Origin of the sequence: Neisseria sp. 23W00296 (genome assembly GCF_044772855.1) — a bacterium.
In the GTDB taxonomy this organism is placed as follows: Bacteria; Pseudomonadota; Gammaproteobacteria; order Burkholderiales; family Neisseriaceae; genus Neisseria.
Map to the genome: position 1 here is coordinate 1848442 of NZ_CP173024.1, position 111455 is coordinate 1959896.

Sequence of the window (111455 nt, forward strand, 5' to 3'; positions counted from 1 at the left end):
GCGCCATATTCTTGCCGATGCGCGTCAGCTCGTCGGCGGGAATGTGCGTTTTGCCCAGCTCGAACAAGCCTTCTTCCAAAACCAGATGCACGGCGTAGCCGTCGACGAAGGCTTGGAAGGCGGCGGCATCGGGGCGGTAGTGTTCGTCGGCTTCCAGCTTGGCAAACTCGTCGGCCACCGCCGCCCAGTTGGCGTGCAGGACAACGTGCTGGCGCAGCAGCTCGTCCACGTCGGCCTGCGCCTGCGGCGCGTAACGCAGCAGCAGCGGGAAATAGTCGAGTTCTTCGTCTTCGTGGTGCAGCGGCGCGGCAACGTCGAAATACTGCGCAATCTGGCGGATGGTACGCAAGACGATGTCGTTGCGGCCGTTTTCGGCGATATAGCCGTCGAGCATGCCGACCTGTTCGCAGAAGCGGCGGACTTTGCCGTGGCAGGCGTAGAGCATTTCTATCGGTTCGTCGAAAGTGACGCTGCGGGTGTTGAAAAGGTTCATGTCTGTCGTCCGTTGCGGCCGTCCGGACAGTCTTTGGCTGCCAATCTTATGCTGGCGGCGGCGTTTTCAGACGGCCTGAATCTTTGGTTTGCGAAAGGCGCGGAGTATACGCCCTTCCGTGTGCCGCAAAAACAAAAACGGCCTGCTTGCGTGCAGGCCGTCTGAAAATGCGCGGGTTTATTTCAAAGTGATGTGGCCGAGCATTTGCGCGGAGTGGGCGGGGAAAGAGCAGTAGAACTCGTATTTGCCGCCGTCGGCGAATTTGCTTGTGTCGACAGTGACGCTGGTTTCTTCGCCGCCGCCGATCAGTTTGGTGTGCGCAATCACGCGCGTATCGCCTGCTTTGACGTAATCGCCGTCGGCACCTGCGCCCGCGCCGTCTTTAATCACGGCCTGGGTGTCTTCGGCTTTGGAAATCACAATGTTGTGACCCATTGCGGTTTTCGGCATTTTGCCGGTGTGTTTCAGGGTGACTTTGAACTCTTTGCAGTTGGTTTTGTCGATAACCAGCTCTTTGGTGTTGAAGTTCATCATGTCGTCTGATTCCACCACGGTTTCGCACGCGCCGGCTGCGGCGGCAGGAGCTTCGGCGGATGCTGCGGGCGCGGCTTCGGAAGCGGCAGGCGCGGCGGGTTCGGCTTCGGAGGCGGCAGACGCGGGCGCGGCTTCGGCAGAAGCGGCAGGCGGCGCGGCGGGGGTTTCGGCCGGTTTGTTGTCGCCACACGCGCTCAGCGCCAGTGCGGCTGCGGAAATCAGTGCTAAGTATGCCTTCATGTTTCATCTCCTGATGATGTTAAAAAATAAGTCGGGGAAACAAAGGTCTGACTCTTGCTCCCGTTCCGCCTGCGGCCTCTGCGGCGCGGGCGTCAGAGGCGGAATCTACCACAAAACCCCGACGAAAGATAATTATTTTTGATATTTGCCGGCCAATCGGCGAAGAGCGGCGGCCAGTTGCGGATGGTGTTGCAGCTGCTCGGCGCTGCGGCGGAAACTTTCGGCGGCGGCGGCGCTCAGGCGCAGGCTGTTTTCTTTCGGCGGCGCGGCGGGCTTGGGCACGGTTTTGACGCGCACGCTTTGTATCAGATCGCTGTACTGCTGCAAGCGCGGCAGCAGGGCGGGGGCGATCATTTTCAGGCGCGAGGCGGCCATGTTGTTGGCGGCCAGCAGCACCAGCGCGCCCTCTTCGATGCAGGCCGTCTGAACGTGCGGATGCAGGTTGGCGGGCAGCTCCTGTTTCACGATGTTATCGAGCTGCCGCCACGCTTTGGCGCTTTGCAGGAGAAATTGCAGCTGCGGGTCGGCGTCGGAGCGGCGGCCGCTGCGTTTGCCGATTTGTTCCAAATCCATTTTCAGACGGCCTCCTGCGGCCTCTCGCCGCTTTGTTTTGCTGCCGCCGCGCCTTGGTTGGCCAAGGCGTCGGCACGTTCGTTTTCAGGATGTCCGGCATGGCCTTTGACCCATGTCCAGACGACGTCGTGTTCGGCGACGAGGCGGTCGAGTTCGCGCCACAGGTCTTCGTTTTTCACCGGCTGCTTGGCCGACGTTTTCCAGCCGTTTTTCTTCCAGCCGCGTATCCAGCTTTCCATGCCGTTTTTGACATATTGCGAGTCGGTGCAGATTTCGACGCGGCTTTTGCGTTTGAGGGCTTTGAGCCCTTCGATGACGGCGGTGAGCTCCATGCGGTTGTTGGTGGTGTCGCGCGCACCGCCGCTGAGTTCTTTTTCATGGCGGCCGTAGCGCAGTAGTGCGCCCCAGCCGCCCGTGCCGGGATTGCCTTTGCAGGCGCCGTCGGTGTAGAGGTAAACGGTTTGTTCCATGTCGGTATACCCTGTTTTGCAGCGGCGGATTATAGCAGGCCGTCTGAAAAGCGGTTTTCAGACGGCCTCCGGGGTTCAATCGGGCAGCAGTTTGCCGGGGTTCATGATGTTGTGCGGGTCGAAGGCGGCTTTGACGGCGCCCATCAGCCGCAGTTCGGCCGCGCTGCGCACGCGGGGCAGCCAGTGGCGTTTGACGATGCCGACGCCGTGTTCGGCGGCTATCGTGCCGCCGCAGGCGATGACGTGTTCGTAAACGACGGTGTTGACGGCGTCTTCATAGGCATAGGCATCGTTGTTTGTCGCGGCGGGCAGGAAGGTGTTGTAGTGCAGGCTGCCGTCGCCGAGGTGGCCGAAGAGAACGATGTCGATGCCCGCGAACGTTTGGCGCAGCGCGGCACCGCAGCTGCCGACAAATTCGGAAACGCGCTCTATGGGCAGGGCGATGTCGTGTTTGATGCTGACGCCGAGGCTGCGTTGGGCGGCGGAGATGTTTTCGCGCAGCGTCCACAGGGTTTGCCTTTCGCTTGCGGATTGGGCAAGGATGCTGTTGTCAAAGCCGTGTTGCAGCAGGTATTCGGCAAGCAGGCCGCCGAGGTCGTCGCGCGGTTCGGCGTCGGCCAGTTCGAGCAGGACGTGCCAGGGGGCGGAAACGGGGGCGGCGCTGCGGCTGTAGGCTGCGGAGAGTTCGAGGGCGCGGCTGCCGACGAGTTCGAAACTGGTGAGCCGCTCGCCGAAGCGTTGTTGCACGAGGGCGAGGAGTCCGACGGCACGATCGATGCTGTCGGCGCCGACCCAGGCGGTTTCGTAAGTTTGCGGCAGGGGGAAGAGTTTGAGGGTGGCAGCGGTGATGACGGCAAGCGTGCCTTCGCTGCCGATAAGGAGCTGGCGCAGGTCGTAGCCGGTGGTGTTTTTGTGCAGAGGGACGAGTTGGGAGACGAGTCCGCCGTCGGGCAGGACGGCTTCGATGCCGAGGACGAGGTCGCGCATGGTACCGTAGCGCAAGACGTTGAGGCCGCCGGCGTTGCAGGCGATGTTGCCGCCGATCTGGCACGAGCCTTCGCTGGCGAGGCTGAGGGGAAACAGCCGCCCCGCAGCGGCGGAGGCCTGTTGGACGTTTTGTAGGATGCAGCCCGCTTCGACGGTGACGGCGTTGTCGGCGGCGCTGATGCTGCGGATGCGGTTCAGACGGCCTAAGTTGAGCAGAACGCCGCCCTGCGGCACGGCCGCGCCGCACAGGCCGGTGTTGCCGCCCTGCGGGGTGACGGGAATGCGGCTTGCAAAACAGTAGCGCATGATGTTCTGTACGGATTCTGTGTTTCGCGGCCGCAGTACCAATGCGGCTTTCCCCGTGTAGCGGCGGCGCTGGTCGGTGAGCAGGGCGTCGGCGTCGCGCAGGATTTCGTCTTCGTGCAAGAGGGCGGCCAGTTCGCTGAGGTCGGCGGGCATAATCGTTTCCAAGGCTGTCGGGCAAAGCGGCGGATTATATAGCGGGACGCAATGGCACGCCTACCGCACGCCGTTCCGATTCGTGCCGCTGTTTTCAGAACAAAGGCACAAAGGCCGTCTGAACGTTTCAGACGGCCTTTGTGCCATGCAAAAAAGAGCGCCGAAGCGCTCTGTCGCAAAGGGGAAATCCCGATTATTTGCTGGCAGCAGCTTCGGAAGCGGCAGCTTCAACAGCAGATGCGGCAGCTTCGGTTGCGGAAGCGGCAGCTTCGGTAGCAGATGCAGCGGCTTCAGTAGCGGAAGCAGCAGCAGTTTCAGCCATGGAAGCGGCAGAAGCGGCGGCTTCGGAAGCAGCAGAAGCGGCAGCGTTAACGGCAGAAGCGGCGTTGTTTGCAGCGTTATCGCCGCAGGCGGCCAAGAACAGGGACATCAGGGTAGCGGCCAAAAGAGATTTTTTCATTTTTAAAACACCTATTGCAAAAGATAAATTAACCAAAAACATCAGCAAATAATAACGCCCTGCAACAGCGCTGCCGTTGCGGGCTTTTGCGGATTTATGCTGAACGGTCGCCATTATGCCTATCAGACCGTGCAAAATCAATCATACTTTGATTTGCGTCACATTCGGCGCCATGCAGGCGGGATAGTATCTGCCGTTTTCCGTCGGCGCGGCAGAGTATCGCGGCGGCCGTACAGGCGAAACGGCATTTTCCGTTTCGTTTCCATAAAACCGTTTATAAACAGTCTGTTTGGTTTCCCATACCGCTTCCTATCCCGTCCGCCGCCCTCCTCCGCCCCGTCTTTGCGTTTTCCGGTAGCAAAAACGCAACAATATCCGCACTTCCGCCCTCGGAACACATCGGGGCATACCGCAAAAGCGCGCCGAAATAAACCGTCTGCGCCTGCGGCTTGATGATACAATGCACGCCTTTACAACCTGTTCCGAAAGACAGCCATGATTAAAAAAGACACCGTTGTCGGCCTGCATTACCAAATGTTCGACGCCAACGACCAGCTCATCGACGAAACGCAGCAGCCTATCGTTTATCTGCACGGCGGCTACGACGGCATTTTCCCGCTGGTGGAAGAAGCCCTGCACGAGAAAAACATCGGCGACGAGGTAGACGTTGTGCTCCAGCCCGACGACGCGTTCGGCGAGCAGGATCCCGAGCTGATCCGCATCGAACCGGCCGACGCCTTCCCCGCCGAAGTAAAGCCCGGCATGATGTTTGAAGCCGACATGCCCGACGGCGACGTGGTTATCTTCCGCGTGACCGACGTGGCCGAGGGCAAAGTAGTGGTGGACGGCAACCATCCGCTGGCCGGCATGAAAATCCGCTTCAAAGCGAAAGTGGACAGCATCCGCGAAGCCACAAAAGAAGAAACCGAGCACGGCCACGTCCACGGCCCGCACGGCCACCATCACTGAGTACCGACCCAACAGAGAGGCCGTCTGAAAAATTTCAGACGGCCTCTTCTTTAATATATGCCGCCCGCTACGCCGCGTCTTTTTCAGACGGCCTCAGGCGGCATCAGCCTTTGCAGCAGCTTTATGCCTGAGTGATTTCACGCATTTCGCCGCCCAACGCGTCCAATTCCCGCAACACCTCTTCCCAAGCCCGGTCAATCAGCCCGCAGGCCTCACCTTCGGCTTTGAGGCCGAACTCGATATGTGGCGCAATGCGGCTGCCGTCGGCTTCGGTGCGGCCGACGCTGGGCAGGCTGTATGTACGAATGCCCGCGTAATCGCGTTCGATGCGCTCCATCAGCGGCGTGATGCGCGATTCGGGCAGGCCGAATATCCAAATACCGCGCCCGTCGCTGCGGAGGCGGTGGAAACGGTCGGCGTAGCGGTTTTCCAGCACCCATTCGGCCATCGGGTGCGCCATCACGGGGAAACCGGGCAGGAAATAATGTTCGCGGATGGAAAATCCGGCGATATTGTTGAAACTGTTGGGGATGATGTCCGCGCCCTGCGGGAAGTCGGCCATTTTCAGACGTTGGCGGTGTTCGGGCGAATCGAGGCTTTCGCCGCGTTTGGCGGTCACGCCTGCAATCAATGCGGCGGCTTCGGGATGGCACACCAGCAGCAGGCCGAGGGCTTCGGCGGCAGCCTGGCGGGTGTGGTCGTCGGGCGTCGAACCGATGCCGCCGGTGACAAAGGCGGGCAGGCCGTCTGAAAAGCTGCGGGAGAGCTGCCTTACCAGCAGGACGCGTTCGTCGGGCAGGTATTGCACCTGATTGAGCTTAAGGCCGCGCGTTTCGAGCAGATTTTTGAAAAAGGGGAAATGTTTGTCTTGGCGGCTGCCGTGCAGAATTTCGTCGCCGATGATGATGAGGTTGAAGCGGTTCATATTGAGGCCGTCTGAAAAAGCGGTAATGATTGATATAGTGGCAGGCCGTCTGAAACAAAAAAGACTGCCGATAAGCAGTCTTTTTCAGGTTTCGGCGGTTTAGCTGCGTTTGAACAGGTTGCCGAATTTGCTGTTGAATTTGTCCACACGGCCGGTGGTGTCGACGATTTTCTGGGTGCCGGTGTAGAAGGGGTGGCAGTTGGAGCAAACCTCGATGTTGAAGTTTTCTTTTTCCATGGTCGACTTGGTCACGAATTTGTTACCGCAGGAGCAGGTAATGTTTACTTCGTGGTAATTGGGGTGAATGCCTTGTTTCATTTGAAATGTCCTTTTTGGTTGGCGGGCATAGGGGTTGTGCCTATGCTTCATGTCGTCCCTTGCGGGAAAGCGGCGGATTGTAGCCGAAGCATGTGTTTTCGGCAAGCAGGCCGTCTGAAAAAGGCGTTGAGGCAAAACAGAATGTTGCGTTTGCTGTGCGCCCTGCTGCCGCTTTCAGACGGCCTCTGCCTATCGGCGCAGCAAACCTAATAATGCGGCGGGATTTCGTCGCGCAGGCTGTAGGACTCGGCTTCGCTGCTGCCGTTTTTGTCTTGCAGGCGGCTGTAGAGCAGTTGCAGTTGCGCCTGTTGCAAATCGAGCGTTTGGCGCATTTGGGCGATGGTGTCGCTTAAGCGGGTAATCAAATCGTCCTGCAAGGCCGTCTGAATTTCCAGCTCGGTGATGCGGTGTTCCAAGTCGTTTTCGTTCATTTACAGCACCATGGCGGCAATCCAGCCGGCGACGGTCAGCGGGATGTTGTAGTGGATAAAAGTGGGGATAACCGAGTCACGGATGTGGTCGTGCTGGCCGTCGGCGTTCAAGCCCATGGTGGGGCCGAGCGTCGAGTCGGAGGCGGGCGAACCGGCATCGCCCAGCGCGCCTGCGGTGCCGACAATCGCTACGGTTGCCAGCGGTGAGAAGCCGAGGCTGATGCACAGCGGCACATAAATCGCGGTGATAATCGGCAGGGTGGAAAACGACGAACCGATGCCCATTGTAACCAGCAGGCCGACCAAGAGCATCGCCAGCGCGGCCATGCCTTTGCTGCCGCCGAACATCTGCATACTGCCGTCAACCAGCGGCTGAATGTGGCCGGTGGCCTGCATCACGGCGGCGAAGCCCTGTGCGGCAATCATGATAAACCCCACCATCGCCATCATTTTGATGCCTTCGCCAAACACATCGTTGGCATCGTGGCGTTTTACCACGCCCAGCGTCATGAATACGGCAAAGCCCACCATCGCGCCGAGCAGGAGCGCGTCTTTATAAACCAACTGGATGGCAAAGCACACGGCAATCGCCACGGCGGCAACAAGACTGCGGTAAGACGAGGGCGCGGGCGTGTCGGCGGCGCTTTGGTTGTCGGCCAAATCGATTTCGCTGCTTTGGTACACGCGCGGTTTGCGGAAACGGACAAAGGCGAGCAACAGCCCGGCCACCATGCCCAGCGCGGGGATGGCCATCGCCTGCATCACGTTGATATGTTTGACATTCAGCCCTGCTTTTTCGATGTTGCCCAGCAGGATTTCGTTTAAGAAAATCGCGCCGAAACCATAGGGCAGAAACATATAGGTTGTTACCAAGCCGAACGTAATCACACAGGCAATCAGGCGGCGGTCGACCTGCAAACGGTTAAACACCAGCAAAAGCGGCGGGATAATCATCGGAATAAAAGCGATGTGGATGGGCACGACGTTTTGGCTCATCACACCCATCGCCAAAATCAGCAGCAACAGCGTCCATTTCACCGCGCCCGTACCCGTTTGCGAGCCGCTGCGGTTGAGTTTGCGTACCACCGCGCCCGCCAGCTGCTGCGGCAGGCCGGAGTGGGTAATCGCCATCGCAAACGCGCCGAGCATGGCGTATGAAAGCGCGATTTTCGCGCCGCCGGCCAAACCGGTTTGGAACACGGTGATGATGCCTTCGTGCACCACTTTGCCGTCTGCCGCCACGTCGGAAAGCGGCATACCGGCCAGCAGGCCGCCGACAAACGCACCGATGGTGAGGCTCAACACAACGTGTACGCGCAAAAGCGACAGCGCGAGCATCACAATTACGGCAATCACAACAGCATTCATGGTTTTCTCCTTCTCAGACGGCCGTCTGAAAAAACAGCAATTCCTGCCACCGCTTCGGCAGTGCGGCAGAACTTGTTTGCAGACGGCCTGAATTGTCAACATTTTGCAAATATTAACATAACAATATTGGCGGCAACAACATGAAGCCGTCCGAATGTGGGATTCGGCAGGCAGCGGCCGCCTGAAAACCGTAAAAAACCGCATAAAGCCATCGGCTTTATGCGGTTTTGGCGAAACCGGATTATTTCAGCTTGGTTTCTTTGTACATAACGTGTTTGCGGGCAACGGGATCAAATTTTTTGATTTCCAGTTTGCCGGGCATGGTACGTTTGTTTTTGGTTGTGGTGTAGAAGTGACCGGTGCCGGCACTTGATTCCAGTTTGATTTTATCGCGCATAGCAGTAATTCCTTAATCGAAAATCTTCAAAATCAAGCTTCGCCGCGCGCGCGCAGATCGGCCAGAACGGCATCGATGCCGAGCTTGTCGATGGTGCGCAATGCTGCATTGGATACGCGCAGGCGCACCCAGCGGTTTTCACTCTCAACCCAAAAACGGCGTGTTTGCAAGTTAGGCAAAAAACGGCGTTTGGTCTTATTATTGGCGTGCGACACGTTGTTGCCACTCATCGGGCGTTTTCCGGTCACTTTACAAACTCGTGCCATGGTTTAACTCCAAACTTCTGAAAAAGTAAAACGCGGTTTATACCACAAACCCGCAATCCGCAGCAAGCACACATTTTTTCCGCGCGCCGTTTGCGTCGGGCAAACCGATGAAAATGTGGTTTTTTATCCAATCATCCCCTTCCGCTCCCTCGGTACACATTTTTCAGACGGCCTCATGCAAAACCAGCGGCAGGATTTCGCACCCCTTCTCCGATACGGACAAAAAACCGCCGCGCCCGTCGTGCCAGTCGGGCAAAACGTAGCGCGTAACGGTGCGGCCGCCGCAGGTGTGGCGGTGGACGGCGGGGCGGTGGGTGTGGCCGTGGATCAGGATTTCGGCCTGCGGATGCCGCGACAGGGCTTGGCAGACGCCTTTTTGCGTCACGTCTGAGATGCTGCCCATGCCGATTTCTCGTTTGCGCTTTTTGCTGGCGGCACGCATATCGGCAGCGATTTTCCTGCGCCATTTCTGCGGCAGGGACAGAAGAATTTTCTGCACGGCTTGATTACGCATGATGCGGCGGAAACGTTGGTAGGACGTGTCGTCGGTACACATTTCGTCGCCGTGGGAAATCAGGCAGGTTTTGCCGTAAAGCACCAATTCTTCCGTCTCGGGCAGCAGAGTCATGCCTGCGGAGGCGGCGTATTTTTTGCCGAGCAGGAAATCGCGGTTGCCGCAGATGAAATAAACGGGCGTATGGGCGGAAAAGGCTTTCAGCGCCGCCGCCGCGTCCTGCGCCGCCTTGTCCGGCATATCGTCGCCCAGCCAGGCTTCAAACAGGTCGCCCAATATATAGAGCGCGTCGGTATCGTTTTCCCAGCCGCGCAGCGCCTGCGCGAACAGGCGGTTGAGGTCGGGCGTGTCGTCGGATAGGTGGAGGTCGGCGATGAAAACGGTGCGGCGCATGAGGTGGTTTGTCGGACAAAACGGCGGCGATTATATAGCGGAACGGCTTGGCGCGCCTGCGGCGGAGGCCGTCTGAAAGCGCAGCCCCAACAAAATTCAAACAGAGGCAACGGATGCGGAAAGGCCGTCTGAATGTTTCAGACGGCCTTTTCGGTTGCTGCGGCAGCAAGATTAGTTGAACAAGTCGTTCACTTTGTCTTCCACCTTGTCCCAAAACGATTTTTTGCGCGGGGTCTGGCTGCGGTCGAGGCCGGTGGAGATTTTTTCAAATTCTTCCAGCAGCTCTTTTTGGCGGTCGGTGAGATTGACCGGGGTTTCGACGACAACGTGGCAGTAGAGGTCGCCGACAGCGCCCGAACGCAGGGATTTGATGCCTTTGCCTTTGACGCGCATACGGCGGCCGGTTTGCGTTTCTTTGGGGATGGTGAGTTTGACTTTGCCTTCAAGGGTGGGCACTTCCACTTCGCCGCCGAGTGCGGCAACGGTGAAGCTGACGGGCAGTTCGCAATGCAGGTCGACGCCGTCGCGCTCGAAGATTTTGTGCTGTTTCACATGGACGGCAACGTAGAGATCGCCTGCGGGTGCGCCGTTGCGGCCGGGTTCGCCTTCGCCGGAGAGGCGGATGCGCTGGCCGTCGTCGATACCGGCGGGGATGTTGACTTCGACGGTTTTGCTCGCTTTCACACGGCCTTCGCCGCGGCATTTGACGCAGGGGTCTTTGATTTCTTTGCCGCTGCCGTGGCAGGCGGGGCAGGTTTGCTGCATTTGGAAGATGGCCTGACGGATGTGGACGGTGCCCGTGCCGCGGCAGGTGGAGCAGGTGGTGGCCGACGTGCCGGGTTTGGCGCCGCTGCCGTGGCAGACGTCGCAGTCTTCGTAGGTCGGTATGGTGAAGCGTTTTTTCACGCCCTGCGCCGCTTCTTCGAGGCTGATTTGTACGTCGTACTGCAAATCCGCACCCTGGTAGCTCTGCTGGCGCGAGGCTCCGCCTCCGCCGCCGAACATCTGGCTGAAAATGTCGCTGAAATCGAAGCCCTGTGCGCCGCCGAAGCCGCCGAAACCTCCGCCGCCGAAGCCGCCCGCGCCCTGCTCGAAAGCGGCGTGGCCGTATTGGTCGTACATGGCGCGTTTTTCTTTGTCGGACAAGGTGTCGTAGGCTTTTTGCACTTCTTTGAATTTTTCTTCGGCCGCTTTGTCGCCGGGGTTGCGGTCGGGATGGTATTTCATCGCCAGCTTGCGGTAGGCTTTTTTGATTTCGTCGTCGGCGGCGCTGCGGGCGACGCCGAGTGTTTCGTAAAAATCGCGGTTGCTCATGGTTGTGTTTTTGCGGGTAGTTTGGAACGGCGCGGTAAGTATGGGCGGCCGTCTGAAAATTAAAGCAGGCCGTCTGAAAATTGTCGCTGCTCGCGGCGGCATTGCGTTTTCAGACGGCCTCTGCGGGTTTGACGTGTGTTTTAACGGCTGTGGTCTTCGATGCGGCGGTTTGCACCGTTTTCAGACGGCCTGCCGTCTACCGTGTGGAAATCGCCTTCGATAATGTCGTCGTCCGCACCGCCGCGCCGCGTTTGGCCGAAGCCGCCGAACGGCGCCGCGCCCTGCGTCTGCTCGACGGGCGCGCCGCCTTTGAAGGGCAGCATCAGCAGCACGGCCAGCACGGTGGACACAAAACCCGGGCTGATGAGCAGCAGCCCGGCCACGGCATAACGCACCGGCCACAAAAGCTGGTAGGCCGACACTTTGCCGCCGCCGCGCACGGCAGCCGCCGCCAGCAGCACGCCCGACAGCCCCATGCGCCGCAGCATGAACACGCCCGCCATCGCGCTGAGCGCCATCAGCAAGATGGCAGGCGCCGCGCCGATTCTGCCCGCCACTTGGGCGATCGACAGAATTTCCAGCACGATGAAAACAAGAAAACCGATACCGGCGTTCCGCATAGTTTGTCCTTTGTAATGAGTGGTTGCGAGAGCGGAACATACAGACAAAAGCGGCGATTTCAACGCAGAAGCGCGACGATGGGCAGTAAAAAAAAGTAAAGCAGGGCGGCGGCAAACGCGGCGCGGTAGGCCGTCTGAAAGCGCGGCGCAAACGGCATCAGGCAGCGCGGCGCGGCGGCGTACTCGCTCCGTGCCTGCCCGCATGCCCTGTTCACGGGCTCGGCGGCTTTTGCTATGCTTTGCGCCATGAAAACACTGCTTCACACCCCGCTCAAAACCTTCTCCGCCGCCGCGCTGCTGCTCCTGCTCGCGGCCTGCGCCTCCCAATCCTCTTCCGACGGCTACTACCGCGTCCGCCCGGGCGATACGCTGCACCGCATCGCCGCCCGCGTCGGCCAGCCGCCCGCCACGCTGGCCAAATGGAACAAACTCAGCGATCCGTCGAAAATCACCGTCGGCCAGATGCTGCGCGTCGGCAAAAACGCCCCGCGCACGTCCGACACCGCCGCAGGCAAAAGCCGCGCCGTGCCGCAGACCAACAAACTTTCCATGCGCCTGCCCAGCACCAATCCCGTCCTCGCCCGTTTCGGTGGTGCGAACAAAGGCGTCGATTTCGCAGGCAGCGCGGGCGACCCTGTGAAAGCCGCCGCCGCGGGCAAGGTGCTCTATGCGGGCAACGGCGTGCGCGGCTACGGCAACCTCGTCCTCATCAGCCACGGCGGCGGCGTGCTCACCGCCTACGCCCACAACGACAAACTCTTGGTACAAAAAGACCAAACCGTGCGCGCGGGCGACACCGTGGCGCTGATGGGCAGCAGTGATGCCGAACGCGTGAAACTGCATTTCGAAGTGCGCGCCGCAGGCAAGGCCGTCAATCCCGAAAACTATCTGCCGCCGCTGCCTGCGTCCGCCGCGCCGACGCCCGTCCCCTTCCCCGTTCCCGCCGCACCGGCGCAAACCGTTGCCGCAGAAACCGCCGTCGCCGCTGAAACGGAGGAACCGCCGCCCGCACCCGCTGCGGAAACGCCTGCGGCGGAGTGAGTTTCCGCAAGGGCGCAAGAGGCCGTCTGAAAGCGCGTTCCGCCCGCCGCACCTGCTTTCAGACGGCCTTTCTACGGCTGTCTTTCCCCCGCCAAATCCGCTAGAATGCGTTTTTTCAAAAAGGAAAAACCATGCGTTACCTGCTCCCCCTCGCCCTCCTCGCCGCCCTGTCCGCCTGCTCTTGGGAAACCTACCAAAACAGCGAAGGCCGCACCGCGCTGCGCCAGAAATACCCCGCCGGAACAGGCGTCACCTATCAGGACGGCACCTACTCGCGCAATATGCGCAACAACCAATACCGCCCCGAACAACACGCCGTTCTGCCCGCCCGCAGCGGTCAGGAACAGGAAGTACGCGGCACGCACTGGGAAAAAATCCGCCCGCAATAAGCCGCCGCGCGGCACAAAGGCCGTCTGAAACCGCTTTTTTTCAGACGGCCTTTTCCCGTTTCCCGCCGTCCGAAGCCGCAAGCCGTTTCAGACGGTCTTCCCCTTATCCGCACAATCTGCAAAGAGAGATGCCCATGAACCGTCCCAACCTTCACATCGTCATTCTCGCCGCCGGCAAAGGCACGCGCATGTATTCCAAAATGCCCAAAGTGCTGCACCAAATCGGCGGCCGCCCCATGCTCGAGCGCGTCATCGACACCGCCGCCGCGCTCAATCCCGCCCAAATCATCGCCGTCATCGGCCACGGCAAAGAGCAGGTACTCGACACCATCAAACGCGACATCGTATGGGTCGAACAAACCGAACAGCTGGGCACCGGCCACGCCGTCAAAACCGCCCTGCCCCACCTGCCCGACAACGGCCGCACCCTCGTACTCTACGGCGACGTACCCCTTACCGACACCGCCACCCTGCAAACCCTGCTCGATGCCACAGGCCAAGAAGTTGGCCTGTTGACCGACCTGCCCGACGATCCCGCAGGTTACGGCCGCATCGTGCGCAACGAAGCAGGCAAAGTCATCGCCATCGTCGAAGAAAAAGACGCCGACCCCGCACAAAAAACCATCAAAGAAACCAACACCGGTATTCTCGTCTTGCCCAACAAATATCTGGCAGGCTGGCTCAACCGCCTCTCCAACGGCAACGCCCAAGGCGAGTATTACCTCACCGACCTCATCGCCATGGCCGTAGCAGACGGCATCGCCGTACACCCCGTACAAGTGCGCGCCTCCCATCTGGCCGCAGGCGTCAACAACAAAGTCCAGCTTGCCGAACTCGAACGCATCTTCCAAACCGAACAGGCCGCCGAATTGCTCAAAGCCGGCCTCACCCTGCGCGACCCCGCCCGTTTTGATTTGAGAGGCCGTCTGAAACACGGCCAAGATGTCGTGATAGACGTAAACGTCGTACTCGAAGGCGAAGTCGAACTCGCCGACGGCGTAGAAATCGGCGCCAACTGCGTCATCAAAAACGCCAAAATCGGCGCAGGCACAAAAATCGCCGCCTTCTCCCATCTCGAAGACTGCGAAATCGGCGCCGCCGCCCACATCGGCCCCTACGCCCGCCTGCGCCCCAACGCCCGCCTTGCCGACGGCGTACACATCGGCAACTTCGTCGAAGTCAAAAACGCCACCCTCGGCGAAGGCAGCAAAGCCAACCACCTCACCTACATCGGCGACGCCACCGTCGGCCGCAAAACCAACATCGGCGCCGGCACAATCGTCGCCAACTACGACGGCGTCAACAAACACCACACCGTCATCGGCGACGAAGTGCGCATCGGCTCGAATACCGTACTCGTCGCCCCTGTAACCGTAGGCAGCCGCGCCACCACCGGCGCAGGCAGCGCGATTACCCAAAACTGCCCCGAAGGCAAACTCGCCCTCGCCCGCGCCCGCCAAACCATAATCGAAGGCTGGGTGCGCCCCGAAAAAGAACGCAAATAGGGTTTCAGACGGCCTCCGATGCGGGTGCAACGCAGCAAAAGACCGTCTGAAAGCGCAGCTTCAACGAAGTGAAAAACCCGTTCCCCCTTTCGCCCCGCGGCCGTCTGAAAGTCAGCGGCGCGGGTTTTACCAACGGAGCAGCCGCTCCAAGCTGATACTAAGGAACTTTTATGTGCGGTATCGTCGGCGCAGTTCGCGCCAACCACAATGTTGTCGATTTTTTAACAGACGGCCTCAAACGCCTCGAATACCGGGGTTACGACTCCTCCGGCATCGCCGTTTACGCCGAAGGCAAAATCAAGCGCGTGCGCCGCGTCGGCCGCGTGCAGCTGATGGAAGACGCGGCGCGTGAAAAAGGGCTGTTCGGCCACACCGGCATCGGCCACACGCGCTGGGCAACCCACGGCGGCGTAACCGAGCCTAATGCCCACCCCCACATCTCCGGCGGCAACATCGCCGTAGTGCACAACGGCATCATCGAAAACTTCGAAGCCGAGCGCGAACGCCTGCAAGGCTTGGGCTACACCTTTGAATCGCAAACCGATACCGAAGTCATCGCCCACAGCATCAACCACGAATACACGCAAAACGGCGGCGACCTTTTTGCCGCCGTACAAACCGCCGCCGCACGTTTTCACGGCGCATACGCCATTGCCGTGATGGCGCAGGATAGGCCGTCTGAAATGGTCGTCGCCCGCATGGGCTGCCCGCTTTTGGTGGCATTGGGCGACGATGAAACCTTTATCGCCTCCGACGTATCGGCCGTGATTGCGTTTACCCGACGCATCGTTTATCTCGAAGACGGCGACATCGCCCAAATCGGTTCAGACGGCATCCGCCGCCTGATTGACAAAACCGGCAACGAGGCCGATCGCAAAGTCAAAGTGTCCGAATTATCGTTGGCCTCGCTGGAGCTTGGCCCCTACAGCCATTTCATGCAAAAAGAAATCCACGAGCAGCCCCGCGCCATCGCCGACACCGCCGAAGTGTTCATCGACGGCGGCTTCGAGCCGGAAAACTTCGGCGCGGCCGCACGCGATGTGTTCGGCAAAATCCGCAGCATCAAAATCCTCGCCTGCGGCACATCCTATTACGCCGCGCTCACCGCCCGCTACTGGCTCGAATCTATCGCCAAAATCCCCACCGATGTCGAAATCGCCAGCGAATACCGCTACCGCGACGTGATTGCCGACCCCGAGCAGCTTGTCGTAACTATCTCGCAATCGGGCGAAACCCTCGACACGATGGAAGCCCTGAAATACGCCCAATCGCTCGGCCAAAGCCACAGCCTGTCGGTGTGCAACGTGATGGAATCCGCCCTGCCGCGCGAAAGCGAATTGGTGCTGTACACCCGCGCCGGCGCGGAAATCGGCGTCGCCTCCACCAAAGCCTTCACCACCCAGCTTGTCGTCCTGTTCGGCCTGGCCGTAACCCTGGGCAAACTGCGCGGCTTCGTGTCCGACGCACAGGCGCGCGGCTATCTCGACGAATTGCGCCAGCTCCCCAGCAGCATCCAGCACGCGCTCAACCTCGAGCCGCAAATCGCCGCTTGGGCGCAAAAGTTCGCCAAAAAAGACAGCGCACTTTTCTTGGGTCGCGGCATCCACTACCCGATTGCCCTCGAAGGCGCGTTGAAACTCAAAGAAATCACCTATATCCACGCCGAAGCCTATCCCGCAGGCGAGCTCAAACACGGCCCGCTTGCGCTGGTTGACGAGAATATGCCCGTGGTCGTCATCGCGCCCAACGACGCGCTTTTGGACAAAGTCAAAGCCAATATGCAGGAAGTGGGCGCGCGCGGCGGCGAACTGTTTGTCTTTGCCGACCTCGACAGCCATTTCACCGAGTCCGACGGCGTACACGTTATCCGCACCCCGCGCCACGCAGGCACACTCTCGCCCATCGTGCACACCATTCCCGTGCAGCTTCTCGCCTACCACGCCGCCCTCGCACGCGGCACCGACGTGGACAAACCGCGCAACCTGGCCAAATCGGTAACGGTGGAATAAGGCGGAAAGGCCGTCTGAAAGCTTTTGAGACATGGTTTCAGACGGCCTCCGACACAACCGCAAGGCCGTCTGAAAAAAGAAAACCGCTTTTCAGACGGCCTTTATCTTTAATATAGTGAAACAACACGGAAAGATACAAGGCAGCAAGCCGAAGACAGTACAGGTAGTACGGGGCAGGTTTTCTTGGCATTTTCAATGCCGTAGAAAACCGCCCTCTTTGAGCTAAGACGCAGCAACGCCGTAGATTTTCGTGTTGTTTCACTATAGAAGACAGCACCATGCAGCGACACCTCGACGACTTATACCGCACACTCGCCGCCTGCAACCTGCGAATAGACGAATCCGCGGGCAACGGTTTGGACGTTTCTGCCGTTTGGACGCTGCGCCATCCCGCCGAACCCGCCGCCGTCTGCCTGATATTCGAAGGCATGAGCGAGCTGTCTGTTCTGCCGATAGAACAAAGCTACGGCTGCCACGTCGAAAACGCCCCGCATCTTTCACTGTATTTTTCCAAAAACAACCCCGCGCAATGGCGGCGCGATTTGGCCGCATTCGCCGACACGCTTGAACAAACCGTTTTCAGAAACGTCATTCCCGCACAGGTGGGAACGGCTTCCGGCAGCACAAAGGCCGTCTGAAAAGCAGCAGTCAGGTCGTCACCCTGCGACACGCAGTTTCACCGTTTTAAGCAAAGGCCGTCTGAAAGCCCTTTAAACGTGGTTTGAACTTCGCCGAAGCCCCGCTTTCAAACGACCTTCCGACGACCAAAAAGATTTTTCGCAAACAGCCTCCCACCGCGCCGCCTCATTTGAGAAAACCCCCTCAAAATGCCATAATGCCGCCCGTTTGCAACAGACCGTCCGCCGACGGACAACAGCCATGAACATCACCGTTATCGGCGCAGGCGCGTGGGGCAGCGCACTGGCCTTACACTTCGCCCGGCACGGCAACCGCGTTTCCCTGTGGACGCGCAGCCGCGAACAAACCGCCGCCATGCAGGCCGAACGCGAAAACAAACGCTATTTCCCCGGTTTCCCCTTCCCCGACGCACTGACCGTGCACGCCGACCCCGCCGCCGCCCTAAACGGCAGCGGCCTTGTACTGATCGTCACCCCCGTTGCCGGACTGCGCGGCGCGGCGGAACAAATCAAAACGGCAGGATTCGGCAGCCTGCCCGTTCTCGCCGCCTGCAAAGGTTTCGAACTCGATACCGGCCTGCTCCCGCACCAAGTGCTGCGCGAAGTGCTGCCCGAAAACGACACAACCGGCCTGCTCTCCGGTCCCAGTTTCGCGCAGGAACTGGCGCAGCAGCTGCCCTGCGCCGTCGTCCTCGCCGCCGAAAACGAAGCCTGGATAAGCAGCCTAGCCCGCGAACTCAACACCACCGTCCTGCGCCTCTACGCCAACACCGACACCGTCGGCGTAGCAGTCGGCGGCGCAGTGAAAAACGTCATGGCCATCGCCACCGGCCTTTCAGACGGCCTCGAATACGGCCTCAACGCCCGCGCCGCCCTCATCACGCGCGGCTTGGCAGAAATTACCCGCCTCGCCGTCGCCATGGGTGCGCAGCAGAAAACCATGATGGGGCTGGCCGGCATGGGCGACCTCATCCTGACCTGCACCGGCGCACTCTCGCGCAACCGCAAAGTCGGACTCGGCCTTGCCGCGGGCAAACCCCTGCCCCAAGTCCTCGCCGAAATCGGCCACGTCGCCGAAGGCGTGCCCGCCATCGACGAAGTCCTGCGCGCCGCCCGCCGCCACGACATCGACATGCCCGTCACCCAAGCCCTGCACAGACTCGTGCGCGGCGAAACCACGGCACACGACGCGGCCGAATGCCTGATGCTGCGCGAAACCAAACCCGAGTAAACCGAAAAAGGCCGTCTGAAACTTTCAGACGGCCTCAGGAGCCGAACATGAACAAACCATTGGACAAACTCGAAGCCCGCGTCTACCAGCTGTCACAGAAATTCGAAACCCTGCTCAGCGAAAGCCGCAAACAGCAGCTTGAAAACGTCCGCCTCAAAGCCGAACAAAAACGCAAAGACGACCAGCATCAGGCCGCCGTCGACGAATTGAGCGAAGCCCTGTTGGTGCAGGTCGGCAAACTGAAAGAAGACCTGCAAAGCAAAATCGACGCCCTGAGCGCCGAAAACCAAACCTACCGCGCCCTCCTGGCCGACACCGCCGCCGAACTGCGCCGCCTGTCCGGCCGCCTGCCGCAGGAGAGGCCGTCTGAAACCGCCGCACACAACCCGGGAGCAGAACCATGAGCAGCATCGAACAAATCCCCGTTTCCGTCATGGGGCGCACATTCAGCATCGGCACCCCCGCCTCCGAAAAAGACACCCTCTTGCAGGCGCTCGACATGCTCAACAAAAAAATCGAAGCCGTAGAAAGCGGCGGACGCATCGTCGAAAGCGACAAAATCATCATCATCGCCGCCCTCAACGTCGTCCACGACCTGCTTAAAATGTCGATGAAAGACGGTTTGGCAATCGGCGAGTTTGAGCGTAGAATAGCCCACATGACAGAGGTGTGCGACAAAGCACTGGCGAAAGTGCCCTAACCAACCTCCACCCCCTTTTCCCTGCGGCGAGCGCCAAGGCATACATTCCTTTGAACCAATAAGTTCGCTTCAGGTTGTCGGGAGATGCAGCAGGCGCGAGCGTTCCTACGGGAAACGCACCCGAAGCTGCCCGAGACAGCCGCCTTGTTTGACAAGGTTCAAGCGGATTGAGCCGAAACGCCGCCTGCGGGGAATCCCCAAAAAAGCACCGATTCATACGGTGCTTTTCCTTTTCCCACACTTTACCCCGATCCGCCCGACTCCCCGTCACTTCAGATTGACAGGCATCCGATAAGACACTAAAATCCGCGGCTTTCTATATCTCTTTGGATCAATCCTTATGAAAACCTTTTCAGCCAAACCGCACGAGGTGAAGCGCGAATGGTTTGTGATCGACGCGGAAGACAAAGTTCTGGGTCGCTTAGCAGCCGAAGTTGCCAGCCGCCTGCGCGGCAAACACAAGCCCGAATACACTCCGCACGTCGACACAGGCGACTACATCATAGTCATCAATGCCGACAAACTGCGTGTAACCGGCGCCAAATTCGAAGGCAAAAAATACTACCGCCATTCCGGCTTCCCCGGCGGCATCTACGAGCGCACTTTCCGCGAAATGCAGGAACAGTTCCCCGGCCGCGCTTTGGAAAAAGCCGTCAAAGGCATGCTGCCCAAAGGCCCTCTGGGTTACGCCATGATTAAAAAACTGAAAGTGTATGCCGGTGCCGAACACGCACACGCCGCACAACAGCCCAAAGTTTTGGAATTAAAATAAGGACGCAACATGAACGGTAAATACTACTACGGCACAGGCCGCCGCAAAAGTTCGGTTGCCCGCGTATTCCTGCAAAAAGGCAGCGGTCAGATTATCGTAAACGGCCGTCCCGTCGACGAATTCTTCGCCCGCGAAACCAGCCGCATGGTCGTGCGCCAGCCCTTGGTTCTGACTGAAAATGCCGAATCTTTCGACATCAAAGTCAACGTCACCGGCGGCGGCGAAACCGGTCAGTCCGGCGCCATCCGCCACGGCATTACCCGCGCCCTGATCGATTACGACGCCGCATTGAAATCCGCGCTGTCTCAAGCCGGTTTTGTTACCCGCGACGCCCGCGAAGTGGAACGTAAAAAACCGGGTCTGCGCAAAGCACGCCGCGCCAAACAGTTCTCGAAACGTTAATCCGTTTTCAGCAAAAACCCTGCTTTTCCGGCAGGGTTTTTTTATTGTTCGTGAACGGAAGGAAAGCCGTCTGAACGTTCGGGTTTGATAAGTTTGAACGGTCGCAACCGGCCGCGGACAGCAGGCCGTCTGAAACGCCGTACAGATAAATGTTTTCAGACGGCCTGTCCGCATTTGCGGCAAAACAGCCGGTCAGGACAACAATGCCAACAGTTTGGCAAACGCATCATCAAACTGCGCCAAACCGTCTTGCTGCAAACGTTCGGCCAACGCTTCCACATCTATACCCAAACCGGCAACCTCTTCCAGCGCAGCCAATGCTCCGTCTGTATTCTCTGCCAATTCGGCACGGGCGGTGCCGCCTGCAATAAATGCCTGCAAAGTGGCATCGGGCACAGTGTTGACGGTGTCTTCGCCGATCAGGCTGTCGACATACAGCGTCGGCGGATAGGCGGGGTTTTTCACGCCGGTGGACGCCCACAGCAGCCGCACGCGGTTGGCGCCCTGCCTTGCCAGGTCAGCAAATTCCGTGCTGCCGAAAAAGTCCTGCCAGTCAGCATAGGCCGCTTTGGCCAGCGCAACCGCGGTTTTGCCGCGCAGGTGTGCGGGCAGATTGCCGTCCAGCGCGTTGTCGATACGCGAGATAAAGAAGCTGGCTACCACGCGGATGCCGCCAACCGCTTCGCCGCGCGCAAGCCGCGCGCGAATGCCGCGCACATAGGCTTCATAAGCTCTGACGGTTTGGCGGCGGGAAAACAGCAGGGTCAGATTGATGTTAAGGCCGTCTGAAACCAGCGTTTCCAAGGCCGCCAGCCCTGCGTCAGTGGCGGGGATTTTGATCATCGAGTTCGGGCGGCCGATTTTGCGGAACAGGCGGCGCGCTTCGACCACCGTACCCGCCGCATCGTGTGCCAGCTCGGGCGACACTTCGAGGCTGACAAATCCGCCGCGCCCGCTGTCTGCTTCGTATTCTTTCAGGCAGACATCGCAGGCAGCACGCACGTCGGCCACGGCCAGCGTTTCATAACGCTGTTTGGCGGTGAGATTCTGCGTTTTCAGCGCCGCCACGTCTTCTGCGTATAACGAATCGGCGGCAAAAGCCTTTTGGAAAATGGCGGGGTTGGAGGTGACGCCGCACACGCCCTCTTCCAGCATCCGCGCCAGATCCCCGCTTTGCACCAGCGAGCGCGACAGATTGTCGAGCCAGATTTGTTGGCCTAAGTTTTTCACGTCCGTTAAAATGCTCATTTTTTTTCGTTCTCCATTGCCATTAAATAAGGGGCGCATCGTAACACGCGCCGCCTTTGCTTTAAAACAGGACAAAATCATGCAAACCGAAAACGCTGCCCAATACATCCGCTGGGCACAGGAAGTCTTACAAACCGAAGCCGCCGCCCTGCGCGAGATTTCAGACGGCCTCGACGGCAGTTTCGCCGCCGCCGCCGACACCATCCTCAACTGCACCGGCCGCCTGGTCGTGACCGGCATCGGCAAATCAGGCCACGTCGGCCACAAAATCGCCGCCACCCTCGCCTCCACCGGTACGCCTGCCTTCTTCGTCCACCCCGCCGAAGCGGCGCACGGCGACTTGGGCATGATAGTCGACGGCGATGTGGTGCTGGCCATCTCCAACTCGGGCGAGAGCGACGAAATCGCCACCATCCTGCCCGCGCTCAAACGCAAAAACATCAGCCTTATCTGCATCACCGCCCATCCCGAATCGACCATGGCGCGCCACGCCGACATCCACCTCACCGCCGCCGTGTCGCAGGAAGCCTGCCCGCTCGGCCTTGCCCCCACATCCAGCACCACTGCCGTCATGGCCTTGGGCGACGCGCTGGCCGTTACCCTGCTGCGCGCCCGCTCCTTCACCCGCGAAGACTTCGCCCTCAGCCACCCCGCCGGCCGCCTGGGCAAACGCCTGCTGCTGCGTGTGGCCGACCTGATGCACAGCGGCGCACATTCCCCCGCCGTCACCGAAGGCACGCTGCTGAAAGACGCCGTGGTCATCATGAGCGAAAAAGGGCTGGGCATGCTCGCCGTCACCGACCGTGAAGGCCGTCTGAAAGGCGTACTCACCGACGGCGACCTGCGCCGTCTGTTCCAAAAAAGCGAATCCTTCTCCGGACTCACCGTCGACGACGTGATGCACCGCAACCCGAAAACCATCCCGCCCGACAAACTTGCCACCGAAGCCCTGAAAGAAATGCAGCAGCACAACATCAGCGGCCTGTTTGCCGTCGGCAGCGACGGCCTGCTTGCCGGCGCACTCAATATGCACGATCTCCTACAGGCACGCATCGTCTGATTATCGCTGCAAAAGGCCGTCTGAAAGCGTCAAACCCATCCCTAAAACGCTTTTCAGACGGCCTGTTTTTTTCTTTCTGAATAACAGCTTAACAAACACTTTTAAAACAAGCAAACAAGTTATCGTTTCAGATAAACAAACACTATAATCCGCCGCTTTCAACCTGAACGACATAAAGGAAACCTCATGACAGAATTGTCCAAACAGCCCGTCGCCGACCGCGCCGAGCACAACGCTTTTTTCCCCTCCGAATACTCGTTGAGCCAATACACCGCGTCCAAAACCAACTATGCCGGCACCAAATTTGCCAAGCCCTACACCGGCGGCAAATTCAAAGTGCTGATGGTCGCCACCGACGAGCGTTATCTGCAAATGCAAAACGGCAAATTCTTCTCCACCGGCAACCACCCTGTCGAAACCCTGCTGCCGATGCTGCACATCCACAAAGCCGGCTTTGAAATCGACGTCTCCACCCTGTCGGGCAACCACGCCAAATTTGAAATGTGGGCGATGCCGGGCGAAGACCAAGCCATCGCCGAAATCTACGCCGAATACCTGCCCAAACTCGACAAACCCGCGCGCTTTGCCGACATTTTGGACGAAGTAACCGCACCCGATTCACCCTACATCGCCGTGCTGATTCCCGGCGGCCACGGCGCGTTCAACAAGCTGCCTGAAAGCCGCGACATGCAGCGCCTGCTCGATTGGGCGTTGGAGAACGACAAATTCATCATCACCCTGTGCCACGGCCCCGCCGCGCTGGCTGCCGCATCCGTAGGTCGCGCCGATAGTGAGTTCCCGTTCAAAGGCTACGAACTGTGCGTGTTCCCCGACGCTTTGGACGAAGGCGCGAATCTGGACATCGGCTATATGCCCGGCAAACTGCCCTGGCTGCTTGCCAAACGCCTTGAAGAGCTGGGCATGGTGGTGAAAAACAGCAAAACTTCCATCGACGGCAGCGTGCACAAAGACCGCCGCCTGCTCACCGGCGACAGCCCCTTGGCAGGCAACGCGCTGGGCATTCTGGCGGCAGACGAGCTGCTCAAAGCCGTTGGCGTAGCAGAGTAACCCGCACACGATAAAGGCAGCCTGAAAGCTGAAATAGGCTTTCAGGCTGCCTTTTTATCGCCGTTGCCATACCGCGAACAGGCGAAAGGCCGTCTGAAAGCAGATTTGCAGGCTTTCAGACGGCCTTTCGGCGTGTAGGCCGGATCCCCGTATCCGACACTCCCCGCCGACCGTGCAAGCATCTGCCGGATTGAAGTATCCACGCGGCGAAACTTGGAACACCGCACTGCCTTTGGAGTAAAACAACAGTATGCGGGCGCAATTTTTGCTTTATCTCTTAACGCAAAATAAATTAGAATGTCTCGCTTTTTACAAACTTTGAGTTAAGTTAACAAAGGAAAATTATGAAACAAACAACCCTTCTTGCCGCCCTGATCGGCCTGTTCGCCGCCCACCCCGCCCTTGCCGAAACCATCCCCATGCCCGTGGAAAAACTGGGCGAAGTGCAGGGTGTGCCGTTTTACAAAGGCTACGGCTCGTCCATCGACGCAGACCCGCAAAACCCCAACCGTTTCTACGGCCTAACCGACCGCGGCCCCAATGCCGACGGCGGCGAAAACATCAAAATCTTCCTGCAGCCGGACTTCACGCCGAGCATTGGCCATTTTGAAATCCAAACCAACGGCACGATTAAAAAACTGCGCGACATCCCGCTCAAAGACGCCAACGGCAAACCGCTCACCGGCCTGCCCAACCCCAAAGGCTACGGCACATCCAAAGAAACCGTGGTCGATACCGACAAACATCTCTTGCAGCGCGACATCACCGGCATCGACAGCGAAGGGCTGGCAGTGATGAAAGACGGCACCTTCTGGGTGTCCGACGAATACGGCCCGCACATCGTGCACTTTGACCGCAACGGCTTCGAGCTCGAGCGCATGAGCCCGCGCGGCGTGCAAACCAACGGCCGCCGCCTGCCCGCCGTACTCGGCCATCTGCGCCCCAACCGCGGCATGGAAGGCTTGACCACCACGCCGAGCAACCGCGTATTGGTCGGCATCATGCAATCAGCCCTGCACAACCCCGGCAAAGCCGAAGTAAAAAACGAATCGGTAACGCGCATCTTGTCGTTTGATTTGGCAACAGGCAAAACCAAGCAATACCTGTACCGCCAAGGCGGCAACTATTGGAAAAACTCCGAAATCCGCGCCATCGACGAACACCGCTTTTTGGTGGACGAACACAACGGCAAAAACGTGAAACACGTTTACCTGATTGACCTGCGCGGCGCCACCGACGTTTCCGATCCCGCCGACAGCGAAAACGGCTTGAAAGTAAACGGCAAAGCCATCGAAGAAAACACTTGGGAAGAACTCGCCGCCGCCGGCATCAAGCCCGTAAGCAAAACGCTGGTAAGCGACGTAAAAAAAGACGTGGATTTTCAGTCGTCTAAATTTGAAGGTATGTGGGTGGCAGACGGCGGCAAAACGCTGTGGATTATCAACGATGACGATTTCGGCATCGATTCCACAGACAACCACACCATCGTGCCCAAACGCCTGCCCAACGGCGAAACCGACGCCACGCGCCTGTACCGCATTCCGCTGAACATCAAATAAGCACGAAACAAAAGCAGCCTGAAAAGCCGAAACACGCTTTTCAGGCTGCCTTTTATAGTGAAGCGGACTTGGGTTTCAGACGGCCTTTATCTATCTAAAAAAGCCAACTCACCACCCCGCCAGCACCACCTTGCCAATCATGTCGCCGCGCTCCACCAGCTGATGCGCACGGCGCAGGTTGGCGGCGTTGATGCCGTCGATGGTTTGCGTGGCAGTGCTGTGCAGGCGGCCTTCGTCCACCAGTTGCGCCACTTTGGCAAGGATTTCGCCTTGGCGCGCGATGTCGGCGGTCTCGCGCAGCGGGCGGGTGAACATGAATTCCCAGTGCAGCGAGATGCTTTTGCCTTTCAACGGGTTGGCGTCGAGAACGTCCGGGTCGTCAATCAGTGCGATGCGGCCTTGCGGCGCGAGCAGTTCCGCCAGTTGCGGCAAATAGCGTTCGCTGTGGTTGGTGGAAAATGCCCACGACGGCGCGCCGATGCCGAGCGCGGCGACTTGTTCGGGCAGGCTGTGGCGGTGGTTGATGACGTAATCCGCGCCGAGGCGGCGCAGCCATGCTTCGCTTTCTGGACGCGAGGCGGTGGCGATGGTTTGGATGTCGGTGAGCGTTTTCAGTAGCTGGATGGTAATCGAGCCGACGCCGCCCGCGCCGCCCACCAGCAGCAGGGCGCGACTGCCACCGGCGACGGGTTTGTTCACGTCGAGGCGGTCAAACAACGTTTCCCACGCGGTGAGCGCGGTCAGCGGCAATGCGGCGGCTTGGGCGAAATCGAGCGTGCGCGGCTTGCGGGCGACGATGCGCTCGTCCACCGCCTGCAATTCCGCATACGAGCCGGGGCGGTTAATCACGCCGGCGTAATAGACTTCGTCGCCGACCTGAAAATGCTGTACGCCGCTGCCGACGGCTTTGACCACGCCCGCCGCATCCCAGCCCAAAACGCGGTACTGCCCCTCGGCGGGCGTATGCGCGGCGCGGACTTTGACGTCGGCGGGATTGACCGACACGGCACGCACTTCGACCAATAAATCGCGTTCGCGCAATTCCGGCGCGGGCAGTTCGATGTCGAGCAGGCAATTTTCATCGCTGACGGGCAGCGGGCGGTTGAATCCGATGGCTTTCATTTTATGCTTCTCCGGTTGTGTAAAAAGAGCGGGCATCATAAGATACGGGCAGGATATTGTTAAGAACGCACTTATTTTTCATTAGGTTACTTATTGGATACTGGCAAAGAAACAATCATGCCCACCCGCCGCACCCTGCTCAAAATTACCGCCGCTGCCACTTTATCCGCATTGGCGCCCCCCATCCTTGCCGCACCGAAACGCAGCGGCACAACATCTCATTTCAATCCAAACAGGAGCAACCCCATGACCGCAACCCTGCATTACCAAAACGCCGAACTGTCCTACCAACTCGGCGGCAAAGCCGACGCGCCCGCCATTGTCCTGTTGCATGGCGGACTGGGGTCGGTGGCAGATTTCGCCCCGCTGCTGCCCCGCTTGCAAGCGCATTTCCGCATCCTTGCCATTGACACGCGCGGACATGGACGCTCCACGCGTGGCGACGTGCCGCTGACTTACGCCCAAACCGCAGACGACGCACGGCAGATTATTGAAGCCGTCGGGCTGCGCCAGTTTCACCTGTTCGGATTCAGCGACGGCGGCGTAACCGCCTACCGCATCGCCGCCGCCGATGCCCGCGTGCAATCCGTGCTGACCGTCGGCGCGCAATGGCATAGCCGCGACACCCCGCGCGAAATGATGGCAAGCCTCACCGTTGCCGACGTGCGCGGGCAGATGTCCGAACAGGTTGCCGCCTACCAAAAACACAACCCCCGCCCCGATTTGGACGCGCTGGTTGCCGACCTGCGCCGCCTGTGGACGGACGACACGGCGGCGGGATTCCCGAATGAAAACAGCGCCAACATCAAAGCCCCCGTGCTGGCGGTGCGCGGCGAAGACGATTTCCTGCTCTCCGCCGAAGCCCTGAACAGCTTGCGCCAAGTCCTACCTGAAGCGCACCTGATGAACGTGCCGTTTGCCGCGCACGAAGTCATCAAAGAGCAGCCTGAAATCCTGTGGGCGGCGATGAAAGTGTTTTACAAGCTGTAAGGCAGCCTGAAAACCGTTTCAGACGGCATCCAACCATCACACAAGGAACAATCATGGGCAAAACCGCACACCGTGCATTCGACTGCGCCGAAGGCTGCTCGGTGGAAGCCGCGCTCGCCGTTATCGGCGGCAAGTGGAAAGGCACGATTCTCTACCGCCTGCATAGCGACGGCGTGCTGCGCTTCAACGAAATCCGCCGCATCCTGCCCGCGGTATCGCAGCGCACGCTGACCGCGCAACTGCGCGCGCTGGAAGCCGACGGCATCATCGAACGCACCGTTTATCCCGAAGTGCCGCCGCGCGTCGAATACCGCTTGAGCGCCTACGGGCAAACGCTTGCGCCGGTGCTGCTCGCCTTGAAGGCGTGGGGCGATGCACACAAGGAACGCGGCAAGGCAGCCTGAAAAAATCCAATGGCGCGGCAAAGCGCAAAAGCCGTTTTGCCGTTTGTATAAGCGCAGGTCGGCATTGATACCCGACGATAACGGTTTAGAATGCTGTGTCGGACATCAATGTCCAACCCACAAGCTCAAATTAGGAGAATCCCATGGATCAAAAAGTGAAAAATCTGCTGGATGATTGGCAAAAGAGTAATCCTGCCTTGTATGAAATCGCCAATAGTGTGCGCACGAAAATATGGCAACTGGCAGACATGGCGAGCGAAGAAGTGAAATATGGCGGTATTTTGTTTGCCGCACCCGAACCGTTTTGCGGCATTTTTGTTTATAAACAGCATGTAACCGTGGAATTTGGTCATGGCGCCGAGATGGCAGACCCGCACGGTTTGTTGGAAGGCAAAGGCAAAGGACGTCGCCATTTGAAATTGCATACGCTTGAAGATGTGGAAAATAAGCATTTGGCGGAGTACTTACGGTTGGCGCAACAAGCAGCAGAATAAAATGCCGGGCTGAAAGAGCGCTGAACTACGACGGCAACCGTTTTCAGGCTGCCTTGAATGCTGTCTGAAAACCCGTTTGCAGGCTTCGCACGGAGTTTGTAGGTCGGTGCATTTATGCCCGACAAACACAGATAAATTTTAAAACGTCGGGCATAAATGCCCCGACCTACGGCTGCGCTTGCTTTCAGGCTGCCTATGCCTATCATCATGCCGTCTGAAAAACCCAACCCATCCAAACCCCCAAACCCACATCAGAAAGCCCCCCATGCCCACCGAAATCCGCATCACCAATGCCCGTCTAAAATCGCTGCTGGTGTCGCTCATCTCGTTCGCCATCGCCGCTGCCGCATCGCCGCTGCTGTTTGTCGGCAGCCTGAAAGGCATTCTGAGCGGCGCGCTTATCGTTTTGTTCTTTCTGCCGTCCGCCGCCCTTTTGCTCTACCGCGCCGCTGACAGCCGCACTAAACTGGTGTTAAACGCCGACGGTATCCGCATCGTCCAAGCATTTGCCGAAAAAGAACTCGACGGGGTTGGCGCGAAAAGCGGCAGCAAAACCAAGCGCGAAAACGTTTTTTATCCGTGGGAACTGGTTAACAGCGTGGTTTTCGTGTATCCGTTTCCCGCCACACTGTACCTGAACAGCGAGCCTGCACGCAAATTCAAAGCCGAACTGGAAGAACTGGAAGCCGAGCAGCCGCTGCCCGATAACGCCACGCTCGAGCAAATGGAAGCGCGCGTCGCCAAGCATCTGCGCCTGTCGGAAAGCCTGAACCGCCTGCGCGACTTCACCATCACCCTGCCCATCATCCCCCTGCTGCACGGCAAACACCTGCCCGATTTAATCCGCACGCTAGCGGCAGAACCCGACAAAAGCCGCCGCCAAGCCGTGATCGACGGTTTTTGCCAAACCTTTTTCCCCAAAGCCCTTGGTTCGCGCCCCGTTGCGCCGCCCGAACCGCGCGAGTTCCCCGTGCGCCTGCCCGCCCAAGTCAGCATCCGCAGCATTGGCGGCGGCTATCCGCTGGCAAACATTTTGTGCGCCCTGATGCTTATCGGCAGCCTTGTTTTTGCCGCCGTAATCGTGCGCAACGTCCCCAATCCTGCTGACCTCCGCGGATTTCTGCCGCTGCTGCCCTTTGCCGTCATCACCGCCGCCGCGTGTGGGTGGCAGCTGTCCCGCTACCGCCGCCGTCGTGCCGTGCTTGCCGCCATCAACCGCCCCGAAGCGCAGCCGTGGAAACTCGTCGCCATCCCGATTTACATGGCCGGCACCAATCGCAAACTCAGGCGGACGTATTATTTCTACCCCGCGCCCGTCGCGGGCAAAATCCGCAAAATCACATTTAGCGACCACAACTTCCAACCCGTGCGCCGCCACGGACAATATCTTGCATTCGCCCCGCAAGGCGGCGGCGCGCCCGTTCCCATTGATGCCGAATTGCGCAATATCAGCGGGCTGGACGCGGACGAACGCCGCAAGCTGTTGCGCCAGATTAAAGAACTGGAAGCAGAGTTTTAGACGGCAGCAAAGGCAGCCTGAAAGCCAATCTCCACTTTCAGGCTGCCTTAATGCCGTCTGAAAACGCCTTCCCCCTTATCATCTCTTGTTTTGATTCAACTGATTTTGCCATGCCGACGATTAACCATTTTGCCTGTCCCCAGCATGTGGAAACGGGCAGCGTGTTGCAGCATAAAAAACTTTCATTTGCGCAATCGCAGTTTGCACAGCCGATGGTTGTGCGCGTGGTGTACGGGCGTAAAACACTGCGCTACGCGGGCGGCGAATTGGCGGCGACGGCGGGGCAATGGCTGCTGATTGTGGGCGGGCAGTCGTTTGATGTACTGAATGAGCCTGATGGGGCGCAGGGTTATCGCTCGGAATGGCTGATGCTGGGCGATGAATGGGTGGCGCAGTTTTTCGCGCAATATCCCGCGCGCGAAACGCTGGATTTGGCGCGTGTGTTGCGCCCTGATGCGGCTTGGAACGAATCGCTTTCTCGCGTGATACACGGCGTGCAGGCGCGGCTGCCTGAAACGGTTTTGGCGGCGCGGACAATGGAGTTGCTGTCGTGGCTGGCGCAGGCGGGGGCGGTGTTTAATCCGCATTCGGCGCAGCGTTTGAGCAAGCAGATACGCCAACTGATTGCGCGGGATACCGCCATCAACTGGCAGATAGCGGATGCGGCGCGGCAGTTGGGCATGAGCGAAACAACGCTGCGGCGGCGGTTGGCAAACGAAGGCACGTCTTTTCGCGAACTGTCGGGCAGTGTGAAGATGATGCGGGCGCTGACCCTGCTGCAAACTTCGCCGTTGGGCGTGGCGCAGGTGGCGTATGCGGTGGGCTATGAGAGCCCTGCGCGGTTTGCGGCGAAGTTTCGCGCGCATTTTGGCTGCACGCCAAGCGATGTGCGCAAGGCAGCCTGAAAACATTTTTTAGCGGCGCGTTTTAGCTTCGCTCGTTTTCAGGCTGCCTCAAATTCCAAAGGACGCATCTTACTGCGTCCTTTTTGCTGCTTCATCAAACTGCTATCGCGCTTGGCGCACGGTAACTTTGGCTTTGCCCAGCGCGTGTGCGTTGGCGAAAAAGCCCACCAGCGCGGGCGTGGCTTCGGCGGTGATATTGGGCAGCGTGGCCACATCCACGGCGGTAACGGTGATTTCATAGCGGTGGTTTTGCCCTTTGGGCGGACACGCGCCCATAAAGCCCGCTGTGCCGCCATCGGTGCGCGTTTGCAGCGCGCCTTGCGGCAAAGGTTGGTTTTCAGGCAGCGCAGAGACGTTGGCGGGAATATTGGCGACCACCCAATGCATCCAGCCCAAGCCGGTGGGCGCGTCTTTGTCGTACATCGTCAGCACAAAACTTTTCGTGCCTTTGGGGGCGTTTTTCCATGAAATCGTCGGCGCGATGTTGCCGCCCGTGCAGCCGAAGCCGTAGGATGCGCTTAACAAATGGCGTTCGGCGAAGTGTCCGTTTTGCAAGCCGCCCACTTGCACAGCAAATTTTCCTTCTGCCCCAGCTGTGGCAGAAAGCGCGGTAAAACCCGTCAGCGCAGCGGTATAGAGCCATGTTTTCATCATGTTTTCCTTATTGGGATAGGGTTGAAAACGCAGATTATAGGGATGAGCCGCACGCCGCATGATGCCGAAACGTGCAAATATTGTGCGGATTTGGGCAGCCTGAAAACAAGTTTGCGGCTGTTGCGAAGTCCAAACCCGTCTGCCGTTTTTCAGGCTGCCTTTAAAAACAACCGCCGTAGGTCGGTGCATTTATGCCCGACAGAAATAGGAAACACAGCAAAAAACGTCGGGCATGAATGCCCACCCTACACGGCGTTTCAGGCTGCCCTGATGCCGTCTGAAAACCCAAAGGCAGCCTGAAACCCTTTTCAACCCCAACCCCGAAAGGAATCCCCAAAACCCATCCCAAGTCTGGCTCGTAACCGGCGCATCCGGCGGTCTCGGACTCTCGCTCGTCAAAGCCCTGCTTGCCGCAGGACACCGCGTCGCCGCCACCACACGCAATGTTGGTAAGCTCACCGAAGCCATCGGCGGCAGCGAAAACCTGCTCGCGCTCACCATGGTGCTCACCGACGAAGCCAACATCAAACGCGGCATCGCTGCCATCACCGAACGCTTCGGGCATAGACGTAACCGTGAACAACGCCGGCTACATCCTTGTCGGCGCGATTGAAGAGCTTTCCGACGCCGAAATCCGCGCCAATTTCGACATCAACGTCTTCGGCATGATGACCGTCATCCGCGCCGTGATGCCCGTTTACCGCGCGCAAAAGAGCGGGCGTTTTCTCAATATTTCATCCATTTCGGGTAGCGTTACCGACCCCGGGCAGGCGATTTACAGCGCCAGCAAAGCCGCCGTCATCATGCTCACCGAAGCGGTGGACGACGAAGGGCGCGATTTCAACGTGCGCGCCACCGCCGTCTGTCCGGGCGGGCTGCGGACTTCTTTTCTCGGCGGCTCGGCGCGTTTCCCCGAACAGCCGATTGCCGACTATGCCAGCGTGCGCCAATACGAAGAAAACTACCGCCGCCTGAACCAAAACCAAAGCGGCGACCCAGTCAAAACCGCCCGCCCGCTCATCGCCCTTGCCGCCGCCGACAACCCGCCCAAACGCATCTATCTGGGCGCCGACAGCTTCGCGGCGATGGAGCGCAAAATGGGCAAAGTGGCAGCGGAAATGGCGGCGTGGGACGAGTTGTCGCACAGTACGAAGTATGAGGGTTGAGGCCGTCTGAAAACGGGAAAGGCCGTCTGAAAGGCATGGGCTTTTCAGACGGCCTCTGCCGCCGATGCAGGCACAAGCGCCCTGCCCCGCATATCCGTTCAAGAAAAAGGCCGTCTGAAACCTTAATCAGACGGCCTTTTTGTTCATTAGCGGGCTTAACCGCGCCGCCAGCTTGTGCCGCCTGCGCCGTCTTCGAGGATGATGTTTTGCGCGGTCAGGAGGTCGCGGATGCGGTCGGATTCCGCCCAGTTTTTATCCGCGCGCGCCTGCTTGCGTTGGGCGATGAGGGCTTCGACTTCTTCGTTGGAGAGGCCGTCTGCAACCGCACCGCCCTGTAAAAACTCGGTCGGGTCGCGCTGCAAGAGGCCGATGATGCCGCCCAAGGCTTTCAGGCAGCCCGCCAGTTCGGCCGATTGGGTTTTGTTCACTTCGCCCGCCAGTTCAAACAACACGGCCACGGCTTCGACTGTACCGAAGTCGTCGTTCATCGCGGCGTAGAAGCGGCGCGTGTAGTCGTTGGCGTTTTCGCTTAAGGCAAATTCGGCCGGCGGCGTGTGTTTGAGCGCGGTGTAAAGGCGGGTGAGTGCGCCTTTGGCATCGTCAAGATGTGCGTCGGAATAGTTCAGCGGGCTGCGGTAGTGGGCGCGCAGGATGAAAAAGCGCACTACTTCGGGGTCGTATTGTTTCAATACGTCGCGGATGGTGAAGAAGTTGCCCAGCGATTTGGACATTTTTTCGCCGTCCACGCGGATAAAGCCGTTGTGCAGCCAGTATTTCACATGGCTGGCAACGGGTTTGCCGTGGTGCGTTACCGCATGGTCGTGGCCGCAGGCATGCCCGCTTGCGCCGACGCTTTGGGCGATTTCGTTTTCATGGTGGGGAAACTGCAAATCCGCGCCGCCGCCGTGAATGTCAAATGTATCGCCAAACAGTTTGTCGCTCATGGCCGAGCATTCGATGTGCCAGCCCGGACGGCCTTGCCCCCACGGGCTTTCCCACGCCGGTTCGCCCGCTTTGGCGGCTTTCCACAGCACAAAATCGAGCGGGTCGCGTTTGAAACCGTCCACTTCCACGCGTTCGCCCGCGCGCAGATCATCGAGCGATTTGCCCGAAAGCTGGCCGTAGGCGGCAAATTCGCGCACGGCGTAATACACGTCGCCGTTGGCCGCCGGATAGGCTTTGTCGCGTGCAATCAGGTTTTCAATCATCGCAATCATCTCGGCGATGTTTTCGGTGGCCTTCGGTTCGAGGTCGGGGCGCAACACGCCCAGCGCGTCGGCATCTTCGTGCATCGCCGCGATAAAGCGGGCGGTCAAATCGCCGATGGTTTCGCCGTTTTCCGCCGCGCGGGCGATGATTTTGTCGTCGATGTCGGTGATGTTGCGCACATAAGTGAGCGGATAGCCGCACTCGCGCAGCCAGCGCGCAATCATGTCAAACACCACCATCACGCGGGCATGGCCGAGATGGCAGTAGTCGTAAACCGTCATGCCGCAAACGTACATGCGCACGTTGGCAGGATCGATGGGGGAAAAGGCTTCTTTTTGGCGGGTAAGGGTATTATAGAGGTTTAGCATGGGTTTTATGTTGGATGATGGAAAATCTAATGTCCGTCGGCAGGCAGAAAATCTTCAAATATCAATTTTCTCGCCAATATGGCTTGTTCTATCGGCCGTATCCATTCAGACGGCCTTTCGCGTTTCAAATAGTGCGTGCCGCTAATCCACAGTTGCAACACCGGCTCAAACCATGTGTTATCAAAGATAAAACATTCGTCGGCATATCCGACAGCGGTTTGCAGATTGCGCAGGCTTTCGCTAAATCGTTTGCGGATCAAACCGGGATCGATCCGGTGGCCGCCGTTGCGGACGCGTTCTTCTACGCGGCAGACGTTCAGTTCGGGAGAAGACAGGCCGATATAGTTCAAAATGATATGGAACCCGGCCGCTTTGGCGGTCTGCATCCTTTTTAGCGACGAAACGCCGGCCAAAGTGGATTCCAGTGAAAAGAGGTGCGGCTTTCGATAGCCTGACGGAACAGACGCAGCGCCTTTTTACCTGCCTCCATATCGGCCGCACGCGGATTGGCGGGATTCAGTTCGGCAGCAATTCGGTCTGAATCGATCACGACGGACACGTCGTCCTGATTCAGACGGCGCAGCGTTGATTTTTCCGCGCCGTTGGTGCCGCAGTAAAACACTGCCTTAGGACGGGTGTTTTGCATATCCGACTATCTTTTCCGTACCGTCCGGCTGTAATTCCACAATATTGCCGTACTCATCGCCGACATACACCGATGTGTATTTGCGCTTTTCGGCCATCCATGCGCGGTAGAGGCTTTGCAGGGTGTATTGTTTGCGCTTGAGGGCTTGGATTTGTTCGGGCGTAATCATGTTTGTCCTTGCGTGGCTGTCGGGCATAAGGCCGTCTGAAAACCTTTCAGACGGCCTTTGCCGTTATTCACTCCGCCTTCAACACCGAAGTATCCGTCTGCGGCTGCGCGGCGGCGGTGTCGGCTTGGGCTTTTTCGGCGGCTTCGGCCTCGGCGGCGAGGCGTTTTTTCTCGGTGAGGTATTGGCCGATTTGGTGTACCAGGTTTTGCGTGCCTTGGTGGGTTAAGGCGCTGATTTTGAAGAGGCGCGGGGTGGTCATGTCGAAGCCGAAGCGGTCGTCGGGTTCGGGATAGTCCCAGCCGATGGCCTCGAGAAAGGCGGCGGCGCGTTCTTGGGCTTCTTCTTCGCTCAGCATATCGAGTTTGTTGAGCACCAGCCAGCGCGGTTTGTCGAACAGTTCTTCGTCGTATTTTTTCAGCTCGTGAACGATGGCGAGGGCTTCGGCGGCGGGGTCGGTTGCTTCGTCAAAGGGGGCGAGGTCGACCACGTGCAGCAAAAGGCCGGTGCGCGAGAGGTGTTTGAGGAAGCGGTGTCCCAAGCCTGCGCCTTCAGCCGCGCCTTCAATCAGGCCGGGGATGTCGGCCATCACGAAGCTGTGGTTTTCGTCGATGCGCACCACGCCGAGGTTGGGGTGCAGCGTGGTAAAGGGGTAGTCGGCGATTTTGGGGCGGGCGGCGGAAACGGCGGTAATCAGGGTGGATTTGCCGGCGTTGGGCATACCGAGCAGGCCGACATCGGCCAAGACTTTGAGTTCGAGCATCAGCGAGCGGGCTTCGCCTTCTTCGCCGGGGGTGGATTGTTTGGGGGCGCGGTTGACGGAGGATTTGAAGTGGATGTTGCCGAGGCCGCCTTTGCCGCCACGCGCGAGGCAGACGCGCTGACCGTGGTGGGTGAGGTCGGCGACGATTTCGTCGGTATCGAGGTCGCGGATAAGGGTGCCGACGGGCATTTTGAGCACGATGTCGTCTGCGCCTGCGCCGTAGCGGTCGGAGCCGTGGCCTTTTTCACCGTTTTTGGCCTGGTAGCGTTTGACGAAGCGGTATTCGACGAGGGTATTGGTGTTTTCGTCGGCTTCGGCGTACACGCTGCCGCCGCGTCCGCCGTCGCCGCCGTCTGGGCCGCCGCGCGGTACGAATTTTTCGCGGCGGAAACTGGTTGCGCCGTTGCCGCCGCGTCCTGCGGCCACTTCGATTTTGGCTTCGTCGATGAATTTCATGTGTCGGATTCCTATGGTTTTCAGACGGCCTTTATGAAGATGGGAGGCCGTCTGAAAAGCGTATGCAAACGGGCGGCATTATAAGGGATAGGCCGTCTGAAAGCCGAAACTTTTTCAGACGGCCGACTCCCTGCTCTGCCCGCTTTATTTGGCGCACATGATTTGCAGGGTGTCGGTGCTGCCCGATTCGCGCATTTTGGTGCCGCTGGTGATGATGTAGCGCTCGCCGCTTTTGAGGATGCCGAGTTTGACGAGTTCGGCTTCGACCTGTTCGAGCGCGGTGTCGCGGTGGAGGCTGGTTTGCAGATGCAGGGGGCGCACGCCGCGGTACATGGCCATGCGGCGCTGGGCGGCGGGGTGGGGCGTGAGGGCGTAGATGGGGATTTGGATGCCGTAGCGGCTGATTTGGAAGGCGGTTGTGCCGCTTTCGGTAAGGGCGACGATGGCTTTGGCATCCACTTCGCGGGCAACGTGCACCGCGCCGCCCGCTATGGCATGGTCGGTGCGGCGGCTGTCGTCGAAATCGTCTACCGTGCCGATGAGGGAGTCCTGCTCTTTTTCGGCGGCGGCGCAGATGGCGGCCATTTGGCGCACGGTTTCAAAGGGATAGGCGCCGGTGGCGGTTTCGGCGGAACACATCACCGCGTCCGTGCCGTCGAGCACGGCGTTGGCCACGTCGCTGACTTCGGCGCGGGTGGGCACGGGGTTGGTAATCATCGATTCCATCATCTGCGTGGCGGTGATGCTGAAACGGCGCAGCTCGCGGGCGCGGCGGATCATGCGTTTTTGCAGGGCGGGCACGGCGGCGTTGCCCACTTCCACGGCCAAATCGCCGCGCGCCACCATGATGCCGTCTGAAGCTTCGATGATGCTGTCGAGGTTGCGCACGGCTTCGATGCGCTCGATTTTGGCAACCAGCCCCGGGGGCAGGCCGCCCTTCCCGCCTGCGGTGGCAAGGTCGCGGGCGATTTTCATGTCTTCGGCGTTTTTGACGAAGCTGACGGCCAGATAGTCGCAGCCGATGTCGAGGGCGGTGTTGAGGTCGCGGAAGTCTTTTTCGGTGAACGAACCGGCGCTGAGGCCGCCGCCGCGTTTGTTGATGCCTTTGCCGCTTTTGAGGAAACGGGCGTTTTCGGCGACGGCGCGGATTTCGCTGCCGGACACGGAATCCACGGTCAGCGCGAGCAGGCCGTCGTCGAGCAGGAGGACGTCGCCCGGCTGCACGTCGTCGGGCAGTTCGCGGTAGTCGAGGCCGATGCGTTCGCGGCCGCCTTCGCCTTCGTAGGCGGCGTCGAACACCAGCATATCGCCCGTGCGCACGTCGAGGCCGCCGCCCGCGATTTTGCCGATGCGGATTTTCGGCCCCTGCAAATCGGCCATCAGGGCGACTTCCTGTCCGGCCTGCCGCGCGGCTTCGCGCACGGTTTCGGCGGCAGCGCGGTGGCTTTCGGGCGTGCCGTGGCTGAAATTGAGGCGGACGACGTTCAGGCCGCCTGCGGTAATCATGTCGCGCAGCAGCTCGACGCTGCTGCTGGCGGGGCCGAGGGTGGCGATGATTTTGGTGTTGTGGCGGATGCGGGAGAGATCGCGGATGTGCATGGTGTTCCTTGCGGGGAAAACGGCGCCGCACGGCTTTCAGACGGCCTGCGGCGCGGAAAATAGGGGAAGGAGGCCGTCTGAAAAAACGGCGCGGAGGTTCGGGGCGGGTTTCAGACGGCCTTTTGATACGGCGGCGTTTATGCGGCCGAACCGCGTTTGACGGCCTTATCGGCAATGTCTTTGCGGTACTGCATGCCCTCGAAGCGGATTTTTTCTACGGCGCGGTAGGCGGTTTGCTGCGCTTCTTCCACGCTGTCACCGAGGCCGACGACGCAGAGGACGCGGCCGCCGTTGGTGGCCGTGCGCCCGCCTTCGGCAAAGGCCGTGCCCGCGTGGAAGACTTTGCCGGTTTCGTTCGCTTCGTCTATACCCTCGATGATGTCGCGTTTGCGCGGATTGTCGGGATAGCCCGCAGCGGCAAGGACGACGCCGACGGCGGTTTGCGGCTTCCATTCGGCCGACACTTCGTTCAGACGGCCTTCAATGCCCGCCTGCACGAGAGCGGCAAAGTCACTGTCGAGGCGGCTCATCACCGGCTGGGTTTCGGGGTCGCCGAAGCGGCAGTTGAATTCGATAGTGTACGGCGCACCGGTTTCGTCGATCATCAGCCCTGCGTATAGAAAACCGGTAAACGGAATGCCGTCTTCCTTCATGCCGCGCACGGCGGGCAGAATGATTTCGTCCATCACGCGGCGGTGCACTTCGTCCGTGACCACGGGCGCGGGGCTGTACGCGCCCATGCCGCCGGTGTTCGGACCCATGTCGCCGTCGAGCAGGCGTTTGTGGTCTTGGCTGGTGGCCATCGGCAGCACATTGTCGCCGTCGGCCATCACGATAAAGCTGGCTTCTTCGCCGTGCAAAAAGTCTTCAATCACGACACGTGCACCCGCGTCGCCCATTTTGTTGTCCAGCAGCATATCGTCCACGGCGGCGTGCGCTTCGTCTTCGTTCATGGCGACAATCACGCCCTTGCCCGCCGCCAAACCGTCGGCCTTAATCACGATGGGCGCGCCTTTTTCGCGGATATAGGCGTGCGCCGCTTCGGCGTCGGCAAAGGTTTGGTACTGCGCGGTGGGAATGCCGTGGCGCTGCATAAAGGCTTTGGCGAAGTCTTTCGAGCTTTCGAGCTGCGCGGCGGCGCGGGTGGGGCCGAACACGGGCAGGCCGGCGGCGCGGAAATCGTCGACTATGCCCGCAGCCAGCGGTGCTTCCGGCCCGACAACAGTGAAGGCGATTTTTTCGGCGCGGCAAAAGGCGATCAGGCCGGCATGGGCGGTGAGCGGCAGGTTGCGCAGCTTGGGTTCGACGGCCGTACCCGCGTTGCCGGGAGCGACGAAAACGGTTTCTACATCGGGCGACTGCGCCAGCTTCCACGCCAGCGCGTGTTCGCGGCCGCCGCCGCCGATAACGAGCAGTTTCATGACGGAATATCCTTGGAAAACGGGGAAAAACCGAGATTATAGACCAATCCGCAGAGGCCGTCTGAAAAGCCGCCGCAGGTTTTCAGACGGCCTGAAAACACAGTACAATAAAGAAACATCATAAAAAACACCCGTCAATATATGTCAGCAGAAAACAGCCGCCTGGTTGCCCGCAACCTGCAAAAAACCTTCAAAAAACGCCAAGTCGTCAAAGATTTCTCGCTCGACATCGAAAGTGGCGAAGTCGTCGGCCTGCTCGGCCCCAACGGCGCGGGCAAAACCACCAGTTTCTACATGATCGTCGGCCTGATTGCCGCCGACGCGGGCAGCATCACGCTCGACGGGCGCGAGCTGCGCCATCTGCCGATACACGAGCGCGCGCGCATGGGCGTGGGCTATCTGCCGCAGGAAGCGTCGATTTTCCGCAAAATGACCGTGGAACAAAACATCCGCGCCATCCTCGAAATCAGCCTCAAAGACAAAAACCGCATCGACGCCGAACTGGAACGCCTCCTGTCCGACCTCAACATCGAACGCCTGCGCCACAGCCCCGCCCCCGCCCTCTCCGGCGGCGAGCGGCGGCGCGTCGAAATCGCCCGCGTGCTGGCCATGCAGCCGCGCTTCATCCTGCTGGACGAACCCTTTGCCGGCGTCGACCCGATTGCTGTAATCGACATTCAGAAAATCATCGAATTTCTCAAACAGCGCGGCATCGGCGTGCTGATTACCGACCACAACGTGCGCGAAACCCTGCGTATCTGCGACCGGGCCTTCATCATCAGCGATGGCACAGTGCTGGCCACCGGCCGGCCGGAAGAGTTGGTGGAAAACGAACAGGTGCGCGCCGTCTACCTCGGCGAAAACTTCCATTACTAAAACAACGAAAACAAAACATTATGGGCGGACAATCCTTCCATCTCAAACTCAAACAGACGCAGCAGCTCAACCAGGGGCTGCAACAGTCGCTGCGCGTTTTGCAGATGTCCGGACTCGAACTCGAACGCGAAGTGGACGACTGGCTGCAAGACAATCCCCTCTTGGAGCGGCGCGACCCGTCCGACGACGGCCGCCTCGAACCGCCGCACCTCTCCGCCGCCGTCTCCTCCCGCAACCAAATCGGCGGCGACGAAGCCGAAGACGTGTGGGCGACCATCGCCGAAGAAGAAGACTTCAACCACTACCTGCACGGCCAAGTCTGCGAACACCCGCTCACCGACGAAGAAGCCGCCCGCGTCCACATCGTTATCGACTTTCTCGACGACCAGGGCTACCTCACCGACACGCCCGAAGAAATCGTCGAACACACCCCCCTCGAATGGATGCTCGACGAAGACGACATCCAAACCGCCATCGACCACCTGCAAAACTTCGATCCCCCCGGCGTCGGCGCCGCCGATTTGCGCGAATCCCTCATGCTCCAACTGCAACGCCTGCCCGCCAGCCCCTCGCGCCAGTGCGCCGGACAAATCGTCAGCCGCTTTCTCGACGAACTCAACCGCAGCAGCCGCCGCAACGTCGAAAAATTCAAAAAAGCCCTGCCCGACTACACAAGCGACATCATCGAATCCGCCCTCGACCTCATCGGCAGCCTCAACCCCTATCCCGCCTACGGCTTCGCCGCCGCCGAACCCACCGCCTTCATCCAGCCCGACGTCTTCGTGCGCGAAGGCGAAAACGGCTGGGAAGTGGTCGGCAACGAAGCCGCCTGGCCGCGCCTCGCCCTCAACACCGAACTGGCCGACGCCCTCAAAGACGAAGGCATAGACGAAGTGTGGCGCGAAAAAATCCAGGAAGCGCGGCAGAAAATCGACAGCCTCGAATTGCGCAAAAGCACCGTCGTGCGCCTGGCCGAATACATCGTCGCACGGCAGGAAGACTTCTTCGTCTTCGGCGAAATCGGCCTCACCCCCATGCTGCTCAAAGACGCCGCCGCCGACTTGGGCGTGGCCGAAAGCACCGTCTCCCGCGCTGCCGGCAACAAATATCTCGCTTGCCCGCGCGGCCTGTTTGCGTTACGCTACTTTTTCACACAGGCGGTCAACGCCGAAGACGGACAGGAAGGCACCAGCCAGAGCGCGGTCAAAGCCGTGCTGGCGCAACTGATAGAAAAAGAAGACAAAACCCATCCCCACTCCGACGAAGCCCTGTCCAAACTGCTCAAACTGCAAGGCATAGACATCGCCCGCCGCACCGTCGCCAAATACCGCGAAAACCTGGGCATCGCACCGGCACACCAGCGCAAGATATAGTTTTTCCGTGCCGCCTGAACTTTTCAGACGGCCTCAACCCCACCGAAGGAGTAGAACTATGAACTTGAAAATCACCGGTTTGAATTTCGATGTAACGGAAGCCGTCAAACAACACGTCGCGCTCAAACTCGACCGCATCGCCCGCCACGCCGGCAACCTGATTTCCGTCGCCGTCACCCTTTCCGTGGACAAACTCGACAACAAAGCCGAAGCCGACGCCCACCTGTCGGGCAAAACCCTGCACGTCGAAACCGCCGGACAGGAAAACATGTATGCCGCCATCGACTCGATGATGGACAAACTCGACAGAGCCCTCATCAAACACAAAGAGAAAAGCCAAAACGTGCGCGGCGCACCCAAGCCCGCAGCCGAAACCGAAGCGGGCAACGACGACGAAGCCGACAGCGCGGCACAAGCCTGAGCCGCAGCATAAAGAAGGCCGTCTGAACACAGTTTCAGACGGCCTTTTGCCTGCCCGCCACCCTATCCTTTTGCAAACCGGTAAAGCTGCCGACGGATTCGGATAACGGAACAATTCAAAGCAAAAGGCCGTCTGAATGCGGCAGTTGCGGTAGGGTGTACCACCCGCAGGCGACGCACGCGTTTAGGGGATTGCGGAAAACGTGCGGACAGACAGAAGCCGTCTGAATCGTTGAGGCCGTCTGAAACGTTGAGGCCGTCTGAAACGTTGAGGCCGTCTGAAACGTTGAGGCTGTCTGAAACGTTGAGGCTGTCTGAAACGTTAAGGCTGTCTGAAACGTTGAGGCTGTCTGAAACGTTGAGGCTGTCTGAAACGTTGAGGCTGTCTGAAACGTTGAGGCTGTCTGAAACGTTGAGGCTGTCTGAAACGTTGAGGCTGTCTGAAACGTTGAGGCTGTCTGAAACGTTGAGGCTGTCTGAAACGTTGAGGCTGTCTGAAACGTTGAGGCTGTCTGAAACGTTGAGGCTGTCTGAAACGTTGAGGCTGTCTGAAAAACCTGCTTCGCAGGTTTTTCAGACAGCCTCTTTGGTTTTGTGCTCTGCGGGCAGGCTTATTCGGCCAGCAGGTCTTCGGCTTTCACTTTGTCGCCGTAGACGGGTTTGAGGGTTTTTTCGTAGGCGGCTTTGAGGCGGCCGTCTTTTTTCATGGCGACGATTTCGGCGTTCACCCAGTCGAGCAGGGCTTTGTCGCCTTTTTTCACGGCGGGGGCGATGACTTCGGCCGGGCCGATGTTGCCGATGGCCACTTCATAACCCGGGTTTTCTTTCGCCCATGCCCACAAAAGCGCGTTGTCGTGCGCGAGGGCGACGCCGCGTCCGTCTTTGAGTGCGTCGAAGGTTTCGGTGTTCTGGTCGAATTTGAGCAGTTTCACTTCGGGGTGGTTTTTGCTGAAAAACGCGTCAGCGGTGGTGCCTTTGTTGACCAGCAGGGTTTGGTCTTTGAGCTGGGCGATGTCGGTAACCGGTTTTTTGTCGGGGGAAACGACGCCGAGGGCGACTTTCATGTAGGGGGCGGCGAAATCGACGGCTTCGGCGCGTTCGGGGGTTTGGGTGAAGTTGGCCAGAACGAGGTCGACTTTGCCGGAGCGGGCGTATTCGACGCGGTTGGCCGCTTCGGTGAGGACGAATTCCACTTTGTCGGGGCTGCCGAGCAGGTCTTTGGCCATTTCTTTGGCGATTTCGACGTCGAAGCCCTGGTTTTTGCCCTGGCTGTCCACGTAGCCGAAGGGGGGTTTGTCGCCGAACACGCCGATGCGGATGACGCCTTTTTCTTTGATGGCGGCCACGGTGTCGGCGGCGGGGGCGGCATTCGCGCCGCCTGCGCTTTGGGCGGTGTCGCCGCTGCCGCCGCAGGCGGCCAGGCCGAGGGCGAGGGTTGCGCCTGCGAGCAGGGCTTTGAATTTGCTGTTGAGCTGCATGTGTTTTCCTTTCGGTTGCGGGTGGTTGAGGGGACGGTTTGAGGCCGTCTGAAAAACGGTATGGCGGCAACTGTGTTTGAGGCCGTCTGAAAGCGCGGTTCCAACAAAGTCAGACGGTTTTCCGTCTTTTCAGACGGCCTCTGCCGCAGCGGGCGCGGTCAGTAGTCCATGCCGGCAAGGAACTGTTTGGCGCGTTCGCTTTTGGGGGCGGCGAAGAAGTTTTCGGGGCTGTTTTCTTCGACGATGGTGCCTTTGTCCATGAAGACGATGCGGTCGGCGACTTTGCGGGCGAAGCCCATTTCGTGGGTGACGATGAGCATGCTCATGCCTTCGCGGGCGAGTTCGAGCACGACTTCGAGCACTTCGCGCACCATTTCGGGGTCGAGGGCGGCGGTGATTTCGTCGAGCAGGATGACTTCGGGGTTGAGGCAGAGGGCGCGGACGATGGCGATGCGCTGTTTCTGCCCGCCGGAGAGTTCGCGCGGGTAGGCGTTTTTGCGGTCGAGCAGGCCGACGCGCTCGAGGAGTTTGTCGGCCTGCGCTTCGGCTTCGGCGCGGCTGCGTTTTTGCACTTGCAGGGGGCCGAGCAGGATGTTGTCGATGACGGTCATGTGGGCGAAGAGTTCGTAGCTTTGGAAGACCATGCCGACTTTCTGCCGCGCGGTTTGCCAGGAGACGTCTTTGCCGAATGTGCCGACGCCGTCCATGACGATGTCGCCGCCCTGGTGTTCTTCGAGGCCGTTGATGCAGCGCAGGAGGGTGGATTTGCCGCAGCCCGAGGGGCCGAGCAGGACGATGACTTCGCCTTTTTGCAGGTCGAGATCCAGCGAGTGCAGGGCGGTGACGCTGCCGTATTCTTTGTGCAGCTTGCGCACGCTCAGTAGTGCCATTTCAGTGTTCCCATTGGTTTTCCAGACGCGCGGCCAGCAGCGACAGCGGCCAGCAGCAGAGGAAATACAGTATAAAAATCAGTCCGTACACCCAAAACGAGGCGTTGGGTGCGGTGAGCAGCGAGTTTTCGATAATCTGCTGGCCGACTTTCACCACTTCGATGACGCCGATCAGGGCGGCCAGCGAGCTGGTTTTCACCATGCGGGTGAAGAGGTTGATGGCGCCAGGCAGGACGCGGCGGATGCTTTGCGGCAGCTCGATGTAACGGAAGACCTGCCAGCGGTTCAGGCCGAGGGCAAGGGCGGATTCGACTTGGTGTTTTTCGATGGAGCCGAGCGCGCCGCGCACGAGGTCGCCCATTTCTGCCACACCCCACAGGGTGAATACCCATACGCAGACCCACAGGCCGTCGATGTGGATGCCCGTCCAGGTGGGGAGGCCGAAATAGAAGCCGAACAGCCACACGAGTATCGGCACGATGCGGACAGTTTCCAGATAAAAGCGGCTGAAAAAGCGGATGGCGCGGTTGTCGGCGCGCAAAAGCAGGCCGAACAGGGTGCCGAACACGCAGGAGAAGGCGACGGAAAGCAGCGAGATTTGCGCCGTCAGCAGCAGTCCCTTGCCGAGGCGAGCGAGGTTTTGTCCTTCAAAAAGCCAGTCAAACGCCATATTTCGCACTCCGCACGCGGTTTTCCGCCCAACGCGCCAGCAGCGACACCGGCAGCAGGATAATCAGGTAGCTGGCAAACAGCAGGAACAGGGCTTCGTTGGTTTTGTAGTCCATGCCGATGATGTCTTTGGTCACAAACAGCAGCTCGGCAATGCCCACCGCGCTGATTACCGAGGTTTCCTTGATTAAAAACAAAATGTTTGCACCAACGGCGGGCACGGCCACCGCCCACGCCTGCGGCAGCTCGACGTAGCGGAAAATCTGCCGACGGCTCAGGCCGATGGCTTTGCCCGCTTCGATTTGTCCGGCGGGAACGGCGAGTATGCCCGCGCGTATCGCTTCGGCCATATAGCTTGCGCCGAGAAAAGTGAGGGCAATAACGCCGCAGGTGAAGCCGTCCCATTTGATGCCGACTTTGGGCAGGCCGTAATAAAGGAAGAAAAGCTGGATCAGCAGGGGCGTGTTGCGCGACAGCTCGATATAGGCGCGGGCGGGCGCGGCAAACGGTTTGATTTTGTAGGCCGTTACCACCGCCACCGCCAGCCCGAACAGCAGCGACAGGGCGATGCCCCAAGCCGACAGCGCCAGCGTGAGCTTGGCGGCTTCGGCGAATTTCGGTACGGCGTTTATCAGGTAAGACCAGTTCATGGCGCGGCAGACGGGAAAAAGGCAGCATTGTATCGCCCGTCCCGCCCCTTGCCAAATAGCGGCACGGAATAAGGCAGACGGGAAAAAACATATGGAAAGGCCGTCTGAAAACCCTGTTACGGGTTTTCAGACGGCCTCTTTACGCGGCGCGCTTATTGTTTCTTACCGGCTATGCCGATGTCGCCATTGCGGAAACTCGCTTTGCCTACGATTTCGGCGGCTTTCGGGCTGTAAAGGCTGAGCGAGTAACTGCCGTCGCCGAAATCTTTTGATTTGGCATTGCCGTCAAAGCCACTGGTGTTGTCGGGGCGAGCGCGCAACTGCGCCTGTTTAAGCGTGATGTCCTGTTTGCCCGGCAGGCCGGTGATGCTGCCCTGCCCTGTTTTGCTGGCAAAATCGACGGTGTAATCGAGTTTGCCGTAGTCTTTCTTGCAGTAGCCCGCTTCGGCAAACGCGCTGCCTTTATAGTTGGCCGTGCCGGTTGTCGGGATGTCGAAAAACGTTACCCTGATCGTCACGATATTTGCCCTGAACGCTGGCAATCTCCAATTTATTGACCACGTCGGGGCGGTCTGTTCCGGCGGCATCTTTCGCGTGAGCCGGAACCAGTCCGACAATGGCGGAATAATCTTGTTTGTAGAGCAGAAGTTTGCCGCCGTCGGTGCTGCCGTCGCCCGTTTTGCGCTCGTAAGTCAGCTCGGTAATCAAGTCCTGTTTTTTGAAACCGATATCGAATTTGTCGCCCGCACGGTAGGTTTTTGTGCAGTCGGCACCTTGTTTTTCATCATCGGTAATCGTAATGGAGGATTGGCTGTCCGGCAGCAGTTTGTTCGACTGCGACGACTCGATAGTCAGCTCCTTATAATTGCCGTTTGCCTTCGGTTTGAGCGGATCGGTCAGGCTATCGCCCAAAGCTTCCCCCGCGCTGCTGCAACCGGCCAATGCCGCAGAGACGGCAAGAATGCCGAGAATATGGCGCTGTTTGTGTTGTTCCATGGCATTATCGTTATCATACACCGTTAAAAACAGCTATATTATAACACCGATAACAATAAAATATTGACAGCGGCTATCCGCCAAATCAACTTAAACAATAACAGGCTGATAACACATTAAAATTATCCGATATGAACCATAGAGCCTATTACCCGCCAGCCTGACTGTGCTGCCCCAAGAGGCCGTCTGAAACCGCCGCGCCGCCTTTCAGACGGCCTGAGTTTTGTTTACAATGCCCGCCAAACATTTACACCAACCCCATCCCTTCATGACATCGAAACACCAAAACGAGCGCAGCGACTGGCGCGCCCAGGAAATGCTGCTGCTGCAACAGGTTATGCGCAACCTGGGAAAAGACGACGGCGCACACGACACCGCCCTGCACATCATGCTGCAACTGATGAGCGAATTGTTCGGCCTCAACCAGGGACGCATCGTCCTGCAACACCTTAACGACGAAAACGCCTCCATACGCTACGCCTACGGCATGTCGCCCGAACAAACCGCGCGCGGCGTTTACGCGCCCGGAGAAGGCATTACCGGAACGGTTTTAAAACACGCCCACATGATTGTTGCCGACAACGTGCGCAGCGATCCGCTGTTTCTCGGCCGCACCGTCCTGCATGACGACATCCCCGCCGAGCAAACCATGTTCATCGCCCTGCCGGTTACCGCACACAACCGCACCTTCGGCGTCCTCGCCTGCCTGCGCGCCCGCTACAGCCCGCGCCCGCTGCACGACGACATTTCCCTGCTCAACATTCTCGCCACCCTCGTCGGCCAGCTGCTCTATATCCACGAACACAGCGAAGCACGGCGGCAGCTGCTGAAAACACAAAACCAAAAACTGCGGCAAACTCTGCAATCGCACAGCCGCCGCTACGGCATCGTCGGCTCGTCCGCCCCGCTGCTCAACGCCGTCAGCGAACTCGAACGCGTCGCCCACAGCAACGCCAACGTCCTGCTTCTGGGCGAAAACGGCACCGGCAAAGAAATGTTCGCCCGCACCCTGCACACCGCCAGCCGCCGCGTCGGCCAACCTTTTATCAAAGTACACTGCACAAACACAGAACAGGAAGAACTCGGCCAGGAAATCTTCGGCGAAGGCGAAACCCCGGGGCTGATCGAACAGGCCGACGGCGGCACCCTCTTCCTCGACGAAATCGCCGCCCTCTCATCCGACCAGCAAATCCGCCTGCTGCACGTTTTGCAGGAAAACGCCGTGCGGCGCATCAACGGCGGCAAAGCACGCAACATCAACGTGCGCATCATCACCGCCACCGAACACGATTTGGCCGCGGAAGTGGAAAAAGGCCGCTTCGACGCCGACCTTTACTACCGTCTCTACGTCGTCCCCATCCGTCTGCCCGCCCTGCGCGAACGTCCCGGCGACATTCCCGAACTCACCGCCTACTTCATGCACCGCATCAACCGCGATACGGGAAAAAACGTCAACCTCACAGCCGAAGCGGTCGAACAGCTGCAGCATTATTCCTGGCCGGGCAACGTATACGAACTCGAACGCTTTCTTACCGAGCTGGTAAAAGCAAACGAAGGCAACGTGGCAGACGAACATCAGGTTTGGCAGCTCTTAAACCGGCTGTCGGCCAGACCTGCCCACAATCCTGCCCCCAAACCCGCTGCCAAAGCCAAAACAGCCGGTTTCGCCATTCAGGGCAACCAGGCGCGCCCATATCTGCAAGCCGACTCCCATTCGCCGGAAAAAATCGAGCAAACGCTGGCCTACTGCCGCGGCAACAAAACACAAGCCGCGCAAATGCTGGGTTTGTCTACCCGCCAGCTTTACTACCGGCTGGAAAAACTGAAACAAGAACGGGAAAAGAAGAAGGCCGTCTGAAAAAAAACGGCGGACGGTCTGCACGCAACCCGATACGGAAAACATACGCAGACATCCGCCGGACTTTTTGACACAACCAACCAGCAACGGTTGGATACATAAAAGAGAAAAGTACGAAATCCCGCAAAATACAGAAACAAAAAACAGCCGCTTGAAACGGCTGTTTTTTAATTTTTTGGTCGGAGTGAAAGGATTCGAACCTTCGACCCCTTGCACCCCATGCAAGTGCGCTACCAGACTGCGCCACACTCCGACTTGGAAAGCTGCGCATTATATAGAGCTTAACCGTTTCCGGCAAGCGCTTTTTCGATTTTATCCGACAAAGCAGTCAAGCCCGTTTTGATTTCCTCCGCCGTAGCGGCAGGCCGACCGTCCGCATCCAACCCGTTATGGTTGAACACGTCGACAAACGGCGCGAAAGTGTCCCGCAGCTTTCTGGCTTTCACCACATCCGCACGGGTATAGTGATCCGCACCGTAGCCCACCACAATGCCGTGTTCCTGCTGCCATTGTGCGAACTGCTTCGGACTGATCTGTGCCAGCTCGCACAATTCGGTCAAACTGAAATAGCGTTTCGCCGGAATCGGGGGCAAATCAACGTTGGCGCTGCTTGTCATAATAATGCTCCACCATGCCTTTCAATTTTTGGCTGGCATGAAAAGTCACAACGCGGCGGGCGCTGATGGGTACTTCCTCGCCGGTTTTCGGATTGCGGCCGGGACGCTGGGGTTTGTCGCGCAGCTGGAAGTTGCCAAAACCCGAAATCTTGATTTCCTCGCCGCGTTCCAAAGTGCTGCGGATCTCTTCAAAAAAAAGTTCGACGATTTCTTTTGCGTCGTTTTTGCTTACGTTGCTTACTTTATCGACCAAAATATCGGCCAATTCGGCTTTAGTCAGTGTCATTTGCTTACCTTTTTATTGTAACGGACGCGGATTTTACCAATTTCCGCTCAGATTTCAAAACATATTCAATAGATTAAGCACGCAATTGTGCCCCCACAGCCGCCGCCGCATCCACCAGCTTGGCCATCACGGGTTCGACGGCTTCGTCGGTGAGCGTGTTTTCCATATCCTGCAGTAGCACTTTTACCGCCATGCTTTTGCTGCCTTCGGGCAGGCCGGCGCCGCGGTAGAGGTCGAACAGGGCGATTTCTTTGACCAGCGGACTGGAAACGGTTTTCAGGCTACTTTCGAGTTCGGTGTAGGACACGTTTTCCGGCAGCACAAAGGCCAAATCGCGGCGCACGGCTTGGAATTTGGATACCGGCTGATAACGGGTTTTGTCGCGCTGCAAGACCGCGTCCATATCGATTTCAAACACCAGCGGCGCTTGCGGCAGGTCGTATTTTTGCAGCCATTTGGGGTGCAGTTCGCCGACAAAACCAATCACGCGGCCGTCTGAAACGATTTCGGCGGCGCGGCCGGGGTGCAGCGCGGGATGGGCGGTTTTGGCAAACTCGATTTTGCTGTTTTTCAACAGGTTTTCGACATCGGCTTTGATGTCGTAAAAATCGGCGTTGCGCGTTTTTTCGCCCCATTGCTCGGGCATGGCGGCGCCGTACCACAGGCCGCCGATGCGTTCGTTTTGCGCGAAACTGCCGTCGGCGTTTTTGGCAAACACGCGGGCGATTTCAAACACACGCACGCGGTTTTGCTTGCGGTTTAAGTTGTTTTGCAGGATTTCGACCAGGCCGCCCACCAGCGTCGAGCGCATCACGGCGTATTGCGCCGCCAGCGGGTTTTGCAGGCGGATTGGGTTGGCGTTGGCGGCAAAATCGGTTTCCCACGCTTCATCGACAAAGGCGTAGCTGACCACTTCGCGGTAGCCGCGTGCGGCCATTTCGTTGTACACGGCAAAGCGCGGGCGGCGGGTTTCGGGCAGCGGCAGCATTTTCAGACGACCCTGTGTGTAGTCGTCGGGGATGTTTTCGTAGCCGTACACGCGGCCGATTTCTTCGATTAAATCGGCTTCGATTTCGATGTCGAAGCGGAAGCTCGGAGAGGCCGTCTGAAAGCCGTCAGCGGTTTTTTCAGGCTGCAATCCGAGCGTACGCAAGATGGTTTCGACCTGCTCGGCGGCGATGTCCACGCCCAATACTTTGGCCACGCGGCTCAAGCGCACGGATACGCGTTTTTCAGACGGCAATTCGCCCAGCGCTTCGACCATTTCGCCTGCCCGACCGCCGCAGATTTGCAATACCAATTCGGTGGCGCGCTCGATGGCATCGGCCTGCAAACGGTAGTCCACGCCGCGCTCGAAGCGGAACGAAGAATCCGAACCAAAGCCGTATTGGCGCGATTTGCCCGCAATCACAGCGGGCGCAAACCACGCCGCTTCCAGCACGATATTGCGCGTGCCGTCTGAAACCGCGCTGGCTGCGCCGCCCATCATGCCCGCGATGCTCAACGCGCCTTTTTCATCGGCAATCACCAGCGTGTTGTCGGCCAGCGTTACGGTTTTTTCGTTCAAACATGCCAACACTTCGCCATTTTCGGCGCGGCGCACGATGATGCTGCCTGAAATTTTGTCGGCATCAAACACGTGCATCGGCTGGCCGATTTCCAGCATCACATAGTTGCCGATGTCCACCAGCGCCGAAATGCTGCGGATGCCGCTGCGCTCGAGCCGCTGGCGCATCCACGCGGGCGTGGCGGCCTGCGCGTTGACATTTTCAATCACACGGCTGATAAAGCGGCCGCAGTCGGCCGGTGCATCAATGCGCACGGGCTGGGTTTTGCCGCTGCTGACAGAGGCCGTCTGAATCACAGTCGGCGCAAATTCACAGCCGGTAAGCGCCGCCACTTCGCGGGCGATGCCCTTGATGCTTAAGCAATCAGCGCGGTTGGGCGTGATTTTCAGCGTAAACAGCGTGTCGTCCAAATCCAGATAATCACGGATGTTTGCACCGACGGGCGCATCATCGGGCAAAATATGCAGGCCGTCCACGCCGTCATCGGGAAAACCCAACTCTTTGGCAGAACACAACATTCCGTTCGATTCCACCCCGCGCATCTTCGTCGGCTTGATTTTGAAATTGCCCGGCAACACCGCACCCGGCAGCGAACAGGGCACCTTAATGCCCGGCCGCACATTCGGCGCACCGCAGACAATCTGAATCAGCTCGCCCGTACCCGCATCGACTTGGGTTACGTTCAAACGGTCGGCATCCGGATGTTTTTCAACGGATTTCACTTCCGCCACCACCACACCGCCAAACGCAGGCGCGGCAGCTTCGCTTTCTTCCACTTCCAGACCGGACATGGTCAGCAAATGCGAAAGCTCATCGGCAGCAAGATTGGGATTGGCTTGGGTTTTCAGCCAGGAGTAGGATAATTGCATGGTTTTACTCTTTCGGATTTAAAATTTGATGGTTGTCCTGTTTTGGATATTTTCTTCTTCAAGCAATGCTGCCAAATCGTTATAGAGACCTGACAAAGGTCTCAGAAAATCTGTACCGTTGATATTCTTTGGCATTTCATGATTCTGCCGCTGATAAAATTCTCTGACTTCTTCATAAGTACTTATTTCTGCTTCCTGCTGATCTCGGGAAATCGGAACATCCGGCAGATACATAGCCAAAAATCCGACCCTTTGAAAATTGCGGATTTTTGCCTTGCTGGTAAATTCTCTGTAATCAGTAAAGAAACCGACACCGAGAATATCTGTCGTATAGCCGGATGCAAGCAGTCTCTCCCGCGCATAGTTCGACTTTACCGACAACCACAAATTGTTGGGCAGACACATCAGGACAAAATCTCCGTAAGACTGGATTTCCTGATTACTGGTTTTGAAAAAACGGCTGCCGTCAATCAAATCTGCCAATGCCCTTTCCAATAAGGTTTCAGAAATTGTACCCAGATTGGAAACGCCGCTTTGAGATTCGGAATCCGTCTGAGTTCTTGTCCAAGCCAGTCGGTTTAATGCGTCAATTTTGGTTTTAAAGCGGATAAAGTTTTCTGCACCAACATCTTCTTCCATTAGAAGAGCTACTGTTTTCAGCAGAATATCCGCATTCAAATGGACGTGTTTCAGCACCGCACCAAAAGCAGGAAATCGGTTTGCAAACATCCAAGCCAATTTTTGATGGGGATTCTTTCTGTAGTCTGCAGGAGCAGTGCCAACAGATTTTCTCAGCCTCCTTTGTACTTCGGGGGATAATGCGTTGTATAAACCTTCTGCCCTTTCTTTGAAATCATCCCAATCCAGAGACATCAATCTTCCGTGATTTGGCAATCCGGTATAAAGCAACGCATAAAGCGGACGGTAAAAACCTTCGGTTTCTTCCAAATCATCCCATTCACATTCGGCTTCAGGCTGCAATACGATATTTTCTATGCATTTCATTAAGAGACCCAATTTCAAAAATTACTTGGCAAAATCTCGGGTAAAAAATAAAATGTGCGCAATTTGGTACATTTTTACACCCTGATATGAAGCAGATACACATCAAACTGGACGACACCCTTCACAACAAATTGGTTGCACACTGCAAATCAAACCAGCTCAATATCCAAGAATTCATCGAATTCCAACTGTATTCCAGCTTTAGGAACACGAAGCCGGTACAAAACCCGCCATTTCGTTTTATCGACCTGTTTGCGGGCATCGGCGGCATCAGGCTGCCGTTTGAAGAAGCAGGCGGACAATGCGTATTCAGCTCGGAAATCGACAAATTCGCCAAAACCACCTATCACGCGTTCTACGGCGACGTTCCACACGGCGACATCACCCAAATCACGCCGTCTGAAATCCCTGATTTCGACCTACTGCTGGCAGGTTTCCCCTGCCAGCCGTTCAGTCAGGCAGGGCTGAAAAAAGGTTTTACCGACACACGCGGGACAATGTTCTTCCATATCGAGGAGATCATCCGCCAAAAACGTCCGAAAGCCTTTCTTTTGGAAAACGTAAAGGGATTAAAAGGGCATGACAAGGGGCGGACTTTCAAAACTATTTACGATTCCCTAAGCGCTCTCGGCTACACCGTCAGTGCCAAAGTGATGGCTGCAAAGGACTTCAACCTGCCGCAAAACCGCGAACGCATCTATATCGTCGGATTCCTGTCCGAACAGGATGCAGAACAGTTCAAATTTCCCGAGCCGATACCCAAAACCGTCAGCGTGGGGGACATTTTGGAAAAAAACCCAGACCCCAAATACACTATTTCAGACAAACTCTGGCAGGGACACCTGCGGCGGAAGGCCGAACATCGGCAAAAAGGAAACGGTTTCGGGTATGGTTTGTTTAATGCCCAATCTGACTATACCAACACCATTTCCGCACGCTACTACAAAGACGGATCGGAAATCCTGATCGAACAGAAAAATGCCAACCCCCGCAAACTTACCCCGCTGGAAGCCGCACGGTTGCAGGGATTCCCTGATGAAATAGTAGAAAAAGCCAGAAAGCGCGGTGTGTCGGACGTTCAGCTTTACAAACAGTTCGGCAATTCAGTCGCAGTAAACGTCATCCGCAGTATTGCCCAAAACATCATTCCCCTGCTTTAAACACTGCTTTGCCGAAATGCAGCCTGAAATTTTTCGGGCGGGTATTTCGGCATTTTTCACAACATCTCCTCCCCAAAACCGAAACACCGTCCAACCCTCTTCTTTCAGACGGCCTGTTACTTCGGCATCGCGCCGTATGTTGCGTTCGATTTTTTCAAGCCAAAATTCCCGGTTGCTCTTGATGTCGTTTTTGCGCTTTTCCCAGTCTTTGCCATGCCAAAACTCTCCATCCACAAATACGGCGACTTTGTATTTTTTAAAACTGAAATCCGGCTTGCCGAAAACGGTTTTGCTGTTTTTCCGGTAACGAAGCCCGAGTTTCCACATGGCCTTAGCCAGCAGAAGCTCGGGTTTCGTGCCCTTGCTTTTGTTGGCCTGCATACATTTTCGGCGTTGTTCGGCGGTCAGTCTGTCCATCAGAATAGGTCGTCTGAAACGTTTGCTCAAAACCTGTGTGAATTCAGGACGTAATGCGTCGCGAATTTGGGAGCCGGCGTCTCTATCGAATCGCTCTTGCACTTGAACAGGCAGCCTGAAAAGTTTTCAGACGGCCTTTTCAGGATTGGTCAGCTCGGAACAGCATGCATTCCGAATTGAAAAAGAGCCGGCAGGGAATGGTTTTCAGGCTGCCTGAAATTCAAGAAAACTGCTTCAAAAACGCCAAATCATTATCAAAAAACAGGCGCAAGTCGTTTACGCCGTAGCGCAGCATTGCGAAGCGGTCGAGGCCGATACCGAAGGCGAAGCCGGTGTATTTTTCAGGGTCGATATTGACGTTTTTCAATACGTTGGGATGCACCATGCCGCAACCGCCGACTTCCAGCCATTTGCCGTTTTCGCCCATGATGTCGATTTCGGCGGAGGGTTCGGTGAAGGGGAAGAACGAGGGGCGAAAGCGCACCTGCAAATCATCGCGCTCGAAAAAGCGGCGGATAAAGTCGGTGAACACGGCTTTAAGATCGGCAAAGGTTACGCCCTCTTCCACCCACAGGCCTTCGGCTTGGTGAAACATCGGCGAATGGGTGGCATCGCTGTCCACGCGGTACACGCGGCCGGGGGCGATGATGCGGATGGGCGGCTCTTTTTTGTCGAGCATGTAGCGGATTTGGATGGGCGAGGTGTGGGTGCGCAAAACGTCGCCGTTTTCGACATAAAAAGTGTCCTGCATGGCGCGGGCGGGGTGGTCTTGCGGGATGTTGAGCGCTTGGAAGTTGTGGAAATCATCTTCGATTTCGGGGCCGTCGGCAACGTCAAAACCAAGGCCGTGGAAGAGTTCGACCACGCGTTGCAGGGTCAGGGTAACGGGATGCAGGCCGCCTTGCTCTTGGCTGCGGCCGGGCAGGGTGATGTCGAGTGCTTCGGCGGCGAGGCGCTGTTGCAGCTTGGCTTCGTTCAGCGCGTCGCGTTTGGCGTTGTAGGCCGTCTGAAAGCGGTTTTTGCATTCGTTGATGTGCGCACCGACGGTTTTGCGCTCTTCGGGCGACATTTGGCCGAGCTGTTTGAGCAGGGCGTTGAGTTCGCCGGTTTTGCCGAGGTATTGGGCTTTGACAAGTTCAAGCGTCTGCTGGTCGGCAGCCGCTTCGATGGCGGCGATGCCTTCAGCAACGATACGGTTTACATTTTCCATAATTGTTTGCCTGTGTTTTGACGACCGCCCCACTGGAATCAACAAAGGCCGTCTGAATATTCAGACGGCCTTATCATTCGCTGCGGCCGCTCCGCTAGATATCGAAATGAGCCCTATTTTAGCTCAAACCGACATTTTTTGCACAATAAAAATCAGATGTTTCAGAAAAGAATCAAATACATAAACAAAAAAAGGAAACCGAAGTTTCCTTTTTTTGTTTTATATGATTAAAAGCAAATTAGGCAGCCAAAGCGGCTTTCGCTTTTTCTACCAGCTGGGCAAAGGCAGCTTTGTCAAATACGGCCAAATCGGCCAATACTTTGCGGTCGATTTCAATGGCGGCGCGTTTGAGGCCGTTCATGAATTTGCTGTAAGACAAACCGCTTTCACGCGCACCGGCGTTGATACGGACGATCCACAATTGGCGGAATTGACGTTTGCGCTGACGGCGGTCGCGGTAGGCATATTGGCCTGCTTTCATGACTGCCTGTTTGGCAATGCGGTAGACGTTTTTACGACGGCCGCGATAGCCTTTGGCCAATGCTAATACTTTTTTATGACGGGCACGTGCGGTTACACCGCGTTTTACGCGTGGCATAGTTCAAACTCCTTTAAGCGTAGGGCAACATTTTGGCAACAGAAGCCAAATCGCGGTCGTTTACCATAGAGGTGCCGCGCAGCTGGCGTTTGTTTTTGGTGGTTTTTTTGGTCAGGATATGGCGTTTGAACGCATGAGCGCGTTTTACGCCGCCGTTACCCAGTACTTTAAAGCGTTTTTTCGCGCTGGACTTGGTTTTCATTTTAGGCATGGGAAAACTCCATTCGTTTTTAGATAAGGCATAAGGGGGTTTGAATCTCTTTTCAAACGCTTGACACCCGAATGCCACGGTTTTTGCCGCTGAAAATCAAACTTGCCTTGCGCGGCGGACAAGGCAAGCGGCGGATTATAGTTTTATTTTTTCTTGGGCGCAATCATCATAACCATTTGGCGGCCTTCCATTTTCGGGAAGGATTCGATTTGCGCCACTTCGGCCAATTCTTCTTTCACGCGCTCCAAAAGCTGCGCGCCAAGCTGTTGGTGCGCCATTTCGCGTCCACGGAAACGCAGGGTTACTTTCACCTTGTCGCCGTCGGCCAAAAAGCGGTTGATATTGCGCATTTTGATTTGGTAATCGCCCTCATCCGTACCCGGACGGAATTTGATTTCCTTAATCTGCACCTGTTTTTGGTTTTTCTTGGCTTCGTCGCGTTTTTTGGCCTGCTGGTATTTGTACTTGCCAAAATCCATAAGCTTGCACACAGGCGGCTTGGCAGTCGGGGAAATCTCCACCAAATCGACATCCTGCTCTTCGGCCATAGCCAAAGCCTCACGGACGGACACAACACCAAGCTGCTCGCCTGTACCACTGATCAATCGCACTTCTTTGGCGGTAATTTCGCCGTTGATTCGTGCTTCGCGTTCTTGAGCGATGGTAATACTCCTTTTAATAATTGATAATTTACTGAATCTCAGTCATTTCCGCTTTCAAGCGGGAGATAAAGTCGTCAAGATTCAAGGAACCCAAATCTTCTGCCTTACGGCGCACGGCCACTTGGCTGTTTTCCTTTTCTTTATCGCCAACCACAATCTGATACGGGAAGCGGTATTGGCTGTTGTCGCGGATTTTGTAGCCGATTTTTTCGTTACGCAAATCCAATTCGACACGGAAACCCTCGGCGCGCAGTTTTTCAACCACTTCGCGGCAGTAATCCGCCTGGTTTTCCGTAATATTCATCACAACCATCTGCACCGGAGCCAGCCACAGCGGAAAAGAGCCGGCATGGTTTTCAATCAGAATGCCAATGAAACGCTCCAGCGAACCTAAAATCGCCCGGTGCAGCATCACCGGACGGGCACGGTCGTTGTTTTCGGTTACATACTCGGCATTCAAACGCTCGGGCAATACAAAATCAAGCTGCAACGTACCGCACTGCCAAGAGCGGCCGATGGCGTCTTTAACATGGTACTCGATTTTCGGACCGTAAAACGCACCTTCTCCCAGCAATTCTTCCCATTCCACACCACAGGCGGTCAGCGCATCGCGCAAGCCCTGCTCGGCCTTATCCCAAATTTCATCGGAACCGGCGCGCTGCTCGGGACGCAGAGAGAGTTTTACGGCCACATCGTTAAAGCCGAACTGGCGGTAAATCCGCACCAAAAGCTCGTTAAAACGGCGGGCTTCATCAACAATCTGCTCTTCAGTACAGAAAATATGTGCATCATCCTGTACAAATCCGCGTACACGCATCAGACCGTGCAAAGCACCGGAAGGCTCGTTGCGGTGGCACGAACCGAACTCGGCCAAACGCATCGGCAGGTCGCGATAGGAGCGCAGGCTGTTGTTGAAAATCTGAACATGACCCGGGCAGTTCATCGGCTTGACCGCATATTCGCGTTTTTCCGACTGGGTAACAAACATATTGTCTTTGTAGTTTTCCCAGTGGCCGGATTTTTCCCAGAAGGTTTTATCCATAATCTGCGGCGTTTTGACTTCGCGGTAGCCTGCCGCATCAAGCTCTTTACGCATATGCTGCTCGATGGCCTGCCACAATGCCCAGCCGCGCGGATGCCAAAACACCATGCCCGGGGCTTCGTCTTGCAGATGGAACAAATCGAGCTGTTTGCCCAAGCGGCGGTGGTCGCGTTTTTCCGCCTCTTCGATACGCTGGATGTAGGCTTTTAATTCGTCTTTGCTTGCCCATGCCGTACCGTAAATACGTTGCAGCATCTCGTTGTTGCTATCGCCGCGCCAGTACGCGCCAGCCAGCTTGGTCAGCTTGAAGTTTTTCAGGAAACGGGTATTGGGAACGTGCGGCCCGCGGCACATATCGACGTATTCTTGGTGATGGTACAAACCCATTTCCTGTACATCAGGCATATCGTCAATCAGGCGCAATTTGTAATCTTCGCCGCGCTCCTGGAAGATTTTGACGGTTTCGGCACGCGGGGTCATGATTTTGACCACATCGTAATCCTGATTAATCAACTCTTTCATCCGCGCTTCGATGGCGGCCATATCTTCGGGCGTAAACGGTTTTTCCGTGGCGATGTCGTAATAAAAGCCGTCTTCGATTACCGGCCCGATAACCATTTTGGCATCGGGATAAAGCTGCTTGACGGCGTGTCCGACCAAGTGGGCACAGGAATGGCGGATGATTTCGACGCCTTCTTTGTCTTTGGGCGTAATGATTTGGACGGAAGCGTCTTCATAAATCGGATCAGACGCATCGACCAAGCGGCCGTTTACCTTGCCTGCCACCGTCGCTTTCGCCAGACCCGAGCCGATAGACGCGGCAATCTGTGCCACGGTAACGGGGGCTTCGTACTGGCGGACGGAACCGTCAGGCAGGGTGATATTCAACATCAAAAACTCCGGATTTATTTATAAAAATAACGGCATAAATGCCGTTTGGAAAATTTGGTAGGCACGATTGGACTCGAACCAACGACCCCCACCATGTCAAGGTGGTGCTCTAACCAACTGAGCTACGTGCCTGTATTTAGGAAAGCGCGGATTATATTGCCGCGCCGTGCGTTTGGCAAGCGGGCGGATGTTTTCAGACGGCCTCTTGTCGAGAAACGTCTGTTTTGCGCCGCATTTCTGTTTTCAGACGGCCTCTTTGTTTCCATACAGAGGCCGTCTGAAACCTTTAAGCCGCCTGTTTTCCCCGTTTGCCGAACCAAACGAAACCGGCCGCGCCCAACACCAGCATCGGCAGGCTGAGCCACTGCCCCATCGACAGCCCCAGCGTCAGCAGGCCGAGATAATCGTCGGGCTGGCGGGCGTATTCGGCGATAAAGCGGAACAGGCCGTAGCCTGCGAGAAACAGCATCGCCGTCTGCCCCGTCGGGCGCGGTTTGTTTGAAAACAGCCATACGACAACAAACAGCAGCACGCCTTCCAGCGCAAACTGGTAAAGCTGCGACGGATGGCGCGGCAGCGCACCGTATTGCAGCAGCCACTGCGCCCACTGCGCGTTGCCCGCCGCCAGACGCGCGTCCACGTCGGCCGCCTGCGGAAAACCCATTGCCCAAAAGGCGGCGGGATCGGTAATCCGCCCCCACAGCTCGCCGTTGATGAAATTACCGATGCGTCCCGAAGCCAGGCCGAGCGGCACCAGCGGTGCGATAAAGTCGAGCACCTGCAACCATTTCAAACCGTGCTTGCGGGCGAACAGCCAGCTTGCCGCCACCACGCCGAGAAAGCCGCCGTGAAAAGACATGCCGCCGTTCCACACCTTAATAATGTCGGTCGGGTGCGACAAATAATATTCCGGCTGGTAAAACAGCACGAAACCGAGCCGCCCGCCGAGGATGACGCCGAGCACGCCCCAGGTGAGGAAATCGTCGAGCATTTCATTGGTAAACGGCGTGCCGCCCTTTTTGATGCGGCGGCGGCCGAGCCACATAAAAAGGACAAAGCCGACAATATAGCTGAGCGCGTACCAGCGGATGGCAAGCGGCCCGAGTTGGAGGGCAACGGGATCGAACTGCGGGTGGATAATCATGTAAAGCACCTGAAAAACAAAAGGCGGCATTATACGCAAAACCCGCTTTTCAGACGGCCTTTCGGCTATAATCGCCCGCTTTTCAACCGTTTTCAAAACATTACGCCATGCAGCCCCTGAAAAACGACACCTTCCTCCGCGCCCTGCTCAAACAGCCCGTCGAATACACGCCGGTTTGGATGATGCGGCAGGCCGGACGCTATCTGCCCGAATACAAAGCCACCCGCGCACGCGCCGGCAGCTTTTTGGATTTGTGCAAAAACACCGAACTGGCCACCGAAGTTACCATCCAGCCGCTCGAGCGTTTCGATTTGGACGCAGCGATTTTGTTTTCCGACATCCTTACCGTGCCCGACGCGATGGGTTTGGGGCTGTATTTTGCCGAAGGCGAAGGGCCGAAATTCGAGCGGCCGCTGCAACACGAAGCCGACATTGCCAAGCTGGCCGTACCCGACATGGCGCGTCTGCAATATGTGTTTGACGCGGTAACGTCCATCCGCCGCGCCTTAAACGGCCGTGTGCCGCTGATCGGGTTTTCCGGCAGCCCGTTCACGCTGGCCTGCTACATGGTCGAGGGCGGCAGCAGCAAGGAATTCCGCACCATCAAAACCATGATGTACTCGCGCCCCGATCTGCTGCACAAAATTTTGGAAGTCAACGCGCAGGCCGTAACCGCCTATCTCAACGCGCAAATCGACGCGGGCGCACAGGCGGTGCAGATTTTCGACACTTGGGGCGGCGTGTTGAGCGACGCGGCTTTCCAAGAATTCAGCCTGCGCTATATGAAGCAGATTGTCGCCGGCCTCAAACGCGAAAACGAAGGCCGCCGCGTGCCCGTTATCCTGTTTGCCAAAGGCGGCGGACTGTGGCTCGAGGCGATGGCCGAAAGCGGCGCGGACGCGCTGGGTTTGGATTGGACGTGCAACATTGGCCAAGCCCGCGCGCGCGTCGGCGGTAAAGTTGCCCTGCAGGGCAATTTCGACCCCTTCGCGCTGTTTGGCACGCCCGAAGCCGTCCGCGCCGAAGTGTCGCGCATTCTGGCCGATTACGGCGCAGGCAGCGGCCATGTATTCAACCTCGGCCACGGCATCAACCAGCACGCCGACCCCGAACACGCCAAGATTCTGGTGGACTCGGTACACGAGCTGTCGCACCAATACCATCTTTGATCCAAGCAGGCGAAAGGCCGTCTGAAAACGTTTCAGACGGCCTTTCGCCACCCCGCCCTGTTAGAAACACCGTCCGCATCCCGCCGCCAAAACCGCGCCGCCGTTTTTCAGACGGCCTCCGCACCCCAAAGGCCGTCTGAAAAAGCAAAACGGGCGGCACGACGCTTGAGTGTAATTTTCTGTTACAGCATAACCATACTTGGTTATAATATGTAAACGAACTCTCCGTCCGCAATCAGAAAAACGCTTCATTCCCGGCTCGACAACCCGAGGCAGCCCGCCCGTATCCGTTTTCAGAAACGGCATCCCGCAAAATACGGCGGGGACGGCCTGCCGCCGACAAACAAAGAAGGCTCATCATGAGTGAAAACGAAGCAGTCATCAAACAACCCCCGCGCCTGTTTGCCGAAACACAGGAAATCATCGCCGAGTTGGAAGGCCGTCTGAACGCCCCGCTTCTGTGCTATTGGAACAGCAACGGCGGCAGCATCTGCCGCAACGACGTGCTCGCGCTCTACCGCATCCTCGAACACGTCGACCAGCACGACACCGTCTACCTCTTCATCAAAAGCGACGGCGGCTCGGGCAAAGAAGCCCTGCGCATGATCAACCTCATCCGCAGCCACTGCCGCAGCCTCGTCAGCCTGATTCCCCTGCAATGCGCCTCTGCCGCCACCATGATGGCCATCGGCGCCGACGAAATCCAAATGGGGCCGATGGCCTACCTCAGCTCGGTGGACACCTCCCTCACACACGACCTCTCGCCCATCGACCGCGACAACGACCGCGTCTCCGTCAGCCTCGACGAACTCAACCGCGTCGTCAAACTCTGGCAGAAAAACACCGAAGACACCGGCTCCAACCCCTACAAATCCCTGTTCGACTACGTCCACCCCCTCGTCATCGGCGCGGTAGACAGAGCCGAGTCGCTGTCGATCAAACTGTGCGAAGAGCTGCTCTCCTACCACATCGGCGACCCCGTGCGCGTGCACAGCATCGCCGAAATGCTCAACTCCGGCTACCCCACCCACAGCTACCCCATCCTCACCAAAGAAGCCCGCCGCATCGGCCTCAACGCCCGCGATCTCGACAAAGCCACCAACGACCTGCTGCTCATCCTCAACGCCCAATACAGCGAAATGGGACAGCGCGCCGTCACCGACTTCGACGACACCCGCTCGCACTCCAACGAAATCCTCAACATCCTAGAAGCGCGCAACATCCAAGTCTTCTACCAGAACGACAAAGAATGGTTCTACCGAACCGAAGAGCGCCGCTGGCTCACCCTCAACGACAACTCCAACTGGCACGTCACCGAACGCCTCAACGGCGAAATCTGCCACTCCATCCTGCACCTGTCGTAAAGGGTGCAAAAGGCCGTCTGAAACCCGTTCAGACGGCCTTCCCTGTATAATCCGCCTCCCGCCCACCAGCCCGTTTTGCCATGCACACCTGGACAGAAGCCCTCGCCGGCGAAAAACAAAAGCCCTACTTCCAAGCCATCCTCGACACCGTCCGCGCCGAACGCGCCGCCGGACAAACCGTCTACCCGCCCGCCGCCGACGTCTTCAACGCCTTCAAAGCCACCGAATTTGGCGGCGTCAAAGCCGTCATCCTCGGCCAAGATCCCTACCACGGCGCAGGCCGGGCGCACGGCCTCGCCTTCTCCGTACGCGAAAACATCCCCGTGCCGCCCTCATTGCAAAACATCTACAAAGAACTCGCCGACGACATCCCCGGCTTCACCGTCCCCGCCCACGGCTGCCTGCAACACTGGGCGGATCAGGGCGTGCTCCTGCTCAACACCGTCCTCACCGTCCGCGCCGGACAAGCCCACTCCCACGCCGCCCTCGGCTGGGAAACCTTCACCGACGCCGTCATCCGCCGCCTTGCCGAGGAACGCCAACACCTCGTCTTCATCCTCTGGGGCAGCCACGCGCAAAAAAAAGGCGCGTTCATCGACCGCAGCCGCCACCTCGTCCTCACCTCACCCCACCCCTCCCCCCTCTCCGCCTACCGCGGCTTCTTCGGCAGCCGCCCCTTCTCGCAAACCAACGCCTATCTTGCAGCACACGGTCAAAGCCCCATCGACTGGCAGGTATGAGCCGCGAATACAAAAAGGCCGTCTGAAAATGGCCGTCTGAAAACGCAGAACCCGTTTTCAGAAACGTCATTCCCGCGTTTATGCCCCGAAGGGGTACTGACAGGAACGGCCTCCGAAGGACAAAATGCCCCGCGCCGCCGTTTTCCAGTATCATCCCGTCTTTTTCACGCCAAGCCGCCCATGAAACGCGCCAAACGCTACCCCTTCAAAAAAATCCTGCGCCAACGCCTCGCCCTCCACTTCGACAACCGCTCAACCGCCGCCGAAGTGCCGTCTGAAAACCAATTCCGCCGCTGGGCGTGGCAGGCCGTCAAACAACAATACCGCCGCGCCGACATCTCCGTCGTCCTCCTCGACGAAGAAGAAGCCCGCGCCTGCAACCGCGACTACCGCGGCAAAGACTACGCCACCAACGTATTAAGCTTCGCCCTCGACGAAGGCGAAACCCTCCCCGCCCTTTCAGACGGCCTGCACGGCGACCTCGTCATCTGCCCCCAAGTCGTCCTCAAAGAAGCCGCCGAACAAGGCAAAACCCCCGAACAGCACTACGCCCACCTCACCGTCCACGGCGTCCTGCACCTCATGGGCTACGACCACATCGACGATGACGAAGCCGAAGAAATGGAAGCCCTTGAAACCGAATTGCTGCATCAGTTAGCATACCCCGACCCGTACAAATAGGAACAAACACAATGGACGACAGCCCGTCGAAACCCAACTTCCTCGAACGCATCATCCACCGCCTCAGCGGCAACGCCCCCGACACCGCCGAAGGCGTCCTCGCCCTGCTGCAGCAGGCGCACGAACAACAAGCCTTCGACGCCGACACCATGCAGCGGCTGGAAAAAGTCCTCGACTTCGCCGAACTCGAAGTGCGCGACGCCATGATCACCCGCTCGCAGATGAGCGTCGTCAAAGCCGGCGACAGCCTGGAACGCATCATCCCCTACATCATCGAAACCGCCCACTCCCGCTTCCCCGTCATCGACGGCGACAAGGACACCATCCTCGGCATCCTCCACGCCAAAGACCTGCTCAAATACATCGGCAGCAGCGAACCCTTCGACCTCGAAAGCCTGCTGCGCCCCGCCTGCTTCGTCCCCGAAGGCAAAAGCCTCAACGCCCTGCTGAAAATCTTCCGCGAACAACGCCTGCACATGGCCATCGTCGTCGACGAATACGGCGGCACCTCCGGCCTCGTCACCTTTGAAGACGTCATCGAACAAATCATCGGCGACATCGAAGACGAATTCGACGAAGACGACTCCGCCGACAACATCTTCCCCGTCTCATCCGAGCGCTGGCGCATCAACGCCCAAACCGAAATCGACGACATCAACACCTACTTCGGCACCGATTATTCCGGCGAAGAAGCCGACAGCATAGGCGGCCTCGTCATCCGCGAACTCGGCCGCCTGCCCGTGCGCGGCGACAAAATCGCCCTGCCCCCCCTGCTCTTCACCGTCGCCCGCGCCGACCCCCGCCGCCTGCACACCCTGATGGCGGTGAAAATCAAAACGGCAACAAAAAAAGAACCAAACTGACAAACGGCCTTGGCATCACCCGCCAAGGCCGTTCGGATTTGCAAGGCCGTCTGAAAAGGCCGTCTGAAAAACCTGCTTCGCAGGTTTTTCAGACGGCCTTGTTTTTGCCCATGCGGTACATCATGCCGCCTGCGGGCAGGGCGAGCAGTACGGCGGCAAGGAAAACGCTGCCGTAGCCCCAATGCTGCGCCAGGCGCAGGGCGGCGAAACCGGCGGCGTAGCTGCCGGTGAGGATGACGGAAAATTGCAGGCTGCTGTCGAGGGCGGCGGTTTGGCGGCTGGATTTTTCCATCATCAGCGCAAGCAATACGGGCATCAGCAGGGTGTAGCCGAGACTGAGGGCAACCATCAACGCGGGGCTGACCCACGCGGGGGCGCCGGTGTATCCGACCGCGGCGTTGGCCAGCAGCAGCGGCAGTTGCAGCGCAAAAAGCGGCAGCATCAGGCTTTGCGGAGCACGGCTGCGGGCGAGGCGGCCTGCCAGCGGCGTAACAATCAGGCAGGCAACGGGGATGGCGACAGCGAGGATGTTGCCGGTTTGCACGGGCGTGTAGCCCGCGTCGGCGAGCTTGGGTACGAACACGGCGGCGCAAAAGGCGTAGGGCAGGGTGGCGAAAAACAACAGGGCAAACCAGCACCACCCCGTGTGCGGCTGCCGCCAGAAGGCAAACAGCCGCGCGGCAAGCTGCGCCACGCTGCCGCCCGCCGCGCGGCTTGCAGGCTCGCGGTAGGGCAAAATCAAGGCAAGCAGCAGCAGGGTAAAGGCCAGCATGAAGGCGCAGGCCGTCTGAAAGCCGTGTTGCTGGTAAAACCACAATACCAGTGCGCCGCCGATCATTTTGCCGCCGCGTGCGGCCATGGTTTGCACCACGCCGCCGAAGCCGAGTTCGCGCTTGGGTAGGACGATGCAGCTTAGGCCGAGCATGGCGCAGCCGTAGAGCGTGCCCGATACGCTCAAAACCAAACACAAAGCCAGCAGTAGAGGAAAATGCGGGCTCACGTCGGCAAACGCCATCACGGCGAATGCGGCGGCCAGCGCCAGCGTCGCGCCCGTCAGCCACGGACGGAAGCGCCCGCGCGGGCTTGTCGGGCAGCCGTCCATCAGTGCGGCAAACAGCACTTTAAACGCTTCGATGCCGCCGATAAGCTGCACCCAGCTCAACTGTTTCAGGCTGTAGCCGTCGTGTTTAAGCACGGTCATCAGGGCGACGAGGTAAAAGCCGACGAGGGTGAATTTGTAGGTGCTGCCGAGCGCGAGCAGCAGCCAGTCGCTGCGGCGCGGGGCGGATGTTTCGTGGATTTCAGACGGCCTAGTCATGGCGGCTCCTTTTGTGGCGGGTTTGTCGGCCGGAAAGCGGGCGGTGTACGGGAAAGGCCGTCTGAACGCGCGGATTCGGGTTTTCAGACGGCCTGCACATGCCGTTGCAATGCCGCTTCGGCAGCGGCCAGCGCGGCGGCTTCGCTTGCTTCGACGATGTAGTTGACGCCTAGCGACGGGGCAAGTTTGGCCGATTGTTGGCGCATCAGTTCAAGCTGCGGCGGATCTGGCTCAACCAGCAGCATGGCGGCGCAGCGTTCGGCAAGCTGCGGCTGATGCGCCTTAATCCACGCCAGATAGGCTTTGCGGTCGGCAATGCGCTGCCCGTCGCTTTTTTGCAGGCGCATGGGAGCGCAAACGGTGGCAAACGGGCTGTGCGCGTGGGCGGCCAACAGGGTTTCAAATTCGGCAAGCCAGTCGGCGAAATCCTGTACGGGGGTCAGGTCGGTGAAGTAAACCGTGCCTTCGGGCAGGGTTTTGATTGGGGTGAAAAAGGGCATGGCGGAGTTTCCTTTGCAGTTGGGGTTTCAGACGGCCTTTTGCGGTTTGTACGGCGTTTGTGCGGGCGGGCAAGCAGTTTTGCAAACTGCCACCCCCACCCCGCCCCTCCCCCGCGCGGGCGCAGGGGAGGGAGTAGGTTGGCGCGGTATTCAGACGGCCTCAAAACCGCCATTCGACGCTGGCGCCGACGCTGCGGGGGCGTTGGTAGAGGGCGTCTTGGCGGTCGGCGGTGGAGATGAATACGGGGCGGCGGCTGTTGAAGACGTTGTCGGCATACAGCGACACACGGCCTTGTTTGAAGTTGTAGGCGGCATACAGATTGGTTTGGCTGTAGCTGCCGATTTTGCCGGTTTCGGCGTTGTCGGCGGCGGAGTAGTAGCCGCCGGAAAAGCGTATGTCGCCGCCGGCTTCAAAGCCGCTCGGGTGCAGGTATTTTGCGCCGAGATTGGCGGTGTATTTCGGTGCGCGGCCGAAGCGGTTGCCTTCGATGCCGCTATTGGGGTAGCGGCTGATTTTGCTGTGCAACAGGCCGACGGCGGCGGTGAGTTTGAGATGTTCGGCAGCCTGCCAGTCGGCGCCCAGCTCCGCGCCGTAGGTGCGGGCGGCTTCGGCGTTGCGGATAACGACGGAGTTGGTGCCGAGATAAAACGGCAGCTGCATGTCTTTATAGCGGCTGTGGAACAGGTTGCCGCTCAGCTGCAGGCGTTTGTCGGGGCTTTTCCAGCGGGTGTACCACTCGAAGTTGTTCACATACTCGGGTTCGTAGGCGTAGGTAACGACGGGGCGGCCGAAGGTGATGCCTGCGCCGCCGGGGTTGTAGCCGCGCACGGCTTTGAGGCCGGTAATCCATTGCGCCGACGGTTTGTAGGCGATGTCGATTTTGGGCAGGAATACGGTTTGGCCTTTGTCGAGATCAAGATGCAGCGCGCCGCTGCCGCCTTGGCGCTTGTGCGATTCTTTTTCGATGCGTCCGGCCAGGGTGATGTCCCATTGGTCGTTCGGGCTGGCGGTCACTTCGGCGAAGGCGGCGGAGACGCGGTTGCGGTCGTCAAATGTGTTGCGACCGCCGATGGCGCGGATGTCCACCCATTCGTCCTGGCTGCTGCGGAAGTAGTGCAACCCGGCCAGACCTTTCAGACGGCCTGAGTCGGTGTGCCAGTGCAGCGTAGGCTCTATTTGGAATTCGCGCCCTTTCAGTTCGGCCGGCACGCCCTGCGGGCTGACGCTCATCGGCAGATGCAGGCGCTCGTTTTGGTAGCGGCTGTACACCAACTTGTTTTCCAGCCGCAGATTGGGCGCGGCCTGCCACGAGATGTCCCAGATGCCCGAGGTCGATTCGGTAACAAATACGGGTTTTTCTTTGAGAAAACGGCGGCTGGCAGTATTGCCGAGGATTTCGTTTTGTGGCGCGCGCGAGCGGATGCGGTTGACGGTGAGGCGGCTGAACAGGTCGGGATGCTCGGCGGGGGCGTAGAGCAGTTTGAAGCGGATATTGGTGTTTTCCACGCGGCGCGGGTTGCCGGTGGGATCGTAGGAAATAAAAGGCTCGTAACTTTCGCGCTGCTGGCGCTCGGCACTGAGGCGGAAAGACAGATTGTCTTTGACCAGCGGCCCGGAAATCACGGCGGCGGCGTTGCGGGTTTTCTGGTTGCCCAAGCCCAAACGCAGCGCGCCCTCCCATTCCGGCGTCGGGTCTTTCGAGCGCATCACCACCGCGCCCGCAATGGCGTGCTGGCCGCGCACATCGCTTTGCGCGCCGCGCAGGATTTCCACCTGCTGCATATCCCACAGCGACTGCGTGCCGAAGGCGTATTCGTTGTACGTGGCGGAGCGGCCGTCTATCGACAGATTCAGGCGCGGCCGCGTACCGGCGAAAAAGGCCACCGCGCCCACCGCCGGCCCCGAGCCGTCCACGCCGCGCACCGTGGGCAGGTCGTTGCCGCTGCCCAAATCCACGGTGTTCACCGTCTGCTTGAGCAGGTCGGTGGCGGAAAGATTGTGGCCGCTGCGGTCGATGTCAGGCGTGGTGAAGACTTTGTGGCTGGTGCCGGTGGCAAAGCCGCTGCGTTTACTGCGCTCGCCGGTAACGACGACTTCTTCCAAGGCCGTGCTTTCTTCGGCTTTTTCGGGCGTTTGGTCGGTGTCGGCATAGGCGGGGCAGGCAAAAGCCAGCGCCAAAAGCAGCGGCAGGCGGCGGGGTTGGGACAGGCACATATTGTTCTCCTTGTTTTCAGACGGCCTTTATTAGGCAGTTTAATTTACAGATTTACATTAAAATAACGATATTTGTAAATTTTAGTCAGCCAAAAAGAAGAATGCAAGCCTTTATCAGGAATAGTTTTGAGGCATCAGGCCGTCTGAACATAAAATCCGCCGTAAAAATTTGCAGAGAAAGCCAAAAAACATGAACACAAACAAACGGCAAATCCTCGCCGACACCGCCCGACAACTGTTTCACCAACACGGCTTTGCCGCCGTATCCGTTGACAGAATCTGCCGCGAAGCCGCCGTCAGCCGCCCGACGTTTTACAAATATTTCAACGGCAAAAGCGCCATCGTGCAGGCGGTGGTTGTCGAACAGAAAAACCGCGTGCGCACCGAATTGGAAGCCGTATTGGCGCAATGCGGCACATTGGAAAGCATTGCCGATACCTTTTGGCGGCTGCAGCGCGAATCGTTTGCCGAGCTGTATTCCGCCGCCTTTTTGCGCGACATGACCGACAACACCGATTTGGCGCTGGAGCGTTTTTTCAGCGAATTAAACGAAGAAAAGCACGTCTTTTTGCACGGCTTCTTCCACACCCTGCAACAACGCGGTCTGATACGTCCGGACATTCCCGCCGAACTGGTCGGCCTGTTCGTCCGCCACGCCGACATATTGGCCGAACAGGCGCAAACGCTGCCGCGCTATAGCGCCGAGCCGCAACGCCTGCCGCAGGACATTCTCGGCCTGCTGCTGCACGGACTGGCGGGTGAGGCCGTCTGAAAAAGGCCGTCTGAAAAAGGCCGTCTGAAAAAGGCCGTCTGAAAAAGGCCGTCTGAAAAGGCCGTCGTCTGAAAAAGGCCGTCTGAAAAAGGCCGTCTGAAAAAGGCCGTCTGAAAAAGGCCGTCTGAAAAAGGCCGTCTGAAAAAGGCCGTCTGAAAAAGGCCGTCTGAAAAAGGCCGTCTGAAAAAGGCCGTCTGAAAAAGGCCGTCTGAAAAAGGCCGTCTGAAAAAGGCCGTCTGAAAAAGGCCGTCTGAAAAAGGCCGTCTGAAAAAGGCCGTCTGAAAAAGGCCGTCTGAAAAAGGCCGTCTGAAAAAGGCCGTCTGAAAAAGGCCGTCTGAAAAAGGCCGTCTGAAAAACCTGCTTCGCAGGTTTTTCAGACGGCCTTTTTGCGGCAACACGGATGCGGAACGCGCCCGCAAACCGATTGCCGCACGCCCTAATCCCTGTTCTGCCACCTTTTCAGATTGTTGCGCAGAAAGGCGAGCTGTTTGCGGTAGCGGCGGCAGTGGACGCAGATAAACAGATGGTAGGCGAGGGCGAGGCGTTCGCGGCGGGTGAGGCGGCGGTCTTGCGCCTCAGAGAGCAGACGGCAGGCTTGGCGGCATTTGAGCATCGGTTTTTCCTTTATTAGGGTCTGTTGACAATCAGCCTTGCGGCGGTGTTTTTGGCAAAAAATACCCGCCTGCCGCGTCAAAAATGCTCGCAAGGTGTCCAACCTTGCTGCGCTTTTTTCCTTGCATTCGGGCATTTTTTACTCAAAAAACCGTCTCGCAAGCTGAATGTCAACAGCCCCTAGCGAGTCAAAATAAAAAACCTACGGCGTTGCTGCGCCTGGCCGTACTGCTTGTACTGTCTGCGGCTTGCTGCCGTTCTTTTCATTTTGACTCGCTATAAATATTTACGCGGGCAGGTCGAACCAGCGCATTTGCAGGCAGCGGCGCAGGCCGTTGCGGGCGCGGTGGAGGATGACGTAGCAGTTGTCTTTGCTGATGGCAAACTCGCGGCAGATTTCGTCGACGTCCATGCCCATCACTTCGCGTAGGTAGAAGATGCGGGCGGTGTCGGCGGGCAGGCCGTCCATGCAGTGTTCGAGTATGCGGAAGAAGTCCTGCTGTTCGATGCTGCTTTCGGGTTCGTGCCAGGCGGCGGGGCTGGCGGATTCGAGCCAGTGGCCGTCTGCATCGAAGCAGGCGCGGTAGGCTTGGTCGATGGCTTCGTTTTCTTCCTGCAGACTGTCGAGGCTGAGGGTGGTGCGGCTGCTGCGGAAGTGGTCGGTGATTTTGTTTTTCAAAATCGCCATCACCCAGGTTTTGAGGCCGGACTTGCCGCCGAACTGGCTTTGTTTGTCCCAGGCGGCGGCAAGGGTTTCCTGAACGAGGTCTTCAGCCAGGGTTTTGTCGCGCAGCTGGACGGTGGCAAAGCGCAGGATGTCGGGGCGCATGGCGGCGAGTTCGCCGCCGAAGTTTTGCGGGTCGGTTCGGGTCATAAAGGGGGTTCGGACACGGGAAGTAAGACGCCGGCTTCCACCCATTCGGCAATCAGGCCGTTGAGGGTTGCGCTGTCGAGGCCGTCTGAAAGTGCGGCCAGTTTGGCGGCGAGGGAGGAGACGGTGTCGCTTTGCGCTTCTTGGAAGTGGGCGAGCAGGAAGCGGTCGGCGCCGTCGAGGGCGCGGTAATATACCGTGCCGCTCGGGTCGCGCCAAGTGAGGACGGCGGCGGGCGTGTCTTCGTCGATGGTTTCCAGCTCGGAGGAGACGAAGTCGCAGGGGTAGTCTTTCAGGCGCGCGCCCGCCGCCCATTGCAGGACGGTGTCGGCGTCCCATGCGGACAGCGGCTCTTTCTGTTCGGCGGTTTCGGCGTGCAGCAGGTCGGTTTCAAAGGCCATCATGTGCAGGATGTTTTCAGACGGCCTTTCTTCCGCAGGCTTGGCGGCAAGGTAGTCGAGAAACTGTTTGGGAATATCGTTGAAAAACGGCGACTGCGGCCGTGCTTCGATTAGGAAGCGTTCCTGCAGGCGCTGCCACATTTCGGGGGCGATAAGGGCGCTGCTGCCGCTGAAACAGAGTTCGAGAAAGCCGCGCAGGTTGTTGAGCAGCAGGCGACGGTAGACGGCCAGACGCTCGGGGGCGATGCCTGCGGGCGGCGGCAGGGCGGCGTCGCGGGCGTGGTCGGCGAAGGCGGCCTGGAAGGCGGCGGCGGGGTTTTCAGACGGCCTCTCATGCGGCTTGGTGTTCACGGCGCTCCCTTTCGGTTTGCTGTTGGATGGCGGCAATGCGGGCGACTTCGGCTTCGAGTTCGGCGAAGGGCGGCAGGTTGTTGTCGCGTTCGAGCAGGGTCGGCACGCTGCGCGGCAGGCGGCGGCAGACGTCGGCGAACAAGTCCCACACATCGTCGCACACGGGCTGGCCGTGGGTGTCGATCAGCAGGTCGGCGGCCTCGCGGTCGTGTCCGGCCATGTGCATATAGGTGACGCGGCCGGCGTCCACTTGGGCGATGTAGTCGCGCGGCGCGAGCAGGCCGTGATTGACGGCGTTGACGTAAATATTGTTCACATCAAGATGGATGTCGCAATCGGCCTCGCGGGCAACGGCGTTGAGAAACTCGACTTCGCTCATTTCGGCCAGCGGGCTGTGCGCGTAGTAGGAGGTGTTTTCCACGGCGATGCGCATTTCCAGCACGTCCTGCACGGTGCGGATGCGTGCGGCGGTGTGGCGCACCGTTTCCCAGGTGAAGGGCAGCGGCAGCAGGTCGTAAACAAAGCCGTTGTGGTCGCAATAGCTCAGGTGCTCGGAAAAAAAGCCGATGCGGTAGCGGCGGATAAAGTCTTTAATCTGTTTGAGAAAATCTATACGCAGCGGATCGCGGCCGCCCAGCGACAGCGACAGGCCGTGGCAGGCAAGCGGAAAACGTTCGGCCACGCTGTCGAAATCGCGCCGCGCCGCACCGCCCATCCGCAGCCAGTTTTCGGGGGCGGCTTCGATGAAGTTGATGCCGTCGATATCGGGCAGACGGTGGCGGAAATCCACCGCCATGCTGCGCTTGTAGCCGAGTCCGGCGCCTTGCAAAACATTCATTTTGGTCTCCTGACTGTCAAACATGCTTACTGCAAACCGCTTACGGCGGCTTGGGATAAACATACTCGGATTGAGGCCGTCTGAAAGGCCGTTTCCATCTTTCAGACGGCCTCCGTCAGCTTATTTGCTGCCACATTTGCCTTCGCCGCACTTGCCTTCGGCGGCTTTGGCTTTCACCGGCTTTTTCGCCTGTTTTTTCGCGGCACCGCATTTGCCCTCGCCGCACTTGCCTTCGGCGGCTTTGCTTTTAGCAGTTGCCGCAGCGCCGCATTTGCCTTCGCCGCAAGCGCCTTCGGCAGATTTTTTGGCAGCGGTTTTCACAGCCGCCTCACCCTGAACCGCGCGGCCGTCGTGCGCCACGGCAGCCTGGCTGCCCAACAATGCCAATGCACCGGCCAAAGCGGCCAAAGAAGAAGTTTTTTTCATGGTCATACTCCTGAAATAAAAATTAAAAACGAAAAAAGCGAACGTATGCCGGAGAAGGCCGGCAGCCTGTGCAGGCCGTCTGAAAGAAGCCTCAACGAAGTGCAACCGCTTTGCGCCCCTTTTCAGACGGCCTGTATTCTTTACGGCTTGTCTGCCGCCTGCCTGCGCCGCGCCAGCAGCGCATCGAGCGAGAACCTGCCCGCACCCTGCAACAGCAGCGGCAGCAGCAGAATCAGATAAACCACAGCCATTTTGTAACCGTTGTCGCAGACGTTGTAGCCGTTGCCCGCGTGCACCGCATACCAAGCCACCGCCGTCAGCACCATCAAAGCCGCCGCACCCAAGCGCGTAAACAGGCCGAACACCAGCAGCAGCGGCACCAGCAGCTCCGCACCCATCGCCAGATTCCAGCTCAAACCGGCAGGCAGCAGATCGAAAGGAAACGGAAACGCCTCGCGGATGTCGGCAAACCAGTTTTCGCCGCGCCATTTTTCCAAGCCCGCTTCTCCGAACTCGTAGGCGGCAAACAGACGCAGCGCCAGCAGCGCAACGCCCTGCCCCAATCCCTGCGTACTGCGGCACAAACAAGTTTGTTTCATTGCAAATATCCTTTTCGTCACATCATACACGAGTAGACGGCCATACCGCCGAATCCTTACGGCACATCAGCAAATTTTTTACAACAAGAAATCAAGCAAATGAATAAAAAGAAATATTGTTTGATTTCCTGCCCACAGGAAAACAGACGGACAAACAGCAAAACAAAAACAAAATAAAAATGCCGCCGTTCAAACCATAACAAACAGCAGCATGACAGATTTTCAGACGGCCTCTTGCCCGCAAAACGGCAAACGAGCGCGTCACCAAACCGTATCCGCCCCAAACAAAAAAAGCCCGAACATTGCGTTCGGGCTTGCTTATTCATTCGGGCAAAGGCATCAGCCGCCGATACCGGCCAGCAGCGCTTTCGATTTGGCCTGGATTTCGCCGGAGGACTCTTCAATCAGCTCGTACAGCGTTTCGCGCGCCGCATCGGGGTCGCCGATTTCGATATACATCTCGGCCAATTCGTATTTGGCTTCCAAGGGCGCGGTCATGCCGACAGACTCGGAAACAAACGCGGGCTTGTCTTCGCTGGCGGCTTGTGCGGCATCCAGGCTGCCCCAGTCGATAACCAGATCGTCGGCGCTTTCAAGCTGGGCGTCGTCGAAAGTAACCGTGTCGGCCAAGCCGATTTCCGCATCGTCCTGCCAATCGCCGGCGGGAGCCTGCGGCGCTTCGGCAACGGGTTCGGCCGCCAATTCGGCAGCGGCAAACGGATCGGCCAAAGGCTCGGCTTCGGCCACACCGACGGCTTCCGGCTCGATCTGCAGAGCAACTTCCGCCGCAGGTTCGGGCTCGGCAAACGCGGCAAAATCGCCGACAGGTGCCGCGGCTTTCACGGTTTCAACTAGGCCGAAATCGGGCAAATCGGCTGCGGGCGCAACGGTTTCCACGGTTTCCGCAACATCGAATCCCGACAGGTCGGCCGCGGGTGCGATAGTTTCCGCAGTATCGACAAGGCCGAAGTCCGACAGATCCGCTGCGGGCTGATCGGCCGTCTGAACAGGCTCGGCAGGCGCTTCAACCGCGTCAAACGACACTTCCTGCATATCGAACGCAAGCGCAGGTTCTTCAACGACAACGGTTTCCACAGCCTCCGCCGCTTCATTCGGGAACGCGGCTTCAAGCGTTTCGCTTGGCGGCGCAAAATCCAAAGCGGGCTCGGCGGCAGCAAACGGCTCGGGTTCGGCAACAGGTGTTTCAATAGTTTCCGGCACTTCGGCAGCAGGCGCGATTGCCACGCTTTCGAAATCGAAATCCAGCGGCGCGGCTTCGTCGGCTGAGGCCGTCTGAACCGTTTCCCCAACAAACGCAGCGGGTGCGGGCTCTGCCGCAGCCTGCGGCTCGACGGCAAACTCTTCAACGGCAAACGCCAAAGGCTCTTCTTCAGCTGCGATGCCGCCCGTACCCGCCCAAGAAACGGTTTCTTCTACGGTGACGCCAACATCGGCAACGGGTTCGGCGGCAAATGCGGGCGGCTCGGCTTCAAGCGCGGTTTCGGGGCGGGCAAATTCGGCAGTCGCCCAAGAAACGGCGGCGGGCTCTTCCTCTGCCGCTGCGGTTTGCACCGCAAACGCTTCGGCCTCGGGTTCGAAAGCCTGCGGCGCGGCGATGTCTGCTGCGGGTTCTGCAAAAACAACTTCTTCTACTGCTACTGCGGCAGGTTCGGCCGCTGCGGGCGCAGGCGCGGCAGGCTGCGGCGCGGGCTCGGTTTTTTTGACTGCAAATTCGTCGGGCTCGAACACGCTTTCGGTCGACTCGATGCTGTCCCAGTCGGCATTGGCGCGGCGGCGGGTTTCTTCGTCGTCGGTCACCGCGCTGCTCATGATACCAACCTGCTGCTGATCGAGATCGAGTGCGCCGAGGTTCAGATCAAAATCGGCCGCGCTTTCGATCGGGCCGCTCTCGGCGTTGTCGAAGAATACGATATCGTCTTCGATATCGTCGTCGATAAATTCGTTTTCCGCTGCCTGGTTTTTGGTAATCGGCGCTTTCGGTTTTTCGGGTTTGGCAACAGGCTGGTGCAGGCGGATGCCGTCCTGCTGGTCGAAAGGCGATTCTTCGTCTTCCGCCGCAGCGGTTTTCGACGCGGATTTACGGCCGAGCAGCAGCTTGGCCAGCAGCAGCAGAACGGTCAGACCGAGGCCGCCTGCCAGCACCCATTTCCACAGGAAGCTTCCGCCCTCGCCTTCTTCTTCAACAGGCTCTTGCGTCTGCGCGGGAGCGGCGGGCTGCTCGTTTTGCGTGTCTTCGCCGACAGGGGCGGGAGCAGGTTCGGAAGTCTGCGCATCCTGTTCCTGCGGCGGCATTGCGCTGTTTTCCGCTTCGTCGGGGACGGTTTCGGGCTCGGGTTTGGCCGCTTCGGGCGCAGCTTCCGGCTTGGGCGCTTCCGGTTGGGGTTTGGCTTTTTCGACAGGTGCTTTTGCCGCTTCGGCATTTTCAGACGGCACGGCGGACATGGCCGAAGACGGTTTGAAACCGGCAGGCAGGGTCAGCACCGTACCGGCAAGGAGGCGGTTGGGATTGCCGCCGAGTTTTTTCGGATTGGCTTTAATCAGGGCACGCACGGCCTGATCGGGCGACATATTGTCCGGCCGCAGCTGGTCGGCAATGATAAAGAGGGTTTCGTTCGACTGAACGGTGTGGCGGCCGGGTTCTGCCGTTTTCGCTTCGGCCTGCTTGGGCTCGGCCGGTTTTTCAGACGGCTTCTGTGCTTTGGCAGCCTCGGCAGCCTTCTCTTTCTTGGCTGCGGCTTCTTCTTTCGCTTTGCTTTGCTCTTCGCGTGCGGGCTTGGCCGCCTCTTCTTTTTTCTCGTCCTTTTTCGCCTGCGCCGCCACGGCGGCTTTCGCTTTCGGGCTGGCGGGGTCAAGCACGGCGGTGTACTGGCGCGACTGGCCTTTGACGCTCATTTGGAAGACGATAACGGGATCTTTGATCGCGGCAGCGGAGCTGAGGCTGACCACGGCATCGTTGCCCGATTTGCGCACGTTGGCTTTCAGACGGCCGTCTGAAAAGGCGGGCTTGGTGCCTTTGAGCAGCTCTTTGGCTTCTTTGCCGGTGATGGTGACGGTGCCGGAAAACGGTTCGCCCAAACCGGAATTGACGCGCAGCCCGCCCAGCGCGGCCGGGGCTCCCGATGATGCCAACAGCGATACGGACAACGCTATCAGCTTAATTTTACTGTTCGCTTTCAAAATTCATCCCTCTTTGACTGCGGCGCGATTGCGGCCGCGTGGCTTTTACAGCCGCGTATCATAGCTTTGATTGCACATTCTTGCCAAATTTAACACGGTAAAAATGACGCTTATGCCTTTTTCATGTGGCTATCATGCGATTGTTTGCACACGTATCTTTGTCGAACGGCCGTTTTTCCGTTTCGGCGGCGGCCAAAACAGGTGCAAAAAGAAGCGCGGGTCTGTATGATGGCGGTTTTCATTTTGCCGCCGTTTTTGCACATGAAAGCAGCAACCGACCTGATTGCCGTCATTCTTTTTTTCCTGACCTACATCCTCACCAAAAACATTATTTGGGCGACAGCCGTCGCCGTTGCCGCAGGCATCGCCCAGGCGGCGTTTTTATGGTGGAAATTCCGCCGTCTCGAAACCATGCAGTGGCTGAGCCTGCTGCTGATAGTCGTCTTCGGCGGCGCAACCATCCTCACGGGCGACCGCACCTTCATCATGTGGAAACCCACCCTGCTCTTTTGGTGCGGCGCGGCGGCGATGGCGGCAGCGGCGCTGATGAAGAAAAACGGCCTGCGCGCCCTCTTGGGCAAGGAAATCGAGCTGCCCGACGCGGTATGGAAAAAGCTCACAGCCGCATGGATTGCCTTTCTGGCCGCGATGGGCGCCATCAACCTCGCCGTCGCCTACCCCTTTACCGCCGAACGCGAAGCCGTTTGGAACAACTACAAATTCTTCGGTTCCACCACCCTGATGTTTCTTTTCTTTCTGGCGCAGGGCATCTACCTGAGCCGCCACCTCACGCAGGAACAAAAAAATGACTGAACAATACTACATGCTCTTGGCCACCGACGACGAAGACGTGCGCGAAGCCCGCGCCCAAGCCCGCCCCGCCCATCTGGCGCGGCTGGAACAGCTCCAAGCCGAAGGCCGCCTGCTCACCGCCGGCCCCAATCCCATGCCCGACGATCCCGACAGCGTTTCCGGCAGCCTGATTATCGCCGCCTTCGATTCGCTCGATGCCGCGCAGGAATGGGCGGAACAAGACCCCTACGTCGAAGCGGGCGTTTACGCCGAAATGCTCATCAAGCCCTACAAGGCCGTTTTCAAATAACGGAGCGGGCATGGAACAGGAAATTCAGACGGCCTTGCAGCACCTGCATCCCGACGTATTCGAATTTGCCGACGAAAGCCACCTCCACGCGGGGCACGCCGGCAACACAGGCGGCGGCCACTACCGCGTCCTTATTGTCAGCGCCGCTTTCGAAAGCCTGCCCCGCCTTCAACGCCAGCGCATGGTCAAAGAACCGCTCGACGCCCTCTTCAAAGCCGGCCGCATCCACGCCCTCGCCATCCGCGCCCTCACCCCCGACGAATTTTTCAACTGACCCACCCAAAGCGAGAAAACCATGAAAAAAACCCACATTGCCCAAGCACTGCTCATCACCGCCCTCTCCGGCAGCCTGGCCGCGCAAACCCTGGTAACGGTAAACGGCACCAAAATCGACAGCAGCGAAATCGACCGCCAGGTCAAACTCATCCGCGCACAAAACCCCAAAGTCCCCGACGGCCCCGAAATCCGCGACGAACTGCTCGGCGACACCGTCACCCGCATATTGGTTGCCCAAGAAGCACGCCGTCTGAAACTCGACCAGAGCGCCGAATTCAAAACCGCCTCCGAAAACGCCCGCAAAGCCGCGCAAAAAGCCGGCGACGACAAAAAAGCCGGCTTCAAACAACAATGGGAAGACTTCCAAAACGAGCTGCTCAACCAAGCCTTCGCCGCCCACATCGTCCAAACACAGCCCGTCAGCGAAGCCGACGCCCGCAAAACCTACGACGAAATGCAGGCCTACTACAAAGGCAGCGAACAAATCCAACTCGGCGAAATCATGACCCCGAAAAAAGCGGATGCCGAACAAGCTGTTAAAGACCTGAAAGCGAAAAAACCCTTCGCCGACACCGCCCGCAAATACTCCGTCGACCCCGCAGCCAAACAAAACGGCGGCATCAACAGCGAATACGACGCCCTCAAAGACCTCGAAAAAGCCGCGCCGCCCGTTTACGCCGCCGTCAAAGACCTGAAAAAAGGCCAGTTCACCGCCACACCCGTCAACGGCAACGGCGTATACGGCGTCTTCTACATCAACGACCGCCGCCCCATGCAGATTCCCGCCTTCGACCAAGTCAAAGCCGGCATCACCCAAAACATGATGCAGCAGAAACTCGAAAACGCCGTCGGCAGCCTCTACCAAAAAGCCACCATCACCCCGGCCAAATAAACCCACAGGACACACCATGAAACACAAACCGCTGCTCACCTTCATCGCCCTGGCCGCCGCCGGCATCGCCGCCGCGGCCGCCCCCAAAATCGACGGCGCCCGCATCGACGTCCTCCTCAAACAAATGACCGAAATGGCGCCCGAAGGCGCGGGCGAGCCCCCTGCCGACATCCGTGCCCAAATCGAAAAAAGCCTGGCCGCCGACGAAGTCCTCAAAGCCGAAGCCCTCAAAGCCGGACTCGACAAACAACCCGAAGTCCGCGCCCGCTGGCAAAACACCGAAGCCCGATTTTACGCCGACCAATACGCCGACCACCTCGCCGCCACCGTCACCGTAGACGACGCCGAACTGCGCGCCGCCTACGCCGAACAGACCCGCGCCGTCAAACTGCAACAAGTCGGCTTCCCCACCGAAGCCGAAGCCCTCGCCGCCCAACAGCTGCTGCTCAAAGGCCTCAGCTTCGAAAAACTGATGGAGCACCACCCCAACCCCGCGCAGGCGCAGCTTGCCAAACCCGTCGCCCTGGCCGAACTGCCGCCCGAACTGGCCGCCGCAGCCGCCCCCATGCAGCGCGGCGAAATCAGCCGCAAGCCCGTCCCCTTCCAAGGCGGCTTCTACCTGCTGAAAATCGCCGCCGTCGAACAGGCCGCCGACGCCCCTCCTTTCGACCAGCTCAAAGACCAAATCGCCGCCCTGCTCAAACAGCGAAAAACGCAGGAAAAAATCGCCGCCCTGCTCAAAGAACACGGCATCGAAATGTAAATCTGCCGCAGGCAAAAGGCCGTCTGAAACCCGTTTTTCAGACGGCCTTGTTTCCCCGCACGCTTTCCCGCAAAACACCAAACCCGTGCACATCACCGCGCGACGTCCTGCCAAAACGACAAAAGGCCGTCTGAAACCATACGCAGGAGGTTCCAGCCCAAGCGGTGCACACGTTCCATGCGATGCCTGCCATCCGCACAAAGGCCGTCTGAAACCCACGTCCCGACAACACAAGCGCCCCATCCGCCCTAAAACCCGCGTACGACGCCGTACGACGTCCTGCCAAAACAGCAAGAGGCCGTCTGAACATTCCCTTTCAGACGGCCTCTTGCCCTTTCAGATTCAGACGGCCTCCGCCACCAGCTCCGCTATTTTTTCGCTCGCCCCCCGATGCCGCGCGACAAAGCCGGCGGCACGGGCGGCGAAGGGCGCGCGTCCGGATTCACCGTCCAGCCACTGCCGCGCCGTGTCCAGCCATTCTTCCGCGTCCGCCACCTGATGCGCCGCGCCTGCCGCCAGCGCCTCGGCGCAGACGGCGGCGAAGTTGTAGGTGGAAAAACCAAACATCACGGGCTTGCCGCAAGCCATCGGCTCGATGGGGTTTTGACAGCCGCTGTCCACCAGGCTGCCGCCGACAAATACCGCGTCGGCCATCGCGTAATAGGCGTAAAGCTCGCCCATGCTGTCGCCTATCCACACCTGCGTGTCGGCAGCTATGGCCTGTCCGCTGCTGCGCCGCTGCGTACGGAAACCGAGCGATAAGGCCGTCTGAAACGCGTCGTCGAAGCGTTCGGGATGGCGCGGCACGACAACCAGCAGCGCATCGCCGCGGTATTCCCGCCACGCGCGCAGCAGCAAAGCCGCTTCGTCTTCGCCGTGGTAAAAACGCGTGCTGCCGCACACCAGCACCTTGCGCCCGCCCGCCAGTGCGCGGAACTGTGCGCCCAAAGCGAGCTGCCCGGTCGGCGGCGCGATGTCGTATTTGGTGTTGCCGCACACCACGGGAGCAGCCGCACCGAGGCTTTTCAGACGGCCTGCATCGGCCTCACTCTGCGCGTAGCAGCCCGCGAGCGACTGCATGGCGGGGCGGATAAGGGAAGCGGCTTTTTGGTAGCCGCGCAGCGATTTTTCCGACAGGCGGGCGTTGGCGAGAAACAGGGGAACGCCTTGCGCGGCGCAGGCGGCGGCCAAGTGCGGCCAGATTTCCGTTTCCATCAGAATGCCCAAACGCGGCCGGTGTTCGGCAAGAAACTGCGCGACGTATTCGGGCTTGTCGTAAGGCAGATAGCGGCATTGCGCGTCGGGATACAGGCTTTCGGCGGCGGCGCGGCCGGTGGGCGTCATTTGTGTCAGCAGCAGCGGCGCGTCGGGAAAACGGCGGCGCAGCGCGGCCAGCAGCGGCGCGGCGGCGCGGGTTTCGCCGACCGACACCGCGTGCAGCCAAATCGGATTCCGCACAGGCGCGGGATGCGGCACGCCGAAGCGCTCGCCCCAATGTTCGAGATAGGCGGGATTTTTGCGCGCGCGGCGGCGCAGATAGCGGCGGATCAGCGGCGGCGCGATGCGCCACAGGATGCGGTAGAGAAAGGAGAGCAACATTAGGAAGAGGCCGTCTGAACAAAAGCGTATTGTAGCTTTTAACTTCGTTGAAGCCACGCTGAGACCTTTGCAAAATCCCCCCAAAATCCCCTAAATTACCACCAAGACATTTAGGGGATTTTCCATGAGCACCTTCTTCCGGCAAACCGCACAAGCCATGATTGCCAAACACATCGACCGCTTCCCACTATTGAAGTTGGATCAGGTGATTGATTGGCAGCCGATCGAACAGTACCTGAATCGTCAAAAAACCCGTTACCTTAGAGACCACCGCGGCCGTCCCGCCTATCCCCTGCTATCCATGTTCAAAGCCGTCCTGCTCGGACAATGGCACAGCCTCTCCGATCCCGAGCTCGAACACAGCCTCATCACCCGCATCGACTTCAACCTGTTTTGCCGTTTTGCCGTTTTGACGAACTGAGCATCCCCGATTACAGCACCTTATGCCGCTACCGCAACTGGCTGGCGCAAGACGACACCCTGTCCGAACTGCTGGAACTGATTAACTACCAACTGACCGAAAAAGGCCTAAAAGTAGAGAAAGCATCCGCCGCCGTCGTTGACGCCACCATTATTCAGACCTCCGGCAGCAAACAGCGTCAGGCCATAGAAGTCGACGAGGAAGGACAAGTCAGCGGTCAAACCACACCGAGCAAAGACAGCGATGCCCGTTGGACAAAGAAAAACGGCCTCTACAAACTCGGTTACAAACAACATACCCGTACCGATGAGGAAGGCTATATCGAGAAACTGCACATTACCCCCGCCAATACTCATGAGTGTAACCATCTGTCGCCTTTGCTGGAAGGGATATCCGGGGAGGATTAAGGGGGTATTTGGGTAGAATTAGGAGTGATTTGGGGCGAAAACAGCCGAAAATCTTTGTTTAGGTTCCGGCTGTCGAAGGAAGGGCTTTTTTGCAAAGGTCTCGGATAGACAGTATTCCGAATTGCGAAAGCAAGATGGATGAAGGTGATTTATTACATTTGTATAAAGATCAGACAAATTAATTTTAAATAGGAGCTTAACAATGAAAAACATTGAAAACTACATGGTATTGACAGAAGCCAGTTATACTGACTTTTTTGGATTGGAACTTTCAGCAGATAACAAATCCAAAATTGAGAAAGCAATTAAAAATGAAGGGGATGATAACGGTAAGACAAAAAGCGGAATAGCCAAATATATTGCTGACAGATACAACGTTATTGACCATTGCACGGACGAAAATCATCCGGCAAGCACAGATCGGCCGTATTCCAAATCCGATTTTGGATTTTCGGCAACCCTGTTCCAAGACAAGACTACAAAAGAATATGTTTTTGCTATAAAAGGTTCCAAGGGGACATATGACCTTGCTATTGCAGATGCAGGCGACATCGCCAACGACGGACTTGCCCACCATCAAATCGTCAATATGTACAATTTCCGGCAGAGCATTGTTCAGGATGAGTTTAGACCGGCAGAAACCGCAGCAGACCTTTCAGGCTGCCTGATTGGAAACAGTCAGGCAGCCTGAAAGGTTTTGGGAATTGCTTGCAATTGGTTTTGCGGCGGCGTAAGCTGCGAAATGCATATCAAACAAGGAGAAAAGCGATGCTGGGATTGCTGGTACTTTTTATATTGGGCTTATGGCTGCTGCTGACGCTGCTGGCGATGGTGTTCGGCTACAAAGCGGGCAAATGGCTGACGGGTAGGAGATGGGCGGGGCTGCTGGGCATGTTTGCCGGCTTTATGCTGCTGATGGGCGGCCAAGTTACCCATTGGGTGATGGAGTACCGAGAGGCCAAGGCCTATGCGGCATCGGTATGCGGCCTGGCGGGCTATAAGATTTACGTGCCGCCGGAGGAATGGAAAAAAACGGTGTCGGAAGAGGAATGGAAGCAGATGGCGGAGTTTAAGTCTTGGCTGGTCGATCCGACGGAGAAAAACGGGCCGAAGACGCTTGTGTTTGAGGGGGAGGAGTATAAGAATAGTAAACAGAAAAACAATAGGATTACTGTTTATCGAAGATTTTCAGGAGAAATGTATACGCATATTTTTGAGATTTTATATTATGATGTCAAACGAAAGGAGGTGCTTTTTAAAACAACAGATGTTTATACGGGAGTAGGCAGTTCTGGATTGGCTTCACTAACTGATTTTAAATCTTGGCTGAACGACATTCCCGACTGCCCGAGCAGCAAACAATCCAGCGAATTATTGGATATTTATTTTGAACCATTGGAGCGTTATCGTGAAAAACATTGAAAATTATGTATTACTGGCAGAAGCAAGCTATTCGGACTTTTCTAAAATTGATTTTAAACTTCCAAATATTAGTGAGCAAATTGAAAACGCAATAATTGAAGAGAATGACGGCAAAGACGAATCCAAATCCGGACTGGCCGCATATGTCTCCGACAAATACAATGTAATTGCCCACTATAAGGATGCGGACAACAGTTCTTGGGCTGTGTCCGATATGATCGAAATGGTGGGAAGCGGCGAGACCGGATTCTCCGCAACCTTGTTTCAGGACAAAGACACAAAAGAGTATATCTTTGCCATCAAAGGCACGCTCAGCTTATATGATTTGGTTGCCGTGGACGGAGGGGATATCGCCCTTGACGGTTTGGCACACCATCAAATCGTCAATATGTACAATTTCCGGCAGAGCATTGTTCAGGATGAGTTTAGACCGGCAGAAACCGCAGCAGATTTTTCAGGCTGCCTGATTGGAAACAGTCAGGCAGCCTGAAAGGTTTTGGGAATTGCGTGCAATTGGTTTTGCGGCGGCGTAAGCTGCGAAACCGTATTTCAAACAAGGAGAAAAGCAATGCTGGGATTGCTGGTACTTTTTATATTGGGCTTATGGCTGCTGCTGACGCTGCTGGCGATGGTGTTCGGCTACAAAGCGGGCAAATGGCTGACGGGTAGGAGATGGGCGGGGCTGCTGGGCATGTTTGCCGGCTTTATGCTGCTGATGGGCGGCCAAGTTACCCATTGGGTGATGGAGTACCGAGAGGCCAAGGCCTATGCGGCATCGGTATGCGGCCTGGCGGGCTATAAGATTTACGTGCCGCCGGAGGAATGGAAAAAAACGGTGTCGGAAGAGGAATGGAAGCAGATGGCGGAGTTTAAGTCTTGGCTGGTCGATCCGACGGAGAAAAACGGGCCGAAGACGCTTGTGTTTGAGGGGGAGGAGTATAAGATTAATATGCAACAAGACAATCGGCTGACAAGCTATATGAGATCAACTGGAAAATACTATACAAGAGTTTCTGAAATTTTATTTTATGATGTCAAAAGAAAGGAGGTGCTTTTCAAACGAGTAAATGTTTATACAGGGGTAGGCAGTTCGGGATTGGCCTCTATGACCGATTTTAAATTTTGGCTGAATGACATTCCTGATTGTAGAAGTGAGAAAGATTCAGGGCAGTTGCTGCGTCTTTATTATCGTGATGATTTAAATTAATCTAACTGAGGTGTGAACATGAAAAATATTGAAAACTATGTATTACTAGCAGAAGTAAGTTATTCGGACTTTTCAAAATTAGACCTACCATCAAAAGATGGTAATAAAACAGAAACTCAAGACGCAATAATGAAAAACGGAGATAAAAAAGACGAATCCAAATCCGGACTGGCCGCATATGTCTCCGACAAATATACCGTAGTTGCCCATTACGAGGATGCGGACAACAGTTCTTGGGCTGTGTCCGATATGATCGAAATGGTGGGAAGCGGTAAGACCGGATTCTCCGCAACCTTGTTTCAGGACAAAGACACAAAAGAGTATATCTTTGCCATCAAAGGCACGCTCAGCTTATATGATTTGGTTGCCATGGACGGAGGGGATATCGCCCTTGACGGTTTGGCACACCATCAAATCGTCAATATGTATAATTTTTGGCAGAGTATCGTGCAGGAAGAGTTTAAACCTGCAAGAATCGAAACGGATTTGGCTCTGACTGCCCAATATCAGGTGAAAAATCCCCATTCCGTTTTGGGAATAAATGCCTTCTCCGAATATCTTTCGCAAAACAAATTGGAAAACCAAGGTTATTTCCTTGATTCGGGAAAAGTCAAACGGATTGTTTTCTCCGAAAATGCGGTAAAGGGAAAAGGTTTGAAAGAAGTAGCGGAGCAAAAAGTAACCGTAACCGGCCACAGCTTGGGAGGCCATCTGTCGGCTGCATTTTCCCGACTGTTTCCCGATGCGACCAAACATGCCTATATGGTCAATGGGGCGGGTTTCGGCTCTCTGACAAATTTGGTTGGGACAAACAATGAGGGAAATATACGTATGGTTTTCTCTTCATTGGGAGGTGCTGCAAAATTCGATCCTGCAAAAATCACCAACATTATCGGCGATAAAAGCATGAATTTCATCGCCCAAAACTGGAAAATTGGCCTGCAACAGCCGGGGAAGTCAACCGAAATCTTTATTGAAGACAATGCAATGGGCCAGACTTTGGGACACGGTATGCCGCAAATGAGCGACAGTATGATGACCGCCTCACTGTTCTTCGCATTGGACAAATCCCTCCAAGACAAAAGCCTTGCCGACGCTTTGGATTTCGTCAACCCGCTGTTCCAATCGGCGGAGAACGACGAAGAGAACACTTTGGAAGCAACCGTTCATATGCTGGACAAGCTGGTCAACGGCAGTAAAGCTGTCGAAATCGCAAAAGGCGATCGTAATACGCTTTACGGGCGGATGGCGAAATTAAAGCTGCAGATTTCCAAGCTTGGAGACGGCTTCTCCGTATCCCGTTTGTCCGACGTGCCCGATCTGGCCGCCAAGGCCGCCGCAGACACGCCCGAAGGTTTGGCCTACCGCTATGCCCTGCGCGAACTGAATCCGTTTGCAATCGTCGGTTTCGATTACGGCAGCCATAATCAAAACGGCTCATTGGATCTTTATTCCGCCGCCAATCCCAACGGTATGAGTGCCGAATACATACGCGACCGTGCACAAATGCTGCATTGGAACAGTTATTACGCGCAAGAAAACAAACCGTACGGCAGCCAAGTCAGCTCGTGGTCGTTCCGTGATGATTTTATTTATCAGGATCTCAACCGCAATATCACGCTTGATCTTGACGGTTTCAACCCTGCCTCTACGCAGACCGGCCATATCCTGTTCGGCAGCGAAGCCCGGCAAAACACACTGACCGGCAGCAGCATTGGCGACAGCCTTTACGGCGGTGTGAAGAACGACGTGCTTGACGGCAAAGGCGGCGCAGATTACATGGAAGGCGGCGCAGGCTTCGATACCTACTACATCGACGGCAACGACACCGTCCGCGACAGCGACGGCACCGGCAAAATCGTCTTCAGCGGCGGATTGCTGCACAGCGAAGCAACCGCCGCAAACTTTGTCCGCGATTCGGATGGCACCCAAGACATCTGGTACAGCGTCGGCGAAAACGGCATGCGCGACGGCAGAATGACAGCCAAAAAGTCGGGGCAGGATCTCATCATCACCCGCGCAGGAGACAGCGTTCTTCTGCGCGGTTTTTTCGACACCGCCAAAAACACTTCAGACGGCCTCTCCGCCCTCGGCATTACCCTGGCAGAGGCGCAAACGCCGCAAACCGCCGATACCGGCGCATGGGAAAACGCCCCCCATTCCGCCAATCTCTACAACACCTTCTACCTCAATGCCCGTAAAAGTTTCGCCGTCAGCGGAGGCTTGAAAGACGATATTGTTTTCGCCGGCACAGCAGATGCTTCGCTGATTCAAACCGGCGCGGGCAACGACAGGGTGTACGGCAGCATGATGGCCGACAAAATCTATGGCGGCGACGGCAACGACGTGTTAAACGGCAGTTCCTATGCGGGAATACGCAGTGTCGAAGAAATGGCCAAGGATGCCGATCTGATAGTCGGCGGCAACGGCCGCGATATCATCAGCGGCATGGCGGGAGACGACATTATCCATACCGGCAACGAAGGGGAACACCTGCTTGCGGCAGGCAGCGGCGAACGCGGCGACTGGGCAACAGGCGGACTTGGCGACGACAAAATCTATGGAAGCACAGGCAACGATTTCCTCAGCGGCGCGGAAGGTTCGGACACCATATACGGCGGAGCCGGCGACGATGTGATCTTGGGCGATGCCTTTATGCGCGGCGGAGCCAAATCCCGTCCGATTTATGTTGAGGCCACCATCGGCGAGCCGTTTTACGGCGGAGTGGTCGGAATCGGCGGGATAGTTGGAATCGGCGGCATCATACCGCCTTCGGTACACAAACCGTTGATCGGCAGAACGCATACCTATACCGATCAGGACGGTTGGAAAAGCGAAACGCTCAATGTGGCAACGGCCATACATTCCGATACCGACAAATGGTCGGTATCGGTGGATTGGGAAAAAGGCGATTACGGCCTGCAGGCAGCGGTTGCTCCGGTTAAAGAAGAGCACCGTGTCGCGCAGGACGGCGCGGCCGACTATCTTTACGGCGGCAGCGGCCGCGATCTGATTATCGGCCAAGACGGCGGTGACTTTCTGTTTGGCGGGGAAGGCGACGACATCCTGTGGGGCGACGACAACCGCGACCAGACGGTCAGCGGCCACGATTACCTTGACGGCGGCGCGGGCAACGACACCCTTTACGGCGGTTTGGGCAACGACAGCCTGACCGGCGGCGCAGGCAACGATATTCTGTATGGCGGCGAAGGCCGCGACAACTACTGGTTCCACAGCAGCGACCTGCGCAACGGCGACAACGACATACTGGAAGACAGCGACGGACTGGGCAACATCATGCTCGACGGCCGCAACATTGCCGAAGCAGACTGGGAAGCCGACGAGGGAGGTACAAGCTGGCACGCCGCATCCCGAGGCTGGACCTTGAGCCGCGACGGCGGCGACCTGCTGTTTGCCATCGACGGCACGTCCGGCAGCATCCGCATCCGCAACCACCGCGAAGGCGCTTTGGGGTTTGATTTGCCCAAACCCAACCGCGCCCCCGAAGTGCGCGAAGCGGCCGAAGACCTGACGCTCGACAAAGCAGGTTATTTCAGCTTCAGGCTGCCTGATACCCTGTTTGCCGATCCCGATAGCGTGTACGGTGATTTCTTGCGCTACAGCGTCACCCTGGCCGACGGCAGCGCACTGCCGCCGGGCATCCACGGCGTCTATTTCAACGCCGCCACCCGCACCGTCAGCGGCTACGCCCCCGATACGGGCTTGGATATGCTCCTTACCGCCACCGACCGCAAAGGGCTCGCCGCTTCGCAAAACTGGTCGGTACGCATCAAAGCCGCCGAAGAGACGCAGCCTGAAAAACCGCAGCCGCCGCAAGAGCATGACACCGATGAAAACGATACCGTACAGCCGGTTTACGGCAGCAGCGGCGACGACACGCTGACCGGCGGCGGGCGCCGCGACCACATCCATGCCTTAAGCGGCAACGATACCCTTGAGGGCGGCGCAGGCAACGACTGGCTCTACGGCGGCACCGGCGACGACACCTACCGTTTTGCCGCAGGCGACGGCGCCGACTGGATACAGGACGAGGGCGGCAGCGACAGCATCGTACTGGCAGGCATCCGCAGCGATCAGGCACGCTTCCGCCGCGAAGAAGACCATCTGGCGGTATACGGCTACCACGAAGGCGACGTTGTGCGCGTCCACAACTTCTTTGCCGGTAGTGAACACCGTATCGAACAATTCCGCTTTGCCGACCGCACGCTGAGAGCTGAAGACTTCCTGCGCTATGCCGATGCCGGCCAATACGTTTCCCGCCTGGTTTCCGCCGCAGCCGACGGCTACGACGAGCGTTACAGCGGCAGCCAAAGCCTGCACGGCAGCACCGGCAACGACGTGCTGCACGGCGAAGAGGGCAACGACCACCTGTATGCCTATTCCGGCAACGACCTGCTGGTCGGCGGCAAAGGCAACGACTGGCTCTACGGCGGCACCGGCGACGACACCTACCGTTTTGCCGCAGGAGACGGCGCCGACTGGATACGCGACGACGGCGGCAGCGACAGCCTGCACTTCACCGGTTTGGACAGCCGTGACGCTTCGTGGCGCAGAGAGGGCGATCATCTGGCTTTGTTCGGACGGAACGGCGATGTGGTGCGCATCCACGATTACTTTGCCGGCTCCGCACACCGCATCGAACGGCTCGCCTTTGCCGACCGTACGCTGGACAATCCCGATTTCGCCGCCCACGCCCAAGCGGCCGACGGGCTGATACAGGCGATGTCGGTATTTGGCGGGGGCAGCGGAGCAATGTCGGCCTCTGCCGATACGGCGTCCGTTTCGCAACCGCTGCTGGCTGCCCCTTCGTCTTTTTGAGGCAGAAACAGGGGTTGAGGCCGTCTGAAAGCGAAGCCCGGCGAAGTTGAAACCGCCGTACACGCAACAGGAGGCCGTCTGAAACCGTTTCAGACGGCCTGAGACCTTTGCAAAAAAAGCAGCCGAAGGCAGGTATTCCTGCCTTCGGCTGCTTTTTTTTAAATTTCCGATATTTTTAAGACGAATTGAGACCTTTGCAAAATCCCCCCAAAATCCCCCCAAAATCCCCTAAATTACCACCAAGACATTTAGGGGATTTTCCATGAGCACCTTCTTCCAACAAACCACACAAGCCATGATTGCCAAACACATCGACCGCTTCCCACTATTGAAGTTGGATCAGGTGATTGATTGGCAACCGATCGAACAGTACCTGAACCGTCAAAGAACCCGTTACCTTCGAGACCACCGCGGCCGTCCCGCCTATCCCCTGCTGTCCATGTTCAAAGCCGTCCTGCTCGGACAATGGCACAGCCTCTCCGATCCCGAACTCGAACACAGCCTCATCACCCGCATCGACTTCAACCTGTTTTGCCGTTTTGACGAGTTGAGCATCCCCGATTACAGCACCTTATGCCGCTACCGCAACCGGCGGCGCAAGACGACACCCTGTCCGAATTGCTAAAACTGATTAACCGACAACTGACCGAAAAAGGCCTAAAAATAGAGAAAGCATCCGCCGCCGTCATTGACGCCACCATTATTCAGACCGCCGGCAGCAAACAGCGTCAGGCCATAGAAGTCGATGAAGAAGGACAAGTCAGCGGCCAAACCACACCGAGTAAAGATAAAGATGCCCGCTGGACAAAGAAAAACGGTTTATACAGACTCGGTTACAAACAACATACCCGCACCGATGAGGAAGGCTATATCGAGAAACTGTACATCACCCCCGCCAATACCCATGAGTGCAGCCACCTGTCACCTTTGTTGAAAGGTATAGCCGAAGGCACGACCGTCTATGCCGATAAAGGCTACGACAGTGCGGAAAACCGGCAACATCTGGAAGAGCATCGGTTGTTGGACGGCATTATGCGCAAAGCCCACCGCAACCGTCCGCTGACGGAAGCACAAACCAAACGCAACCGATATTTGTCGAAGACCCGTTATGTGGTCGAACAAAGCTTCGGTACGCTGCACCGTAAATTCCGCTACGCCCGGGCAGCCTATTTCGGGCTGATTAAAGTGAGTGCGCAAAGCCATCTGAAGGCGATGTGTTTAAACCTGTTGAAAGCGGCTAACAGGCTAAGTGTGCCTGTTTGCGCCTAAAAGGCGGGGTCGGATGCCTGATTATCAGGTATCCGGGGAGGATTCAGGGGGTATTTGGGTAGAATCAGTGGATATTTGAAACAAAAACAGCCAAAAATCTTTATTTAGGTTTCGGCTGTCGGGGAAAAAGGAATTTTGCAAAGGTCTCGGCTTTTTTTCTCAAAAATCTTATCATATAAATAATGGAATGCTATATAATAACAGCCTTTCGAAATATGATGAGAAACTAAAATGACACAAACCACACTCAAACCCATCGTTTTATCTATTCTTTTAATCAGCACTCCCATCCTCTCCCAAGCGCATGAAACCGAGCAGTCGGTTGACTTGGAAGAGGTTACCGTCGTCGGTAAAAGCCGTCCGCGCGCCACTTCGGGTCTGTTGCACACTTCGACCGCCTCCGACAAAATCATCTCCGGCGATACCTTGCGCCAAAAAGCCGTCAACTTGGGTGATGCTTTAGACGGCGTACCGGGCATTCATGCCTCGCAATACGGCGGCGGCGCATCCGCTCCCGTTATTCGCGGTCAAACAGGCAGACGGATTAAAGTATTGAACCATCACGGCGAAACGGGCGACATGGCGGACTTCTCGCCCGACCATGCCTTGATGGTGGACAGCGCCTTGTCGCAACAAGTCGAAATCCTGCGCGGTCCGGTTACGCTCTTGTACAGCTCGGGCAATGTAGCCGGTTTGGTCGATGTTGCCGATGGAAAAATCCCCGAAAAAATGCCTGAAAACGGCGTATCGGGCGAAGCCGGATTACGTTTGAGCAGCGGCAATTTGGAAAAACTGACATCCGCAGGCATCAATATCGGCTTGGGCAACAACTTCGTGCTGCATACTGAAGGCTTGTACCGCAAATCAGGCGATTACGCTGTACCGCGCTATCAAAAAGAAGAAGGCCGTCTGAAACGACTGCCCGACAGCCATGCCGATTCAAAAACAGGCAGCATCGGCCTGTCTTGGGTTGGGGATAAAGGTTTCCTCGGCGTGGCGTACAGTGACCGTCGCGACCGCTACGGCCTGCCTGCCCACAGCCATCTCTACGACGACTGCCACGCCGACATCATCTGGCAGAAAAGTTTGATTAACAAACGCTATTTGCAGCTTTATCCGCACCTCTTGACCGAAGAAGACGTCGATTACGACAATCCGGGTTTGAGCTGCGGTTTCCACGACGATGATAATGCACACACCCATGTCCACAACGGCAAACCGTGGATAGACCTGCGCAACAAACGCTACGAACTCCGCGCCGAATGGAAGCAACCGTTCCCCGGTTTTGAAGCCCTGCGCGTACACCTGAACCGCAATGACTACCACCACGACGAAAAAGCAGGCGATGCAGTAGAAAACTTCTTCAACAATAAAACACACAACGCCCGTATCGAGTTACGCCACCAACCCATAGGCCGTCTGAAAGGCAGCTGGGGCGTACAATATTTGGGACAAAAATCCAGCGCGCTTTCCGCCATTCCCGAAACCGTCCAACAACCGATGTTGATTGACAACAATGTGCGCCATTACAGCTTTTTCGGTGTAGAACAGGCAAACTGGGACAACTTCACGCTTGAAGGCGGCGTACGCGTGGAAAAACAAAAAGCCTCCATCCAGTACGACAAAGCATTGATTGATCGAGAAAACTACTACAACCAACCCCTGCCTGACCTCGGTGCGCACCGCCAAACCGCCCGCTCGTTCGCACTTTCGGGCAACTGGTATTTCACGCCACACCACAAACTCAGCCTGACCGCCTCCCATCAGGAACGCCTGCCGTCAACGCAAGAACTGTACGCACACGGCAAACACGTTGCCACCAACACCTTTGAAGTCGGCAACAAACACCTCAACAAAGAGCGTTCCAACAATATCGAACTCGCGCTGGGCTACGAAGGCGACCGCTGGCAATACAATCTGGCACTCTACCGCAACCGTTTCGGCAACTACATTTACGCCCAAACCTTAAACGACGGACGTGGCCCCAAATCCATCGAAGACGACAGCGAAATGAAGCTCGTGCGCTACAACCAATCCGGCGCCGACTTCTACGGCGCGGAAGGCGAAATCTACTTCAAACCGACACCGCGCTACCGCATCGGCGTTTCCGGCGACTATGTACGAGGCCGTCTGAAAAACCTGCCTTCCCTACCCGGCAGGGAAGATGCTTACGGTAACCGTCCTTTCATCGCACAGGACGACCAAAACGCGCCTCGCGTTCCGGCTGCGCGCCTCGGCTTCCACCTGAAAGCCTCGCTGACCGACCGTATCGATGCCAATTTGGACTACTACCGCGTGTTCGCCCAAAACAAACTCGCCCGCTACGAAACACGCACGCCCGGACACCATATGCTCAACCTCGGCGCAAACTACCGCCGCAATACGCGCTATGGCGAGTGGAATTGGTATGTCAAAGCCGACAATCTGCTCAACCAATCCGTTTACGCCCATAGCAGCTTCCTCTCTGATACGCCGCAAATGGGCCGCAGCTTTACCGGCGGCGTGAACGTGAAGTTTTAAAATCGGACAGGCAGAGACCTTTGCAAAATTCCTTTTTCCCCGACAGCCGAAATCTAATTAAAGATTTTCGGCTGTTTTTGTTTCAAATATCCACTGATTCTACTCAAATACCCCCCCCCTTAATCCTCCCCTGATACCCGATAATCAGGCATCCGGGCCGCCTTTTAGGCGGCAACAGGCACACTTAGCCTGTTAGCCGCTTTCAACAGGTTCAAACACATCGCCTTCGGGATCGGAGAGGCTGTGCCATTGTCCGAGCAGGACGGCTTTGAACATGGACAACAGGGGATAGGCGGGACGGCCGCGGTGGTCTCGAAGGTAACGGGTTCTTTGACGATTCAGGTACTGCTCGATCGGTTGCCAATCAATCACCTGATCCAACTTCAATAGTGGGAAGCGGTCGATGTGTTTGGCAATCATGGCTTGTGCGGTTTGCCGGAAGAAGGTGCTCATGGAAATCCCCTAAATGTCTTGGTGGGAATTTAGGGGATTTTGGGGGGATTTTGCAAAGGTCTCAGCCTGCTTCCCGCTCCTGCCAGTTGAAACATGCCGCCAAATCGGTATTGAAATGTGCGCCGATGTTTTGCCGCCTTGCGTATGCGGCTTGGGCGACGGCGAGGCTGCATTCGAGCAGGTTGCGGTTTTCGTATTCGGACGCGGTGTGCGGCTCGGCTTGGTTTTGCTTCCAAAGCCGCAGTTGGGCGATGGCGCGGCGCAGGCCGGTATCGTTGCGGAGGATGCCGAGATGGCGTTGGTTGAACGCTTGCAGGACGGGGCGGCTGAATGTGTTTTGGAGGCCGTCTGAAAAGATGCCTGCTTCGGCGGAGGGGTTTTCAGACGACCTTTGGGGCGGTGCGGTTTGGAACGCTTGTCCGTCTGCGATGGTTTGGGCGGCAAGCCTGGCGGTAACGACGCATTCGAGCAGGGAGTTGCTGGCGAGGCGGTTGGCTCCGTGCAGCCCTGTGCAGGCGGTTTCGCCTAAGGCGTAGAGCTGCGGCAGGGAGGTTCTGCCACTGGGGTCGGTTTGGATACCGCCGCAGGTGTAGTGTTGCACGGGGCGGACGGGGATGGCTTGGCGCGTGATGTCCAAACCGCATTGGGACAGGCAGTGCCGATGGATGGACGGGAAATGCTGACGGACGAACGCTGCAGGTTGGCGGCTGATGTCGAGCGAGACGAAATCTTGCGTTTGTTTGGCGATTTCGGCGGCGATGGCGCGGGCAACGATGTCGCGCGGCGCGAGTTCGGCGCGGCGGTCGTAATGCGGCATAAACCGTTCGCCCGCTTGGTTGCTCAGAATGCCGCCTTCGCCGCGCACGGCTTCGGAAATCAGGAAGGTGCGGCTGTTTTCAGACGGCCTTGCCAAGCCTGTGGGGTGGAATTGGATAAATTCGAGGTTTTCGACTGCGCAGCCTGCGCGTATCGCCATGGCGATGGCGTCGCCCGTGCATTCAGGCGGCGTAGTGGTGGCGGCGTAAATCTGTCCCAAGCCACCGCCTGCGAGTACGGTATGGCGGGCGCGGATACGGTAGGTTCCTTGCGTTCGGCGGTCGAGGACGGTCAGTCCGCACGCCGCGCCTGATTCGGTTTGGATATCCAACGCCATCTGCTGCTCGTAAACGCGGATGTTCGGGCGGCGGCGTATTTGGGCAATCAGGCTCTGCATGACGGCTTCGCCCGTGTAGTCGGCGACGTGGGCGATTCGGCGGCAGGTATGCCCGCCTTCGCGCGTCAGGTGCAGGTCGTTATGATTCCGGTCGAACGCCACGCCTTGCGCCAGCAGCCATTCGATTGCCGGTTTGCCCTGCGACAGGATGGCGCGGACGGCGGCTTCGTCGCACAAACCCGCGCCCGCTTCTAAGGTATCGGCAACGTGTTTTTCGATGTCGTCCTCTCCCGACCACGCCGCCGCAATCCCGCCTTGCGCATGACGGCTTGCGGTGTCGTCCAGCCGGTTCTTGCACAAAATGACGATGCGGAACGATTCAGGCAGAGACAGGGCGAGCGTCAGTGCCGCCAGCCCGTTTCCGGCAATCAATACGTCGCAATCGGTTTGCATGGTGTTGTCCTTGTTTGTGAGGTCGTCTGAAACGGCAATATTGACGGCAAATCAGGCGGGTCCCATACCGTTGAACACATCCCCGCGTTTGAGTCCTGCCGCGAAGTCGAGCATACGCTGCAAAGGCAGTTTGGCGGCTTCGCCCAGCTTTCTGTCCAACAGGATTTCGTTGTGTCCGCTTGTCAGGGCGTATTTGATGCCGCCCAGCGAATTCATCGCCATCCACGGGCAGAACGCGCAGCTTTTGCAGCTTCCGCCGTTGCCCGCCGTCGGTGCGGCGATAAATTCTTTGTCGGGCGCCTGCTTTTGCATTTCGTGCAGGATGCCTAAATCGGTTGCCACGATGAATTTCTTTTCAGGGCGCGATACGGCGGCTTTCAGCAGTTTGCTGGTCGAGCCGACCACGTCGCCCAGTTCGATGACGCTTTGCGGCGATTCGGGATGAACCAGCACCACCGCGTCGGGATGTTCCACCTTCAACGCCGCCAGTTCTTGCCCTTTGAATTCGTTATGGACGATGCACGAACCCTGCCACAACAGCATATCCGCGCCCGTTTCGCGGCGGATGTAGTCGCCGAGGTGGCGGTCGGGCCCCCAAATCAACTTCTCACTGCGCGATTTCAGATACGACACGATTTCCAACGCCACCGAAGACGTTACCACCCAATCGGCACGCGCTTTCACGGCAGCGGAAGTGTTGGCGTACACTACCACCGTACGGTCGGGGTGTTGGTCGCAAAACGCCGAAAACGCCTCCTCGGGACAACCCAAATCCAAAGAACATTCCGCTTCCAAATCAGGCATCAGCACCGTTTTTTCAGGGCAGAGGATTTTCGCGCTCTCGCCCATGAAGCGCACGCCCGCTACCACCAATGTACCGGCTTCATGTTCCGCACCGAAGCGCGCCATTTCCAGCGAATCGCCCACACATCCGCCCGTTTCCAAAGCCAAATCCTGAATCAGCGGATCAACATAATAATGCGCCACCAAAACCGCGTTTTTCTCCTTCAGCAAAGCCTTGATTTCGTCTTTCAGACGACCTGCCGTCTCGCGGTCGGGCGTATCGGCAACCTTCGCCCACGCCTGACGGATTTGGCAGGCGGAAGTCGGCGTTTGGATGAGGGGCATATCGTAGTCGAACGAGCGGCGGGCGGCGGTTTGCATGATGTTTCCTTGTAGCTGGTTTTCAGACGGCATAAAGGTTTGCCGTCTGTTTTTCAAACTGTTTTATATTATGCTCAATTTGAGTATAATATGCAAGGTCGTCTGAAAACAGGTTTGCGATACCGCAAAACCGACCCGCTTCGTTCCGACAAACCGCTTTGGTTTACAATAAAACCTTTCCCACCCGCAGAAAGCCGAGCATGGACGCCTACCCCGAAGCCGAAGCCCCGCCGGAAAGCATCGTCGAGCTGGTTCCTGTATTGATTGCCGTTACCGATGGCGGCCTGCGGGTATTGACCGTCGCCCAAGGCACGCTCCTGCCCAACGGCCCGCTCTCCCCTCTGCGCAATTCCCTGCAGGCAGGCGTAAAGCTGTGGGTCGCCAAGCAGACTTCGCAGCCTATGGGCTATGTGGAACAGCTTTACACCTTTGTCGATACCCACCGTCGCAACGAACACGGCATGCCCGTCTTGTACGTCAGCTACTTGGGGCTGGTGCACGAGGCAGCCGACAGCATCCTGCATCCCGACGCGAAATGGCAGGACTGCTACGACTATTTCCCGTGGGAAGACTTGCGCACCGACGGCGGGCAGCGAGACGCCATCGTCAGCCGCCTGCGCATTTGGGCAAACTCGGCGGACACGGAGGAAGTCCGCCAAAAGCGGCTCAAGCGCATTCATTTGTGTTGGGGGGTCGAACTGGAAAACTGGTCGGAAGAATACGTTTTGCAACGCTATGAAATGCTGTATGAAAGCGGCCTGATAGCGGAAGCCGCCGAGCCGCAGGCAAACTTCGACTTCGCGCTCACGGGGCAGCCCATGCGCCACGACCACCGCCGCGTGTTAGCAACCGCCCTGTCCCGCCTGCGTGCCAAAATCAAATACCGCCCCGTGATTTTCGAACTGATGCCGCCCGAATTCACGCTGCTGCAACTGCAAAACAGCGTCGAAGCCATCAGCGGCAGATTACTACACAAGCAAAACTTCCGCCGCCAAATTCAGCAGCAAAACCTCATCGAGCCGTCGGATACCGGCGTATCGGGCAGCAAAGGCCGTCCCGCGCAGCTTTACCGCTTCCGCGACGACGTCCTGCCCGACAGGCTGATTTCGGACATCGGACTGCCGCTGGGCAGCCGTTAGCCCGTTTTCAGACGACCTATAGTGGATTAACAAAAATCAGGACAAGGCGACGAAGCCGCAGACAGTACAGATAGTACGGAACCGATTCACTTGGTGCTTCAGCACCTTAGAGAATCGTTCTCTTTGAGCTAAGGCGAAGCAACGCCGTATTGGTTTTTGTTAATCCACTATAAAATGAAGTTTTGCATCATCGGTGCAACATCAATCTTTTTCAACAAAGGAAACCCCATGTCGTCTGAAAACACCCTCTTCCCCCTGCCTGACAACCTGTTGCGTCCCATAGTCGAACAAGCCCTAAGCGAAGATTTGGGCAGGCGCGGCGACATTACGTCCGCCGCCGTCATCGCGCCCGACAAAACCGCCAAACTCTTCCTCGTCAGCCGCGAAGACGGCGTCATCGCCGGCATGGACTTGGCGCGCCTCGCCTTTCAGACGATGGATCCGTCCGTCCGCTTTCAAGCCGAAATCCAAGACGGGCAAGCCGTCCGCGCAGCTCAGACGCTTGCCGCCGTCGAAGGCAATGCCCGCGCACTGCTTGCCGCCGAACGCACCGCGCTCAACTACCTCACGCACTTAAGCGGCATCGCCACAGCCACCGCGCTTGCCGTTGCCGAAGTCGCCGAATACGGTACAGACATCGTGTGCAGCCGCAAAACCATCCCCCTGCTGCGCGTCCTGCAAAAATACGCCGTCAGGGCGGGCGGCGGCGTGAACCACCGCATGGGCTTGGACGACGCCGTACTCATCAAAGACAACCACCTCGCCTATTGCGGCAGCATCGCCCAAGCCGTGCTGCAGGCAAGACAGGCGGTCGGACCGTTGACTTGCGTGGAAATCGAAGTGGACACGTTGGCACAACTGGACGAAGCCATCGCGGCGGGCGCGGAACGGATTTTGCTGGACAACATGGACGATGAAACCCTGAAAGAAGCGACAAACCGCTGCCACACGCAAACCACCCACCCACACACCATCTATTGCGAAGCATCGGGCGGCATCGGCTTCGACCGCCTGAAGCGCGTAGCGCAAACCGGCGTGGACGGCATTGCCCTCGGCTATCTGACTCACAGCAGCCGATCGCTGGACATAGGTTTGGATTTCGTGGCGTAAGTTCAATTACACATCGAGACCTTTGCAAAATCCCCCCAAAATCCCCTAAATTACCACCAAGACATTTAGGGGATTTCTCATGAGCACCTTCTTCCAGCAAACCGCCCAAGCCATGATTGCCAAACACATCGACCGCTTCCCACTATTGAAGTTGGATCAGGTGATTGATTGGCAACCGATCGAACAGTACCTGAATCGTCAGAGAACCCGTTACCTTAGAGACCACCGCGGCCGTCCCGCCTATCCACTGTTGTCCATGTTCAAAGCCGTCCTGCTCGGACAATGGCACAGCCTCTCCGATCCCGAACTCGAACACAGCCCCATCACCCGCATCGACTTCAACCTGTTTTGCCGTTTCGACGAGTTGAGCATCCCCGATGACAGCACCTTATGCCGCTACCGCAACTGGCTGGCGCAAGACGACACCCTGTCCGAATTGCTAAAACTGATTAACCGACAACTGACCGAAAAAGGCCTAAAAATAGAGAAAGCATCCGCCGCCGTCATTGACGCCACCATTATTCAGACCGCCGGCAGCAAACAGCGTCAGGCCATAGAAGTCGATGAAGAAGGACAAGTCAGCGGCCAAACCACACCGAGTAAAGATAAAGATGCCCGCTGGACAAAGAAAAACGGTTTATACAGACTCGGTTACAAACAACATACCCGCACCGATGAGGAAGGCTATATCGAGAAACTGTACATCACCCCCGCCAATACCCATGAGTGCAGCCACCTGTCACCTTTGTTGAAAGGTATAGCCGAAGGCACGACCGTCTATGCCGATAAAGGCTACGACAGTGCGGAAAACCGGCAACATCTGGAAGAGCATCGGTTGTTGGACGGCATTATGCGCAAAGCCCACCGCAACCGTCCGCTGACGGAAGCACAAACCAAACGCAACCGATATTTGTCGAAGACCCGTTATGTGGTCGAACAAAGCTTCGGTACGCTGCACCGTAAATTCCGCTACGCCCGGGCAGCCTATTTCGGACTGATTAAAGTGAGTGCGCAAAGCCATCTGAAGGCGATGTGTTTGAACCTGTTGAAAGCGGCTAACAGGCTAAGTGTGTCTGTTGCCGCCTAAAAGGCGGCTCGGATGCCTGATTATGGGGTATCCGGGGAGGATTAAGGGGGTATTTGGGTAAAATTAGGAGGTATTGGGGGAGGGAAACAGCCGAAAACCTGTTTTTGGGTTTCGGTTGTCGAGGGAAAGGGCTTTTTTGCAAAGGTCTCCACGCTTTCAGACGGCCTTTGCCACAGCGGCAGTAAATAAGTCGGGCAACAGCGTTCCCTCTCCCGCCTGTACCCCTTTGGGGCATAAACGGGGGAGGGTTAGGATGGGGTCTGCACGGCTTCGGCAACTTTTGCAGGCAGCAGCGAATGCAGTTCTTTTAACTGCCCCCCACCCCTGCCCTCCCCCGCGCTTGCGGCGCAGGGGAGGGTGTTTGGTGTGCTGCGGGATTTTCGGTTTCAGACGGCCTCACATCCGAGAGTGGGGTTTACACGCCGCGTAAAAGCTCGTTGACGCTGGTTTTGGCGCGGGTTTGCGCGTCGACTTTTTTCACGATAACGGCGCAGTAGAGGCTGTGCGAGCCGTCTTTGGCGGGCATCGAGCCGGATACGACGACCGAGCCTGCGGGCACGCGGCCTTGGTGGATTTCGCCGGTTTCGCGGTCAAGGATTTTGGTGGACTGGCCGATGAACACGCCCATGGAAATTACGCTGCCTTCTTCGACAATCACGCCTTCGACGATTTCCGAGCGCGCACCGATAAAGCAGTTGTCTTCGATGATGGTGGGCGAGGCTTGCAAGGGTTCGAGCACGCCGCCGATGCCGACGCCGCCGCTCAGGTGTACGTTTTTGCCGATTTGGGCGCACGAGCCGACGGTCGCCCAGGTATCGACCATCGCGCCTTCGTCAACGTATGCGCCGATGTTGACATACGAGGGCATCAATACGACGTTTTTGCCGATAAAGCTGCCGCGACGGGCAACGGCACCGGGTACGGCGCGGAAACCGGCGACGCGAAATTCTTCTTCGCTCCAGTCGGCAAACTTGGTGGGCACTTTGTCGAAATATTTGTTGACGCCGTCGTTGAGGATTTCATTGTCGGCGATGCGGAAGGAAAGGAGAACGGCTTTTTTCGCCCATTCGTTGACTTTCCATTGACCTACGCCGAGGCGTTCGGCAACGCGCAATCCGCCCGAGTCAAGCAGACGGATGGTTTCTTCTACGGCCTGTTTCACTTCGGCGGATACGGTGGCGGGGCTGATGACGGCGCGGTTGTCAAAGGCGGTTTCGATGATGTTTTGCAGGGACATGGGGTTTCCTTTTTTTGATGTGGAAAAGGCCGTCTGAAAGCGGTTTGGCGGTTTTCAGACGGCCTCTTGGCGGTTGGTTTACAGGCCGGAGAGGGCGGCGGTGTCGTGGGCGATCATGAGTTCTTCGTTGGTCGGAACGACGACAACGGCGGGCGCTTGGCCTTTGGGGCTGATGATGCCTTCTTTGCCGAAGCGCACGTCGGTGTTGGCGGCATCGTCGATGTGCAGGCCGAGGAAGCCGAGGTGGGCGACGGTTTTGGCGCGGACGGTGTCGGAGTTTTCGCCGATGCCGCCGGTGAACACCAGCGCGTCGATGCCGCCTGCGGCGACGGCCATGGAGGCGATGTATTTGGCCAGGCGGTAGGTCATGACGTCCATCGCCAGCTTGGCGCCTTCGTGGCCTTCGGCTGCGGCTTCTTCAACGACGCGGCAGTCGTTGGAGAGTTCGGACAGGCCGAGCAGGCCGGATTTTTTGTTCAAAAGGTCGGCCACTTCTTCGACGCTCATGCCGGCGTTGGCAGCCATAAAGGGGAAGACGCTGGCGTCGACATCGCCGCTGCGTGTGCCCATAACCAGGCCTTCGAGGGGGGTGAAACCCATGCTGGTGTCTTGCGATTCGCCGTTTTTGACGGCGGTGATGGACGCGCCGTTGCCGAGGTGGGCGATGATGAGGCGGCTGTTTTTGATGTCTTTGCCGATGATGCGGGCGGCTTCGGGGGCGACGAAGCGGAAGCTGGTGCCGTGGAAGCCGTAGCGGCGGAAGGCGTAGTTTTTGTAGAGGGCGCGGGGCACGGCGTAGGTGTAGGCGCGCTCGGGCATGGTTTGGTGGAAGGCGGTGTCGAACACGGCGACGTTGGGCAGGCCGGCGAAGATGGCTTGGGCGGCGCGGATGCCGGTGAGGTTGGCGGGGTTGTGCAGGGGGGCGAGCGGGATGCAGGCTTCGAGCTGGGCAATGACGGCGGCGTCGATCAGGACGGAGGCGCTGTATTTTTCGCCGCCGTGGACGACGCGGTGGCCGATGGCTTTCACGTCGGCATCGAGGCCGTATTTTTTCAACTCGTCGAGCAGGGCGCTGACCGCGCCGGTGTGGTCGTGGCGGTCGGACAGCTCGACTTTGTGTTTCTGGCCGTCTTTTTTAAAGGTGATGTAGGCGTCGGGAGTGGTGAGTTTTTCGCCGAGGCAGCTTAAGAGGACGTCGCCGCTTTGGTTGTCGATAACGGCGCCTTTGAGGGAGGAGGAGCCGCAGTTGAGTACGAGGATGAGTTGTTTGGACATTGTGTTTTCCTTGTTGAAAAAGTGCTTGAAACGGTGGTTTCAGACGGCCTGCATTATACAGGCCGTCTGAAAGTTGTGGAAAGGACGCCCGGGCGGGCGCGCCTGTTTCAGACGGGGGTTTTGCCGCTATTTTCCGTGCCGCTTTCCGACTCTGCGGGCGGTGTGTCCCCATTGTTTTCAGACGGCCTCTCTTGTGCTTCGGCCTGCGCGGTTTCGGCTGCGGGGGTTTGTGCGGGCTGTGTTTGCGGCTCGGTTTTGGCTGCGGCTTCGGGGTTTTCAGACGGCCTCTCTTCTTGGCGGGGCGGCTGCGGCTCGGCCGTTGCGGTATTTTGTCCGCCCTCTTCGGCGAGATAGCCGAGGGTGACGGTTTTGCCGCCGCGTCTTTCCAGTTGCTCGCGCAGGGCGGCTTCGCCCATCAGGTTTTGCGCGCCGCCGCTTAGGTGGCGGATAACGTTTTGGTAGCTGCGGTTGAGTTCGTCGACGGCATCGGCGGTGTCGGCGAAATGGCGGTCGACGCGGCTGCGGTAGGCGTCGAATGCCTGCTGCACGGCGTCAAGTTCGGTTTGGAGTTTTTCCTGTTCGCCTTTGCCGCCGCGCAGGGCGAAGCGGGCGGCGATAAAGCCGAGGGCGAAACCGACGAGGGCGGCGAGGATGATGTGGATGGCGTTCATGGTGCGTTCTCCTGGTTGCGGACAAAAAGCGTGAGGCCGTCTAAACGTGTTTCAGACGGCCTTTTGTCTCTTTAAGAATGGGCGGCGATAAAGGCTCCGACTTGGGCGCTGCCGGTGAGGGCGGTGCAGACGGCATCTTTGTTGATGCGTTTGGCCAGGCCTGCGAGCACTTTGCCCGGCCCGCATTCGGCAGATTCGGCAAGGCCGTCTGAAACGAGCAGGTTGACGGTTTCCGTCCAACGCACGGGGCTGTAAAGCTGGCGCACGAGGGCGTCTTTGATGGCGGCTGGGTCGTTGTGGGCGGCAACGTCGGCGTTGTGGATAACGCGGATTTGCGGTGCGGCGACGGAGACGCTTTCCAGGGCTGCGGCCAATTTGTCGGCAGCGGGCTTCATCAGGCTGCAATGGGAGGGGACGGACACGGGCAGCGGCAGAGCGCGTTTGGCGCCCGCTTCTTTGGCGGCGGCCATGGCGCGTTCGACGGCGGCGGCGTGTCCGGCAATCACGATTTGGCCGGGCGAATTGTAGTTGACGGCTTCGACGACTTCGCCCTGTGCGGCGGCGGCGCAGATTTCTTCGACCTGCGCATCTTCGAGGCCGAGGATGGCGGCCATCGCGCCGACGCCCTGCGGCACGGCGTTTTGCATAAGCTCGGCACGCAGGCGCACGAGTCGGACGGCGTCGGCAAAACCGAGCGCACCGGCGGCAACCAGTGCGCTGTATTCGCCGAGGCTGTGTCCGGCCACGGCCTGCGGTGCTTTGCCGCCTGCGGCGAGATAGGCGCGATAGGTGGCGATGCCTGCGGCGAGCATGAGGGGTTGGGTGTTGACGGTTTGGCCGATGAGTTCGGCATCGCTGCCGTTCATCATCGCCCACAGGTCTTGGCCGAGGGCGGCGGAGGCTTCGTCGAAGGTTTGGCGCACGGCGGGGGCGCCGTCGAAGCCGTCCATCATGTTGAGGCTTTGCGAGCCTTGTCCGGGGAAGAAAAATGCGAAAGGCATGGGGTTTCCTTGTGCAAAACGGGTTTTAACTTTACTTTCAGACGGCCTTTTGCGGCATCTGCTGCGGAGGCCGTCTGAAAACTTTATCTGTGTTGTTTGGCAGGCGTGTGCCGACGGTAAAAACGCCACCGCAGGCAGAATGCGATGGCGCGAAGTGTATCAGAAAGGGTTTTGTCCTTCTATCGGCGGATGGTGCTTTTCAGACGGCCGCCCTGCCCTTTTATTGTTCGGTTTCGGGATAGAGGATGTCGATATCGGTTAAGAGCCATTGGCCGTTGTTGTGGCGTTTCAGACGGCCTTTGAGCAGGTCGCCCACCTGCGGCACGTTGAATTGGTTGAGGTGTTGGCCGAGGGCGAAAACGGGAATTTCGGGTTCGCTGGCGAGCATGCCGAAGCCGCCGTTTTTCTTGATGTCCCACATGCCGACTTTGATGCGGACGATGTCGCCTTCTTTAACCACATCGCCTGCGCGGGCGGCGGGGTTGGCCTGAACGACGGGCGCGGGCGACAGGGCGCAGGGGCGGTTTTTATCGTCGGTACCGGCGATGTAGGTGATTTCGTCGCCTACTTTGGGCTCGCGGTAGCCTGCGGGCAGGTCTGCCGCCAAAAGCAGCAGGCGCGAACCTGTGTCGTCTTTGTCGCGCACGACGCCGAGCTGTTTGTCCTGAAACCATGAGATAACGATGCCGTAATGTTGGATTGCCTGCATTTTCAATACTCCGTATATGTAATATGTTTGGTCGATTATTATTGCCTGCACCGATTATCCATAAAAATAACCGTTCGGCTCGGTTACGCATTATACACATCAGACGAACGGTTGCAATAGTTTGCTGAGCGGTATATGCGTTAGAGTTTGTTAAATTTTCCGTCCTCTGCCGCCATCCGCTTGTCCGGCACGCAAATGCCGGATATTTCGGGCGCTTTTCAGTAGCGTAAAAGCACCGCGCCCCAGGCGAATCCGCCGCCTATGCCTTCGAGCAGCAGGTTTTGTCCGCGCACGATGCGGCCGCTTCGGATGCCTTCGTCCAGCGCCAGCGGGATGGAAGCGGCGGAGGTGTTGCCGTGATCCTGAACGGTGAGGATCACTTTGTCCATGCCGATGCCCAGGTGTTTGGCGGTGCTGCCGATGATGCGTTTGTTGGCCTGGTGCGGCACGATCCAATCGATTTGCTCTGCAGTGCATCCCGCTTCGGCCAGCACGTCTTCGGCAGCTTTAGCCAGCGTTTTGACGGCAAATTTGAACACGCCCGGCCCGTCCATTTCGATATAGGGATTGCCGCAGATTTGTCCGCCCGCCATCTGCGCGGGCACTTTGAGCAGGTCGAGATAGCTGCCGTCGGCCTGTAATTTGCCGTGGATGATGCCCGGTTCGTCGGATGCGCCGAGCACTACCGCGCCCGCGCCGTCGCCGAACAGCACGCAGGTGGTGCGGTCACTCCAATCGAGGATGCGGCTGAACGTTTCTGCTCCAATCACTAGCACTTTCCGTGCCATATTGCTTTTGATGTAGGCATTGGCTGTCACCAGCGCATACATAAAGCCCGCGCAGACGGCCTGCACGTCGAAAGCGGTGCAGCCTGCGATGCCGAGTTTGTGTTGAACGATGGTGGCGGTGGCGGGAAACTGCATATCGGGGGTGGCGGTGGCAACGATGATGAGGTCGATTTCGTCCGCATTCATACCTGCGTCGGCCAAGGCACGCTGCGCCGCTACTACGGCGAGGTCGCTGGTTTTTTCGTTTTCGGCGGCGATGTGGCGGAATTTGATGCCGGTGCGGGTGGTGATCCATTCGTCGGAGGTGTCGACGATTTGGGCAAGGTCGTCGTTGCTGAGGCGTTTGGCGGGCAGATAGCTGCCCGTGCCTAAAATTTTCGCATACTGCATGGTGTGTTCCTTTCGCAATATTTGGGAAGGTGGGAACCTGTCGGGATTTCGGCCGCAGCCGCCGTTCGGGGCGCTCGGGCGGATTTTGCAAAGAGGCCGTCTGAAAGCATCTGCGTTTTTCAGACGGCCTCTGTCGTGTCGTTGCCGCAAAGGCGTGCGGTGCTGCGCGGCATCATACCTGTTTTTCAGACGGCCTGTTCAGTCGATATTGATGGCCGCCTGTTCGGACTCGAGTTTTTTCTCGGCGAGAAAGGCAAGCTGGTCGGCCACGCCTTCCTGAATGCGCGCCAGACTGTCGGCTTTGGCTTCGTGGAAAGCTTCTTCCAGCGCGTAGCTGAAACCGACGGCATCGGTGCCGCCGTGGCTTTTGACGACGACGCCGCGCAGGCCGAGGAAGATTGCGCCGTTGAATTTGCGCGGGTCGAGTTTGTTTTTGAAGCCTTTCAATGCGGGCATGGCGGCCAGTGCGCCGAGTTTGGTCAGCAGGTTGGTTTGGAATTCCTGCTTGATGGCCGCGCCCATAAAACGCACCGCGCCTTCAATGGTTTTCAACACGATGTTGCCGACGAAGCCGTCGGCCACCACGACATCGACTTCGCCGTCGAAAATGCTGCCGCCTTCGACGTTGCCGATAAAGTTGAGCTTGCTGCTTTGTAGGAGTTTGAAGGTCTGCTTGACGGTGTCCGTACCTTTGATGTCTTCCGTGCCGACGTTGAGCAGGCCGACGCGCGGGCTGCCTTTTTCGGGATAGAGGGCGTGGACGAGTTCGCTGCCGATCACGGCAAACTGCACAAGCTGCTCGGGCGTGCAGTCGACGTTGGCACCCAAATCGAGCACCAGCGTCATGTGGCCGTCTTTGGACGGGATGAATTTGGCAATCGCCGGACGCTCAATACCCTGTATGGTTTTCAGCACGAAGCGGGCGGTGGCCATCAGTGCGCCGGTATTGCCCGCTGAGACGGCAGCCTGCGCCTGGCCGTCTTTGACTTGGTTGATGGCGACGCGCATCGAGGAATCTTTTTTGTTTTTCAAAGCCAGCTGGGGCTGCTCGTCCATTTCCACCACCTGCGTGGCGGGAATGATGCGGATTCGGTCGGCAAGAGCGCCCGCGCCCTGTAAAGCCTGACGGATTTGTGTTTCGTCGCCAACCATCAGTAGGGAAACACCGCTCTGCTGGCGTAAAAAAGACAAAGCGCCGGGAACGGTTACCGCCAGCCCGGCATCGCCGCCCATGGCATCAACAGCCAAGGTAATCATAAGGTTTTCTCCATTTGCCGGAGCCCAGTCCGGTTGTCCGGCGGTGCGGCTGCCTGTGCCGCCGCACCGCCTTTTTGTTTTCAGACGGCCTCAATCCGCCTTTTTGCTTTCTGCGGCAAGGATGTTGTGCGCGACGATGTCGTCGGCGTCCCACGGGTAGTTGATCCACCAGTCCTCAACGGTGATGCCGCTGAAATAGTGGATACCCTCGGGCAGCTTGCCTGTTTTTTCTTTAATTTTCGCGTGCAGCACGGCCACGCCGATTTCGCCGAAATCTTCTTCTTGCAATTCGTTCAGCACGAATTCCAATGTGACGCGCGAATCGTCCACTTCGTCGACAACCAGGATGTTTTTGCCTTTCAGCGTTTCCGGCATCGGATCGAGCCATTGGATTTTTTTGATTTCGTCGTTGGTTTCATAGCCGAAATCGTTGGCGTAATAGGCCGTAGTTACCGCGTAAATCGGAATATTGAGGAAGCAGCGCAGGATACGCGCCGGGATGAAGCCGCCGCCGCCGATGGCGATCATCGCATCGTACCGCACCCCGCCTGCGCGGATTTTTTCCGCCAACTGTTTCAACACCTGATGGATTTCGTCGTAGGTATACCAAATTTTTTTGACCATAATCGTCTTTCCGCTGCTTGCTGCTGAAAAATACCGAAAACAAAAACGGAAACCCGCAGACGGATTTCCGTTTTTCATCCGCCTCCGGCTTATTCGCCTTTGGCTTTCATAACTTTGCGGCCGCGGTACATGCCGTTGGGCGAAATGTGGTGCGGGCGGTGTACTTCGCCGGTTACGCTGTCGACAGACAGGGCGGGCGCGGTCAGCGCGTCGTGCGAACGGTGCATACCGCGTTTGGAGGGGGATTTTTTGTTTTGTTGAACGGCCATTTCAAGCTCCTAAAAAATGATAGAAAAATTATTTGCTGCTTTTCAGCCCGGCCAAAACCGCAAAGGGATTGGGCCTGCCCGAATCTGCCGCCCCGGCCGGCATACCGCAATCTTCGTGGCGCGGGGCATAAGGCATCGCCATCAGAATCTGGTCTTCCACCAAAGTGCGCACCGAAATTTCCCGCTCCGCCACCATGCCTTCCAACTCGTCGTCGGACAACATGGCTTCGTCCAATCTGCCTTCGTCGGCAAACAATACGATGTGCGCGTTTTCGTCCAGCTCGAACTCGACAGGTTTCATGCAGCATTGGCACACCAGCGGCATACCGCCGCCCACATGCAAATCCAAAAAGGGACGCTGCCATTTGTCCTTGCCGCCGCGCAGCACAACCTGCAACGGCGCCGCGTTTCCGGCTAAATATTCGTGCGACCTTACGCGCTCGTCCATCTCGGCGGGAGACAGGCTGCCGCGAAGCTCGCGCTTCTCGGCGGCAAACGCCAGGGGGTCAATCAAATCAGGCTCTAACATAAACCGCGCATGATATAATCCAAGCCGTTCAACGTCAATGTTTTTACAAAAATGAATCGCACGCCGCCCATCGTTCTCGGTTCGAGTTCCGTTTTCCGCCAAGAACAGTTGAAAAAGCTGGGGCTGTCTTTTCAGACGGCCTCTCCCGATTTCGACGAAACACCTCTCCCCGACGAGGCGGCAGCCGATACCGCCCTGCGCCTGGCCGTCGGCAAAGCACGCTCGCTGGCCGGGCGTTTTCCTGGCACGCTGATTATCGGTGCCGACCAAGTAGCCTTCTGCGGCGGTCGGCAGCTCGGCAAACCGATGAACGTCGCAAACGCGCAACAGATGCTGTCGGAGCTGAACGGAAAACAGGTTGAGTTTTACAGCGCGGTCTGCCTGCTCAATACGTTTTCAGACGGCCTCAGGCATCATGTGGACAAAACCGTCGTCACCATGCGCGAGCTGTCTGAGGGACAAATTGCCCGCTATCTGCAACGCGAACCTGATGCCGTTTATTGCGCGGGCGCGGCCAAAAGCGAAGGTTTGGGCGCCGCCCTGCTGCAAAAAGTGGAAAGCAGCGACCCGAACGCACTGATCGGCCTGCCCCTCTTTCGCCTGATCGATTTTCTCCAAGCGGAAGGCGTCGATATTCTCTGAGGCCGTCTGAAAACACTCCGCCAACTATTCCGACCGAAAACATGCCTACGCTCTATCTGATCCCCACCCCACTGGGTACGCCCGACACGCCCTGCCTGCTGCCGCACGAACAAGCCGCCATTACCGGTCTGACCGATTTTGTCGTGGAAGCGGAAAAAACCGCACGCACGCATTTGAAACACCTCGGCATCACCACACCCATACGCGATCTGAACCTGCAAACCCTAAACGGACATACCGACCGCCAATCGCTGCCAAACCTTCTGCAACCTTTGCGGGAAGGCCGCAGCATGGGCCTGCTCAGCGAAGCAGGCTGCCCCGCTGTTGCCGACCCGGGCGCCGATTTGGTTGCGCTGGCACACAAACAGGGGGTTGTCATACAGCCGCTAGTCGGCCCGTCCAGCATCATGCTGGCGCTGATGGCATCGGGGGCAAACGGTCAGAATTTTGGATTCAAAGGTTATCTGCCGTCTGAAAAAACCGAGCGCATTGCGGCGCTGAAAACTTTGGAACGGCATTCGCGTGCGCACAACGAAACAGCGCTGTTCATCGAAACACCCTACCGGAACGACGCCATGCTGGCCGATGCCGTTTCCTCACTGCATCCCGACACCCGGCTGTGCATCGCCTGCGATTTGACGCTGCCCACCCAGCTGATTGTCAGCCGGCCGGTTTCGGAATGGCGGTTGGCCGACGCTTTGCCGAATCTGAAAAAGCGCCCGACAATTTTCGTTTTGCAGGCATAACGCCCTTGCAAAAACAGAAGCGCCTCTCTATAATCCGCGCTTCTTTACGGAATGTAGCGCAGCCCGGTAGCGCACTTCGTTCGGGACGAAGGGGTCGGAGGTTCGAATCCTCTCATTCCGACCATTTTCAAAAGCAGCCTGTTTCGGCTGCTTTTTTATTTTCCCCGATAGGGTTCATCCATATGGTTTTCAGACAGTCTCATCTGTGCTTGAGGCCGTCTGAAAACCGTTTAACGGCCGACAGCCGCCCTTATGTTGTCGATAAATTTATCGAACAACGGCGCAACGTCGTGCGGCCCGGGACTTGATTCCGGATGCCCCTGGAAACTGAATACCGGCCGCCCGACCAACTCGATGCCCTGCAACGAGCCGTCAAACAGCGAACGGTGGGTAATTTTGACGCCCGCAGGCAAAGTATCCGCATCCACCTCAAATCCGTGGTTTTGGCTGGTAATCATCACTTTGCCGCTGTCCAAATCCTGAACGGGATGGTTGCCGCCGTGATGGCCGAAAGGCATTTTTTTCGTTTTCCCGCCCAAAGCCAAACCCAACAACTGATGGCCGAGGCAAATACCGAAAACAGGCTTACCGCTGTCCAAAAGCTCTTTCACTGCTGAAACTGCGTAGTCGCACATTTCGGGATCGCCGGGACCGTTTGATAAAAACACGCCATCCGGATTCATGGCCAAGACTTCTTTTGCCGGTGTTTGCGCAGGCACAACCGTCAGCCTGCATCCGCGCGCGGCAAGCATTCTCAGAATATTGGTTTTGACACCGTAGTCGTAGGCGACAACATGATAAGGATGCTCCTGCGGCGTCACAAAGCCCTTACCGAGCACCCACTCACCTTCCGTCCATTCATACGGTTCGCTGCAACTTACTTCTTTGGCCAAGTCTTTCCCTACCATACTGCCGAACGCAGCAATCAGCTCCTTGGCATGGCTCTCGTCAGCCTGTTCGCCTGTCAAAATGGCTCCGGCCTGCGCACCTTTGTCACG

Annotated in this window: 114 protein-coding genes, 3 tRNA genes, 1 other RNA gene and 4 pseudogenes (2 of these 122 only partly in view); 51 read left to right on the top strand and 71 right to left on the bottom strand. The window is 57.8% G+C overall.

Annotated features, from left to right (window positions below; translation table 11 throughout):
- The 6 genes from ACG2K1_RS09160 to ACG2K1_RS09185 all read right to left on the bottom strand — a co-directional run.
- Positions 1 to 493, bottom strand: the 5' portion of a protein-coding gene (locus ACG2K1_RS09160) for a hemerythrin domain-containing protein (RefSeq protein ID WP_009426197.1). Its footprint begins 26 nt before the window's first position; 493 of the gene's 519 nt are visible here — the first part of the coding sequence; the start codon lies at positions 491 to 493; its stop codon lies off the left edge, out of view.
- Positions 494 to 670: 177 nt separating this feature from the next.
- A complete protein-coding gene (azu, locus tag ACG2K1_RS09165) occupies positions 671 to 1267 on the bottom strand; it encodes an azurin (RefSeq protein WP_009426198.1) in 597 nt (198 codons plus the stop codon).
- Between the two features lie 132 nt (positions 1268 to 1399).
- On the bottom strand, positions 1400 to 1840 hold the full coding sequence (locus ACG2K1_RS09170) for a DciA family protein (protein ID WP_009426200.1): 441 nt from the start codon (positions 1838 to 1840) through the stop codon (positions 1400 to 1402).
- 2 nt (positions 1841 to 1842) lie between these two features.
- Entirely contained in the window at positions 1843 to 2310 is a 468-nt protein-coding gene (gene rnhA, locus ACG2K1_RS09175; RefSeq protein ID WP_009426201.1) for a ribonuclease HI, read from the bottom strand.
- A gap of 75 nt (positions 2311 to 2385) precedes the next feature.
- Positions 2386 to 3756, bottom strand: coding sequence for an FAD-binding oxidoreductase (locus ACG2K1_RS09180; RefSeq protein WP_094031071.1), 1371 nt, complete (start codon positions 3754 to 3756; stop codon positions 2386 to 2388).
- Between the two features lie 193 nt (positions 3757 to 3949).
- Positions 3950 to 4216, bottom strand: a complete 267-nt coding sequence (locus ACG2K1_RS09185) for a hypothetical protein (protein ID WP_036496153.1) — start codon at positions 4214 to 4216, stop codon at positions 3950 to 3952.
- Between the two features lie 495 nt (positions 4217 to 4711).
- Here ACG2K1_RS09185 and ACG2K1_RS09190 point away from each other — a divergent pair, with 495 nt between their 5' ends.
- Positions 4712 to 5185 (top strand): peptidylprolyl isomerase, encoded by a 474-nt coding sequence (locus ACG2K1_RS09190; RefSeq protein WP_009426205.1) that lies wholly within the window; start codon positions 4712 to 4714, stop codon positions 5183 to 5185.
- 121 nt (positions 5186 to 5306) lie between these two features.
- Here ACG2K1_RS09190 and ACG2K1_RS09195 read toward each other — a convergent pair whose 3' ends face one another.
- From ACG2K1_RS09195 to ACG2K1_RS09240, 10 genes are all read right to left on the bottom strand, one after another.
- On the bottom strand, positions 5307 to 6110 hold the full coding sequence (locus tag ACG2K1_RS09195) for a molybdopterin-binding protein (RefSeq protein ID WP_009426206.1): 804 nt from the start codon (positions 6108 to 6110) through the stop codon (positions 5307 to 5309).
- 99 nt (positions 6111 to 6209) lie between these two features.
- Positions 6210 to 6428 (bottom strand): 50S ribosomal protein L31, encoded by a 219-nt coding sequence (rpmE, locus tag ACG2K1_RS09200; RefSeq protein ID WP_036496140.1) that lies wholly within the window; start codon positions 6426 to 6428, stop codon positions 6210 to 6212.
- Between the two features lie 206 nt (positions 6429 to 6634).
- Positions 6635 to 6859 (bottom strand): SlyX family protein, encoded by a 225-nt coding sequence (locus ACG2K1_RS09205; protein ID WP_009426209.1) that lies wholly within the window; start codon positions 6857 to 6859, stop codon positions 6635 to 6637.
- Complete coding sequence (locus ACG2K1_RS09210) at positions 6860 to 8227, bottom strand: Na+/H+ antiporter family protein (protein WP_395428709.1); 1368 nt, start codon at positions 8225 to 8227, stop codon at positions 6860 to 6862.
- 241 nt (positions 8228 to 8468) lie between these two features.
- Entirely contained in the window at positions 8469 to 8624 is a 156-nt protein-coding gene (rpmG, locus tag ACG2K1_RS09215; RefSeq protein WP_009117634.1) for a 50S ribosomal protein L33, read from the bottom strand.
- 32 nt (positions 8625 to 8656) lie between these two features.
- Positions 8657 to 8890, bottom strand: coding sequence for a 50S ribosomal protein L28 (gene rpmB, locus ACG2K1_RS09220; RefSeq protein WP_036496141.1), 234 nt, complete (start codon positions 8888 to 8890; stop codon positions 8657 to 8659).
- 163 nt (positions 8891 to 9053) lie between these two features.
- Positions 9054 to 9797, bottom strand: a complete 744-nt coding sequence (locus tag ACG2K1_RS09225; protein WP_009426213.1) for a UDP-2,3-diacylglucosamine diphosphatase — start codon at positions 9795 to 9797, stop codon at positions 9054 to 9056.
- Positions 9798 to 9968: 171 nt separating this feature from the next.
- Entirely contained in the window at positions 9969 to 11111 is a 1143-nt protein-coding gene (gene dnaJ / locus ACG2K1_RS09230) for a molecular chaperone DnaJ (protein WP_395428708.1), read from the bottom strand.
- Positions 11112 to 11251: 140 nt separating this feature from the next.
- Complete coding sequence (locus tag ACG2K1_RS09235) at positions 11252 to 11731, bottom strand: FxsA family protein (RefSeq protein WP_395428707.1); 480 nt, start codon at positions 11729 to 11731, stop codon at positions 11252 to 11254.
- Between the two features lie 59 nt (positions 11732 to 11790).
- Positions 11791 to 11979, bottom strand: a complete 189-nt coding sequence (locus tag ACG2K1_RS09240; RefSeq protein ID WP_009426216.1) for a hypothetical protein — start codon at positions 11977 to 11979, stop codon at positions 11791 to 11793.
- Between ACG2K1_RS09240 and ACG2K1_RS09245 the strand changes: the two genes are divergently transcribed.
- From ACG2K1_RS09245 to rpsI, 11 genes are all read left to right on the top strand, one after another.
- Positions 11978 to 12772, top strand: a complete 795-nt coding sequence (locus tag ACG2K1_RS09245; protein WP_395428706.1) for a peptidoglycan DD-metalloendopeptidase family protein — start codon at positions 11978 to 11980, stop codon at positions 12770 to 12772. The two genes, ACG2K1_RS09240 and ACG2K1_RS09245, sit on opposite strands and share 2 nt — an antisense overlap.
- Before the next feature lie 131 nt (positions 12773 to 12903).
- On the top strand, positions 12904 to 13161 hold the full coding sequence (locus ACG2K1_RS09250) for a hypothetical protein (protein WP_036496143.1): 258 nt from the start codon (positions 12904 to 12906) through the stop codon (positions 13159 to 13161).
- Between the two features lie 134 nt (positions 13162 to 13295).
- Positions 13296 to 14666, top strand: coding sequence for a bifunctional UDP-N-acetylglucosamine diphosphorylase/glucosamine-1-phosphate N-acetyltransferase GlmU (gene glmU / locus ACG2K1_RS09255; RefSeq protein ID WP_395428705.1), 1371 nt, complete (start codon positions 13296 to 13298; stop codon positions 14664 to 14666).
- A 170-nt stretch (positions 14667 to 14836) separates the two neighbouring features.
- A complete protein-coding gene (gene glmS / locus ACG2K1_RS09260) occupies positions 14837 to 16675 on the top strand; it encodes a glutamine--fructose-6-phosphate transaminase (isomerizing) (RefSeq protein WP_395428704.1) in 1839 nt (612 codons plus the stop codon).
- Positions 16676 to 16953: 278 nt separating this feature from the next.
- Entirely contained in the window at positions 16954 to 17313 is a 360-nt protein-coding gene (locus ACG2K1_RS09265; RefSeq protein ID WP_395428703.1) for a hypothetical protein, read from the top strand.
- Between the two features lie 241 nt (positions 17314 to 17554).
- Complete coding sequence (locus ACG2K1_RS09270; protein WP_009426222.1) at positions 17555 to 18544, top strand: NAD(P)H-dependent glycerol-3-phosphate dehydrogenase; 990 nt, start codon at positions 17555 to 17557, stop codon at positions 18542 to 18544.
- A gap of 47 nt (positions 18545 to 18591) precedes the next feature.
- The gene (locus tag ACG2K1_RS09275) at positions 18592 to 18948 is read left to right on the top strand and encodes a hypothetical protein (RefSeq protein ID WP_395428702.1); all 357 of its coding nucleotides are present in this window, start codon (positions 18592 to 18594) and stop codon (positions 18946 to 18948) included.
- On the top strand, positions 18945 to 19244 hold the full coding sequence (locus ACG2K1_RS09280) for a cell division protein ZapA (RefSeq protein ID WP_009426224.1): 300 nt from the start codon (positions 18945 to 18947) through the stop codon (positions 19242 to 19244). Before ACG2K1_RS09275 ends, ACG2K1_RS09280 begins: the two co-directional genes overlap by 4 nt.
- A gap of 15 nt (positions 19245 to 19259) precedes the next feature.
- Positions 19260 to 19441, top strand: a non-coding RNA gene (gene ssrS / locus ACG2K1_RS09285) — 6S RNA.
- 143 nt (positions 19442 to 19584) lie between these two features.
- Complete coding sequence (gene rplM, locus ACG2K1_RS09290; RefSeq protein WP_009426225.1) at positions 19585 to 20016, top strand: 50S ribosomal protein L13; 432 nt, start codon at positions 19585 to 19587, stop codon at positions 20014 to 20016.
- Between the two features lie 9 nt (positions 20017 to 20025).
- Positions 20026 to 20418, top strand: coding sequence for a 30S ribosomal protein S9 (gene rpsI / locus ACG2K1_RS09295; protein ID WP_009426226.1), 393 nt, complete (start codon positions 20026 to 20028; stop codon positions 20416 to 20418).
- Positions 20419 to 20610: 192 nt separating this feature from the next.
- Here rpsI and tal read toward each other — a convergent pair whose 3' ends face one another.
- On the bottom strand, positions 20611 to 21666 hold the full coding sequence (gene tal, locus ACG2K1_RS09300) for a transaldolase (RefSeq protein WP_094031068.1): 1056 nt from the start codon (positions 21664 to 21666) through the stop codon (positions 20611 to 20613).
- A gap of 79 nt (positions 21667 to 21745) precedes the next feature.
- Between tal and ACG2K1_RS09305 the strand changes: the two genes are divergently transcribed.
- The 3 genes from ACG2K1_RS09305 (at position 21746) to ACG2K1_RS09315 (ending at position 25353) form a co-directional block, all read left to right on the top strand.
- Positions 21746 to 22726, top strand: coding sequence for an SIS domain-containing protein (locus ACG2K1_RS09305; RefSeq protein WP_036496146.1), 981 nt, complete (start codon positions 21746 to 21748; stop codon positions 22724 to 22726).
- A gap of 186 nt (positions 22727 to 22912) precedes the next feature.
- A complete protein-coding gene (gene hchA, locus ACG2K1_RS09310; protein WP_094031067.1) occupies positions 22913 to 23794 on the top strand; it encodes a glyoxalase III HchA in 882 nt (293 codons plus the stop codon).
- 344 nt (positions 23795 to 24138) lie between these two features.
- Positions 24139 to 25353, top strand: coding sequence for an esterase-like activity of phytase family protein (locus ACG2K1_RS09315; protein ID WP_395428700.1), 1215 nt, complete (start codon positions 24139 to 24141; stop codon positions 25351 to 25353).
- Positions 25354 to 25461: 108 nt separating this feature from the next.
- Here ACG2K1_RS09315 and ACG2K1_RS09320 read toward each other — a convergent pair whose 3' ends face one another.
- Positions 25462 to 26475 (bottom strand): zinc-binding alcohol dehydrogenase family protein, encoded by a 1014-nt coding sequence (locus tag ACG2K1_RS09320; RefSeq protein ID WP_395428699.1) that lies wholly within the window; start codon positions 26473 to 26475, stop codon positions 25462 to 25464.
- 246 nt (positions 26476 to 26721) lie between these two features.
- On the opposite strand from ACG2K1_RS09320, the gene ACG2K1_RS09325 reads away from it, so the two are divergent.
- The 5 genes from ACG2K1_RS09325 to ACG2K1_RS09345 all read left to right on the top strand — a co-directional run bounded on the left by ACG2K1_RS09325 (position 26722) and on the right by ACG2K1_RS09345 (position 30787).
- Positions 26722 to 27465, top strand: a complete 744-nt coding sequence (locus ACG2K1_RS09325; protein WP_395428787.1) for an alpha/beta fold hydrolase — start codon at positions 26722 to 26724, stop codon at positions 27463 to 27465.
- 53 nt (positions 27466 to 27518) lie between these two features.
- Positions 27519 to 27869 carry a winged helix-turn-helix transcriptional regulator gene (locus tag ACG2K1_RS09330; protein WP_395428698.1) on the top strand — a complete coding sequence of 117 codons (351 nt, stop codon included), beginning with the start codon at positions 27519 to 27521 and terminating at the stop codon, positions 27867 to 27869.
- Positions 27870 to 28012: 143 nt separating this feature from the next.
- Positions 28013 to 28363, top strand: a complete 351-nt coding sequence (locus tag ACG2K1_RS09335; protein ID WP_395428697.1) for a DUF1801 domain-containing protein — start codon at positions 28013 to 28015, stop codon at positions 28361 to 28363.
- A 265-nt stretch (positions 28364 to 28628) separates the two neighbouring features.
- Positions 28629 to 29882 (top strand): hypothetical protein, encoded by a 1254-nt coding sequence (locus ACG2K1_RS09340; protein WP_395428696.1) that lies wholly within the window; start codon positions 28629 to 28631, stop codon positions 29880 to 29882.
- A gap of 50 nt (positions 29883 to 29932) precedes the next feature.
- Positions 29933 to 30787, top strand: a complete 855-nt coding sequence (locus ACG2K1_RS09345) for a helix-turn-helix transcriptional regulator (protein ID WP_395428695.1) — start codon at positions 29933 to 29935, stop codon at positions 30785 to 30787.
- 102 nt (positions 30788 to 30889) lie between these two features.
- Here ACG2K1_RS09345 and ACG2K1_RS09350 read toward each other — a convergent pair whose 3' ends face one another.
- Entirely contained in the window at positions 30890 to 31438 is a 549-nt protein-coding gene (locus ACG2K1_RS09350; protein WP_395428786.1) for a YbhB/YbcL family Raf kinase inhibitor-like protein, read from the bottom strand.
- Positions 31439 to 31718: 280 nt separating this feature from the next.
- On the opposite strand from ACG2K1_RS09350, the pseudogene ACG2K1_RS09355 reads away from it, so the two are divergent.
- Positions 31719 to 32607 (top strand): annotated as a pseudogene (locus tag ACG2K1_RS09355) (SDR family NAD(P)-dependent oxidoreductase).
- 155 nt (positions 32608 to 32762) lie between these two features.
- Here the strand turns inward: ACG2K1_RS09355 and cysS are convergent.
- The 7 genes from cysS to purD form a co-directional block, all read right to left on the bottom strand.
- Positions 32763 to 34184 carry a cysteine--tRNA ligase gene (gene cysS / locus ACG2K1_RS09360; protein WP_395428694.1) on the bottom strand — a complete coding sequence of 474 codons (1422 nt, stop codon included), beginning with the start codon at positions 34182 to 34184 and terminating at the stop codon, positions 32763 to 32765.
- Positions 34185 to 34210: 26 nt separating this feature from the next.
- Positions 34211 to 34570, bottom strand: a complete 360-nt coding sequence (locus ACG2K1_RS09365) for a hypothetical protein (protein ID WP_395428693.1) — start codon at positions 34568 to 34570, stop codon at positions 34211 to 34213.
- A gap of 5 nt (positions 34571 to 34575) precedes the next feature.
- Positions 34576 to 34830, bottom strand: a complete 255-nt coding sequence (locus ACG2K1_RS09370) for a hypothetical protein (protein WP_395428692.1) — start codon at positions 34828 to 34830, stop codon at positions 34576 to 34578.
- Complete coding sequence (locus ACG2K1_RS09375; protein WP_395428691.1) at positions 34811 to 35026, bottom strand: hypothetical protein; 216 nt, start codon at positions 35024 to 35026, stop codon at positions 34811 to 34813. Before ACG2K1_RS09375 ends, ACG2K1_RS09370 begins: the two co-directional genes overlap by 20 nt.
- A gap of 40 nt (positions 35027 to 35066) precedes the next feature.
- The gene (obgE, locus tag ACG2K1_RS09380; protein ID WP_395428690.1) at positions 35067 to 36215 is read right to left on the bottom strand and encodes a GTPase ObgE; all 1149 of its coding nucleotides are present in this window, start codon (positions 36213 to 36215) and stop codon (positions 35067 to 35069) included.
- Between the two features lie 144 nt (positions 36216 to 36359).
- Positions 36360 to 37814 carry a pyruvate kinase gene (gene pyk / locus ACG2K1_RS09385; protein ID WP_009426250.1) on the bottom strand — a complete coding sequence of 485 codons (1455 nt, stop codon included), beginning with the start codon at positions 37812 to 37814 and terminating at the stop codon, positions 36360 to 36362.
- A gap of 137 nt (positions 37815 to 37951) precedes the next feature.
- Entirely contained in the window at positions 37952 to 39235 is a 1284-nt protein-coding gene (gene purD / locus ACG2K1_RS09390) for a phosphoribosylamine--glycine ligase (RefSeq protein WP_395428689.1), read from the bottom strand.
- Between the two features lie 141 nt (positions 39236 to 39376).
- Here purD and lptB point away from each other — a divergent pair, with 141 nt between their 5' ends.
- The 3 genes from lptB to hpf are packed head-to-tail and all read left to right on the top strand — an operon-like array spanning position 39377 to position 41905.
- Positions 39377 to 40111, top strand: coding sequence for an LPS export ABC transporter ATP-binding protein (gene lptB / locus ACG2K1_RS09395; RefSeq protein ID WP_009426254.1), 735 nt, complete (start codon positions 39377 to 39379; stop codon positions 40109 to 40111).
- A 20-nt stretch (positions 40112 to 40131) separates the two neighbouring features.
- Positions 40132 to 41484, top strand: a complete 1353-nt coding sequence (gene rpoN, locus ACG2K1_RS09400) for an RNA polymerase factor sigma-54 (protein ID WP_009426255.1) — start codon at positions 40132 to 40134, stop codon at positions 41482 to 41484.
- A gap of 58 nt (positions 41485 to 41542) precedes the next feature.
- Positions 41543 to 41905 (top strand): ribosome hibernation-promoting factor, HPF/YfiA family, encoded by a 363-nt coding sequence (hpf, locus tag ACG2K1_RS09405; RefSeq protein ID WP_009426256.1) that lies wholly within the window; start codon positions 41543 to 41545, stop codon positions 41903 to 41905.
- Positions 41906 to 42515: 610 nt separating this feature from the next.
- Here the strand turns inward: hpf and ACG2K1_RS09410 are convergent.
- The 6 genes from ACG2K1_RS09410 to ACG2K1_RS09435 all read right to left on the bottom strand — a co-directional run bounded on the left by ACG2K1_RS09410 (position 42516) and on the right by ACG2K1_RS09435 (position 46587).
- A complete protein-coding gene (locus ACG2K1_RS09410) occupies positions 42516 to 43382 on the bottom strand; it encodes a cysteine ABC transporter substrate-binding protein (protein ID WP_395428687.1) in 867 nt (288 codons plus the stop codon).
- 158 nt (positions 43383 to 43540) lie between these two features.
- Positions 43541 to 44272, bottom strand: a complete 732-nt coding sequence (locus ACG2K1_RS09415; protein WP_395428686.1) for an amino acid ABC transporter ATP-binding protein — start codon at positions 44270 to 44272, stop codon at positions 43541 to 43543.
- Position 44273: 1 nt separating this feature from the next.
- Positions 44274 to 44942, bottom strand: a complete 669-nt coding sequence (locus ACG2K1_RS09420) for an amino acid ABC transporter permease (protein WP_009424843.1) — start codon at positions 44940 to 44942, stop codon at positions 44274 to 44276.
- Positions 44932 to 45591: an amino acid ABC transporter permease gene (locus ACG2K1_RS09425; protein ID WP_009424844.1), complete on the bottom strand. Its 660-nt coding sequence runs from the start codon at positions 45589 to 45591 to the stop codon at positions 44932 to 44934. Before ACG2K1_RS09425 ends, ACG2K1_RS09420 begins: the two co-directional genes overlap by 11 nt.
- Before the next feature lie 152 nt (positions 45592 to 45743).
- The gene (locus ACG2K1_RS09430) at positions 45744 to 46109 is read right to left on the bottom strand and encodes a factor H binding protein domain-containing protein (RefSeq protein ID WP_009424845.1); all 366 of its coding nucleotides are present in this window, start codon (positions 46107 to 46109) and stop codon (positions 45744 to 45746) included.
- On the bottom strand, positions 46054 to 46587 hold the full coding sequence (locus ACG2K1_RS09435) for a hypothetical protein (protein WP_395428685.1): 534 nt from the start codon (positions 46585 to 46587) through the stop codon (positions 46054 to 46056). The genes ACG2K1_RS09430 and ACG2K1_RS09435 overlap by 56 nt, the downstream gene beginning before the upstream one ends.
- A 232-nt stretch (positions 46588 to 46819) precedes the next feature.
- Here ACG2K1_RS09435 and ACG2K1_RS09440 point away from each other — a divergent pair, with 232 nt between their 5' ends.
- Positions 46820 to 48445, top strand: coding sequence for a sigma 54-interacting transcriptional regulator (locus ACG2K1_RS09440; protein WP_395428785.1), 1626 nt, complete (start codon positions 46820 to 46822; stop codon positions 48443 to 48445).
- A 176-nt stretch (positions 48446 to 48621) separates the two neighbouring features.
- Here the strand turns inward: ACG2K1_RS09440 and ACG2K1_RS09445 are convergent.
- The 5 genes from ACG2K1_RS09445 to ACG2K1_RS09465 form a co-directional block, all read right to left on the bottom strand.
- Positions 48622 to 48698: transfer RNA gene (locus tag ACG2K1_RS09445), tRNA-Pro, on the bottom strand.
- A 28-nt stretch (positions 48699 to 48726) separates the two neighbouring features.
- Positions 48727 to 49062, bottom strand: a complete 336-nt coding sequence (locus ACG2K1_RS09450) for a hypothetical protein (protein ID WP_009427160.1) — start codon at positions 49060 to 49062, stop codon at positions 48727 to 48729.
- Positions 49040 to 49348 carry an integration host factor subunit alpha gene (locus ACG2K1_RS09455; protein ID WP_009427159.1) on the bottom strand — a complete coding sequence of 103 codons (309 nt, stop codon included), beginning with the start codon at positions 49346 to 49348 and terminating at the stop codon, positions 49040 to 49042. Before ACG2K1_RS09455 ends, ACG2K1_RS09450 begins: the two co-directional genes overlap by 23 nt.
- Before the next feature lie 73 nt (positions 49349 to 49421).
- Entirely contained in the window at positions 49422 to 51785 is a 2364-nt protein-coding gene (pheT, locus tag ACG2K1_RS09460) for a phenylalanine--tRNA ligase subunit beta (protein WP_395428684.1), read from the bottom strand.
- Positions 51786 to 51803: 18 nt separating this feature from the next.
- Positions 51804 to 52790 carry a hypothetical protein gene (locus tag ACG2K1_RS09465; RefSeq protein ID WP_395428683.1) on the bottom strand — a complete coding sequence of 329 codons (987 nt, stop codon included), beginning with the start codon at positions 52788 to 52790 and terminating at the stop codon, positions 51804 to 51806.
- Positions 52791 to 52876: 86 nt separating this feature from the next.
- Between ACG2K1_RS09465 and ACG2K1_RS09470 the strand changes: the two genes are divergently transcribed.
- A complete protein-coding gene (locus ACG2K1_RS09470; protein WP_395428682.1) occupies positions 52877 to 53950 on the top strand; it encodes a DNA cytosine methyltransferase in 1074 nt (357 codons plus the stop codon).
- Here ACG2K1_RS09470 and ACG2K1_RS09475 read toward each other — a convergent pair.
- The 8 genes from ACG2K1_RS09475 to lgt all read right to left on the bottom strand — a co-directional run bounded on the left by ACG2K1_RS09475 (position 53894) and on the right by lgt (position 60125).
- The gene (locus ACG2K1_RS09475) at positions 53894 to 54367 is read right to left on the bottom strand and encodes a very short patch repair endonuclease (protein ID WP_009427155.1); all 474 of its coding nucleotides are present in this window, start codon (positions 54365 to 54367) and stop codon (positions 53894 to 53896) included. The two genes, ACG2K1_RS09470 and ACG2K1_RS09475, sit on opposite strands and share 57 nt — an antisense overlap.
- Before the next feature lie 220 nt (positions 54368 to 54587).
- Complete coding sequence (gene pheS, locus ACG2K1_RS09480) at positions 54588 to 55577, bottom strand: phenylalanine--tRNA ligase subunit alpha (RefSeq protein WP_395428681.1); 990 nt, start codon at positions 55575 to 55577, stop codon at positions 54588 to 54590.
- A gap of 238 nt (positions 55578 to 55815) precedes the next feature.
- Positions 55816 to 56175: a 50S ribosomal protein L20 gene (gene rplT / locus ACG2K1_RS09485; RefSeq protein WP_395428680.1), complete on the bottom strand. Its 360-nt coding sequence runs from the start codon at positions 56173 to 56175 to the stop codon at positions 55816 to 55818.
- Positions 56176 to 56188: 13 nt separating this feature from the next.
- A complete protein-coding gene (gene rpmI / locus ACG2K1_RS09490; RefSeq protein ID WP_002232040.1) occupies positions 56189 to 56386 on the bottom strand; it encodes a 50S ribosomal protein L35 in 198 nt (65 codons plus the stop codon).
- 143 nt (positions 56387 to 56529) lie between these two features.
- The gene (gene infC, locus ACG2K1_RS09495; RefSeq protein ID WP_083479456.1) at positions 56530 to 57054 is read right to left on the bottom strand and encodes a translation initiation factor IF-3; all 525 of its coding nucleotides are present in this window, start codon (positions 57052 to 57054) and stop codon (positions 56530 to 56532) included.
- 22 nt (positions 57055 to 57076) lie between these two features.
- Positions 57077 to 58981: a threonine--tRNA ligase gene (thrS, locus tag ACG2K1_RS09500; protein WP_395428679.1), complete on the bottom strand. Its 1905-nt coding sequence runs from the start codon at positions 58979 to 58981 to the stop codon at positions 57077 to 57079.
- A 55-nt stretch (positions 58982 to 59036) separates the two neighbouring features.
- Positions 59037 to 59113, bottom strand: a tRNA-Val gene (locus ACG2K1_RS09505).
- Positions 59114 to 59267: 154 nt separating this feature from the next.
- On the bottom strand, positions 59268 to 60125 hold the full coding sequence (gene lgt / locus ACG2K1_RS09510; RefSeq protein WP_036496606.1) for a prolipoprotein diacylglyceryl transferase: 858 nt from the start codon (positions 60123 to 60125) through the stop codon (positions 59268 to 59270).
- Positions 60126 to 60232: 107 nt separating this feature from the next.
- On the opposite strand from lgt, the gene hemE reads away from it, so the two are divergent.
- The 5 genes from hemE to ACG2K1_RS09535 all read left to right on the top strand — a co-directional run bounded on the left by hemE (position 60233) and on the right by ACG2K1_RS09535 (position 64942).
- The gene (hemE, locus tag ACG2K1_RS09515) at positions 60233 to 61294 is read left to right on the top strand and encodes a uroporphyrinogen decarboxylase (protein ID WP_009427147.1); all 1062 of its coding nucleotides are present in this window, start codon (positions 60233 to 60235) and stop codon (positions 61292 to 61294) included.
- Between the two features lie 359 nt (positions 61295 to 61653).
- Positions 61654 to 62658, top strand: coding sequence for a hypothetical protein (locus ACG2K1_RS09520; protein ID WP_009427144.1), 1005 nt, complete (start codon positions 61654 to 61656; stop codon positions 62656 to 62658).
- A gap of 80 nt (positions 62659 to 62738) precedes the next feature.
- Complete coding sequence (gene ung / locus ACG2K1_RS09525; RefSeq protein WP_395428678.1) at positions 62739 to 63398, top strand: uracil-DNA glycosylase; 660 nt, start codon at positions 62739 to 62741, stop codon at positions 63396 to 63398.
- A gap of 180 nt (positions 63399 to 63578) precedes the next feature.
- A complete protein-coding gene (gene ybeY / locus ACG2K1_RS09530; RefSeq protein WP_009427142.1) occupies positions 63579 to 64079 on the top strand; it encodes an rRNA maturation RNase YbeY in 501 nt (166 codons plus the stop codon).
- An 11-nt stretch (positions 64080 to 64090) separates the two neighbouring features.
- Positions 64091 to 64942: an HlyC/CorC family transporter gene (locus ACG2K1_RS09535; protein WP_009427141.1), complete on the top strand. Its 852-nt coding sequence runs from the start codon at positions 64091 to 64093 to the stop codon at positions 64940 to 64942.
- Positions 64943 to 65030: 88 nt separating this feature from the next.
- Here ACG2K1_RS09535 and ACG2K1_RS09540 read toward each other — a convergent pair whose 3' ends face one another.
- The 3 genes from ACG2K1_RS09540 to ACG2K1_RS09550 form a co-directional block, all read right to left on the bottom strand.
- On the bottom strand, positions 65031 to 66260 hold the full coding sequence (locus ACG2K1_RS09540; protein ID WP_009425415.1) for an MFS transporter: 1230 nt from the start codon (positions 66258 to 66260) through the stop codon (positions 65031 to 65033).
- 83 nt (positions 66261 to 66343) lie between these two features.
- On the bottom strand, positions 66344 to 66760 hold the full coding sequence (locus tag ACG2K1_RS09545; protein WP_009425416.1) for a hypothetical protein: 417 nt from the start codon (positions 66758 to 66760) through the stop codon (positions 66344 to 66346).
- A gap of 160 nt (positions 66761 to 66920) precedes the next feature.
- Positions 66921 to 68975 carry a TonB-dependent receptor gene (locus ACG2K1_RS09550; protein ID WP_395428677.1) on the bottom strand — a complete coding sequence of 685 codons (2055 nt, stop codon included), beginning with the start codon at positions 68973 to 68975 and terminating at the stop codon, positions 66921 to 66923.
- A gap of 190 nt (positions 68976 to 69165) precedes the next feature.
- Between ACG2K1_RS09550 and ACG2K1_RS09555 the strand changes: the two genes are divergently transcribed.
- Positions 69166 to 69747 carry a TetR/AcrR family transcriptional regulator gene (locus tag ACG2K1_RS09555; RefSeq protein ID WP_395428676.1) on the top strand — a complete coding sequence of 194 codons (582 nt, stop codon included), beginning with the start codon at positions 69166 to 69168 and terminating at the stop codon, positions 69745 to 69747.
- On the opposite strand, the gene ACG2K1_RS09560 is transcribed toward ACG2K1_RS09555, so the two are convergent.
- The 8 genes from ACG2K1_RS09560 to ACG2K1_RS09595 all read right to left on the bottom strand — a co-directional run bounded on the left by ACG2K1_RS09560 (position 69669) and on the right by ACG2K1_RS09595 (position 77043).
- Positions 69669 to 70166, bottom strand: a complete 498-nt coding sequence (locus ACG2K1_RS09560; RefSeq protein WP_402836958.1) for a hypothetical protein — start codon at positions 70164 to 70166, stop codon at positions 69669 to 69671. The genes ACG2K1_RS09555 and ACG2K1_RS09560 overlap by 79 nt on opposite strands.
- Before the next feature lie 17 nt (positions 70167 to 70183).
- On the bottom strand, positions 70184 to 70360 hold the full coding sequence (locus ACG2K1_RS09565) for a zf-HC2 domain-containing protein (protein WP_157058108.1): 177 nt from the start codon (positions 70358 to 70360) through the stop codon (positions 70184 to 70186).
- Between the two features lie 285 nt (positions 70361 to 70645).
- Positions 70646 to 71233, bottom strand: a complete 588-nt coding sequence (locus ACG2K1_RS09570; protein WP_395429086.1) for a sigma-70 family RNA polymerase sigma factor — start codon at positions 71231 to 71233, stop codon at positions 70646 to 70648.
- Positions 71230 to 71982, bottom strand: a complete 753-nt coding sequence (locus tag ACG2K1_RS09575; RefSeq protein ID WP_395429087.1) for a putative DNA-binding domain-containing protein — start codon at positions 71980 to 71982, stop codon at positions 71230 to 71232. The genes ACG2K1_RS09570 and ACG2K1_RS09575 overlap by 4 nt, the downstream gene beginning before the upstream one ends.
- Positions 71963 to 72820, bottom strand: a complete 858-nt coding sequence (locus ACG2K1_RS09580; protein WP_395429088.1) for a DUF692 domain-containing protein — start codon at positions 72818 to 72820, stop codon at positions 71963 to 71965. The genes ACG2K1_RS09575 and ACG2K1_RS09580 overlap by 20 nt, the downstream gene beginning before the upstream one ends.
- A 120-nt stretch (positions 72821 to 72940) precedes the next feature.
- Complete coding sequence (locus ACG2K1_RS09585; RefSeq protein ID WP_395429089.1) at positions 72941 to 73246, bottom strand: hypothetical protein; 306 nt, start codon at positions 73244 to 73246, stop codon at positions 72941 to 72943.
- Between the two features lie 140 nt (positions 73247 to 73386).
- The gene (locus tag ACG2K1_RS09590) at positions 73387 to 73845 is read right to left on the bottom strand and encodes a DoxX family protein (RefSeq protein ID WP_009425447.1); all 459 of its coding nucleotides are present in this window, start codon (positions 73843 to 73845) and stop codon (positions 73387 to 73389) included.
- A 339-nt stretch (positions 73846 to 74184) separates the two neighbouring features.
- Complete coding sequence (locus ACG2K1_RS09595) at positions 74185 to 77043, bottom strand: FimV/HubP family polar landmark protein (protein ID WP_157697534.1); 2859 nt, start codon at positions 77041 to 77043, stop codon at positions 74185 to 74187.
- A 261-nt stretch (positions 77044 to 77304) separates the two neighbouring features.
- Here ACG2K1_RS09595 and ACG2K1_RS09600 point away from each other — a divergent pair, with 261 nt between their 5' ends.
- Genes ACG2K1_RS09600 through ACG2K1_RS09620 form a run of 5 tightly spaced genes read left to right on the top strand, consistent with a single transcriptional unit; the run spans position 77305 to position 80076 of the window.
- Positions 77305 to 77856 carry a septation protein A gene (locus tag ACG2K1_RS09600; protein ID WP_036495635.1) on the top strand — a complete coding sequence of 184 codons (552 nt, stop codon included), beginning with the start codon at positions 77305 to 77307 and terminating at the stop codon, positions 77854 to 77856.
- Positions 77849 to 78145, top strand: a complete 297-nt coding sequence (locus ACG2K1_RS09605) for a YciI family protein (protein WP_009425451.1) — start codon at positions 77849 to 77851, stop codon at positions 78143 to 78145. Before ACG2K1_RS09600 ends, ACG2K1_RS09605 begins: the two co-directional genes overlap by 8 nt.
- Before the next feature lie 10 nt (positions 78146 to 78155).
- The gene (locus ACG2K1_RS09610) at positions 78156 to 78419 is read left to right on the top strand and encodes a BolA family transcriptional regulator (RefSeq protein ID WP_009425452.1); all 264 of its coding nucleotides are present in this window, start codon (positions 78156 to 78158) and stop codon (positions 78417 to 78419) included.
- Positions 78420 to 78440: 21 nt separating this feature from the next.
- On the top strand, positions 78441 to 79313 hold the full coding sequence (locus tag ACG2K1_RS09615; protein ID WP_395429090.1) for a peptidyl-prolyl cis-trans isomerase: 873 nt from the start codon (positions 78441 to 78443) through the stop codon (positions 79311 to 79313).
- Between the two features lie 16 nt (positions 79314 to 79329).
- Complete coding sequence (locus ACG2K1_RS09620; RefSeq protein ID WP_395429091.1) at positions 79330 to 80076, top strand: peptidyl-prolyl cis-trans isomerase; 747 nt, start codon at positions 79330 to 79332, stop codon at positions 80074 to 80076.
- Between the two features lie 342 nt (positions 80077 to 80418).
- Here ACG2K1_RS09620 and waaA read toward each other — a convergent pair whose 3' ends face one another.
- On the bottom strand, positions 80419 to 81675 hold the full coding sequence (gene waaA / locus ACG2K1_RS09625; RefSeq protein ID WP_395429092.1) for a lipid IV(A) 3-deoxy-D-manno-octulosonic acid transferase: 1257 nt from the start codon (positions 81673 to 81675) through the stop codon (positions 80419 to 80421).
- 124 nt (positions 81676 to 81799) lie between these two features.
- Here waaA and ACG2K1_RS09630 point away from each other — a divergent pair.
- From ACG2K1_RS09630 to znuD, 8 genes and pseudogenes are all read left to right on the top strand, one after another.
- Positions 81800 to 82488: pseudogene (locus ACG2K1_RS09630) on the top strand (IS5 family transposase); the annotation flags it as partial.
- A 217-nt stretch (positions 82489 to 82705) separates the two neighbouring features.
- Positions 82706 to 83194 (top strand): hypothetical protein, encoded by a 489-nt coding sequence (locus ACG2K1_RS09635; RefSeq protein ID WP_395429093.1) that lies wholly within the window; start codon positions 82706 to 82708, stop codon positions 83192 to 83194.
- Positions 83195 to 83271: 77 nt separating this feature from the next.
- Positions 83272 to 83925 carry a hypothetical protein gene (locus ACG2K1_RS09640; protein ID WP_094030998.1) on the top strand — a complete coding sequence of 218 codons (654 nt, stop codon included), beginning with the start codon at positions 83272 to 83274 and terminating at the stop codon, positions 83923 to 83925.
- On the top strand, positions 83912 to 84415 hold the full coding sequence (locus ACG2K1_RS09645) for a hypothetical protein (protein ID WP_395429094.1): 504 nt from the start codon (positions 83912 to 83914) through the stop codon (positions 84413 to 84415). The genes ACG2K1_RS09640 and ACG2K1_RS09645 overlap by 14 nt, the downstream gene beginning before the upstream one ends.
- 78 nt (positions 84416 to 84493) lie before the next feature.
- The gene (locus tag ACG2K1_RS09650; RefSeq protein WP_377079149.1) at positions 84494 to 85132 is read left to right on the top strand and encodes a hypothetical protein; all 639 of its coding nucleotides are present in this window, start codon (positions 84494 to 84496) and stop codon (positions 85130 to 85132) included.
- A 129-nt stretch (positions 85133 to 85261) separates the two neighbouring features.
- The gene (locus ACG2K1_RS09655; RefSeq protein ID WP_395429095.1) at positions 85262 to 89971 is read left to right on the top strand and encodes a calcium-binding protein; all 4710 of its coding nucleotides are present in this window, start codon (positions 85262 to 85264) and stop codon (positions 89969 to 89971) included.
- A gap of 262 nt (positions 89972 to 90233) precedes the next feature.
- A pseudogene (locus ACG2K1_RS09660) lies at positions 90234 to 91240 on the top strand (IS5 family transposase).
- Between the two features lie 231 nt (positions 91241 to 91471).
- Entirely contained in the window at positions 91472 to 93760 is a 2289-nt protein-coding gene (gene znuD / locus ACG2K1_RS09665) for a TonB-dependent zinc receptor ZnuD (RefSeq protein ID WP_395429096.1), read from the top strand.
- 225 nt (positions 93761 to 93985) lie between these two features.
- On the opposite strand, the pseudogene ACG2K1_RS09670 reads toward znuD, so the two are convergent.
- The 3 genes and pseudogenes from ACG2K1_RS09670 to nadA form a co-directional block, all read right to left on the bottom strand.
- Positions 93986 to 94213: pseudogene (locus tag ACG2K1_RS09670) on the bottom strand (transposase); the annotation flags it as partial.
- Positions 94214 to 94274: 61 nt separating this feature from the next.
- Positions 94275 to 95819: an L-aspartate oxidase gene (gene nadB / locus ACG2K1_RS09675; RefSeq protein ID WP_395429097.1), complete on the bottom strand. Its 1545-nt coding sequence runs from the start codon at positions 95817 to 95819 to the stop codon at positions 94275 to 94277.
- Between the two features lie 51 nt (positions 95820 to 95870).
- Positions 95871 to 96983: a quinolinate synthase NadA gene (gene nadA, locus ACG2K1_RS09680; protein ID WP_049230404.1), complete on the bottom strand. Its 1113-nt coding sequence runs from the start codon at positions 96981 to 96983 to the stop codon at positions 95871 to 95873.
- Between the two features lie 200 nt (positions 96984 to 97183).
- On the opposite strand from nadA, the gene ACG2K1_RS09685 reads away from it, so the two are divergent.
- From ACG2K1_RS09685 to ACG2K1_RS09695, 3 genes are all read left to right on the top strand, one after another.
- Positions 97184 to 98122, top strand: coding sequence for an NrtR DNA-binding winged helix domain-containing protein (locus ACG2K1_RS09685; protein ID WP_395429098.1), 939 nt, complete (start codon positions 97184 to 97186; stop codon positions 98120 to 98122).
- A gap of 228 nt (positions 98123 to 98350) precedes the next feature.
- A complete protein-coding gene (gene nadC / locus ACG2K1_RS09690) occupies positions 98351 to 99232 on the top strand; it encodes a carboxylating nicotinate-nucleotide diphosphorylase (RefSeq protein ID WP_395429099.1) in 882 nt (293 codons plus the stop codon).
- 79 nt (positions 99233 to 99311) lie between these two features.
- Positions 99312 to 100319 carry an IS5 family transposase gene (locus ACG2K1_RS09695; protein ID WP_395429100.1) on the top strand — a complete coding sequence of 336 codons (1008 nt, stop codon included), beginning with the start codon at positions 99312 to 99314 and terminating at the stop codon, positions 100317 to 100319.
- Positions 100320 to 100734: 415 nt separating this feature from the next.
- Here the strand turns inward: ACG2K1_RS09695 and dapD are convergent, their stop codons facing one another.
- The 10 genes from dapD to ACG2K1_RS09745 all read right to left on the bottom strand — a co-directional run bounded on the left by dapD (position 100735) and on the right by ACG2K1_RS09745 (position 109069).
- Positions 100735 to 101556 (bottom strand): 2,3,4,5-tetrahydropyridine-2,6-dicarboxylate N-succinyltransferase, encoded by an 822-nt coding sequence (gene dapD, locus ACG2K1_RS09700; RefSeq protein WP_395429101.1) that lies wholly within the window; start codon positions 101554 to 101556, stop codon positions 100735 to 100737.
- A gap of 78 nt (positions 101557 to 101634) precedes the next feature.
- On the bottom strand, positions 101635 to 102831 hold the full coding sequence (locus ACG2K1_RS09705; protein ID WP_395429102.1) for an acetate kinase: 1197 nt from the start codon (positions 102829 to 102831) through the stop codon (positions 101635 to 101637).
- A gap of 107 nt (positions 102832 to 102938) precedes the next feature.
- The gene (locus ACG2K1_RS09710) at positions 102939 to 103502 is read right to left on the bottom strand and encodes a ZapG family protein (RefSeq protein ID WP_395429103.1); all 564 of its coding nucleotides are present in this window, start codon (positions 103500 to 103502) and stop codon (positions 102939 to 102941) included.
- A 71-nt stretch (positions 103503 to 103573) separates the two neighbouring features.
- Complete coding sequence (gene fabD / locus ACG2K1_RS09715) at positions 103574 to 104503, bottom strand: ACP S-malonyltransferase (protein WP_395429104.1); 930 nt, start codon at positions 104501 to 104503, stop codon at positions 103574 to 103576.
- A gap of 220 nt (positions 104504 to 104723) precedes the next feature.
- The gene (locus ACG2K1_RS09720; RefSeq protein WP_395429105.1) at positions 104724 to 105212 is read right to left on the bottom strand and encodes a hypothetical protein; all 489 of its coding nucleotides are present in this window, start codon (positions 105210 to 105212) and stop codon (positions 104724 to 104726) included.
- A 218-nt stretch (positions 105213 to 105430) separates the two neighbouring features.
- A complete protein-coding gene (locus tag ACG2K1_RS09725) occupies positions 105431 to 106390 on the bottom strand; it encodes a beta-ketoacyl-ACP synthase III (protein WP_395429106.1) in 960 nt (319 codons plus the stop codon).
- Positions 106391 to 106588: 198 nt separating this feature from the next.
- Positions 106589 to 107647, bottom strand: coding sequence for a phosphate acyltransferase PlsX (plsX, locus tag ACG2K1_RS09730; protein WP_395429107.1), 1059 nt, complete (start codon positions 107645 to 107647; stop codon positions 106589 to 106591).
- A 90-nt stretch (positions 107648 to 107737) separates the two neighbouring features.
- Entirely contained in the window at positions 107738 to 108271 is a 534-nt protein-coding gene (locus tag ACG2K1_RS09735; RefSeq protein ID WP_395429108.1) for a phosphoribosyltransferase, read from the bottom strand.
- Between the two features lie 89 nt (positions 108272 to 108360).
- Complete coding sequence (gene rpmF / locus ACG2K1_RS09740; protein WP_395429109.1) at positions 108361 to 108540, bottom strand: 50S ribosomal protein L32; 180 nt, start codon at positions 108538 to 108540, stop codon at positions 108361 to 108363.
- Positions 108541 to 108568: 28 nt separating this feature from the next.
- Positions 108569 to 109069, bottom strand: coding sequence for a YceD family protein (locus ACG2K1_RS09745; RefSeq protein WP_395429110.1), 501 nt, complete (start codon positions 109067 to 109069; stop codon positions 108569 to 108571).
- Between the two features lie 51 nt (positions 109070 to 109120).
- Between ACG2K1_RS09745 and ACG2K1_RS09750 the strand changes: the two genes are divergently transcribed.
- The 3 genes from ACG2K1_RS09750 to ACG2K1_RS09760 all read left to right on the top strand — a co-directional run bounded on the left by ACG2K1_RS09750 (position 109121) and on the right by ACG2K1_RS09760 (position 110581).
- A complete protein-coding gene (locus ACG2K1_RS09750) occupies positions 109121 to 109711 on the top strand; it encodes a Maf family protein (protein WP_395429111.1) in 591 nt (196 codons plus the stop codon).
- Positions 109712 to 109752: 41 nt separating this feature from the next.
- Positions 109753 to 110457 (top strand): SAM-dependent methyltransferase, encoded by a 705-nt coding sequence (locus tag ACG2K1_RS09755; RefSeq protein ID WP_395429112.1) that lies wholly within the window; start codon positions 109753 to 109755, stop codon positions 110455 to 110457.
- A gap of 47 nt (positions 110458 to 110504) precedes the next feature.
- Positions 110505 to 110581: transfer RNA gene (locus ACG2K1_RS09760), tRNA-Pro, on the top strand.
- A gap of 106 nt (positions 110582 to 110687) precedes the next feature.
- Here ACG2K1_RS09760 and carA read toward each other — a convergent pair.
- Positions 110688 to 111455 carry the 3' portion of a glutamine-hydrolyzing carbamoyl-phosphate synthase small subunit gene (gene carA / locus ACG2K1_RS09765; protein ID WP_395429113.1) on the bottom strand. Its footprint extends 366 nt past the window's final position, so the window shows 768 of its 1134 coding nt (coding positions 367-1134); its start codon lies off the right edge, out of view; it ends in the stop codon at positions 110688 to 110690.

Bases quoted from the DNA above. Each gene is read 5' to 3' on its own strand.
- azu (WP_009426198.1), bottom strand. From the start codon at position 1,267: ATGAAGGCATACTTAGCACTGATTTCCGCAGCCGCACTGGCGCTGAGC.
- ACG2K1_RS09170 (WP_009426200.1), bottom strand. From the start codon at position 1,840: ATGGATTTGGAACAAATCGGCAAACGCAGCGGCCGCCGCTCCGACGCC.
- rnhA (WP_009426201.1), bottom strand. From the start codon at position 2,310: ATGGAACAAACCGTTTACCTCTACACCGACGGCGCCTGCAAAGGCAAT.
- ACG2K1_RS09180 (WP_094031071.1), bottom strand. From the start codon at position 3,756: ATGCCCGCCGACCTCAGCGAACTGGCCGCCCTCTTGCACGAAGACGAA.
- ACG2K1_RS09185 (WP_036496153.1), bottom strand. From the start codon at position 4,216: ATGAAAAAATCTCTTTTGGCCGCTACCCTGATGTCCCTGTTCTTGGCC.
- ACG2K1_RS09190 (WP_009426205.1), top strand. From the start codon at position 4,712: ATGATTAAAAAAGACACCGTTGTCGGCCTGCATTACCAAATGTTCGAC.
- ACG2K1_RS09195 (WP_009426206.1), bottom strand. From the start codon at position 6,110: ATGAACCGCTTCAACCTCATCATCATCGGCGACGAAATTCTGCACGGC.
- rpmE (WP_036496140.1), bottom strand. From the start codon at position 6,428: ATGAAACAAGGCATTCACCCCAATTACCACGAAGTAAACATTACCTGC.
- ACG2K1_RS09205 (WP_009426209.1), bottom strand. From the start codon at position 6,859: ATGAACGAAAACGACTTGGAACACCGCATCACCGAGCTGGAAATTCAG.
- ACG2K1_RS09210 (WP_395428709.1), bottom strand. From the start codon at position 8,227: ATGAATGCTGTTGTGATTGCCGTAATTGTGATGCTCGCGCTGTCGCTT.
- rpmG (WP_009117634.1), bottom strand. From the start codon at position 8,624: ATGCGCGATAAAATCAAACTGGAATCAAGTGCCGGCACCGGTCACTTC.
- rpmB (WP_036496141.1), bottom strand. From the start codon at position 8,890: ATGGCACGAGTTTGTAAAGTGACCGGAAAACGCCCGATGAGTGGCAAC.
- ACG2K1_RS09225 (WP_009426213.1), bottom strand. From the start codon at position 9,797: ATGCGCCGCACCGTTTTCATCGCCGACCTCCACCTATCCGACGACACG.
- dnaJ (WP_395428708.1), bottom strand. From the start codon at position 11,111: ATGAGCAACCGCGATTTTTACGAAACACTCGGCGTCGCCCGCAGCGCC.
- ACG2K1_RS09235 (WP_395428707.1), bottom strand. From the start codon at position 11,731: ATGCGGAACGCCGGTATCGGTTTTCTTGTTTTCATCGTGCTGGAAATT.
- ACG2K1_RS09245 (WP_395428706.1), top strand. From the start codon at position 11,978: ATGAAAACACTGCTTCACACCCCGCTCAAAACCTTCTCCGCCGCCGCG.
- ACG2K1_RS09240 (WP_009426216.1), bottom strand. From the start codon at position 11,979: ATGGCGCAAAGCATAGCAAAAGCCGCCGAGCCCGTGAACAGGGCATGC.
- ACG2K1_RS09250 (WP_036496143.1), top strand. From the start codon at position 12,904: ATGCGTTACCTGCTCCCCCTCGCCCTCCTCGCCGCCCTGTCCGCCTGC.
- glmU (WP_395428705.1), top strand. From the start codon at position 13,296: ATGAACCGTCCCAACCTTCACATCGTCATTCTCGCCGCCGGCAAAGGC.
- glmS (WP_395428704.1), top strand. From the start codon at position 14,837: ATGTGCGGTATCGTCGGCGCAGTTCGCGCCAACCACAATGTTGTCGAT.
- ACG2K1_RS09265 (WP_395428703.1), top strand. From the start codon at position 16,954: ATGCAGCGACACCTCGACGACTTATACCGCACACTCGCCGCCTGCAAC.
- ACG2K1_RS09270 (WP_009426222.1), top strand. From the start codon at position 17,555: ATGAACATCACCGTTATCGGCGCAGGCGCGTGGGGCAGCGCACTGGCC.
- ACG2K1_RS09275 (WP_395428702.1), top strand. From the start codon at position 18,592: ATGAACAAACCATTGGACAAACTCGAAGCCCGCGTCTACCAGCTGTCA.
- ACG2K1_RS09280 (WP_009426224.1), top strand. From the start codon at position 18,945: ATGAGCAGCATCGAACAAATCCCCGTTTCCGTCATGGGGCGCACATTC.
- rplM (WP_009426225.1), top strand. From the start codon at position 19,585: ATGAAAACCTTTTCAGCCAAACCGCACGAGGTGAAGCGCGAATGGTTT.
- rpsI (WP_009426226.1), top strand. From the start codon at position 20,026: ATGAACGGTAAATACTACTACGGCACAGGCCGCCGCAAAAGTTCGGTT.
- tal (WP_094031068.1), bottom strand. From the start codon at position 21,666: ATGAGCATTTTAACGGACGTGAAAAACTTAGGCCAACAAATCTGGCTC.
- ACG2K1_RS09305 (WP_036496146.1), top strand. From the start codon at position 21,746: ATGCAAACCGAAAACGCTGCCCAATACATCCGCTGGGCACAGGAAGTC.
- hchA (WP_094031067.1), top strand. From the start codon at position 22,913: ATGACAGAATTGTCCAAACAGCCCGTCGCCGACCGCGCCGAGCACAAC.
- ACG2K1_RS09315 (WP_395428700.1), top strand. From the start codon at position 24,139: ATGAAACAAACAACCCTTCTTGCCGCCCTGATCGGCCTGTTCGCCGCC.
- ACG2K1_RS09320 (WP_395428699.1), bottom strand. From the start codon at position 26,475: ATGAAAGCCATCGGATTCAACCGCCCGCTGCCCGTCAGCGATGAAAAT.
- ACG2K1_RS09325 (WP_395428787.1), top strand. From the start codon at position 26,722: ATGACCGCAACCCTGCATTACCAAAACGCCGAACTGTCCTACCAACTC.
- ACG2K1_RS09330 (WP_395428698.1), top strand. From the start codon at position 27,519: ATGGGCAAAACCGCACACCGTGCATTCGACTGCGCCGAAGGCTGCTCG.
- ACG2K1_RS09335 (WP_395428697.1), top strand. From the start codon at position 28,013: ATGGATCAAAAAGTGAAAAATCTGCTGGATGATTGGCAAAAGAGTAAT.
- ACG2K1_RS09340 (WP_395428696.1), top strand. From the start codon at position 28,629: ATGCCCACCGAAATCCGCATCACCAATGCCCGTCTAAAATCGCTGCTG.
- ACG2K1_RS09345 (WP_395428695.1), top strand. From the start codon at position 29,933: ATGCCGTCTGAAAACGCCTTCCCCCTTATCATCTCTTGTTTTGATTCA.
- ACG2K1_RS09350 (WP_395428786.1), bottom strand. From the start codon at position 31,438: ATGAAAACATGGCTCTATACCGCTGCGCTGACGGGTTTTACCGCGCTT.
- cysS (WP_395428694.1), bottom strand. From the start codon at position 34,184: ATGCTAAACCTCTATAATACCCTTACCCGCCAAAAAGAAGCCTTTTCC.
- ACG2K1_RS09365 (WP_395428693.1), bottom strand. From the start codon at position 34,570: ATGCAGACCGCCAAAGCGGCCGGGTTCCATATCATTTTGAACTATATC.
- ACG2K1_RS09370 (WP_395428692.1), bottom strand. From the start codon at position 34,830: ATGCAAAACACCCGTCCTAAGGCAGTGTTTTACTGCGGCACCAACGGC.
- ACG2K1_RS09375 (WP_395428691.1), bottom strand. From the start codon at position 35,026: ATGCCCGACAGCCACGCAAGGACAAACATGATTACGCCCGAACAAATC.
- obgE (WP_395428690.1), bottom strand. From the start codon at position 36,215: ATGAAATTCATCGACGAAGCCAAAATCGAAGTGGCCGCAGGACGCGGC.
- pyk (WP_009426250.1), bottom strand. From the start codon at position 37,814: ATGCACATCCGCGATCTCTCCCGCATCCGCCACAACACCAAAATCATC.
- purD (WP_395428689.1), bottom strand. From the start codon at position 39,235: ATGAAACTGCTCGTTATCGGCGGCGGCGGCCGCGAACACGCGCTGGCG.
- lptB (WP_009426254.1), top strand. From the start codon at position 39,377: ATGTCAGCAGAAAACAGCCGCCTGGTTGCCCGCAACCTGCAAAAAACC.
- rpoN (WP_009426255.1), top strand. From the start codon at position 40,132: ATGGGCGGACAATCCTTCCATCTCAAACTCAAACAGACGCAGCAGCTC.
- hpf (WP_009426256.1), top strand. From the start codon at position 41,543: ATGAACTTGAAAATCACCGGTTTGAATTTCGATGTAACGGAAGCCGTC.
- ACG2K1_RS09410 (WP_395428687.1), bottom strand. From the start codon at position 43,382: ATGCAGCTCAACAGCAAATTCAAAGCCCTGCTCGCAGGCGCAACCCTC.
- ACG2K1_RS09415 (WP_395428686.1), bottom strand. From the start codon at position 44,272: ATGGCACTACTGAGCGTGCGCAAGCTGCACAAAGAATACGGCAGCGTC.
- ACG2K1_RS09420 (WP_009424843.1), bottom strand. From the start codon at position 44,942: ATGGCGTTTGACTGGCTTTTTGAAGGACAAAACCTCGCTCGCCTCGGC.
- ACG2K1_RS09425 (WP_009424844.1), bottom strand. From the start codon at position 45,591: ATGAACTGGTCTTACCTGATAAACGCCGTACCGAAATTCGCCGAAGCC.
- ACG2K1_RS09435 (WP_395428685.1), bottom strand. From the start codon at position 46,587: ATGGAACAACACAAACAGCGCCATATTCTCGGCATTCTTGCCGTCTCT.
- ACG2K1_RS09440 (WP_395428785.1), top strand. From the start codon at position 46,820: ATGCCCGCCAAACATTTACACCAACCCCATCCCTTCATGACATCGAAA.
- ACG2K1_RS09450 (WP_009427160.1), bottom strand. From the start codon at position 49,062: ATGACAAGCAGCGCCAACGTTGATTTGCCCCCGATTCCGGCGAAACGC.
- ACG2K1_RS09455 (WP_009427159.1), bottom strand. From the start codon at position 49,348: ATGACACTGACTAAAGCCGAATTGGCCGATATTTTGGTCGATAAAGTA.
- pheT (WP_395428684.1), bottom strand. From the start codon at position 51,785: ATGCAATTATCCTACTCCTGGCTGAAAACCCAAGCCAATCCCAATCTT.
- ACG2K1_RS09465 (WP_395428683.1), bottom strand. From the start codon at position 52,790: ATGAAATGCATAGAAAATATCGTATTGCAGCCTGAAGCCGAATGTGAA.
- ACG2K1_RS09470 (WP_395428682.1), top strand. From the start codon at position 52,877: ATGAAGCAGATACACATCAAACTGGACGACACCCTTCACAACAAATTG.
- ACG2K1_RS09475 (WP_009427155.1), bottom strand. From the start codon at position 54,367: ATGGACAGACTGACCGCCGAACAACGCCGAAAATGTATGCAGGCCAAC.
- pheS (WP_395428681.1), bottom strand. From the start codon at position 55,577: ATGGAAAATGTAAACCGTATCGTTGCTGAAGGCATCGCCGCCATCGAA.
- rplT (WP_395428680.1), bottom strand. From the start codon at position 56,175: ATGCCACGCGTAAAACGCGGTGTAACCGCACGTGCCCGTCATAAAAAA.
- rpmI (WP_002232040.1), bottom strand. From the start codon at position 56,386: ATGCCTAAAATGAAAACCAAGTCCAGCGCGAAAAAACGCTTTAAAGTA.
- thrS (WP_395428679.1), bottom strand. From the start codon at position 58,981: ATGTTGAATATCACCCTGCCTGACGGTTCCGTCCGCCAGTACGAAGCC.
- lgt (WP_036496606.1), bottom strand. From the start codon at position 60,125: ATGATTATCCACCCGCAGTTCGATCCCGTTGCCCTCCAACTCGGGCCG.
- hemE (WP_009427147.1), top strand. From the start codon at position 60,233: ATGCAGCCCCTGAAAAACGACACCTTCCTCCGCGCCCTGCTCAAACAG.
- ACG2K1_RS09520 (WP_009427144.1), top strand. From the start codon at position 61,654: ATGAGTGAAAACGAAGCAGTCATCAAACAACCCCCGCGCCTGTTTGCC.
- ung (WP_395428678.1), top strand. From the start codon at position 62,739: ATGCACACCTGGACAGAAGCCCTCGCCGGCGAAAAACAAAAGCCCTAC.
- ybeY (WP_009427142.1), top strand. From the start codon at position 63,579: ATGAAACGCGCCAAACGCTACCCCTTCAAAAAAATCCTGCGCCAACGC.
- ACG2K1_RS09535 (WP_009427141.1), top strand. From the start codon at position 64,091: ATGGACGACAGCCCGTCGAAACCCAACTTCCTCGAACGCATCATCCAC.
- ACG2K1_RS09540 (WP_009425415.1), bottom strand. From the start codon at position 66,260: ATGACTAGGCCGTCTGAAATCCACGAAACATCCGCCCCGCGCCGCAGC.
- ACG2K1_RS09545 (WP_009425416.1), bottom strand. From the start codon at position 66,760: ATGCCCTTTTTCACCCCAATCAAAACCCTGCCCGAAGGCACGGTTTAC.
- ACG2K1_RS09550 (WP_395428677.1), bottom strand. From the start codon at position 68,975: ATGTGCCTGTCCCAACCCCGCCGCCTGCCGCTGCTTTTGGCGCTGGCT.
- ACG2K1_RS09555 (WP_395428676.1), top strand. From the start codon at position 69,166: ATGAACACAAACAAACGGCAAATCCTCGCCGACACCGCCCGACAACTG.
- ACG2K1_RS09565 (WP_157058108.1), bottom strand. From the start codon at position 70,360: ATGCTCAAATGCCGCCAAGCCTGCCGTCTGCTCTCTGAGGCGCAAGAC.
- ACG2K1_RS09570 (WP_395429086.1), bottom strand. From the start codon at position 71,233: ATGACCCGAACCGACCCGCAAAACTTCGGCGGCGAACTCGCCGCCATG.
- ACG2K1_RS09580 (WP_395429088.1), bottom strand. From the start codon at position 72,820: ATGAATGTTTTGCAAGGCGCCGGACTCGGCTACAAGCGCAGCATGGCG.
- ACG2K1_RS09585 (WP_395429089.1), bottom strand. From the start codon at position 73,246: ATGAAAAAAACTTCTTCTTTGGCCGCTTTGGCCGGTGCATTGGCATTG.
- ACG2K1_RS09590 (WP_009425447.1), bottom strand. From the start codon at position 73,845: ATGAAACAAACTTGTTTGTGCCGCAGTACGCAGGGATTGGGGCAGGGC.
- ACG2K1_RS09600 (WP_036495635.1), top strand. From the start codon at position 77,305: ATGAAAGCAGCAACCGACCTGATTGCCGTCATTCTTTTTTTCCTGACC.
- ACG2K1_RS09605 (WP_009425451.1), top strand. From the start codon at position 77,849: ATGACTGAACAATACTACATGCTCTTGGCCACCGACGACGAAGACGTG.
- ACG2K1_RS09610 (WP_009425452.1), top strand. From the start codon at position 78,156: ATGGAACAGGAAATTCAGACGGCCTTGCAGCACCTGCATCCCGACGTA.
- ACG2K1_RS09615 (WP_395429090.1), top strand. From the start codon at position 78,441: ATGAAAAAAACCCACATTGCCCAAGCACTGCTCATCACCGCCCTCTCC.
- ACG2K1_RS09620 (WP_395429091.1), top strand. From the start codon at position 79,330: ATGAAACACAAACCGCTGCTCACCTTCATCGCCCTGGCCGCCGCCGGC.
- waaA (WP_395429092.1), bottom strand. From the start codon at position 81,675: ATGTTGCTCTCCTTTCTCTACCGCATCCTGTGGCGCATCGCGCCGCCG.
- ACG2K1_RS09635 (WP_395429093.1), top strand. From the start codon at position 82,706: ATGAAAAACATTGAAAACTACATGGTATTGACAGAAGCCAGTTATACT.
- ACG2K1_RS09640 (WP_094030998.1), top strand. From the start codon at position 83,272: ATGCTGGGATTGCTGGTACTTTTTATATTGGGCTTATGGCTGCTGCTG.
- ACG2K1_RS09650 (WP_377079149.1), top strand. From the start codon at position 84,494: ATGCTGGGATTGCTGGTACTTTTTATATTGGGCTTATGGCTGCTGCTG.
- ACG2K1_RS09655 (WP_395429095.1), top strand. From the start codon at position 85,262: ATGAAAAACGGAGATAAAAAAGACGAATCCAAATCCGGACTGGCCGCA.
- znuD (WP_395429096.1), top strand. From the start codon at position 91,472: ATGACACAAACCACACTCAAACCCATCGTTTTATCTATTCTTTTAATC.
- nadB (WP_395429097.1), bottom strand. From the start codon at position 95,819: ATGCAAACCGATTGCGACGTATTGATTGCCGGAAACGGGCTGGCGGCA.
- nadA (WP_049230404.1), bottom strand. From the start codon at position 96,983: ATGCAAACCGCCGCCCGCCGCTCGTTCGACTACGATATGCCCCTCATC.
- ACG2K1_RS09685 (WP_395429098.1), top strand. From the start codon at position 97,184: ATGGACGCCTACCCCGAAGCCGAAGCCCCGCCGGAAAGCATCGTCGAG.
- nadC (WP_395429099.1), top strand. From the start codon at position 98,351: ATGTCGTCTGAAAACACCCTCTTCCCCCTGCCTGACAACCTGTTGCGT.
- ACG2K1_RS09695 (WP_395429100.1), top strand. From the start codon at position 99,312: ATGAGCACCTTCTTCCAGCAAACCGCCCAAGCCATGATTGCCAAACAC.
- dapD (WP_395429101.1), bottom strand. From the start codon at position 101,556: ATGTCCCTGCAAAACATCATCGAAACCGCCTTTGACAACCGCGCCGTC.
- ACG2K1_RS09705 (WP_395429102.1), bottom strand. From the start codon at position 102,831: ATGTCCAAACAACTCATCCTCGTACTCAACTGCGGCTCCTCCTCCCTC.
- ACG2K1_RS09710 (WP_395429103.1), bottom strand. From the start codon at position 103,502: ATGAACGCCATCCACATCATCCTCGCCGCCCTCGTCGGTTTCGCCCTC.
- fabD (WP_395429104.1), bottom strand. From the start codon at position 104,503: ATGCCTTTCGCATTTTTCTTCCCCGGACAAGGCTCGCAAAGCCTCAAC.
- ACG2K1_RS09720 (WP_395429105.1), bottom strand. From the start codon at position 105,212: ATGCAGGCAATCCAACATTACGGCATCGTTATCTCATGGTTTCAGGAC.
- ACG2K1_RS09725 (WP_395429106.1), bottom strand. From the start codon at position 106,390: ATGCAGTATGCGAAAATTTTAGGCACGGGCAGCTATCTGCCCGCCAAA.
- plsX (WP_395429107.1), bottom strand. From the start codon at position 107,647: ATGATTACCTTGGCTGTTGATGCCATGGGCGGCGATGCCGGGCTGGCG.
- ACG2K1_RS09735 (WP_395429108.1), bottom strand. From the start codon at position 108,271: ATGGTCAAAAAAATTTGGTATACCTACGACGAAATCCATCAGGTGTTG.
- rpmF (WP_395429109.1), bottom strand. From the start codon at position 108,540: ATGGCCGTTCAACAAAACAAAAAATCCCCCTCCAAACGCGGTATGCAC.
- ACG2K1_RS09745 (WP_395429110.1), bottom strand. From the start codon at position 109,069: ATGTTAGAGCCTGATTTGATTGACCCCCTGGCGTTTGCCGCCGAGAAG.
- ACG2K1_RS09750 (WP_395429111.1), top strand. From the start codon at position 109,121: ATGAATCGCACGCCGCCCATCGTTCTCGGTTCGAGTTCCGTTTTCCGC.
- ACG2K1_RS09755 (WP_395429112.1), top strand. From the start codon at position 109,753: ATGCCTACGCTCTATCTGATCCCCACCCCACTGGGTACGCCCGACACG.